Annotated in this window: 95 protein-coding genes, 1 pseudogene and 1 riboswitch (1 of these 97 running past the window's edge); of the genes and pseudogenes, 54 read left to right on the top strand and 42 right to left on the bottom strand. The window is 58.3% G+C overall.

Going from position 1 to position 115343, the window contains the following annotated elements:
- A partial coding sequence (locus tag WCS52_08935; GenBank protein MEI6167306.1) for a transcriptional regulator occupies positions 1-272 on the top strand: 272 nt, incomplete at its 5' end.
- Between the two features lie 526 nt (positions 273-798).
- On the opposite strand, the gene WCS52_08940 is transcribed toward WCS52_08935, so the two are convergent.
- Entirely contained in the window at positions 799-3498 is a 2700-nt protein-coding gene (locus tag WCS52_08940) for a glycoside hydrolase family 9 protein (GenBank protein ID MEI6167307.1), read from the bottom strand.
- Here WCS52_08940 and WCS52_08945 point away from each other — a divergent pair.
- The 9 genes from WCS52_08945 to WCS52_08985 all read left to right on the top strand — a co-directional run bounded on the left by WCS52_08945 (position 3497) and on the right by WCS52_08985 (position 18070).
- On the top strand, positions 3497-6151 hold the full coding sequence (locus tag WCS52_08945) for a glycoside hydrolase family 78 protein (protein MEI6167308.1): 2655 nt from the start codon (positions 3497-3499) through the stop codon (positions 6149-6151). The genes WCS52_08940 and WCS52_08945 overlap by 2 nt on opposite strands.
- Before the next feature lie 32 nt (positions 6152-6183).
- Positions 6184-8487 (top strand): trehalase family glycosidase, encoded by a 2304-nt coding sequence (locus WCS52_08950; protein ID MEI6167309.1) that lies wholly within the window; start codon positions 6184-6186, stop codon positions 8485-8487.
- Positions 8488-8798: 311 nt separating this feature from the next.
- On the top strand, positions 8799-9911 hold the full coding sequence (locus WCS52_08955) for a polysaccharide deacetylase family protein (protein ID MEI6167310.1): 1113 nt from the start codon (positions 8799-8801) through the stop codon (positions 9909-9911).
- A 17-nt stretch (positions 9912-9928) separates the two neighbouring features.
- Positions 9929-11137 carry a glycosyltransferase family 4 protein gene (locus WCS52_08960; GenBank protein MEI6167311.1) on the top strand — a complete coding sequence of 403 codons (1209 nt, stop codon included), beginning with the start codon at positions 9929-9931 and terminating at the stop codon, positions 11135-11137.
- A gap of 14 nt (positions 11138-11151) precedes the next feature.
- Complete coding sequence (locus tag WCS52_08965) at positions 11152-12645, top strand: flippase (GenBank protein ID MEI6167312.1); 1494 nt, start codon at positions 11152-11154, stop codon at positions 12643-12645.
- 47 nt (positions 12646-12692) lie between these two features.
- Entirely contained in the window at positions 12693-14906 is a 2214-nt protein-coding gene (locus tag WCS52_08970; protein ID MEI6167313.1) for a hypothetical protein, read from the top strand.
- A gap of 2 nt (positions 14907-14908) precedes the next feature.
- On the top strand, positions 14909-16177 hold the full coding sequence (locus WCS52_08975) for an ATP-dependent 6-phosphofructokinase (protein ID MEI6167314.1): 1269 nt from the start codon (positions 14909-14911) through the stop codon (positions 16175-16177).
- A 325-nt stretch (positions 16178-16502) separates the two neighbouring features.
- Complete coding sequence (locus tag WCS52_08980) at positions 16503-17309, top strand: energy-coupling factor transporter transmembrane component T (protein ID MEI6167315.1); 807 nt, start codon at positions 16503-16505, stop codon at positions 17307-17309.
- The gene (locus tag WCS52_08985; protein ID MEI6167316.1) at positions 17306-18070 is read left to right on the top strand and encodes an ABC transporter ATP-binding protein; all 765 of its coding nucleotides are present in this window, start codon (positions 17306-17308) and stop codon (positions 18068-18070) included. The genes WCS52_08980 and WCS52_08985 overlap by 4 nt, the downstream gene beginning before the upstream one ends.
- Here WCS52_08985 and WCS52_08990 read toward each other — a convergent pair.
- From WCS52_08990 to WCS52_09000, 3 genes are read right to left on the bottom strand one after another with little or no spacing between them, the layout of a single operon-like run.
- Positions 18055-18984, bottom strand: a complete 930-nt coding sequence (locus WCS52_08990; GenBank protein ID MEI6167317.1) for a CsgG/HfaB family protein — start codon at positions 18982-18984, stop codon at positions 18055-18057. The two genes, WCS52_08985 and WCS52_08990, sit on opposite strands and share 16 nt — an antisense overlap.
- A 40-nt stretch (positions 18985-19024) precedes the next feature.
- Positions 19025-21355 (bottom strand): phosphoenolpyruvate--protein phosphotransferase, encoded by a 2331-nt coding sequence (ptsP, locus tag WCS52_08995; GenBank protein ID MEI6167318.1) that lies wholly within the window; start codon positions 21353-21355, stop codon positions 19025-19027.
- A gap of 43 nt (positions 21356-21398) precedes the next feature.
- Positions 21399-23027 (bottom strand): histidine kinase dimerization/phospho-acceptor domain-containing protein, encoded by a 1629-nt coding sequence (locus WCS52_09000; protein ID MEI6167319.1) that lies wholly within the window; start codon positions 23025-23027, stop codon positions 21399-21401.
- Positions 23028-23530: 503 nt separating this feature from the next.
- Between WCS52_09000 and WCS52_09005 the strand changes: the two genes are divergently transcribed.
- Positions 23531-24685, top strand: coding sequence for an ATP-binding protein (locus WCS52_09005; protein MEI6167320.1), 1155 nt, complete (start codon positions 23531-23533; stop codon positions 24683-24685).
- Here WCS52_09005 and WCS52_09010 read toward each other — a convergent pair.
- The 7 genes from WCS52_09010 to WCS52_09040 are packed head-to-tail and all read right to left on the bottom strand — an operon-like array spanning position 24675 to position 36074.
- Positions 24675-26267 (bottom strand): FAD-dependent oxidoreductase, encoded by a 1593-nt coding sequence (locus WCS52_09010; protein MEI6167321.1) that lies wholly within the window; start codon positions 26265-26267, stop codon positions 24675-24677. The genes WCS52_09005 and WCS52_09010 overlap by 11 nt on opposite strands.
- Positions 26261-28633: an NAD(P)H-dependent oxidoreductase subunit E gene (locus WCS52_09015; protein ID MEI6167322.1), complete on the bottom strand. Its 2373-nt coding sequence runs from the start codon at positions 28631-28633 to the stop codon at positions 26261-26263. The genes WCS52_09010 and WCS52_09015 overlap by 7 nt, the downstream gene beginning before the upstream one ends.
- Positions 28630-30399, bottom strand: a complete 1770-nt coding sequence (locus tag WCS52_09020) for a PQQ-binding-like beta-propeller repeat protein (GenBank protein MEI6167323.1) — start codon at positions 30397-30399, stop codon at positions 28630-28632. The genes WCS52_09015 and WCS52_09020 overlap by 4 nt, the downstream gene beginning before the upstream one ends.
- Positions 30396-31760 carry a 4Fe-4S binding protein gene (locus WCS52_09025; protein MEI6167324.1) on the bottom strand — a complete coding sequence of 455 codons (1365 nt, stop codon included), beginning with the start codon at positions 31758-31760 and terminating at the stop codon, positions 30396-30398. The genes WCS52_09020 and WCS52_09025 overlap by 4 nt, the downstream gene beginning before the upstream one ends.
- Positions 31761-31770: 10 nt before the next feature.
- The gene (locus WCS52_09030; protein ID MEI6167325.1) at positions 31771-32469 is read right to left on the bottom strand and encodes a ferredoxin; all 699 of its coding nucleotides are present in this window, start codon (positions 32467-32469) and stop codon (positions 31771-31773) included.
- Positions 32466-34853: a PQQ-binding-like beta-propeller repeat protein gene (locus tag WCS52_09035; protein MEI6167326.1), complete on the bottom strand. Its 2388-nt coding sequence runs from the start codon at positions 34851-34853 to the stop codon at positions 32466-32468. Before WCS52_09035 ends, WCS52_09030 begins: the two co-directional genes overlap by 4 nt.
- Before the next feature lie 12 nt (positions 34854-34865).
- Positions 34866-36074, bottom strand: a complete 1209-nt coding sequence (locus tag WCS52_09040) for a PQQ-binding-like beta-propeller repeat protein (protein ID MEI6167327.1) — start codon at positions 36072-36074, stop codon at positions 34866-34868.
- 92 nt (positions 36075-36166) lie between these two features.
- Between WCS52_09040 and WCS52_09045 the strand changes: the two genes are divergently transcribed.
- The 20 genes from WCS52_09045 (at position 36167) to rfbC (ending at position 50132) form a co-directional block, all read left to right on the top strand.
- On the top strand, positions 36167-38290 hold the full coding sequence (locus tag WCS52_09045; GenBank protein ID MEI6167328.1) for a TonB-dependent receptor: 2124 nt from the start codon (positions 36167-36169) through the stop codon (positions 38288-38290).
- Positions 38291-38396: 106 nt separating this feature from the next.
- On the top strand, positions 38397-38885 hold the full coding sequence (locus tag WCS52_09050; protein ID MEI6167329.1) for a prenyltransferase/squalene oxidase repeat-containing protein: 489 nt from the start codon (positions 38397-38399) through the stop codon (positions 38883-38885).
- 519 nt (positions 38886-39404) lie between these two features.
- A complete protein-coding gene (locus WCS52_09055) occupies positions 39405-39677 on the top strand; it encodes a hypothetical protein (GenBank protein MEI6167330.1) in 273 nt (90 codons plus the stop codon).
- Between the two features lie 67 nt (positions 39678-39744).
- Positions 39745-40701, top strand: a complete 957-nt coding sequence (locus WCS52_09060) for a DUF3592 domain-containing protein (GenBank protein MEI6167331.1) — start codon at positions 39745-39747, stop codon at positions 40699-40701.
- A gap of 55 nt (positions 40702-40756) precedes the next feature.
- Positions 40757-40990 (top strand): BrnT family toxin, encoded by a 234-nt coding sequence (locus WCS52_09065; protein MEI6167332.1) that lies wholly within the window; start codon positions 40757-40759, stop codon positions 40988-40990.
- 1 nt (position 40991) lies between these two features.
- The gene (locus WCS52_09070; protein ID MEI6167333.1) at positions 40992-41192 is read left to right on the top strand and encodes a hypothetical protein; all 201 of its coding nucleotides are present in this window, start codon (positions 40992-40994) and stop codon (positions 41190-41192) included.
- Between the two features lie 79 nt (positions 41193-41271).
- Positions 41272-41694, top strand: a complete 423-nt coding sequence (locus WCS52_09075; protein ID MEI6167334.1) for a hypothetical protein — start codon at positions 41272-41274, stop codon at positions 41692-41694.
- 77 nt (positions 41695-41771) lie between these two features.
- The gene (locus WCS52_09080; GenBank protein ID MEI6167335.1) at positions 41772-42347 is read left to right on the top strand and encodes a hypothetical protein; all 576 of its coding nucleotides are present in this window, start codon (positions 41772-41774) and stop codon (positions 42345-42347) included.
- A gap of 19 nt (positions 42348-42366) precedes the next feature.
- Positions 42367-42600 (top strand): hypothetical protein, encoded by a 234-nt coding sequence (locus tag WCS52_09085; GenBank protein MEI6167336.1) that lies wholly within the window; start codon positions 42367-42369, stop codon positions 42598-42600.
- A gap of 82 nt (positions 42601-42682) precedes the next feature.
- Positions 42683-42937: a hypothetical protein gene (locus WCS52_09090; protein MEI6167337.1), complete on the top strand. Its 255-nt coding sequence runs from the start codon at positions 42683-42685 to the stop codon at positions 42935-42937.
- Positions 42938-43056: 119 nt separating this feature from the next.
- Complete coding sequence (locus tag WCS52_09095; protein ID MEI6167338.1) at positions 43057-43287, top strand: addiction module protein; 231 nt, start codon at positions 43057-43059, stop codon at positions 43285-43287.
- Positions 43284-43574, top strand: coding sequence for a type II toxin-antitoxin system RelE/ParE family toxin (locus WCS52_09100; GenBank protein ID MEI6167339.1), 291 nt, complete (start codon positions 43284-43286; stop codon positions 43572-43574). The genes WCS52_09095 and WCS52_09100 overlap by 4 nt, the downstream gene beginning before the upstream one ends.
- 119 nt (positions 43575-43693) lie before the next feature.
- Positions 43694-43951, top strand: a complete 258-nt coding sequence (locus tag WCS52_09105; GenBank protein ID MEI6167340.1) for a type II toxin-antitoxin system RelB/DinJ family antitoxin — start codon at positions 43694-43696, stop codon at positions 43949-43951.
- Positions 43948-44217, top strand: coding sequence for a type II toxin-antitoxin system YafQ family toxin (locus WCS52_09110; GenBank protein MEI6167341.1), 270 nt, complete (start codon positions 43948-43950; stop codon positions 44215-44217). The genes WCS52_09105 and WCS52_09110 overlap by 4 nt, the downstream gene beginning before the upstream one ends.
- 140 nt (positions 44218-44357) lie before the next feature.
- Positions 44358-45008 carry a DUF4886 domain-containing protein gene (locus WCS52_09115; GenBank protein ID MEI6167342.1) on the top strand — a complete coding sequence of 217 codons (651 nt, stop codon included), beginning with the start codon at positions 44358-44360 and terminating at the stop codon, positions 45006-45008.
- A gap of 347 nt (positions 45009-45355) precedes the next feature.
- The gene (locus WCS52_09120) at positions 45356-45796 is read left to right on the top strand and encodes a low molecular weight phosphatase family protein (GenBank protein ID MEI6167343.1); all 441 of its coding nucleotides are present in this window, start codon (positions 45356-45358) and stop codon (positions 45794-45796) included.
- Positions 45789-46856: an ABC transporter ATP-binding protein gene (locus WCS52_09125; protein MEI6167344.1), complete on the top strand. Its 1068-nt coding sequence runs from the start codon at positions 45789-45791 to the stop codon at positions 46854-46856. The genes WCS52_09120 and WCS52_09125 overlap by 8 nt, the downstream gene beginning before the upstream one ends.
- The gene (locus WCS52_09130; GenBank protein MEI6167345.1) at positions 46853-48547 is read left to right on the top strand and encodes an iron ABC transporter permease; all 1695 of its coding nucleotides are present in this window, start codon (positions 46853-46855) and stop codon (positions 48545-48547) included. The genes WCS52_09125 and WCS52_09130 overlap by 4 nt, the downstream gene beginning before the upstream one ends.
- Before the next feature lie 176 nt (positions 48548-48723).
- Complete coding sequence (gene rfbA / locus WCS52_09135) at positions 48724-49593, top strand: glucose-1-phosphate thymidylyltransferase RfbA (GenBank protein ID MEI6167346.1); 870 nt, start codon at positions 48724-48726, stop codon at positions 49591-49593.
- 2 nt (positions 49594-49595) lie between these two features.
- Positions 49596-50132 (top strand): dTDP-4-dehydrorhamnose 3,5-epimerase, encoded by a 537-nt coding sequence (gene rfbC / locus WCS52_09140; protein ID MEI6167347.1) that lies wholly within the window; start codon positions 49596-49598, stop codon positions 50130-50132.
- A 2-nt stretch (positions 50133-50134) separates the two neighbouring features.
- Here rfbC and WCS52_09145 read toward each other — a convergent pair whose 3' ends face one another.
- The 4 genes from WCS52_09145 to WCS52_09160 form a co-directional block, all read right to left on the bottom strand.
- Entirely contained in the window at positions 50135-53236 is a 3102-nt protein-coding gene (locus tag WCS52_09145; GenBank protein ID MEI6167348.1) for an efflux RND transporter permease subunit, read from the bottom strand.
- Between the two features lie 39 nt (positions 53237-53275).
- Complete coding sequence (locus WCS52_09150; protein ID MEI6167349.1) at positions 53276-54394, bottom strand: efflux RND transporter periplasmic adaptor subunit; 1119 nt, start codon at positions 54392-54394, stop codon at positions 53276-53278.
- A gap of 79 nt (positions 54395-54473) precedes the next feature.
- Entirely contained in the window at positions 54474-55931 is a 1458-nt protein-coding gene (locus WCS52_09155; GenBank protein MEI6167350.1) for a TolC family protein, read from the bottom strand.
- Complete coding sequence (locus WCS52_09160; protein ID MEI6167351.1) at positions 55928-56533, bottom strand: TetR/AcrR family transcriptional regulator; 606 nt, start codon at positions 56531-56533, stop codon at positions 55928-55930. The genes WCS52_09155 and WCS52_09160 overlap by 4 nt, the downstream gene beginning before the upstream one ends.
- A gap of 121 nt (positions 56534-56654) precedes the next feature.
- Between WCS52_09160 and WCS52_09165 the strand changes: the two are divergent.
- The 5 genes and pseudogenes from WCS52_09165 to WCS52_09185 all read left to right on the top strand — a co-directional run bounded on the left by WCS52_09165 (position 56655) and on the right by WCS52_09185 (position 60959).
- Positions 56655-57134: pseudogene (locus WCS52_09165) on the top strand (ribonuclease H).
- Positions 57135-57229: 95 nt separating this feature from the next.
- Positions 57230-58222: a tRNA-dihydrouridine synthase family protein gene (locus WCS52_09170; protein MEI6167352.1), complete on the top strand. Its 993-nt coding sequence runs from the start codon at positions 57230-57232 to the stop codon at positions 58220-58222.
- Positions 58219-59391 (top strand): Xaa-Pro peptidase family protein, encoded by a 1173-nt coding sequence (locus WCS52_09175; GenBank protein MEI6167353.1) that lies wholly within the window; start codon positions 58219-58221, stop codon positions 59389-59391. The genes WCS52_09170 and WCS52_09175 overlap by 4 nt, the downstream gene beginning before the upstream one ends.
- 72 nt (positions 59392-59463) lie before the next feature.
- Positions 59464-59838, top strand: coding sequence for a hypothetical protein (locus WCS52_09180; GenBank protein MEI6167354.1), 375 nt, complete (start codon positions 59464-59466; stop codon positions 59836-59838).
- Complete coding sequence (locus WCS52_09185) at positions 59835-60959, top strand: D-alanyl-D-alanine carboxypeptidase family protein (protein ID MEI6167355.1); 1125 nt, start codon at positions 59835-59837, stop codon at positions 60957-60959. The genes WCS52_09180 and WCS52_09185 overlap by 4 nt, the downstream gene beginning before the upstream one ends.
- Before the next feature lie 6 nt (positions 60960-60965).
- Here the strand turns inward: WCS52_09185 and WCS52_09190 are convergent, their stop codons facing one another.
- The 4 genes from WCS52_09190 to WCS52_09205 form a co-directional block, all read right to left on the bottom strand.
- Positions 60966-61136 carry a hypothetical protein gene (locus WCS52_09190; GenBank protein ID MEI6167356.1) on the bottom strand — a complete coding sequence of 57 codons (171 nt, stop codon included), beginning with the start codon at positions 61134-61136 and terminating at the stop codon, positions 60966-60968.
- Positions 61133-63643 (bottom strand): leucine--tRNA ligase, encoded by a 2511-nt coding sequence (leuS, locus tag WCS52_09195; protein ID MEI6167357.1) that lies wholly within the window; start codon positions 63641-63643, stop codon positions 61133-61135. The genes WCS52_09190 and leuS overlap by 4 nt, the downstream gene beginning before the upstream one ends.
- Positions 63644-63647: 4 nt before the next feature.
- Entirely contained in the window at positions 63648-65027 is a 1380-nt protein-coding gene (locus tag WCS52_09200; protein MEI6167358.1) for a TrpB-like pyridoxal phosphate-dependent enzyme, read from the bottom strand.
- A gap of 88 nt (positions 65028-65115) precedes the next feature.
- Positions 65116-66399, bottom strand: coding sequence for an ankyrin repeat domain-containing protein (locus WCS52_09205; protein ID MEI6167359.1), 1284 nt, complete (start codon positions 66397-66399; stop codon positions 65116-65118).
- A gap of 99 nt (positions 66400-66498) precedes the next feature.
- On the opposite strand from WCS52_09205, the gene hisH reads away from it, so the two are divergent.
- Together hisH and hisF are read left to right on the top strand one after the other, a co-directional pair.
- On the top strand, positions 66499-67122 hold the full coding sequence (hisH, locus tag WCS52_09210; protein MEI6167360.1) for an imidazole glycerol phosphate synthase subunit HisH: 624 nt from the start codon (positions 66499-66501) through the stop codon (positions 67120-67122).
- Entirely contained in the window at positions 67116-67895 is a 780-nt protein-coding gene (gene hisF, locus WCS52_09215; protein MEI6167361.1) for an imidazole glycerol phosphate synthase subunit HisF, read from the top strand. Before hisH ends, hisF begins: the two co-directional genes overlap by 7 nt.
- 61 nt (positions 67896-67956) lie before the next feature.
- On the opposite strand, the gene WCS52_09220 is transcribed toward hisF, so the two are convergent.
- Positions 67957-68748, bottom strand: a complete 792-nt coding sequence (locus tag WCS52_09220) for a TatD family hydrolase (GenBank protein MEI6167362.1) — start codon at positions 68746-68748, stop codon at positions 67957-67959.
- Between the two features lie 44 nt (positions 68749-68792).
- Between WCS52_09220 and WCS52_09225 the strand changes: the two genes are divergently transcribed.
- The 4 genes from WCS52_09225 (at position 68793) to pflA (ending at position 75876) form a co-directional block, all read left to right on the top strand.
- On the top strand, positions 68793-70070 hold the full coding sequence (locus WCS52_09225) for an MFS transporter (protein ID MEI6167363.1): 1278 nt from the start codon (positions 68793-68795) through the stop codon (positions 70068-70070).
- A gap of 20 nt (positions 70071-70090) precedes the next feature.
- Positions 70091-72724 (top strand): AMP-binding protein, encoded by a 2634-nt coding sequence (locus WCS52_09230; GenBank protein MEI6167364.1) that lies wholly within the window; start codon positions 70091-70093, stop codon positions 72722-72724.
- A gap of 44 nt (positions 72725-72768) precedes the next feature.
- A riboswitch (ZMP/ZTP riboswitch) is annotated at positions 72769-72866 on the top strand.
- Between the two features lie 32 nt (positions 72867-72898).
- Positions 72899-75145, top strand: a complete 2247-nt coding sequence (gene pflB / locus WCS52_09235) for a formate C-acetyltransferase (protein MEI6167365.1) — start codon at positions 72899-72901, stop codon at positions 75143-75145.
- Positions 75145-75876 carry a pyruvate formate-lyase-activating protein gene (gene pflA / locus WCS52_09240; protein MEI6167366.1) on the top strand — a complete coding sequence of 244 codons (732 nt, stop codon included), beginning with the start codon at positions 75145-75147 and terminating at the stop codon, positions 75874-75876. Before pflB ends, pflA begins: the two co-directional genes overlap by 1 nt.
- Here pflA and clpX read toward each other — a convergent pair.
- From clpX to coaE, 5 genes are all read right to left on the bottom strand, one after another.
- Positions 75865-77157 (bottom strand): ATP-dependent Clp protease ATP-binding subunit ClpX, encoded by a 1293-nt coding sequence (gene clpX, locus WCS52_09245; GenBank protein MEI6167367.1) that lies wholly within the window; start codon positions 77155-77157, stop codon positions 75865-75867. The two genes, pflA and clpX, sit on opposite strands and share 12 nt — an antisense overlap.
- 6 nt (positions 77158-77163) lie before the next feature.
- Positions 77164-77784, bottom strand: a complete 621-nt coding sequence (clpP, locus tag WCS52_09250) for an ATP-dependent Clp endopeptidase proteolytic subunit ClpP (protein ID MEI6167368.1) — start codon at positions 77782-77784, stop codon at positions 77164-77166.
- A 14-nt stretch (positions 77785-77798) separates the two neighbouring features.
- Positions 77799-79109, bottom strand: a complete 1311-nt coding sequence (tig, locus tag WCS52_09255) for a trigger factor (protein MEI6167369.1) — start codon at positions 79107-79109, stop codon at positions 77799-77801.
- 19 nt (positions 79110-79128) lie between these two features.
- Positions 79129-80436, bottom strand: coding sequence for a transcription termination factor Rho (rho, locus tag WCS52_09260; GenBank protein MEI6167370.1), 1308 nt, complete (start codon positions 80434-80436; stop codon positions 79129-79131).
- A gap of 305 nt (positions 80437-80741) precedes the next feature.
- Positions 80742-81332: a dephospho-CoA kinase gene (gene coaE, locus WCS52_09265; protein ID MEI6167371.1), complete on the bottom strand. Its 591-nt coding sequence runs from the start codon at positions 81330-81332 to the stop codon at positions 80742-80744.
- Between the two features lie 260 nt (positions 81333-81592).
- On the opposite strand from coaE, the gene WCS52_09270 reads away from it, so the two are divergent.
- Positions 81593-82645: a DUF3187 family protein gene (locus WCS52_09270; GenBank protein ID MEI6167372.1), complete on the top strand. Its 1053-nt coding sequence runs from the start codon at positions 81593-81595 to the stop codon at positions 82643-82645.
- Here WCS52_09270 and WCS52_09275 read toward each other — a convergent pair.
- The 11 genes from WCS52_09275 to WCS52_09325 all read right to left on the bottom strand — a co-directional run bounded on the left by WCS52_09275 (position 82618) and on the right by WCS52_09325 (position 94068).
- Positions 82618-83619, bottom strand: a complete 1002-nt coding sequence (locus WCS52_09275) for a polysaccharide deacetylase family protein (GenBank protein MEI6167373.1) — start codon at positions 83617-83619, stop codon at positions 82618-82620. The genes WCS52_09270 and WCS52_09275 overlap by 28 nt on opposite strands.
- Before the next feature lie 11 nt (positions 83620-83630).
- Entirely contained in the window at positions 83631-85565 is a 1935-nt protein-coding gene (locus WCS52_09280; protein ID MEI6167374.1) for a family 10 glycosylhydrolase, read from the bottom strand.
- 2 nt (positions 85566-85567) lie between these two features.
- Positions 85568-86620: a tRNA (adenosine(37)-N6)-threonylcarbamoyltransferase complex transferase subunit TsaD gene (gene tsaD / locus WCS52_09285; protein ID MEI6167375.1), complete on the bottom strand. Its 1053-nt coding sequence runs from the start codon at positions 86618-86620 to the stop codon at positions 85568-85570.
- A 1-nt stretch (position 86621) separates the two neighbouring features.
- Entirely contained in the window at positions 86622-87929 is a 1308-nt protein-coding gene (locus tag WCS52_09290; protein MEI6167376.1) for a S41 family peptidase, read from the bottom strand.
- Positions 87930-87972: 43 nt separating this feature from the next.
- Positions 87973-88311, bottom strand: a complete 339-nt coding sequence (locus WCS52_09295; protein MEI6167377.1) for a hypothetical protein — start codon at positions 88309-88311, stop codon at positions 87973-87975.
- Between the two features lie 64 nt (positions 88312-88375).
- A complete protein-coding gene (gene tatC / locus WCS52_09300; protein ID MEI6167378.1) occupies positions 88376-89134 on the bottom strand; it encodes a twin-arginine translocase subunit TatC in 759 nt (252 codons plus the stop codon).
- A complete protein-coding gene (locus WCS52_09305) occupies positions 89118-89366 on the bottom strand; it encodes a twin-arginine translocase TatA/TatE family subunit (GenBank protein MEI6167379.1) in 249 nt (82 codons plus the stop codon). The genes tatC and WCS52_09305 overlap by 17 nt, the downstream gene beginning before the upstream one ends.
- A gap of 97 nt (positions 89367-89463) precedes the next feature.
- On the bottom strand, positions 89464-89988 hold the full coding sequence (locus WCS52_09310) for an OmpA family protein (GenBank protein MEI6167380.1): 525 nt from the start codon (positions 89986-89988) through the stop codon (positions 89464-89466).
- A gap of 44 nt (positions 89989-90032) precedes the next feature.
- Positions 90033-91232, bottom strand: a complete 1200-nt coding sequence (locus WCS52_09315; GenBank protein ID MEI6167381.1) for a hypothetical protein — start codon at positions 91230-91232, stop codon at positions 90033-90035.
- Positions 91233-91251: 19 nt separating this feature from the next.
- Complete coding sequence (locus WCS52_09320; protein MEI6167382.1) at positions 91252-92100, bottom strand: TonB family protein; 849 nt, start codon at positions 92098-92100, stop codon at positions 91252-91254.
- 48 nt (positions 92101-92148) lie between these two features.
- On the bottom strand, positions 92149-94068 hold the full coding sequence (locus WCS52_09325) for a family 10 glycosylhydrolase (protein MEI6167383.1): 1920 nt from the start codon (positions 94066-94068) through the stop codon (positions 92149-92151).
- A 305-nt stretch (positions 94069-94373) separates the two neighbouring features.
- On the opposite strand from WCS52_09325, the gene WCS52_09330 reads away from it, so the two are divergent.
- The 4 genes from WCS52_09330 (at position 94374) to WCS52_09345 (ending at position 104205) form a co-directional block, all read left to right on the top strand.
- The gene (locus tag WCS52_09330; protein ID MEI6167384.1) at positions 94374-96032 is read left to right on the top strand and encodes a glycosyltransferase; all 1659 of its coding nucleotides are present in this window, start codon (positions 94374-94376) and stop codon (positions 96030-96032) included.
- A 10-nt stretch (positions 96033-96042) separates the two neighbouring features.
- Positions 96043-97968 (top strand): hypothetical protein, encoded by a 1926-nt coding sequence (locus WCS52_09335; protein MEI6167385.1) that lies wholly within the window; start codon positions 96043-96045, stop codon positions 97966-97968.
- Entirely contained in the window at positions 97965-102950 is a 4986-nt protein-coding gene (locus WCS52_09340; protein ID MEI6167386.1) for a tetratricopeptide repeat protein, read from the top strand. Before WCS52_09335 ends, WCS52_09340 begins: the two co-directional genes overlap by 4 nt.
- A 121-nt stretch (positions 102951-103071) precedes the next feature.
- Entirely contained in the window at positions 103072-104205 is a 1134-nt protein-coding gene (locus tag WCS52_09345) for a DEAD/DEAH box helicase (protein ID MEI6167387.1), read from the top strand.
- 13 nt (positions 104206-104218) lie between these two features.
- Here WCS52_09345 and WCS52_09350 read toward each other — a convergent pair whose 3' ends face one another.
- Both WCS52_09350 and WCS52_09355 read right to left on the bottom strand, forming a co-directional pair.
- Complete coding sequence (locus WCS52_09350) at positions 104219-105574, bottom strand: DUF3999 family protein (protein ID MEI6167388.1); 1356 nt, start codon at positions 105572-105574, stop codon at positions 104219-104221.
- Positions 105571-107979: a DUF2339 domain-containing protein gene (locus WCS52_09355; GenBank protein MEI6167389.1), complete on the bottom strand. Its 2409-nt coding sequence runs from the start codon at positions 107977-107979 to the stop codon at positions 105571-105573. Before WCS52_09355 ends, WCS52_09350 begins: the two co-directional genes overlap by 4 nt.
- A gap of 210 nt (positions 107980-108189) precedes the next feature.
- Between WCS52_09355 and WCS52_09360 the strand changes: the two genes are divergently transcribed.
- Positions 108190-108483, top strand: a complete 294-nt coding sequence (locus tag WCS52_09360) for a BrnT family toxin (GenBank protein MEI6167390.1) — start codon at positions 108190-108192, stop codon at positions 108481-108483.
- Positions 108480-108698, top strand: a complete 219-nt coding sequence (locus WCS52_09365; GenBank protein MEI6167391.1) for a CopG family antitoxin — start codon at positions 108480-108482, stop codon at positions 108696-108698. The genes WCS52_09360 and WCS52_09365 overlap by 4 nt, the downstream gene beginning before the upstream one ends.
- A gap of 91 nt (positions 108699-108789) precedes the next feature.
- On the opposite strand, the gene WCS52_09370 is transcribed toward WCS52_09365, so the two are convergent.
- Positions 108790-109002 carry a hypothetical protein gene (locus WCS52_09370; protein ID MEI6167392.1) on the bottom strand — a complete coding sequence of 71 codons (213 nt, stop codon included), beginning with the start codon at positions 109000-109002 and terminating at the stop codon, positions 108790-108792.
- Positions 109003-109256: 254 nt separating this feature from the next.
- Here WCS52_09370 and WCS52_09375 point away from each other — a divergent pair, with 254 nt between their 5' ends.
- The 5 genes from WCS52_09375 to WCS52_09395 all read left to right on the top strand — a co-directional run bounded on the left by WCS52_09375 (position 109257) and on the right by WCS52_09395 (position 113609).
- Complete coding sequence (locus WCS52_09375; protein MEI6167393.1) at positions 109257-109817, top strand: hypothetical protein; 561 nt, start codon at positions 109257-109259, stop codon at positions 109815-109817.
- Entirely contained in the window at positions 109814-110350 is a 537-nt protein-coding gene (locus tag WCS52_09380; protein MEI6167394.1) for a hypothetical protein, read from the top strand. The genes WCS52_09375 and WCS52_09380 overlap by 4 nt, the downstream gene beginning before the upstream one ends.
- A gap of 420 nt (positions 110351-110770) precedes the next feature.
- Positions 110771-112081: a cytochrome ubiquinol oxidase subunit I gene (locus WCS52_09385; protein ID MEI6167395.1), complete on the top strand. Its 1311-nt coding sequence runs from the start codon at positions 110771-110773 to the stop codon at positions 112079-112081.
- A gap of 3 nt (positions 112082-112084) precedes the next feature.
- Positions 112085-113083, top strand: a complete 999-nt coding sequence (locus tag WCS52_09390; protein ID MEI6167396.1) for a cytochrome d ubiquinol oxidase subunit II — start codon at positions 112085-112087, stop codon at positions 113081-113083.
- Entirely contained in the window at positions 113061-113609 is a 549-nt protein-coding gene (locus WCS52_09395) for a hypothetical protein (protein MEI6167397.1), read from the top strand. The genes WCS52_09390 and WCS52_09395 overlap by 23 nt, the downstream gene beginning before the upstream one ends.
- Positions 113610-113646: 37 nt before the next feature.
- On the opposite strand, the gene WCS52_09400 is transcribed toward WCS52_09395, so the two are convergent.
- The 3 genes in view from WCS52_09400 to WCS52_09410 are tightly spaced (each overlapping or abutting the next) and all read right to left on the bottom strand, a layout consistent with a single transcriptional unit that may run on beyond the window.
- Positions 113647-114438, bottom strand: a complete 792-nt coding sequence (locus tag WCS52_09400; protein ID MEI6167398.1) for a methyltransferase domain-containing protein — start codon at positions 114436-114438, stop codon at positions 113647-113649.
- The gene (locus WCS52_09405; protein ID MEI6167399.1) at positions 114435-115172 is read right to left on the bottom strand and encodes a ubiquinone/menaquinone biosynthesis methyltransferase; all 738 of its coding nucleotides are present in this window, start codon (positions 115170-115172) and stop codon (positions 114435-114437) included. The genes WCS52_09400 and WCS52_09405 overlap by 4 nt, the downstream gene beginning before the upstream one ends.
- Positions 115173-115343: the final stretch of an NAD(P)/FAD-dependent oxidoreductase gene (locus WCS52_09410; GenBank protein MEI6167400.1), read on the bottom strand. The gene runs 1020 nt beyond the window's last position; 171 of the gene's 1191 nt are visible here — the last part of the coding sequence; the start codon falls outside the window, past its right edge; the stop codon is at positions 115173-115175.

Consider the following 115343-nt stretch of genomic DNA (forward strand, 5'->3'; position numbering starts at 1 on the left):
CACAAGTCACCCCACAAGTCACCCCACAAGTCACCCCACAAGTCACCCCACAAGTTGTAACGATTTTGGAAAGAGCAGGCCAAGAGGCTAGTGCGTCTGATCTTCAGGTCGTGCTCGGGCTGAAGGATCGAGTGTACTTCCTAAAGCGATATTTAGAGCCTTGTCTGACTGCTGGTTGGTTGATACGAACCATTCCCGACAAACCGCGTAGCAGTAAGCAGAAATACCGCCTTACAGACCAGGGGCGATCCGTGCTTGCTAAAGCCAAGTAATTTTCGATTCTCGTCGAATTTTCCTTTCTCCCCAGGCTCCAAAAGCGTAAATTCCCAGTCAACTGGGAACGTAATATTTTAAGGGCTACTACCTGACAACCGAACCCGAAAACGCAATGCCGTCGAAATCCTGGGTACTTCCAAAAACGCATGTCCCCGCTTCACCGGTGAAGGACCGTGGCCACAGATACTTCACTCCGTTCTGATCTGGTCGTATTAAAAACAATTTGTCGGAACGGATGGTGTGTGCAAGGTCTTTTGCTTTGACGCTTCTGGCACAGGTTTCGACAGAGCGAAACCCTCCATAAGGATTGAAAACATGAAAATATCATGTGTTTTCAAAATGGAGGGATGCGCTCCGTCGCATCCGCGGCGCCAAAATAGGCCAAAAAAAGATCCTAATGGTGTGTGGCCGGCATAAAATTGCCCATGTAAGGTCATTGGCTGTGGCTTGAGGTTTCACCTGACCACCCATCCCAATATTCACTTGTTTTCAAAACGCTGAAAATAACCTAGATAATTTTCATCAGGGGGCCCAGAAAAACCCATTCATCTCGTTGCGTTGGCGCGGCTGGCGGTTTTTCAGCGGATCGGAGGGCATCCATCCCTTGTCCAGAAACGCCCCCAGCATCAATGCCACCGGTCCGATCGTCTCCTGCACCGTGAATTCATTGCAGAGCGGGTCGCGATAACCGTGCGGCCCGATCGCGCGCCACAGCGGGACGATGAGGTCGCCTTTGGCGTTATAAGCCGCCTTGTCCAGGAAATCGATCCGGTGCTGCACCTTGTCACTCGTAGGTGAATCGGGGATGTTCATGGAGACGACATTCTGGATGACGCCGAAGGGGGTGGTGATGATGCCGTAGGGGGTAATGCCCGGAACGGGATCCAGGATGCCGTCACGCCGGGTTTCCTGATCCTGCACCACGGGTATATAGGCATCGCCGATCCCTGTGGTTTGCACCAGACTCAAGGGGTTGCAACCCAATAGGAAATCGGCATTGAGCAGGGCCCATAGCCTGTACTTCTCCTCGCCAGTCAGCTTCCAGGCTAAAATCAGATAACGGGCCCACGATGCCGATACGGCGCCACCCCACCGGCGGGATTTCTGTTCGCGCCAGGAATGCCGGTACGGCACGTCCATGGCATTGGTGATCGCCTCATTGGCGAACGCGACCAGTTCGGTTTTAGCTTTTTCCCTGATTTCAGGGTTGAGGCCGGGCAGGTCGAGTGACGCCAGTTCATAGAGGACGGCGTAATTCAGGTTGTAGTTCGGGTAGGATTTGAAGTAGCGGACATTGTTCGCCCCAAACTTGGTATTCAAATCGCTGATATACGCTTTATTGCCCGTGAGAACGGCAAGATTCGCTGCGGCCATGCCACCCTGGAAATCATGATCGCCCTCTTTTTCGATCAGGGTCAGGGTCTTCGGGGTTGGCGTCTTATCCGTGGGGCCCTGGAGCGTGACCGTGATCTTCATGCCATCTTTGGAATGGGCTGGATTGTTCGCCCACTGGTAGGCCTTTTCCGCCGTGGCCAGGTACTCGGCCGCGATGGCGGGGTTGAACGGCTTGACCAGACGCGCAAACATGGAGGCGCTGGCGGCGTAATACATGGTGCTGACCCGGTCGGGCAGGGAAAGAAAATAGGGATCGGTATCCTTGTCCGGCATGCCCTTGTGTTGAGGATGACTGAAGGTTTCGATGCGGCCGGAGACCGAGCCATCGGGTTGCTGGGATCGCTTCCAGACGTCGATGCCATACCGGGCCTCGTCCAGCAGGTCCGGGATGCCATTGCCGCTTTCCGGGAGGTTGAGCTGTCCGTCCGTAAAGGCCGTGGGGTTCAAGTCATAAAGGAGCAGAAGGTCCCAAACGGGCACATGGTGCGAATTGCGGCGATCGTAGTCGGCGGCATCATGCCAGCCACCCCAGACGTCGTAGGTCTTGTTGGTGTCGGCCGTTTGCCGGACCACCTCGAAATCAAACTGCTTGATCTTGTTGACGCTGCTGCCGTCATCCAGCCGCCAGGCTCCCATATTGCCCACCAGCTTGCAGGTCCCGATGGGTGTGTGGTGACAGGTATTGCGTGTCCAGGCCGTGTATTTTGACTCCAGGGCGCAACCGCAGCGTTGATGAAAGAAGCCGCGGGTGGCCGTATAGAACGCCTCGCCCAAGGCGTTTTTGTCGATAATGAATTCATAGGAGCGGCCCATACCCGGCACACGGATGTAATACGCGCCAGATTGGCTGAAGGCGGTGAAGTCCATTTCATAGACATCTTCCCCGCTGTAGCGCTCCTGTTTTTTCATGCCCCACGTGGCGGTATCTTTGCTGCGCAACAGGATCTTTCCTTCGAAACAGACAGCATGGGTGGTGGCATCGCAAATCTGGAATGTACGGAAGGCGGAATAGTCAACCGGCCCGACCAGCGGAATCCACTCGCCCAGATAGGCGTATTTTTTGGGTGCATCGGGCAGGTAGCCGACCTGATTCACCTTGATGGCAGGCGTGATCACGCGGGTGTCATTGAAGATGAACTCATACCTCCGTCCATCGGCTTGTTGCACGGTGTATTTTTTCCCGCACTGAAGGGGGAAGGGCCATTTCAAATAGGCGCAATGCCCGATGACGTAATCGAAACACTCCCGCAAGGGGGCGTCGGGCGCGTAGTCGCGGGTCCCTAGCGAATTGGCCCAATAGCTGACCTTTTCGGGATTCACCGGCTGGCGGTAGTTCGGATCATCCGGACTGCTAAGGGTGAAATTGGCGGGGTTTTTCATCCAGATATGTTGTGTGCTCAGTTTCTCGTAACCGATTTTCCAGAGGAGCGCACGCTGTTTATAGCGGGGCCAATTCGGGTTCCCGGTGGTCTCGAGATCCAGAAGGTCCTTGTTGCGGTCATCGAACGCCTGCTTGGCATCGGCGTAGATCAACGCCTCGGTTTCGTCCATGTAATCATTAATCAGCAGCAGCCACTGAGGGGAATACACATAAACCTTGTCGATGGTTTTGGCGGCGGAGGCGTAAATTCCAGGTTTCGATTCTTTGACGGCCGGTTCGGCGTGAAGGGGGGACGGGAAGGTTCCCAGGGTCACTAACACACAGCAAACAAAAAGGGCGGGCGTGGTGATTTTCATGCCGGAGATGATGCAGAAATGAGCTATTGCAGTCAAGCGGGGATGCAAATTCTTGACTTCCGTCCAGTCTGTCGTCACCATTCCGCCCATGACCATTCCTACCCATTTGTGCTGTAATGATCTTGACCATCCCCTGGGCGTGGAAAGCCCACACCCCCTGTTCAGTTGGATTATGGAGTCGGGTGAGCGGGGGCAGTGCCAGACCGCTTATGAGGTCTGCGTTTCCTCAACTCCCGAAGGCCTCGCGGGAGAGGTGGCGGATTTATGGAGTAGTGGGCTGGTGCAATCCGCTCAATCCACGCAGGTATCCTATGCCGGCACCCCGCTGCGGTCGAGGCAACGCGGCTACTGGAAGGTGCGACTGCATGACCAGAGCGGTACGCCCGGCCCGTGGAGTGAGTCGGCGTGCTTTGAGATGGGTTTGCTTAGGGGAACCGACTGGCGCGCCCAATGGATTGCGCCGGCGGACTACAGCATGAAGGAGGTGCCACCCGCCCCCCTCTTGAGGCGCGCCTTCCAGTTGCCCGCGGGGTATAAAAAAGCCAGGGCTTATGTGTGCGGTCTTGGCTATTATGAGTTCCATGTCAATGGCCGGCGTATTGGCGACGAGGTGCTGATGCCGGCCTTTTCGCGTTACGATCGCACGTCCTATTATCAGACCTGGGATGTGACCCCGGCGTTGCAGGCCGGGGAGAATGTGCTGGGCATCACCCTGGGTAACGGCTGGTATAATTGTTTCACGGAGGAAGTCTGGGATTACAAGCAGGCGCCCTGGCGCGCCCAACCGAAATTGCGGTTACAACTTGAAGTCGAACTCGCCAATGGCCGGACTCAGCGCATCGTGAGCGATATCAGCTGGCAGGCCGGCACGGGCCCCATTGTGTTTGATGGGCTGCGAAATGGAGAGACCTATGACAGCCGGCGGGAGCAACCCGGCTGGTCGGCACCCGGCTTTGATGCCTCAACTTGGAAAAAAACCAGGATTGTGCCGTCACCCGGCGGGACGCTGCGCTCCCAGCAATTCACGCCCATTCGCGTCACCGGTTCCATCCGGCCGGTGAGCGTACGTGAGGTCAAGCCGGGGGTCTGGGTGTTTGACCTCGGTCAGAACATCGCGGGGTGGTCCCGGGTCACGGCGCACGGGCCTGCCGGAACGACCATCACCCTGCGCCACGCCGAGAAACTGGATGCTGAAGGCGATATTGATCCCCGCAACATCAACTGGTTTATCAAGAGTGGTCAGTGCCAAACCGACCAGTTCATTCTCAAAGGGGAAGGCGATGAGGTGTTCCAGCCCCGTTTCACCTATCACGGGTTCCAGTATGTCCAGATGACCGGGTTTCCGGGAACGCCCACCCTGGACAGTCTGACGGGAATCACCGTACATACGGATTTTAAAACCCAAGGGGAGTTTGAGTGTTCCCATCCGCTTCTGAATACGATCCAGCGCGCCGCGCGCTGGTCCACCCTGGGCAATTACCACGGTATTCCCACCGACTGTCCCCACCGCGAGAAGAACGGCTGGACGGGCGATGCCCATTTGTCAGCCGAACAGGTTCTGTTGAACTTCAACCCTGATACCGCCTACCGGAAGTGGCTGCGGGATTTTCACGACGTCCAGCGGGAGAGCGGGCAACTGCCGGGCATTATTCCAACCGGTGGCTGGGGCTACAACTGGGGGAGTGGTCCAGCCTGGGACAGCGCCCTGATTCTGATTCCCTGGTATCTCTACCTGTACCGGGGCGACCGCGCGGTGCTGGCTGAAAATTACGCCGCCATGACGCGGTATATCGCCTATATGACCTCGATGGCCTCCGGGGATACCGTCGATTTCGGGCTCGGGGATTGGTGTCCTCCCGTTGGGGAGGCCAGTGACCACAAATGTCCCATCCGGGTCACGGATACGGCCTATTACTATGTGGATGTCAGCCGGGTGGCCATCATCGCCGGGTTGCTGGGCAAAAAGGCGGATGCCGCCCGTTACCGCAAGCTTGCGGTGAAAATCCGCAAGGCATTCCAGAAACACTTCCTTGATCGCGGCACAGGAATGGTTACCGGAAACACACAGACCTCCATGGCCTGCGCCTTATATCAGGATCTGGTCGATCCCGCCGATCAGCCGAACGTGTTGGCGGCGCTGGTGAGTGAAGTTGAGGCGAGCCACCGCCATATCGATTGCGGGATTCTGGGAACCAAATATCTGCTCCATATCCTGACGGACCTAGGCCGGGCTGATCTGGCGTATGCGATCGCCACGCAAACCGATTTCCCGAGCTGGGGCCATTGGTTCGAACAGGGCGCCACCACGCTCTGGGAGAACTGGAATGGACACGCCTCGCGGAACCACCACATGTTCAGCGATATCAGCGCGTGGTTCTACCGTGGACTGGCCGGTATCCGTCCGGATCCAGGGGAACCGGGTTTCAAGAATGTGATTATCCAGCCCGCCCCCGTGCCGGGTCTGGACTGGGTAAAGGCCTGGCACCAGTCGCCCTATGGACGTATTGAAAGCCGCTGGACGCAAGAGGCCGGAACCTTCCGGCTCGAGGTGACCATTCCTCCGAATAGTCACGGTGAGATCCATCTGCCAACCTCCTCGGTGGCGTCCGTCTGTATTGACGACCGTTCTCCGTCGGGTATCCCTGGAGTCGAGCCGGCTGGCCCCGACTCCCTGGGCCGGCCGGTTTTCAAGGTCCCCTCCGGCCATTACCGATTTTCTTGTGCCGTGCGAAGGTCTTGCTAAACCAGAGAGGCATCAACCAAATGAATAACCCGATGAGCAAGAAGCCCATAGAGATTATCGCCTGGAGCTGCGGAGGGGAGCGGGCTGATGACGCCGCCCTCAATACCTGGCAGGTCCTGCGACCTGACGGGCTTTTGCCTTTCACCGGTGAGTCAAAGTTTTACAAGGCGCGGATTCGAAGTACCGGGGCGGGGGCTCTGGTGCTTCACCTTGAAAGTCCACGCCCCATCCGCGTCCGGGCGGCCGGTGAGCGGGTGCTTGATGAACCTCTGGCCTGGCGTAGTTTCCAGCGCAAAGTGGTGGCCGCCCTCGTTCTGCCGGTCGAGGCCGGGACGCCTGAATTGCTGATAGAGGTGGGGGCGCGGCCCTGCCACCCCTCCAAGATTGATGACCACTGTCCCTCCCGTCGGCGTGAGGCCGTCATGCGTGAACTTGCGGCCATCCTGCCTGATGTGCTCCGGTTGGAAGGGCATATCCACGAAGCGGTGGCCGTTCACCCGACGGCCCTGCGGTTTCTGCCGGGACAGTTTGTTAAGGAGGGCTGGATCTGGCAGGAAATCCTCATCCGGCCTGTACCGGGCAGCGAGCAGTCGCCAGGAACGGCCATCCGCTCCGTGGCCGAGCTTCCGCCTGTGTTTATTACGGTCAGTGGCCCGGTGGTGCCGGACCGGGTTCACGATGGAACGACTGACGAGGAACGCCGGGCCGGCTTGCGGCATCTCTACATTCCGGTTGCGTCCAGTGACCCTGCCACGCCCGTTGTCCGGAAACCCGGGCCCGAAGCCCGGCCTGAACCCCGGCAGGAAGTCGTGGCGCAGGTGGCCTTGCGCGTGGAATGCCCCCAGGCCGTTGAACTCACCATGCCCGTTTTCGAAAGTCTTGGCCGAAAAGCGCCGCAACGGGAGTATCGGGCCCTTGTGTGGCCGGACTGGGAGACGGTCCGGGCCAATCTTCCTGAACCGGTTCTGCCTCCTGACCTGATTCATTTCAAAGCCTTGTACGAGGAAGCCTGGCAGATGCTGCTCCGGCTGGTGCGGACCCCCCGGCCTGAAAGCGGTCTGCCCAACAGTTACATCGGCACCGGCACCAACTTCCCGCACTGCCAGTTTGTCTGGGACACCTCCTTCACGGCGATGGCCGCCGCCTATGGCTGGCGGGCAATTCCGGCCCAGGCTTCGCTCGATCTGCTGTATTCACGGCAGTTTGACGGCGGATACCTGCACCGCGAGCACGATGTCCGTGACGGTACGCCCTTGCTCTACGAGCCTGACTTCAGTCCCAATCCCCCCATTATGGCCATTGCCGAATGGAAGCTGGCCTGCTTGACGGGCGACCGGTCCCGCTTGATGAAGGTCTATCCGGCCTTGACTGAACTGTTTGAGTGGCTGGAAGCCAATCGCCAACTTCCAGACGGAACTTTCTGGACGACGGGCCTGGCCAATGGACTGGACAACTCCCCCTCGCTCGGGGACGGATATCCTGACCTCACGGCGCAAATGGCACACCATGCGGAAATGATGGCCCTCATGGCCGACACCCTCGGGCGCCCGGAGGAAGCGGCGGAGTGGCGGGCCAAGCATGCCCGGATCGGTGCAGCCCTCAACGCCCGGCTGTGGAGCGAGTCGATGACGTTCTACTCCACCTCTTTGCCAGGGGGCGGACACAACCCGAACAAGGTCGTTACCGGCTTTTGGCCCCTGTGGGCGGGAGTGGTGCCGCCGGAGCGGGTGGAGCCTCTGGCCGTTCATCTCAAGGATCCGGCCAGCTTCTGGCGGCATCATCCGGTTCCCAGTCTGGCGGCGGACTCCCCGCACTTCAAACCATTGGGGCAATATTGGCTCGGCTCCACTTGGGCGCCCACGAATTACGCGACTATTAAGGGCTTCCAGCGGGCAGGCCGGCAGGCGCTGGCCTTGGAGACGACCCTGCGCCACCTCCAGTGTCTACATGATGTCTATAAGACCACCGGCTCACTTTGGGAGAATTATTGCAGCGAGGCGTCCACCCCCGGCAACTGGTCGGCCGCCGATTATTGCTGGACGGCGCTCGGCCCCATTGCCCTCCTGTTCGAGGTGATTATCGGCCTGGAACCGGATGCGCTCAACCGTCGTCTGGTGTGGACTCCCCCCATGGGCATGAATGTGGGCGCAAAGCGGTATCCCCTAGGGCGGGCGACGGTCGATCTGCAGGTGACTCACGAAGGCTCGAAACAGGTGTTCTGTATCAAATCCGATTGCCCATTCACCCTCGAAGTGAGGCGTGACGGGGAGTGTAAAACGGTGGCCTGCGCTGTTGGAACCACCTGGGCCTCTTTTAACTCAGCCGATTCAAAATAGTCCTCCATGATGAACGCCCTGGCTTCAGCCTCACAATATTGGATTAATTCCAGACTTCGGGTCTGCATCAAGTCAGGACATTGTTTACTCATATTTTCACTCCCACTAAATCTACTGATAGATAATATATATATAGTTATTGAATAAATGCATATCGGGGAAATCCTGAATTTGCATCAGGGTATTGCTGATTAAGCAAAAGGGTTATGATTGAGCCGTACAGACCTTGTTTGATGCCCAGTACCGCAAATCGTTGGCTTGAAGGTGGCCGCGAGGGGTGGTACTTTCCGCAACTGAAGAAAGAGGCAGTGATGAGCGGCTCGATTCCATTTTCTGAACGAAACACACCGTGGCGCGGGGGCTTGGACCTCGTGACAGGGTGTTATCCTGCTTTTCTGTTCGGCGGTTCGCTGGGCCGCTGGCTGCCGGTGTTCCATTTTCACGAAGCCACGGTGGCCGGGTTGGAGCCCTATCTGCAATATCTGGTAGAAAACGGCTATCATACGGTGACCTCGGAGGCCATTGCCGCCTATGTCCGTAAAGGCATTCATCCGGGCCCGAAATCGGTGGCCCTCTGTTTTGACGACGCCTGGGCGAGTTTATGGACGGTGACGGCACCCTTGTTGAAAAAACATGGGCTTCAAGCCATTACCTATGTCAGTCCCGCGCGCATGCCTGACCTGGCCGTCTTGCGGCCGACTCTTGAAAGCCCGGAAGGGGCGCCGGTGGATGTTGATTCCTCGGTAACGCCTTTTACGTCCTGGGCAGAACTGCGGGCCTTGCAGGGGGCGGGTACGGTGGACATCCAGGCCCATACTCTGGGCCATACCATGATTTTCGCCGATGCCTGCATCGGCGGTTTTGTCACGCCCGGGTTCCTGCGCCACCCCCACCTTTATCCGCTGCTGGATACGGGAGCCGGGGAGCGCTACCTGACGCCAGCTGATTTAGGGGCGCCGCTCTATACCCAGCGCTCCCGCTACTCCGATGCCCTCCGCTATGATAATCCGGCGGCCTTTGAGGCGTGTGTCCGGAAGGTCCGTGAGAATGGCGGGGCAGACTTCTTCACCCGGCCTGACTGGGACCGTGACCTGCGCCAGCTCGCGTCGTCGTGTGCGGGCCGCCAGGAAACTCCGGCTCAGCGGGATGCGGCTATTTTCAATGACCTGTTGGCCGCGCGCCAGCAACTGAATGCCCGGCTGAATACGGACACGGTCCGTCATATGTGTTTTCCCTGGGCCATTGCAAGTAAGCCCGGCGAGGGTGCCGCGGAAAAGGCCGGGTATGTGACCGCCTTTGGCGATCGGCTGTTCGGGCGCCGTGCGGTCCGCGCCGGGGATCCGCCTTACCGTCTGATGCGTCTGAAGCATCAGCTGCTCTATGGTCTGCCAGGACGCGGACGGCGAACGTTCTTTCAAAAATGAATACGAACAGAGAACCCATGAAACCCCGTGTTTGCCTTTTGACCGACTCCTATTACCCGGTGGTGGGGGGTGGGGAAGCGCATGCCCGGCTATTGTGCGGGGAATTCCAGCGGTTGGGGGTTCCTGTTTTTGTTCTGACTGGCCATAAGGTGGCGACGTCTCCGGCTTTTGAGACCCGGGATGGCGTGGCAGTGCACCGGGTGCCGCCGGCCGGCTATCCTCGACTTGGGAAATATCTGATGCTGGGGTCGAGTTTCTGGCGCCTGATCCGGATGCGGCGCGAGTATGATGTGCTGTATGTGTGCGGGATCCGCACGCTAGGGCTGGTTGCGGTGCTGGCGGCCCTGCTGCTTGGAAAAAAATGCGTGTTGAGGGCTGAATCCCGGGGCGAGGTGTCCGGTGGTTTCATCTGGGAGAAAACGGACGGCCGGGTGAATCGCTTGCTAAAGCTTATGTTTATTGGTTCGATCGGGCTTCGTAATGTTTTCCTTAAAAAGGCGGATGCGTTCCTGAGCATTGCCTCAGTGATCAGGGATGAGTATGAAGCTTGCCGGGTGCCGGGTGAAAAGATCGTTGAAATCCCGAACGGGATCGACGTGGAGCGGTTTTGTCCGGTGTCCCCTGAGGCCAGGGCGTCGTTGCGCCGGAAACTGGGACTGCCTGAGGGGCGCTTGTTTGCCTATACCGGAAAACTGAATCGGGGTAAGGGTCTGGAGTTTCTGGTGCGTGTCTGGAAAGACTGGGTCCCGCAACATCCGGACTGCAGGCTCTTGCTGATCGGCTCCGGTGCCATGCAGTTTCTCTCCTGTGAAAAAGAGCTGCGTGACTATGTCGACCAGAACGGCTTGCAGGGCTCGGTGATCTTTGCCGGGAGTGTGAGTAATGTTCAGGAGTATCTGCAGGCTTCGGACTTTTTCCTGTTTGCATCTGAAAGTGAGGCCCTGCCGCTCGCCTTGCTTGAGGCTCTGGCGACCGGCCTTCCCACCGTGGCCTCAGACATTGGCGGCTGCCGGGCGATTATCACCGATGGCCGGGAAGGCCGGCTGGTGCCTCCCAATGATCCGGTGGCCTGGGTGGCAGGGCTGGATGCCCTGCTGAATCATCCGGCCATGTCGGAAAACTGGGGCAAGGCGGGGCGCGCTACCGTGGTTCAGAAATTCAGCATTACCCATGTAGCGGAGCAGCACCTCGCCCTTTTTGCACGGATCGCGAGCGTGGCCTCGTGAGCCAGGAGCCTGAATTGCATAAGCCGCCTTCAACAGGCCGGATGCTGAAGTTTACCGGTTGGAATCTATTCGGGTTATGCGCGCCCATGGCCGTGGCCTTCTTTGCCTTGCCACCGTTGCGGGGGCGGATGGGCGAAGACATCTATGGCGCCTTCATGTTTCTCCTGACGGTGATCAATTACCTGTCGATCCTTGATTTAGGGCTTGGCCGGGCCGTGACGCAATCCATGTCCGCCCGGATCGCGAGCCGGAAGACAGAGGAGTTGCCCGCCATTTTCTGGACGGCCATGGCGATGATGCTGGCGTTCGCCCTGATTGGGATGGCGGTGTTCTTTCCGCTCATTCCCTCCATTGTCTGCAAATGGAGCCGGATTCCTGCGGGACTGCAGGCGGATGCCGCTTATACGCTGTTTGCGGCCGGGTTCGGTACGCCCTTCCTGGTTCTGGCGGCTTGTCTGGTAGGAGTGCTGGAAGCGCATCAGAAGTTCAAGCTGATTAATATTATCCGGCTGCCGATGCAGACGTACACCTTTCTTGGCCCTCTGGCCGTCGCGCTGGTATCGCACAGCCTGTTGGCACCGGTGGTCGCCTTGCTGGCCGGGAAAGCCGTGGAATGCGCCATCTATTTTACGGCCTGCCTGTGGGATGTCCCCGTGTTGCGGCGGGGCATCTGCTTCCAGCGGAAACTGGTCCGTCAGTTATTTGTGCTCGGGGGCTGGATGTCAGTCTCCAGCATCGCGATGCTGGTGTTGAATCAGATCAACAGTGCGCTGATGTTTGCGCTGCTGCCGGTCGCCATGGTCGGGTTTTATGCCACCATCGCCGAGATGGTGATCCGGCTGTTGATTTTCCCGCGGGCGGTGGTGTCGGTGTTGTTTCCCTCTTTTTCCGCCCAGCATGTGATGGTCGAGGGAACCCTGGCCGACCTGTATGCCAAGGGGGTCAAGAGTCTGCTGATTTTTTCGTTCCCGGTGATCCTGATGCTGTTCGCGTTTGCCGGTGAAGCCCTGACGGTGTGGCAGGATGCCGCGTTTTCGGCGGAGAGCGCCGGGGTGATGCGCTGGCTGACGGCAGGGATTTTTGTGTATAGCTTGTCCTTCGTGCCCTTTTCCCTGCTGCAGGGAGTCGGACGTCCGGATGTCAGCGCCAAGTTGCATCTGGTCGAAATCCCGCTCACCATCGTGCTGGCCTGGAGTTTGATGAAGCATTTCGGGATGCAAGGCGCAGGGGGTGCCTGGTTCATCCGTTGCGGTTTCGAAACCGTAGCCATGGCCCTTCTGGCGAACCGGTATGCGCCCGGCTCAGGACGTGCGATACGGCGGTCTGCGGGAATGATCGGGGTGGCGTTGCTGTTCATGGGCGCGATGGCCTTGATTCCCTCGTTCCTGATAAGGCTGGCCCTCTACCCGGTGGAACTGGCGGCCTTTCTGCTGCTGAGCTGGCGCTGGTTGCTGACGGCGGCGGAGCGGGTGGCCTTGGCGGACGCCCTGCGCAAGCTAAGGTTTTGACAGAGCAAAACCCTCCATTATAAAGAAGGGAGGCCGATGGGGAGTAAATGAAACTGCGGAAACATCAATTTGTCCTGATTTCGGTCCTCGTCTCCATGGCGGTGTACTTTGTGGTGACCTGGCCGCTGGGGGCGGAGTTTCAGGCGGGGATCCCCTCGTCCAACCGGCCCGAGGCGGGCGGCGCGCGGTACATGATTCCCGGGGATCACCTTCAGTTCCTTTACCAGCTGTGGATGTTGGCGGATTCGTTCACGGGGGGAACCCCCTTGTTCTACCACGTCTATGAGTTCAACCAGGGAAATGACCAGGCCCTCTACAATCCCGGCAGCTATTACTTTCCCTTCGGATTTTTGTATTCCGCCGGGTATGCGCTGGGGGGGCGCGTGGTGGGGTGGAACCTCATGCTGTGCGTCACCGTCTGGCTGATCTATGGGTCGACCTGGTTGCTGCTAATGCGGTTTTCAAAGTCCATCCTGACGGCGGCCGTGGCGGCGTTGCCTTCCATTCTGCTGCCCTATTTCTATGTGTCCCTGCTGGGCGGCAGTCCGACGGGGCTGGGCATGTTGTGGGTGCCCCTGATATTTCTAGGCGTGGATGTGGCCATTCGGGACCGGAAGCGGTGGGGTGGAATTCTGGCCGGGGTCCTGTTGTTTATCTCTTCCTGGGTAGACCTCCATGTGTTCTTCTTTGTCTTTTTGGCGACTCCCGTATGGATCCTGATGTGTCTGATGATGGGGCGGGTGAAGTTTAGGCTTGGTGATACCTGGCCTATTTTCGTTGGCATGATCGGGGCCTACTTACAGACCAGTCTGATCAAGGCCTCGCTGGATGATACCTTGCAGTCCAAGGGGCGTACGCTCAATGAGTCCCTTGGCTATGCCGTCCGGGCTAACGGCTGGTTCAATATGGCCCTGGATAACCGGGACAATATTGTTTATATCGGGGTTGTTGCCGGTGTGATCCTGTTGTTGGGATGGGCGTGGCTGGCGTATGATGCCTGGCGCGCCAGGGCGGATGGCCTTTTCCGGTTCTGGCAGTATGGTCTGGTGCTGCTGGCCGTGGGGGGGATCGCTGTTCTCGCGCTGGGCCCCAACACCCCGTTCGATCCCCACCATCGGTTGTGGCAGGCCTTGCGCAAGGTGATTCCGCCCTATCAGATGATCCGGCAGCCGGCCAAGATTTATTGCCTTCTGACCCCCTTTCTGGGGATTGCATTGGCCATGGCGATCGATCGGTTGAACGGGGTGGTCAGGTGGCGTGCCTGGAAGGCGATTCTGGCGGGGGTTATTGCGGCCGGGTTTCTGGTCGATTACGGGTATCGGCTGGATCCCACGATCTGCCTGTTGGACGATGAGCAGGGCGGCTACCGGGCGGTGGCGGAGGATGCCGCGAAATGCGGGCGTGAGAACCGGGCGGTGGCGATCCCGCTGTGGCCAGGGGATTCGCATTGGAACTCCATTACGGAGTATTACGCCACCCTTTACCGGACAAAGATGCTGAATGGCTATTCGCCTTCGGTGTCGCGTCAGTATTTCACCAATGTGTTTCTCCGGTTTGAAGCGATCAACATGGGGGTGATCACGGATGATATTCTGGACGGGCTTCTTTCCATGAAGGTGGGCTATGTGATGCTGCATGAGGATGCCTTCCCTCAAAAGGTCAGTCCCTTTCCGGTTTCCCACACACTGCGTGAGCTGGGCCGGCATCCCCGGCTTCAATTCCTGGCAAAGGACAAGGCGGTGTGGGCCTTCAAGATTTTGGAGAAGGGGCAGACGGTCGGGAGCGAGTCCGTATCTCCCCTTCTGGCCAGCAGGCAATGGGAGGCCTGTGATGGCAACCAGATCACGGTGTCGGGTGAGGGATGGAAAGCATTGAAGCCCGGGGAGAGTCTGACAATCCCTGCCAACCGCTGTTTCTATTCTGCCTTTTCAGAGGGGGCCAACGGGCGGGTTCAGCTTGAGGTTGCCCGGGTCCCGGCGGGGGTCGTGTTCTATGTGCCGGTGGTCCCTGTTGTACCGGGGCGCTATCAGATTACCCTGGAGGTTCGGTCGAGGGCTGAGCCGGGCACGGTCCTGGGGGGGTGGTCGGTCGGGCGTTCTGATGGGAAGGAGCGGGTTTCCATTCCGGTGCGGGCAGGGGAGGACGCTTCCCTGGAATACCGGACGGAACAGCCGTGTTCCTTGCGCTTTGAATTTGACTACAATCGGAAGTTTGACATGGGCATTCAGGCGATTAAGATTCAGCGCAAAGAAGGAGCATGACGATGGACATGAAGATTGATTCACTGGGTGAGGCACGCATTGCCTCGCCTCTGCGGCGGACGGTGAACGAGAAGATCCGGATTCCTTATCAGATTGCGTATGAGGCCGGCAAGGTGGCGCCGGAGGCCATTACCTTTGAGATCGCCGGCCCCCGGGCCAACCTGTTCTTTGATAAAACCAAGGTCAAGGCGGGCATTGTCACCTGCGGGGGGTTGTGTCCGGGTCTGAATAATGTCATCCGCTCGGTGTATTACGAACTCACCCATGCCTATGGCGTGCAGGAGGTCTACGGGTTCCGTTACGGGTATCAGGGATTGGATCCGGTGCGGGCGAGTGATCCGCTGCGGCTGACCGCGGAGTTTGTGGATCCGATTCATCGACAGGGCGGAACGGTATTGGGCACGTCGCGGGGACCGGTGGATCCGGTCCTGGCCATAGATAATCTGATAAAGCGCGGGATCAATGTACTGTTTTGTGTGGGCGGGGATGGAACGCAGCGTGGGGCCTATACGCTGCACCAGGAGGCTGAGCGGCGCGGGTATCCCTTGGCCGTGGTCGGCATTCCCAAGACCATTGACAACGATGTGGGTTTTGTGGCCCGCACCTTCGGGTACCTGACGGCGGTGGATGAAGTCCGCGGGATCCTGGACTGCGCCCATCAGGAGGCCCGCAGTGTTTTTAACGGCGTCAGCCTGGTCAAGGTGATGGGACGCCATGCCGGATTTATCGCGGCTGGGGCGTCCATTGCCAGTCAGGATGTCAATTTCACCCTGATCCCGGAAGTCCCCTTTGCCCTTGAAGGGCCCGGGGGATTCCTGGAAGCGGTGAAGGCGCGTATCCTCAAGCGGGCGCATGCGGTGATCGTGGTCGCCGAAGGGGCCGGCCAGGATCTGCTGGCGCAGCAGGGTAGCGGGAAAGATGCCTCTGGCAATGTGAAGTTGGGTGATATCGGGATCTTCCTCCGGGAACAGCTGGAGACTTGTTTCAAAAAGGCCGGGGTGCCCATGGTGTTCCGCTACTTCGATCCCAGTTATATGATCCGGAGCCAGGCGGCGAATCCGGCGGATTCGGTCCTCTGTGACTTGTATGCGCGCAATGCGGTTCATGCCGCCATGGCCGGCAAGACCGGACTGGTGATTGGATTGCTCCATGATACCTATATTCACGTACCGGTCGAGGCGTGCGTGGCTGAGAAAAAACGACTGGATCCTGATGGCGACTCGTGGCGTGCCGTTTTGGCGGCAACCGGACAGCCGGACCGGTTCATTTGAGTCCTGCGGAATGGAGGGCGCTGCTCCGTCAGCGCCGCAGATGGAGTGGGGTTGATAGAGTTCAATTCTTGGCGGCATCAGCAAAACCCTGATGCCGAATCAGGGTTTTGCTGATTGAGAAAACGAATGAATCATGTCATGATCTCCCCAGTCAACGAGCGAGGTGGTGAGTGTCTTCAATGATGCCGCACCCCCCTGTGGCAGATGTCTCGCAGCTGTTCCTCCGCAAGCAATGGCAAGAGCATCCCACTACTTCCTCGTTGATTTTTTTATTAGTGGCCTGTCCTGTTTATTCCTCCCTCGCGGTCTCTGAAGGAGCCCCCCTGTGGACTTAAGCCGTTACCTGGAAATCGGGACCATGGATGCCTTGGGGCGACTCGATTCGCCCGTGCATCGTCTGGATGCCCGGGCTCAGCTGATCACCACCTTTGGGTTTATCCTGGTGGTGATGTCGTATTCCCGGTATGAGGTGGCCGCCCTGATGCCGCTGTTCCTTTATCCTGCCACCCTGCTGGTGCTGGGCAGGCTCTCGCTGCGCTATCTCGTCAGGAAGGTGGCGATCGCCGCGCCCTTTGCCATCTTTGTGGGAATGTGTAACCCCTGGCTGGATCGTCAGGTGCTGGCAATGATCGGCCCTTATCCGCTGACGGGCGGCTGGCTGTCGTTCAGTTCCATTCTGGTGCGGTTTGGCCTGACGGTCAGTGCCGCCATTATTCTGGTCGCCTGTACGGGGATTCATCGGCTATGTGCCGGGGGTGAGCGGCTGGGGCTGCCCCGCGTCTTTGTCGTCCAGTTGCTGTTCCTGTACCGGTATTTCTTTGTGATCGGGGATGAGGGCGGCCGGATGGTGCGCGGGGTGGCGATGCGTTCCGCAGGTGGGCGGGCGCCCGGGGTGAGGACCTATGCCATTCTGGTTGGCCAGCTCCTGCTGCGCGCCATGGACCGGGCTCAGCGGATCTACCGCGCCATGGCGGCCCGCGGGTTTGAGGGGAATGTCCACGTCCTGCGGCAAGCCTGTTGGGGCTGGGCCGAAACCAGCTTTGTTCTGGGCTGGCTTGCTTTTTTCGTGAGTGTAAGGGTGTGGAATGTGCCGGTGCTATTTGGGCATTGGATTACGGGGGGTGCAGGATGAAGCCGAGTCAGGTTGAAATCACAGATCTGGTCTATACTTATCCCGATGGAACGGAGGCGCTGAAAGGGGTGTCGCTTTCCATTGCGCAGGGGGAATGTGTGGCGATCATCGGGGGGAACGGGGCCGGAAAATCAACCCTGCTCCAGCACCTGAATGGCTATCTGATGCCCACCTCCGGCGAGGTCCGGGTGGGGGAACAGGTGCTGACACGGGAATCCGCAAAAGTGATCCGCCGCTCCGTCGGGATGGTGTTTCAGGATCCTGATGATCAGTTATTCATGCCGACGGTGCTCGAGGACGTGGCTTTCGGGCCACTGAATCTGGGGCTGTCGCCCCAGGAAGCGGAGCGGCAGGCCATGGGGGCGTTGGAGCGGGTGGGAATGGCTCATTTACGGGAACGTCCCCCGTATAAATTGTCGGCCGGTGAGAAGCGGGCGGTGGCGATTGCCACGGCACTGGCCGGGTTGCCGGAGGTGCTGGTCATGGATGAGCCCTCCTCGAATCTGGATCCCCGCGGGCGTCGTCGTCTGATTGAATGGTTAAAGACGTTTGAGCATACCCGGATGATTGCCACCCACGATCTCGAACTGGTTGTTGAAATCTGTCCGCGGGTGATGGTGATGGATCACGGCCGGGTGGTGGTGGCCGGCCTCACGTCCGTGATTCTAGGTGATGAGGACCTGATGCTCAGGCATGGGCTTGAAAAGCCGCATAGCCTGAAGCATCACCATCCGCATGGGGCCAGTTACTCGGCGGGCTGAATGCCCATGCCTTTTTCAATCTTACTGCCATCGCCAACGGCTTCGCAGATTGAAATCTTCTCTTTGACCGTGGCGGCTTTAATGGAGGCCACCTTGGTAACGGAGCTGTCCAGCACTTCACCACTGTCCGGATCGGTGGTCACTTCAAGCGTGCCGACCGTGAAGGCCTGACCCACGGCGACCCCTTCGCGGGAGCCCCGGTTGATGATGATTTTGCCCTTGTTGGCCGAGACCACGGAGCCGGTCCAGGGAATCTTATCGAGCTGTTTGATCAGGAACTCGACGGCCTGACCGACCGCATCCTCACAGGCCTTGCCGACATTATCCTTCTTGAAGCCATCAAAGGCACCGGTCAGCCCGCCGAGTTCCGAGCCTGAATACCCGATCCCCAGTCCCTTACGGCCGGCCTTGCCCACCACCTTGGTGGAGGCCTTCACCTGTCCTGTTTGAGAATCCACGATGTAAATCGTGACGTTAATTTCGGCCGTGTCTGCGTCGCCCCCGAGATGGATGCCTTTAAAGTTAAAGCCGCCGCCCCCGCCGGATGTGGAACTTTGGACGTGGGTGATTTCGCCTTTAACCAACAATTGGGCCGGGGTCATCTGACCGGTTTTGGGGGCCATTTTGCCGCCCGCAGTACGCCCTGATGCGGCAAGATCCTGTTCCAGCATGGCTTCCCCGCGCATGTCTTTCTCGCCCAGTACGATAAACTTGCCGGAGCCCTGCAGGGCGTCCGTCATGACGGACCCCCAGGCGTCCCCGATATCCCATTGGCCGGACCAGCCGGCTCTATTCTCAAATTTGCTGACGGTAATCGAGTACTTCAATCCTCCCTTGGCGTCGTCGGCGGCAAACGCGCAACTTGATATTGCAACAGCCAGAATGGAGGTCCATGTGATCAGGGTTCTTTTCATGAGCGTTTTCCTTGGTTGTGTTGTTAGTTAATAGGGCGTCCTAAGCTGTGGGGACCGGGGTGGGGGGGTCGCCGGGGGGCGGGGGCTTCTGGGTCACTTTGGTAAGGCCAAGCCGGTCTTCGACGGCCTTCAAACTGCCCATTTCCATGACCTCATCGGCCAGCAGGCAGGCGTCGGTAAAGCAGAGCTTGCTGATGAAGGCCTGCATGGCGGGGATCCGGCGGGGATCCATGCTGAACGTCCTCAGCCCGAGCCCGATCAGGACCGGGAGAACATTCTGGTCGGTGGCCATGTCCCCGCAGAGCGAGACCGGTTTGCCATGGGCACGGGCTCCGTTGATCACCCGCATGATTGAGCGCAACACGGCCGGGTGGTGGGAGACATAAAGGTCGGCAATGCGTTCATTGGTCCGGTCCACGGCGAGCGTGTACTGGATCAGGTCATTACTGCCGATGCAGAGAAAATCGGATTCGCGGGCGAGATCCCCGGCCAGTTCGACGGCCGAGGGAACCTCAATCATCACCCCGAGCCGGGGGTGGTCGTTGCACGGGGTGTTTTCGGATTTCAGCAGTTGAATGCATTCCTCGGTAATGGCGCGGGCCGTCCGGAAATCATCCAGCGAGGCAATCAGGGGGAACATGATATTCAGGGGACGGTCGGCGCCGGCATGCAGCATGGCGCGCAGCTGTTGCATGAACATATCCTTGTTCCGGAGGGAAAAGCGGATGGCGCGCAAGCCGAGGCAGGGGTTGGCTTCAGGGGCGCCGGGATAGTAGGTCAACAACTTGTCACCCCCGACATCCAGGGTGCGCAGGATGACCTCCTGTTCGGGCATGGATTCAATAATGCGGCGGTAAACCCGGTATTGTTCTTCCTCGGTGGGGACGTCATTCCGTACGATAAAGGGGAATTCGCTTCGATAGAGGCCGATCCCCTCCGCCTTCATGCGCTGGGCGGCCGGCAGTTCACTGAGCAGATTGATGTTGGCCATCAAGCGGATGCGGCGGCCGTCGCGGGTCGAGGTCGTGGGTTGCGTGGGCAATTCCGTAGCCGTATCCTTGCGGCTTTCCAGGATCGAATGATAGTGCTCGAGGACATCGGGTGACGGGTTGATCATGAGATTACCCTGATCGGCATCGAGGATAATCATGGTTTTGGCGCCCCGTTCCGACTCTGCCAGCGGTGGTTCCTTGAGGATCACCATGGGGATGCGGAGGGTTCGGGCCAACACCGAGACGTGAGCGGTGACGCCCCCCCCGATCAGGATGATGCCTTCCGCGCGCTGGGCGGACAGCTTGAGCAGGTCGGAGGGCAATAGGTTTTCCGCCAACACAATCTGGCCGCGATAATCCACGGGTGCGGCCGTGCGCAACCGCAGATTGGACATCAACCGGAGGCTGACGTCCCTGACGTCATGCACCTTTTCCTGAAGGGAAAGACTGGTGCTGTTGGCGAATAGTTTGAGATAGGTGTCAACCACTTCACGGATGGCTTGTTCGGGCGGGGTCCCCTGGCGGATGTTCTTGAGCATGACCCCGGAAAATTCGTCATCCTTCAGGATCAGGATGTGCGCATCAAAGATGAGCGAAGCGATATCGGCCATACGCTCACTGAGCTGGCGCTGCAGTTGGGCCAGCTGTTCTTCTGTCTGCCGGATCGCCCGGAGGAAATCCGCTTCGGTCAGGGGGACCGCCGGTTCGCTCAATGCCGGTTCCCATTCATAATCGGTGCCGGACAAGCGCAGGGCATGTCCGATGGCAATCCCTTCGCAGGCGGACGCACCATGGACAAAGCGCTGGGTGCCGGGTTTAATGCCGGTCGTTTCCTGGCTGGGCTTAGTACCTCGTTTCTGCTCATGCAAGCTCATGAGCATTTTGGCATTTTCGATCGTGCTGGCCAGCTGGGCGGCAATCGCCCGGAAGGCTTTCACATCGTTGTCGGTGAAATAATTCGGCTGGGGATCCTGGACGACGAGGACGCCGACTTTCCGGTTGCCGTGAAGAATCGGGACCGCCAGAAAGGCCTGGTATTGTTCCTCATGGAGATTGGGGATGAACTTGAAGGCGGGATTCTGGCTGACCCGTCCCTCCCGGATGGCTCGCAATTCCTGCATGGCCAGGCCGGTGATGCCTTCACCCAACTTGAATCGAAGCTTGCCAATAAAGTCCGGGTTGAGCCCCTGGTTGGCGGTCAGGATCAGTTCACGGCTGTCCTCATCATACAGATACACGGAGCAGGCCGCGGCCTTCATATGGTAGGCGACCAAGCTGACCACTTTCTGCAAAAAGCCGGTAAGCCCCGCCTGACTTTCGAACAGGCTGGTCAACTCGCCCACATTGCATATTAATTCAACGGTATCTTTTTGTGCCATAACGTACCTTCAGTCAGGACATTAATCCCAGTTTCAGCTGCTGTCAAGACGGTGGGGATTTTTGATAGGCCGCGTCCAGAATGGCCTGATCGGGCTGTTTTGACTCAGGCGTGCCGGCCAGGTCCATCAGATGTGAAACCAGGATAATCATGCGCTCCCCGCTTTCCGCGATCATGCTCAGTAATTCACCCTGGGCGTCGCTTAGCGGGCCAGCCCGGAGGCTCCGGAGCATCGCCGTGGTTCCGGTAATGATCGTCAGGGGCTGCATAATTTCCTGGGCAATTTCGGCTAGAATTTCGATCAGCTCTTTCCGGGGCAGGACGGGATTTCTTTCTTCGTCCGTAAGCAGGGTTTGCAGGGTCTGTATTTTCTTGTCGGTGATATCCGCGAGTGCGGAAAGGTGCTGCCCGGTTTCGCTGATGAGGGTCTGGACGGCTGCGGAAGCCCCGGTGGCGGGGGGGTGATGGATCGTTTCCCCGATCCGGGCCAGCAGGAGGGTCAGTACCTTGATTTCGTTGACGCCGTCGCTGGTGGCACCGCCCGCGCCTGTGCCGCCCGGGCCCGGGCCGGAGGGGGGAGGGGCCAGTTTAACCGTGAGTTCCTGCCAGCCCGCCGGGGTGAGCCCTTGATCCACCAGACGATCCCGCAGTTCCTCGAGTTGGGCCGGGTCGTCCGCCGCACGGTCGATCAGGCGGGAAATTTTCTGGCTGTCTTTTTCGGCGAGGCGCCGGCTTTTCATGTATTTGCTCGCAATCGCATCCATATCGAGCTCTTCCACGAGATCATCCATGATGGCTTCGGTAGCATGGGCGGCCTGGTCGCCCGCCAGGCTTCTCAAGCGCTCCAACAGGGCCTTCTCAAGCATCAGTAGGGAATGTTTGATGTGCTTGCGGCCTTTTTGGGTCTTGGCGTCGGGGTCTTTGAGAATCGGCTGGACCACCTTCTGGATGCAGCCCACAATCAGATCCGTGAGGGATTCCCCCTCGGCAAGGTTGGCCATGCTGGAGCGGATTTCGACCGCGCGAAGAATCAGTTCCGCCAGTTTTTCGGTGTCAGCAGCCAGATGCCGTATATCCTCGGCAGAACGGGTGGGGTCAGCCAGGGCATCCTCCTTCAGGAACGCCATGATATTATCGAGATCGGGTTGAGCTGAAGCCGTCTCGATGGCGGCTGGCTCCGGACTGGCTTCGGCGGTGGGCGTTTCCGGCTCATCTTCAGAAACGCGGCGATAGGAAAAGGACTTGGTTTCAATATGTTTGAGCCCGAGCCCTTCCATCAGTTCCGCCGCCGTTTTGGTCGGGTCCAATTTGGAGGGAGGCGTAAGCAGCAGGGAGAAGAGCGAAACGCATTCATCCATGGAGAACCCGGCTCCAATGGTGAAGCTGAACAGGTTCAGGCCTGTCAGTCGGGTCGCGAAGCTGGTTGCCAGTGGACTGTCGGAGGTGGATTCCCCGTTAATGAGCAACGCGCCGTCAGCGACACTGAAGTGGATGTGCTCATGGAATTCGATAAATTTACTGATGACGGTAAAGCTGATTTCCAGGGAGGAGCGCGTAACCTTATGGGCAACCCCGTAAAGCAGCGCCATGTTCAGGGATTGGCCCATGATCTGAATGAGCTCAGTGGCGTCCTCCTGCGCATCGCGCGGTGTGACTGTGGGTTTGGTCTCCATGGCGCCAGTCTACAGGCACCGGCCTGATCTTTCAAGAAGCCTTCCAGGCGAGGAACCGTGCCTGGAGGAATGAATGCCTGCAATCATGCTAAACCGTGTTAACATTGACTGAAATCGAATTCAAGACGGACGACGCTGTTGTTTGCATTCCATTCCATTGTATTGTTTGTTGATGGCTCCCGCACCCCGAAGCGGGTGCCATTCCTAAGCCCGGGGTGCAACCCCGGGTTGGTGTTCTCCGGCACCCACCTTGTGGCCAAAGCGAGCGAGTAAAAGACGTCGGACTCTTTCGCTGCGGAATGAGTTCACAGGCTGTAAGCAAGTCGCGCAAACGCTCGAAACTCATATTCAGCCCAATACGTAGATGCGGCTCGCGCAGATCATCAGGGAGCCCTCTCATCTTTCATAAAAGTGGTAATTCACGGTCTGGCCCCGTCCTTCCTGCTCAAAGATATTGATTATTCGGATTGAATCTCCTAATAATCAAGTATATGCTTAATCGCATGATCATCAGAAAAGAGTATTTGTCGCGCGTGGAGCAGGCGATGAAGCGGGCGCCGGTCGTGGCACTGCTGGGCCCGCGGCAATGCGGAAAAACGACCCTTGCACGCCAGATAGCCAATCACCATACAACCACCTTTTTTGATCTTGAGTCCCCCCAGGACTGTCAGCGTTTGCAGAATCCAGAGATGAGCCTGGGTAGCCTGAAGGGATTAGTTGTTATTGATGAAATTCAAATCAAGCCGGAGCTATTCTCCGTTTTGCGCGTCCTGGCGGATCGTCAGTTGAATCCCGCCTGTTTCCTGATTCTGGGAAGCGCGACCCCTCACATCGTAAAAGGGGTATCGGAAACCCTTGCCGGCCGGGTGGAGTTCGTGGATATGACCGGCTTTTCGCTTGCGGAAATCAGCGGGCGGCCATGGCGGGATTTGTGGGTGAGGGGGGGGTTTCCACGCTCGTTTCTTGCTGCTAACAATGAGGATAGCCTCGCTTGGCGTGAAGGGCTTATCCGAACCTTTCTGGAACGAGATTTGCCTCAGCTCGGCATCACGATTCCCGCTGTGACGATGCGGCGCTTCTGGACTATGCTGGCGTATTATCATGGCCAGGTTTGGAATGCGTCTGAGTTAGCCCGTTCCATGGGATTGAGTGATAAGACTATCCGTTCCTACCTGGATATCCTCACGGAAACCTACATGATCAGGCAACTGCAACCGTGGTATGAAAATATCGGGAAACGCCAGGTCAAAGCCCCGAAAATATATCTTCGGGATACGGGGCTGCTTCATAGTCTTTTGTCGTTGACCGATTTTCATTCGCTATCAGGCCATCCGCGTCTGGGGGCCTCCTGGGAAGGCTTTGTCGTGGAGCAACTTTTTGAGGTGATCCATCCGGCGGTCGCCTATTTCTGGGGGACTTATAGCGGCGGCGAACTGGACCTGTTTTTTATACATGGCGGTCGGCGCTACGGTGTAGAGGTCAAATATTCAGAGGCCCCGGAAGTAACCCGATCCATGCGGAGTGCTATCGAATCCCTGGGCCTCGACCATTTGTGGATTGTTCATTCTGGGCAACATGTGTATCCCGTGGATCCTAAGATTACAGTGTGCCCACTTACAAAGGCAGGGGCACTCATTCTCGACACAATTAAGAAATAAATGTGGGAGTATTCTTCCACGCGAGGGCACCGGTCGGACAGGTCGTGACGCAGTGACTCGCGGATTGACCTAATGCCGCCTCCAGTGATTCGCCAAAGGGGGCCCCCACCACGGCATCAAACCCCCGGTTCAGGAAGGTCAGGCCGGGGCGCTCGCCTGCCCGGGTGGTGAGTCGTATGCAGATGCCGCATTTGATGCATTTCCCAGGCTCGAAAATCACGCGGGGATGGGTGATATTCCTGGCCAGCGGCGTTCTGCCCTCAGCCGGGATATGCATGGGGCCCGTCATATAGAACTCCATCGTGTCCCGCAGTTTGCAGCCCTCCGCCTTGCGGCAGTCACAATGCATACAGCGTCCACTTTCCCGGATCGCTTCCTCCTGTGAGAAGCCCGAGCCGGCGCCAGGCGTGCGGCGTGCGGCCGGTGAGGCGTCTTTCAGGAGCTCCCGGCTTTCATTCTCCGTGATCTTGCCCAGCCGTGACTCGAAGCGCCGGCCGGGACCCGTCACGCGGAGTCCCCTGAGGAACTGATCGATGGCCACGGCCAGACGTTTGCCATGGGCGACCGCCCGGACCGCCAGAGGCCCCGGTTGAATGGCTTCGCCACCTGCAAATATCCGCTCGTCCGAGGTTTGGAGCGAGTGTTCGTTAACCTTGATCCCCCGGCTATGGGTTTCGACGCCCCAGGCAGCAAGGCTATCAGCCGGGGTTTTCCCGATCGCCAGGACGATGGCATCAAAGCCAGATTTCAAATCCTGCAACGTGATTGTCAGGCCGATACGGGTATTGAGGCGGAACGTGACGCCGGTCCGCTGGATACGTTCAATTTCGCGATCCAATACGGAGGCGGGAAGCGTCTCGCGTGACACGCCATACCGGAGTTGGCCTCCCGCCTCAGCGTGCTCATCAAAGACGGTGCAGGCATACCCGGACCGGGCGAGATGGAAGGCGGTGGCCAGGCCGGCCGGGCCTGAACCCACAATGGCCACGCGGTGCGCAGGCGCCGACAGAGCGGCGCCCTCCATGGGAGTTGATTCTGGGGGGCGTTGCTCGGCCAGTGCCGTATCGGCCGCAAAGCGTTCCAGTAGGCAGATTGAGAGAGGGGCATCGAGGCGGCCGCGCCGGCAGGCGTTCTCGCAGGGGGCCGGGCAGATCCGGCCCAGTACGGCGGGCAGGGCAATGGCCCCGTAAAGGGTGGCCAGTGCGTCGTCGAGGTTCCCGGCCGCGATCTGGCGGATCATGAGCGGGATATTCAGGTGGGCGGGACAGGTCGTTGTGCAGGGGGCCTCGCACTCTCCCGCATGTTCGCTCATGAGTAAATTCAAGGAGCTGATTCTGGCCTGGCGGACGGCGGGCGTATCTGTTTCGATCACCATACTTTCGGTAGCGAGGGCACTACAGGCGGGGATCAGGCGGCCGGAGGTCTGGTCCTGAACGACGCAGATCATGCATGAGGTGAAGTGCGGCACGCCCTTCAGATAACAGAGGGAGGGGATGAGGATCCCTGCGGCTTGGGCCGCCTCAAGCACCGTGGTGCCCGGTTCGACCGTGATATCTGTCCCGTTGATTTTTAATTTCAGCATATATTATCCCCAATCCAGACCGCCTCGGTCGGGCAGACCTGCCGGCAGCTATCGCACCGGGTACATTTGTCCTGCTGGATCGTATGGGGTTGATAGGGGGTCAGGTCAATGGCCCCGGCCGGACAGGCCTGGGCGCACTTGGTGCAACCGATGCACTTCTCATTGATCCGGTACGCAATCAAAGCCTGGCATTTCAGGGCGGGGCAGCGCCCGGCCAGATGGGCGTCATACTCGGCACGGAAATGACGGAGGGTGGATAATACCGGATTGGGTGCTGTGCGTCCCAGGCCGCACAAGCTTCCTGAGCGGGTGGTTTGGGCGAGCGCGTCAAGGCGCTCAAGGTCCCCCGCCTGGCCGCGTCCGGCACAGAGGCGCTCCAGAATTTCCAGCATGCGCTTGGTGCCGACTCGACAGGGGGTGCATTTGCCGCAGGATTCCTGTTGCGTAAATGCCATGAAATAGCGAGCCAGGTCCACCATGCAGTCGGTGTCATCCAGAACCACCAGTCCCCCGGAGCCCATGATGCCGCCGGCTGCGGCCAGCGCTTCGTAATCCACGCGCGTCTCGCCACAGGAGGCGGGAAGGCAGCCCCCGGAAGGGCCGCCGATCTGAACCGCCTTGAAAGGTTTGCCATTTGCCGCGCCCCCGCCGATCTCCTCGACGATTTCGCGCAAGGTGATCCCCATGGGGACTTCAATCAAGCCGCCGCGCCGGACTTTACCCGTCAGCGAAAACACCTTGGTTCCCTTGCTGGTCGCCGTTCCCAGGGCGGCAAACCGGGCGGCGCCATGGCGCAGGATCCAGGGGATCATGGCCAGGGTCTCCACATTGTTAATGGCGGTGGGGCAATCCCGCAGCCCCCGCTCGGCCGGGTAGGGCGGGCGGTACCGGGGCATGGCCCGTTGTCCTTCGATGGAGGCCAGGAGCGCCGTTTCTTCACCGCTCACAAACGCACCGGCCCCTTCGACGATCCGTAGGGACAGGCTGTACTTGCCTCCCAAGATCTCGGGGCCGAGCCACCCGCGGGCCTGGAGCCGGGCCAGTGCTTCCCGGATCCGCTGGATCGCCAGGGGATATTCCGCGCGAATGTAGAGAATGCCTTCGCTGGCGCCGACGGCATAAGCCGCGATCATCATTCCCTCCAGGACCCGGTAGGGAAATGACTCCAGAAGCATCCGGTCCATGAAGGCACCGGGGTCTCCCTCGTCCCCATTGCAGATGATGTATTTCGGTGCGCCGGCGGCCTTGCGAACCAGCGCCCACTTTGCGCCGGTGGGGTAACCGGCCCCGCCCCGCCCGCGTAAACCTGATTGGGAGACCGTATGAATGATGTCGGCAGGCCTTTCCTGTTTCAGGCAGGTGGTAAACGCCGTCATGCCGTCGTGGGTGCAGTATTCATCCAGATCCAAGGGGTCGATATCGCCGCACCACTCCGTTGCAATACGCCTCTGTTTCCCCAGGAAGGAGCAGACGGGCGCATCCCTGACATCCAATGCATACCGGTTGACCGGCTCCCAGACTTCATCCGTGAGCAACTGTTCCATGAGGCGGGTCACGCCGCTGCGCAGGCGACGGGCCAGACCCTGGGGTTTGAAGTGCCGGCGTACCAGCTGGGCGGCGTCTTCCGGGCGGACTTTGGCGTAGGTGACCGGTTCTCCTTTGGCCGACACTATTTCGACCAGCGGGGTTTGGTGGCACATGCCTACGCAGCCAACCGGCTTGATGACGGCCGCTGCCCCCAGTTTCCTGACTTCATCCTCGAGTTCCTGCCGCACGGCCTGACTGCCGCCGGCCACGCAGCAAGAGCCTACGCCTATCCGGATTTCGGTCAGCCCTGGGGAACTGACGTGTGAGGGGTCGTAGTGTCGCGGCACGACCTCGCGCTGCTCAAGCTCAAGAAAGTCCTCAACGGCGCGGGGCACGGTCTCGGGGGTCAGGTGTCCATAGGTGACCTGATCGATTTTAATGACCGGCGCCAGCGTGCAACAGCCGAGACAGGCCACCCGTTCCAGCGTGAAGAGGCCGGCCGGGTCGGTGTCTGCGCCCCCCTCGATGCCCAGATGCCGGGTCAGGGCGTCGTGGATATGGTCGGCGCCTTTGACGTGACACGCCGTCCCGTGGCAGATGCTGATGATATGCCGCCCTACCGGTTTATGCCGGAACTGGGAGTAGAAGGTGGAGACGCCGGCGATGGACGCCGGCGTGATCTCGGTGAGTTCGCAGACCCGGTGCAAGGCCGCTTCCGGCAGATAGCGATAGTGCGCCTGAAGTTTCTGCAGGATCGGAATGACGCTATCCGGCGTGCGCCCGCATTCGGTCACAATCGTGTCAACGATTGAGAGATCCGAGTCGAGGTTATTTTTCATGCCCCTCCGATGCAGAAAAGATGTTTGAGGCCTCGAATGAGAATGGTGCCGTTGATAAAGACGGGTGAGCCATCGCTGGGCTCGCCGAGATTGGCCCGGCCAAGTTCTTCATACTGGCGTCCGGCCTTAAGGATGAAGACCTGCCCGCTGCGGGCGACCAGATAGAGATGATTGCCGGCGAGGCCGGGCGAGCCGTAGAATTCTCCATCCAGACTGTGCTCCCACACCAGTTTGCCTGTCGCCACCTCGAGACAGAAGAGGCCGCCGCTGGCATTCACAAAATAAGCCAACTCGCCGTCGCTGACGGGTGAGGCCACATCACTGACGCCCGACTCCGACTGCCAGGCAACATGGGTGGCGGTGACGTCGCCATGGCCGTCGGGCCGTATGGCATAAATTTTGTCGCCCGCGACTGAGGCCAGCACCAGCCCCCCGGCAAAGATAGGGGAGGATGAGGAGTCGGTGCCGCTCACCTTTACCCGCCAGAGTTCCGCGCCCGACTCAGGATGGTAGGCGATAATCCATTCATTGGCGGCCGTGACTAACTGCGGGCCGTTTGGAGTTGTCACCAGAACAGGAGACGGCCAGGCGTCGGCGACCGGGCGGGCAATGGCCCATCTGCGTTTTCCTGTGGCCGCCTCCAGCGCGATCAAGTTCGAAACGCCACCCTTATCGGTTTCGTTATCGTATTGGATGAGAACCAGGTTGTTGTAAAAGGCGAGAGACGAGGCATAGCCATAGCGGTTGATGGGAAGGCCCAGATCGGTCGTCCATCTCAATCCGGAGCAATGATCGATAGCGGCCACCTCCCCGTTGGCGAAGATGGAGTAGACGAAAACGCCATCAGTTACGGGCGTGGAAGCCGCATACCCGGTATCCTGATTTACTTGAGGAGCGGCTTTTGCCACACCCGAGGTGGGGGAGGCCCCCATTTGCCAGAGGAGGGTGCCGGTGGCGAGGTCATAACAGAAGACGTCCCGCTGTTCCGCAGAGGCGCCGGTCAGGAATATTTTATTTCCCCAGACGACGGGTGAACTCATGCCCGGGAGCGGGGTAGGCGCCTTCCAGCGAATATGACTGCCAGAGGGGCCGTCCCAGGTGATCGGGAAATTAGTGGCGAGCGAGACGCCGCTGCCCGACCGGCCTCGGAACCCGGGCCAGTGGGTGGCGGCCTCGGCTTCAAATCGATCCAACTCTTTTGGAAGGACCCCGGCGCTCGGGCGTGGACTCCCCTCGGTAGGCGGGAGGGCCAGCGGCCCCGCTGGCCGTCTCTGTTCGCCGAGCCGCTGACCCAGGATCAGCGCCCCTACGACCAGCGCGACTGCCAATCCTCCCGTCGCCCAACGGGCGGTAGCAGCGGATTCAAATGAATCCGGAAGGGTCGGGAAATCCCGGGGGTCAGGTTGGCGGCGCCGGAGATGAACGATCGCTTTCAGATTAATCAACGCCACCACCACCCCGCCAAGAAGCAGGAGGGAGCCAGACCGGAGCGAACTCAGTCCGCTAAAATAAAAACTCCGCGCCACGACATCCAGATCCCTGATTTTGTCCTTTACGGCGTCATCCGCAGGATTGGCTTTCAGGGACACTTGCAATTGTGTCAACTCTCGCAGAGTGAGCGGGGAGGCCGTGCGAATGGTAAGCAGGTTGGCCGCCATCAGCATCCCCACGATGAGGGAGAAGGCGCAGGCGATGATCGCCAGTGTGTAGCAGAGGCGGTAGATAAGCCGCGATGAGGTGATCATGGTATTCGTATGATCCATCATGGGGGCCCGCTTTCCTTAAGATGCAATTGCCTCTGATGCTCTTCCGGACATGACAAATAGCAGCGGGCACAGCTCAGGCAGGTGCCTCGGTTGGGCGCATAGATCTCGCGGCGTCGCTTGAGGGACGATCCAATCAGGCGGAAGCCAAGGATGGCGCCCAGAAAGCCGCCCAACATCCAGCTGCCGGTCCGGAACTGGACTTGGATCGCCGCCGCTTGTTGGGCGAGATCTTCCGGTCTGACGCCACTTCCGGAAAAGGCTGTGACTTCCGGGCTCGGATTGGCCGGTGGGTGTAGCTGATTGAGCCGCAGGGTTTCGGATAATCGGACCGTGGGGTTCTGGCGCGCCAACAGCGGCGCAACCCGTGAGACGGACCAGCCGGATACACCAATCAGGACTGGAAGCAGGAATAGCATCAGGGCCAAACGACGTAAGCCGACGGCCCGCGCTTCGGGAGGCGGGGTGGCTCGGGGGTACTCAATCGCATCAAAGGGGCAGGCCGGCTCGCAAAGCCGGCATTTGATGCAGTCAGTGGGCGTGACCGTGGCGTGATATTTTGACAGCCGTGACATCCAGTTGAGTAAGACACCGTAGGGGCATAAAAAACGGCAGTAGGGCCGTGCGATCACAGTGCCGATCAGCAGGAATACGATGCCGGCGATCATCATGGGGAGCTCACCGCTGAGCCGGAATATCGGGATAAACGGGTCAAGCCGGCAGATGACATAGGCTGACCCTGTGGCGGCAAATAAGATTCCGAGCCCGAGATAAAGGTAGGGGGTAAAGCCCAGAATCTGGGCCAGGACAGGCGGGACTTTTTTGGGGGACAGTATGACAACATCCTGAATGGTGCCCAGGGGACAGACGGCGGCACAGAAGACCCGGCCGAATAACAGCGCAAAGATCAATGGGAGAAGAAAGAAGGCGGTGACGCTGAGGGACAGGGCTGCCTGGCTGTCGAATAGCCAGGTTACCACGTTTTGGATGGAGCCGACCGGGCAGACGCAGCCTTTTCGGAAGAATCCAAAATAGAGCAGCGAGAACAGGGTGAGAAGAACGACGCCCCGGCGCGAGCGTTTTTTTAGCACCAGCCAGGCGGCCAGTGACAGGGTTCCAAACAAAACCGCCACATCGAGTCCTTCAAGGGCGAGGGACCGGGCTGCGGGAGCAGAGGCGGTTGGCATCGAATAGCCGCTCTCGAACTGGGGCTTGGGGAAACGGTTGTCGGCTTCAGTTGTCAGTGTCGAAAGGAGTAAGAGTATTGAACAGAAGCCCGCAAAGATCGCGAAGGGGTATTGGGGCGTCCGCCAAAGGCGGAGTGGATCGGTATCCTTCGTGAGCTTCTGTACAATATTCTTCATGGTGGAGCGATTATCCTCGGTTGACCCAGGTGCCGGAATGGTTTGAACCGGTGGATTCCCGTGATGGGGTCGGCCCCTTAGGCTTAAAGAGGTAGGGCTGATTGGCAGGAACCCGGCTGAAGGCTCCGGCCGGGCAGTCCCGGGCGATGGCGCAGTCGTTGCAGTTGAGGCAGCGATCATGGCGCACCTGCAGGACGAGTGAACCGTTTCCAAAGGCACCACACCCTTTCACGCAACGCCCGCATCCGATGCATTGCGGCTCATCGATGGTGTATTCAAAATAAGGCTCCTCGATAAAGGTGCGTTTGATGGCGGCGGTGGGGCAGACCTGGTTTTCGGCGGCACTGGTCAGGCTGGCGGCACCGGGCAGAAAGAAACCGAAACAGAGTTTGCAGTAACCGCACATTTCAAAGCGGTGCACGCATTTGACGGCGGAGAGCGGGAGGACGCAGTGGGTGGCACATTGTCCGCATTGGATGCATTTAGCCGGATCCAGTTGCCAGACCGTGCGTTGCGGGGCAGGCGGGCGGAACGATGAGGCGGTAGGGTCCTCGCAAGTGGGAAACTCCGGACAGCCGGCGCAACTGCTCGTCTTGGTGCAGCGTTTACGCAAAAGAACGCCGCCGCCCAACGAGGCCAAGGCCACCAGCATGGCCCCACGCATCAGGTTGCGGATAAATTCACGGCGACTTTGAAGGGCTGCTTTCATTTCTTTATGTACACTCTTATTACATCTGCGGTGGGGTCGAGCACGAGAATTCGTCCGGTGCTGTCTACTGCAAGATCGAGGCCCACGGCGTTCTCAGGCCAATCTTCCTGGCCTGAAATCACGTCTTTCAATCGTCCCTTGGCGTCATATTGCTTGACCCTGACAATATGTTTTTCGCTGGTAATGAATTCGCCCGCAGGGGTCAGTGCCATATTGGAGGGGTTGCAGCAGCCGCAAAAGCCGGAGGCCTCCATCGAATAATTTCCCCAGGCCTCAATGAATTGGCCTTCGGCGGTGAAATGCTCCAGCCGGTGCAAGCCGGGGTTGACCACCCAGAGCGACTCATCGGCCGCCACCGCCAGATCGAAGAAGGCGCTGGGAACCACGAAGCCTTCCTTGCGCTGAGCTTGATCCTTCTGCCCGATCCGCCCGGCGGGTTCGCCGGCCAGCGTGAAGCGCCAGACCATCCGATTGGCGCAGTCGGCGACAAAAACATGAGACAATGAGGCGGCGATCGAGGTGAGCATGGCGTTAGGGGCGGGACTTTTCCAGACGGCTTTGCGAACACCCTTCGAATCAAAGACTTCCACATGATCATTGAGGCCGGCAAAGATATCGCCCTGGGCCGAGGTCGCCAGGCAGCGGACGGGTTCATTGAGCGCGATGCGGGCCAGAGACGTTCCTTTGGGGTCCAGGATTTCCATGGCCGTCATGGAGCCGGCGATGATCCGGTCAGCGCGATCCACGGCCAGAGCGGTGAGATTGGAGAGGGACGGCTTGATCCATTGAATCCCCTCACCCTGACCCTCTCCCTCTCCTCCTGCGCCAAGGCTACGGCGGACAAGAAGGGGAGAGGGAATTCCTGTTGGAGCAATGATGGTCTGCTTCCTCTCCCCTTGGGGGAGAGGACTGAGGTGAGGGGTATTGTTCGTCTTGAAAGAATCTATCCCCCGCAGATCCAAACACCTCATCTGGCTATAGTCCCTGACCAGCAGACGTCCCCCCGCCAGAGCCATGGGTGCCCAGGCTTCCTTTCCCTCCAGAACTTTGGCCTGTGCGAGTTTGACATATCCTTTTGGCGAGGCCTCGATCATGGTCAACAGACCGTTATCCTCAAGCAGCAGCAGTTTCCCGTCCGCGATCATGAACGGGCCCAGGCCGAACCGTTCTGTGGAGCCGCTTTTCCACTGGACCGTTCCGTCGGGAGCCATGCAGACGGCCTGTTTCCGGAACCCGCCGGCATCGGCCGGGAGGATCGAATATAGGAAGCCCTGGTAATAGATGGGGGTGTGCTGCTCGCAGGCAAACTCTGTTTTCTCAAGCCGACGTTCCAGGATGGCTCCCATTGACCCGGCCTCCTGGGTCAGCCGGAACAGGGCGCTACCGGCCCCGTAACCGGCGGTGACCATAAAGCGACCGTTCTCCAGAGGCACCGGACTAGGGGCTACGACTTGAAATTTCCATTCGTCAGTTTGCCAGAGGATTTTTCCTTCCTCGCCCTTCTCGGCGGACACCCCGATGATCCCCCCGATCGCCGCGTACACATACATTTTCTTTCCCTGCCATTCCATTGGCGTAATGGACGCATGCGACATCTGCCAGTTTTTCGGATTGGGGGTCTGCCAGATGATTTTGCCCGTGGCGCAATCGACGCCCATCAATAGGACTTTACCTCCGACCGCGATGATGGCCTGGTTATCCGTCAGGAGCGGGCATTGACCCGTGTACCACATGGGGGTCGTGGTGCCCCAATCCTTTTCGAGATCGATCCCCCAGCGGAACGCTCCTGTTTTGGCGTCGACACACATGACGTGACAACGCGGGCCAATGGTCACGACGACTTCATCTGAAACGGCGGGAACGGTGCGGGAGATGCCGTGGTTGCGCTTGATGTGGACCTTATACCAGCGTCGCCAGATTTCACGGCCATCGTCCATGGAAAAGCAGCGGAGTGAATCGGCATTTTCGCTGGCGTCATAATCCAGGAGGTAGGCGCGGCCATTCAGAATGGCTGGTCCGGCGTAGCCCTCTCCCAGGTCAACGGTCCACAAAACGGGTGGTCCTCCCGGCGGCCAGGTATTGGCCAACGTCTCCTGAACGGGGGCAATGTTGTCGTGATTGGAACCGCGAAAGCCGGGCCAGGCGCCTGCGGCGAGGGCGGGAATCCCCGGGAAGGTGGCAAACTTTTCGCCGATGTTGACCGTCTCGCCCGGTATGGTGGCTGTGGCGGCGGAGGGGAGTTCGCCCGGAAGGGGCAATCGTCGCGACAGCAAGGCGGCATCACCAGTACTGCCTCGCCACCAGGCAAGCAGCATGGCGGAAACGGCGACCCCCGCGACCACGATCGCGAGTACGGGAAAAAATTCCTTAGCCCTGTTTCCCATAGTTTTAAAAGGCTATTTGCTCACATCCAGCACGACGAGATCCCCTTTATCATTGCGGCAGAAGATCAGGCCGCGACAGAGGACCGGCGCGGTCCAGCAGGTTTTCTCCAGAATCTTGCCTGCTGACGCAATCTGTTCAAAGGCGGTGGGGGAGGCCTTGACGACGAACAGCTCGCCTTTTTCGTTGAGAACCACTAACCGGTCCCCTGCCGCGGTCAGAGAGCCAAAGCCGAGGTTATGGGCCCATTTTTCGGTGCCGGTGGCAAAATCAATGCACTTCAGGGAGCCATTCCCGGTATTGCCGTCGATTCCGTAGAGGAATCCATTAATGAGGACGCAACTGCTGAAATGATTACGCATGATTTTGCTGGTCCAGACGGCCCGCGGTTGGGGTCCCGTTACATCCAGTACGCTGGCGCCTTTACCATAACCTGATGAGATGAAGAGTTTGCCATTGAGGGGAATGGGATCCGCCGCATTCACGTCATAACTGGTTTCCCAGTCGCTGGACCAGAGTTTTTTACCGCTATTCAGCTCTACGCCGTAGATGGCTTTTGCCCCAAACACGGCCAGGCATTCCGTTTTGCCGGAGGTGTACACGACGGGGGCCGCATAGCCCCCGGTTCCTGCCGGACTGGCCCAGATTTTCTCGCCAGTCATGCGATTCAACGCGATCCCGTATTCACAGGCATTGAGCAGGAGCAGGTTGCCCTTGATCACGGGGGACGCGGAAAGCCCCCACTTAAGGTTGTTGGACTTAAATTCCGTGAGCAGGTTTTTCTGCCATTGAACCGCGCCGGTGTCCGCGTTCAGGCAGAACAGCTGGCCTTCCCGGCCTAAGGTATAAACCCGTTTTCCATCAGTGGCGGGTGTGGCTCTTGGCCCTGGATAGCCACCGCCGGGGCAGGGATAGGAGTATTTCCAGAGGAGGGTGCCGTCTTTGAGGTTCAGGGCATAGACTGTGTCCTGATTATCTTTGTTGCCCACCGTAAACACCCTGTCGCCCGATACAGCCACGCTGGCATATCCGGCACCGACATTGGTTTTCCAGGCGATTTTGCCACCACTGGATACGGCTTGTGGATTCCATTGGGTGTCTTTTGAGATCCCGTCCTGATCGGCGCCCCGGAACTGCGGCCAATCCTTCTGGTCTGCCGCCAGCCCATGGTTGGCCAGCACGCCGCCCAAGATCAAACCCGCGAGTACAAAAATTGGTTTCATAGTGTCTGCCTCTCTTTTGTCAGTATGTTGGCCCTCACGATCCCATATTTCTGTTTGATTTTGAAGCACTATTAGAATAATGGATGATCCCCATGAAACTGAAAAAAACAGCGATGGCGACTTGGGTGACGGGTGTACTGGTCGGGTTGGGATTTTTAGAGATGACTTCTGATGTCTTCGCCCAGACCACCGAGGTCCAAACCGTCGTGGTCACGGCACGCAAATGGACCGAGCCGCTTCAGGCGGTCCCCGGGGCCGTTACCGTTCAGTCTGCCGATGACATGAAGTCGGCCGGGGTGAAGGATCTACGTGATGCCGCCCGCTATGTTCCCAATCTGACGATGGGTGATTTTTCGGTCCGGCGCCTGACCTTCCCTTATTTGCGGGGAATTGGATCGGGGCGGAACTCGGCCGCGGTGACCACAATCATTGACGGGGTTCCCCAGTTATCCTATGCCACGGCCAATCAGGAGTTCCTGGATGTGGAGCGGATCGAATTCCTGCGGGGCCCGCAGGGCGCTCTCTATGGGCGGAATACGCTGGGCGGCGCGATCAATGTGGTGCCCCGCCTGCCCGGTCGCGAGCCGGTGACCTCCGTGAGTCTGGCGGGGGGCGATGCCGGTTTTTTTGATACTCGCGTTTCAACGGAGGGGCCGGTCGGGCCGCATAAAGCCGCCGGTAGCCTGAGTGCTGGCTATTCCACGCGTGACGGGTATACCAAAAATGATGTCACCGGGAACCAGTTGGACAGTCGGGAGTCTTTTTTCGGGCGTGCCCAGGTGTTGTGGCCGGATGAAGGGCCGTGGAGTTATCGGCTCAGCGTCAGCGGGGAAGCCGATCGCGATGGGGATTATGCGCTGGGCGATCTGGCCTCATTGCGGGCCCGGCCTTACCATGTGGCTCATGACTATGAGGGCGGCTCCGAACGGGATTTGTCCCAGCCGGTGTTTACGGCCACGCGCCGGGGCGCGGAAGTGGATCTCACATCCATCACCGCCTTCCAATGGTGGCGCTCACATGATCAGACCGACCTGGATGCGACGCCGGCGGATCTCATCCGGCGTGACAATGCAGAAAATCAGGAGGCGTGGATTGAAGACCTTCGCCTGACCTCCGCCGAAGCGGCGCCGGTTAAGCTGGGCGACCTGGTGACCCTGCGCTGGCTGCTGGGCACCATGGCCTATCATTCTACGTATCAGCAGCGTGCCTTCAATGATTACCGGCCAGGTGCGGTGGCGATGCTCGGGTTGCCGCTGGCCTATCAACAGCATGACGATGCGGACCTGAATGACGCCGGAATCAATCTCTACGGGCAGGGGGTATTCACGGTGGATGAGCGGCTCGAGCTGGGGCTGGGGCTCCGTGATGACTACGAGCACCGCTCGGCCGATTTGCGGCAATATGCCAACCCGGCCTTCATGCCGGAGTCCGCCCGGAGTGACGAACAGGACTTCAATCAGGTCAGTCCGCGCGCGTCGCTCGGGTATCGCCTGACCCCGGATATGCTGCCGTATGTACAGGCCTCCAAAGGCTATAAGGCCGGCGGCTTCAATACCATGGCCATCCCCGGCCATACTGAATTTAATGAAGAAACCAGTTTGACCTATGAGGCCGGCCTGAAGACGGCCTGGCTCAAGAATCGGGTGGTGGTCAATGCCGCGGTATTCAGGACCGATTGGGATGACCTGCAGTTGGATGTCCCGGCAGGCGCGCCGGGCGTGTTCTTCATTGATAACGCCGGGAAAGCCCAGAGCGAGGGAGGGGAGCTGGAATTGAGCGTCAGGCCGGTGTCAGGCCTGGCCCTGTTCGGCGGGGTTGGCTTCTTGACGTCCGAGTTCCGCCCGGACAGCCGGTCCGGAGGAACGGATGTCAGTGGGAACGAATTACCCTTTGCCCCGCACCTCACCTGGCATGCCGGCACCGAGTATTCACAAATTCTGTATGCCCGGTACACCGGCTTTATCCGGTTGGAAGGGGTGGGAACAGGATCGTACTACTATGATGCCAGCAATGCGGAAGCGCAGGACAACTACGTGCTCGTCAACACCCGTGTGGGGGTGGGGACCCGCCTGTGGCGGGTGGAGACCTGGGTCAACAATCTCTTCGATCAGGACTACGTGCCCATCGCTTTTCCTTATCAGTTAGCCCCCTCTGGTTATGTGGGTGAAAATGGGGCGCCCCGCACGGTCGGGGTATCCCTCAGCCGGGTGTTATGACGGAATCCGTCCTATTTATTTGCACCGGCAACTATTAACGGAGCCGGTTTTCAGAGATCCTGTTTAATCATTTGGCTCCTGGCTTCCGCTATGGTTTGGAAATCAAATGGCTCCGCGTCAGGCCAATCCTACCTACGGCACGGCCCATGTGGTTCGGGCGTTGAGCCGCCTGACCCCGGGCCGACTTCCGGAACGCGGCGTTCTGGTCGGGCGAGGGACGGCTTGGCTCCTGAATTCCCAGAATGAAGACGGGGGCTGGGGCGGTGCCGCCGGGGCCCCATCGACGGTGGAGGAGACCGCTCTTGCGATCGCTGCGCTGAATATCGATGACGGGGATGAAGCGGTCCGGCGCGGAGCTGCATGGCTGTTGAGGCGAACCCATCAGGGGACCCGGTTTGACTCAGCGCCCATAGGACTTTACTTTGCTCAGCTTTGGTATTCAGAGCGACTTTACCCGGTCATTTTCACCCTGCAGGCGCTGGCCGCAGTATTGAATTTAAAGTCCCGGATTTTGGATGGTGACGCATATTGCCTGTCAGAAGGGCAAGTGCGTCATTGCGAAATCTTGAATCCAACCCCCGCTTCGTCCGTTTGAGTCGAGGAGTGTGGAGAGGGATATTTTCTGTTATGGATTGAGAGTCAGGTGGTTAGGAGAATGGCTTGACCCTGATGGGGATGCTGCCTACCATCTTTTCCAGTCAGTCAGGCGCCTGGCAATAACGTAAGCGTCAAATGCTGTTCCGAAAAAGAAATCAGAAATCCTATTATGACGCAGACTATATGTTCACAGATGAGATGATGATGGAGAACGATAGCAATAAGACTAGAGTTCGGAGATTTGTCGCGATGCGCCGCAAGCTGTTTTCGTTATTGCTTGTCCTGACGTTCGTAATTCTGCTGATGATTGTTGGAAAACGATATGATTCGGGTGTCGAAATCATCGGGGTTTCGTTCGCAGGGGCGGTTTTACTGACCTCACTGATATCGGTGGTCAGTATTCCAGTAATTTGGATCGTATCCGGGAGACAGAAATATTCAAAACTGTGAACAAGGCGCTCCTGGCTATCGGCGCTGACGCGCCTCAGCCAAAGCGCCAGCGTTGGAGTAAGAAAATATGAAGAAACTGATATGTGGATTCATAGCAGGTTTCCTCCTGGCATCTGTTCTGGCCATTCCTATTGTCAAAATGGCAATGAATGATAAATACCACTTTGGCTATGGGCAGGGGGTTTTGACAGGTGAGTCAGAGGTGATTCGGTTTCTGGGTAAACATTTTGAGGTCACCAGACCACCAGACGGTTGCAAAGATTCATTGATCACAAAACCGGGCGGGATTTACATCACCGAAAGAAACGGCAAAGCTGAAATAGAAGTAACAAAATGGTAAACTCCAACCACCCGCTTCTCGGTACGGCTGACGCCGCCCGAGAGCAGGACGTTCGCAATGGCATTAAATGAAAAATAATTCAGGTGGCGGAATTTTTGCGGGATTCATTCTGCTATTGCTTGTTCTCTTGGGGCCGTGCGTATTGACACTGGGAATTTTGGACCTTCGCAATTGCATGAAGAGTTCGAAGTGGCCATTGACCAATGGGCGCATACTGGTTAGCGAAGTAACTCAGCGGGAGTCTACCGATTCAGATCAGCGTCGATACACTGTCTATGGATCCAGAATTGAGTTTGAATATTGGGTTGGCCAACAGCGATATGTATCGGACAATATTCGTGCAGCACGCCTGTGGGACTCCTCGTCCAGCCGATTGACCGAAAGACTCGTTGGGCGATACCCAAGAGGGCGGGAGGTCAATCCAGGTTACGATCCCCAGTCTCCACAATTGGCGGTACTCGAGCCGGGTATACATGCTGGCGATCTCGGCCTGATCTATTTTGGCGCGCCTTTTACCATGGTGTCTGCGTATTTCATCAGCCTGCCGTTTCGCAAACGGAAATCCAGAAAAAATGCGGGCACCATTAGTAGATATGCAAGTCGTGTGCTGCGCTTTATCCGGAAAATCCTATTTTGTCGTGGTTTCTCTCAAGGAGTAGACTCGCCGAATGGGCAGTATACCGCCATTTTTGGTAAGCGATCTATCGAGCATTCGCCGCACCAACCGGAGGTGGCCTTTGAATGTTCGGTCGAAATGGAGGAACAAGACGACTCTGTCGTCCTCTTCTCTATAACCATTGAACAAGCCAAGGCATTGCCCAATCTTTTGCAGATAAATATCGAAGATATAGTGAAGTGGGATCCGACTTCTGCGCTGGTCGTTTTCAAGGTGACTGAGCCCCCAATTATCGTTAAAGCGAAGGAGCTGGCGTCCCAACACCGGCAGGCAAAGACGGCCTGTTTATTTATTTTGCCTTTGTCGCAGAATGCCAAATATATGAATAAACAAGGGGCAACCCGATGAATTATGATTTCGAGTGGGATCCCGTAAAAGATCGTCTTAATCGGAAAATCATGGTGTGCGATTCGAGCAAGCGACGCATGTTTTCCGTGACCCAAGGGCCATCACGGTGTTTGATGAAGAACACAGCAAAACTGAAGATCGCTGGGTGACGATTGGCCTTTCGGCCAGCGGTGGAGTTTTGGTGGTGCACCACACGTACCAGGAAAGCTGCGAATCAAATGCCTGCATCAGGATTATTTCGTCTCGAAAGGCCGTCAGGCGTGAAATCAGTCAGTACATGGAGAAATGATATGAAAAAGGGATATGACTTTTCAAAGGGAGTGCGCGAGAAATTCTTTCGGCCGGATGCGAAGATGAACTTGCCCGTTTATCTCGACTCAGATGTGTTGAGTTTTGTGGAAAAAATCGCATCCAGTAGACGTTCTGATATTTCGGCTGTTGTCAACCGGCTGCTTAAGTCTGACATGCAACTGATTGAAGCCGCAAAATAATCCGCGAACCACCTCTTTGACCGCGACGGCTCGCACGCTCACCGCGGGTCAAGAGTCGCGTTGGATTTGAGATAAATTGATGAAAATGAAACATTTTATGGTTGGGGTTGTGGTGGGCTTGGTTGTAGGCCTGTTGATTGGTAATTACCTGGGAGTGAAACAGACCCAGAAACTGGTAGATCAGATACGCGCAGAGTTGCTATCCAATGTTCAGGAAAACGATGAGTCCCGCACGGTTAACATGGCGCTAGCGCTTGATCAGGTTCGGAAAGTAGCCCAAGAGAGAGGACTGGAACTTACTAGCGTCAAAGCACTTGGCCCGCGCACTGTTCAGTTGAATATCGCTAATGGCCCAGCAGTCAGTCTTCAATGGCGGCAAATGGGTGTGGATTCGGACGCCAGCCGACGTGATCTGGACCGCAAAATTGGGAATCTCATGGCTGTGATTAAGAAAGCACATGAAGTGCATGCGCCGCTGAATCATGTTGAATTGACCAAATGAAATTGAATCGAACCAGAAAAATCACGGTACGGCTTCGCCTCCCGTGATTTTCGCCGGTTCGGATAGAAGATGATGAAATGAACAACCAAAAGAAGATCCCTGTCATCATCTGGTCTTGCTTGACGTTGGCTTGGTGTGCGTGGGCTTGCGTTCTATGGTGGCCACACATCGAACCGCTCACGGGTATGACGGCGGGTGGATATCTTCTGAACATCGGCATTCAAACAGGATTGATGGGCGGTGGTCTTTACCTGCACATCGTCAGGAAGACATGGCGGTTGGTGGCGGGATTACTCATCCTCATTGCGTTGTTCCTTGTTTTTCCTGTGCCATCGTACGCCGGTGTCTGCCTTGAAATCCGGAACACGAGCAATGCTACGACAACCGTTACTGTCCAGCGAACGGGATCACAGTCGCGCAAGGTTCAAATGACCGTTTCTCCGCAGGGCACAATGGAATACAAAACCGCGCCGGGCGATTGGAGCAGCGGCGCATCTTTCACGGTTGATTGTAGGCAACATACCATCACGACCAACATTTGGGTGTTCAGAGGCCGTCAGATTGTTGTTGGGGAAAACGGAATCGGCATCAAAGTCATCCGAACCATGGGTCGCACTGTACCGCCGGAAGCTGGCGCTTCCAGCGTCCAATGAACCCGAACGTTCTGCAAGAATGATGATGAAAAATGACCGAATAGTTTCAGATGGCAGGATCAGATTGCTAAAGGATCCGGCTACCAAGGACCGGGTTGGTCAAGCGACCGCCGAAATCAAAGAACGATTTAAGCGGGAAATGAAAGGCGCAGGTTTGTTGACCCAGTTGACGCTTTGGTTCAGGATGAGAAAGGCGATCCGGCAGGCCGTGGAGAAAATAGCGCCTTCTCGTGGCCTGTATTTTAAAACATGAAAACCGCAGAACCAGCCGCTCCTGGCTATCGGCGCTGACGCGCCTCAGCCAAAGCGCCAGCGTTAGCCGGCGGAGGAATATCATGAAACGACTTATTGCGGGCGTAGGCGGCACCCTTGCGCTTCTTATCTTCATTTGCTTCCTGATGCTGTGGGTCTCTGGATTCGAGATGGTCACGTCACTGGTGCGGGGCGTACCATTTTACTGGGGCAAGGAGGGCCACCAGATACACGTCAGTCATCTTGTGGTCTTGTTCCTTCTCGTTGTCTGTCCGCTCGGGTTCGGAATCGTCTCCGCTTGGTGGCTTCGTATCGCATTTCGGAGAAACAAGACATAGGCTAACAAGGCGGCGGACACGTACGGTGAACCCTGGCGGGTTCACCGCCGGTCACCGCCAACGTTCGCAGATGACAAAAGACTGATTGATGACGAACTCGTAAAGGGTATAATGCTGGCATGAGTATTACAGCGGAAAAAGTCATGACGGAAGCGATGGGGCTTCCCCCTGTGTTACGGGCATTTGTTGCCGAGAAACTGATCGAGAGCCTTGATGCCTCCGATGCCCCCGCATTGTCGGCCAAATGGAAAAAGGAAGTTCGGCGGCGGTGCGCCGAATTGGATCGTGGCACAGTTGAACTTCATGATGCGGATGCCGTTTTTGCCAGGGCATACGCCGCGCTTGCATGAAGGCCTTAAAGTTCCATCCCGACGCCGAATCCGAAATGCTCGCGGCGGCGGCCTATTACGAGGAACAACAGCCTGATCTAGGAAGAAGGTTTCTGGCGTCGGTACAGGATGCCATCAATCGCATTCTTTTGAATCCACACCTGTACCCGACCGTCGATCTTGATGTACGTCGGTGCCTCACAAAAACTTTCCCCTTTGGCGTATTGTTCCGGAATCAACCGAGACGAATTGTCATCATGGCAGTCATGCATCAGCCCCGCGATCCTGACTACTGGAAAACCAGATGAATTGCGAACCACCGGCCGCACTGTACACCTCATTCTGACAGGTTCGGTGCCAGTGAGCCGCAACGTTGGCTAGAAAGAATGACTTGATAAATGTGTTGCGGATGTGACACACTGAATTCATGAAAACAGCAGTCATCCATGCGAGAATCGAACCGCAGATCAAACGGCAGGCAGAAGGTGTCTTGCATAATCTCGGGATCAGCCCGACAGAGGCGATACGGATTTTTTATCGGCAGATCATGCTCAGACATGGGCTCCCATTCGCTGTGGCCGTCCCCAACGAATGCACTGCGGACACCCTTGAAAAGAGCCGCCGGGGCGAAGATGTTCAGGAGTTTGAGTCATTGGATGCCATGTTTGAGAGCTGGAAGAAATGAAGAAGGTCTCGCAGACCACCCAGTTCGCCCGTGACATCAAGAAGATGAGGAAACGCGGGAAGGATCTGGCAAAACTCAAGGCGATTGTGCGACAACTCGTCTCGGGAACACCACTCGATCCAAAGCACAGAGATCATCCCCTTGTCGGAGAGTGGAAGCCCTCGCACGATTGCCACGTGGAACCCGACTGGATCCTGATTTACACTGCTGACAATGATTCACTGAGGCTTGAACGAACCGGGACACATTCGGACTTGTTCAGATAAAACAATTGGCCAACCACACCTCGCTCTGTACGTCGCTGACGCGCCGACCGAGAAGGTAACCGTTAGGCGGTACTAATTGACTATGCTGTATTCCCTATAAAAGGCACCCCCTCATTACATAATAGAGGTTCCACTTAATCATGAAAATTTTGTTTATTGGTAATAGTCACACATTCAACCATGGGGTGCCTTTTCAAGTGCGCGAACTTATTCGCCAAAATAATCCCGATGTTGACACCGCCATGTATGCTACGGGGGGGATGACAATCGGCGGGCACTCAAAACAACAGGATATTCAAATGGCGATCCAATACCATGACTGGGACTACATTGTTCTGCAGCAGAAAACGCACCCATTTGATGGATACAATGTCTTGCTTGACGACTGCAAGTCTTTGCTACCTTATATTCAAAAAACGCGTGCCGAAGTGCTTTTGTTTATGACCTGGGCAGAAAAAAGGATGCCATCAAATCAAGTCACACTCGACAGTGCGTTTATGCAGGTAGCGCAGGCCATCAAAGCTACCCCCGTTCCTGTTTCAAGAGCATGGCATAGAATCCTGCGCTCAGAACCTAGTATTAATTTATACGATATTGATGGCGAACATACAAGTCCTAGTGGCAGTTACTTGGCTTCCTGTGTATTTTATTCTGTCATTCAGAAGCGTTCGCCAGTTGGCCTTCCGAATAGAATTTGTGTCAACGGCGATGAATTGGTCAACATTAATCAACAGCATTGCGAAAAAATTCAAAAGGCAGCTTGGTTGGCTTTACAAGAAAATGTGGCCTAACCATTCACTCCACCTGACGCCCGAAGCGGGCTCAGGTGAGTTCAAGCGGTGGGAATTATTAAATAATGAATTTACAGAAGATACCCGGGAAAGTATTTGAGATAGCAGGATCCGTAGTTGGATTCTCGGGGTCGATATTTATTGCCCTTCAGATTAGGGCGGAACTAGCATCAACGGCAACGTCAATGTATCTGAGGCGTATAGCCGATTGTCATCCTTTGCGAGCTTCGCGTGTTCAAAATCTTAATCTTTCGATTTCGCCAAATAGGTCGAAACAATGACCCGGCCAGCCAAGGTGGGTAAGAATGTTCTTCAAAATCGACCCGTAATACCTGATATTGAGCCGCATGTCTGACATCGTATTGTTTATTTGTACCGGCAACTATTACCGGAGCCGGTTTTCAGAGCTTCTTTTCAATACGCTTGCGCCGCAATACGGGGTGAACACCCGCGCGGTGTCACGGGGCCTGATTACGGAGTTGATTTCAGTTGAGATGGGCAGTATGTCGCCTCATGCGGTGAAAGGGTTGAAGGCCCGCAAGGTCGCTTTGGACGCCGTTCTGCGCCGGCCGATCCAGCTTCAGGAGTCGGATCTGGTGGAGGCCGCCGTCGTGATTGCCATTGATGAATGGGAGCACCGGCCCATGATCAGTCAGCGCTTTCCCCATTGGGTGGATCGGGTCCGGTATTGGCAGGTCGCGGATATTCAGGACCTCGATCCCGAGGTGGCCCTGTTTGCATTGGAAACCCGTGTCCGGGCTTTGCTGGGAGAGTTAAAACATGAATAAATCGATTCCTGCAGCGATTGAAGTGCGTCATGTCGTCAAGCGGTTCGGGGCCGTGACGGCGCTGGATGATGTGTCGCTATCCATTCCCGCGGGCGAGATGTTCTTTCTCCTCGGTCCCTCAGGGTGCGGCAAAACCACGTTGCTGCGTATTCTTGCCGGCCTCGAAACGCCCGATTCCGGGACGGTATATTTCAATGGACGGGATGTGGCGGAACTGCCGGCCTATGAGCGCGGAGCGCCCATGGTGTTTCAGAACTACGCGCTTTGGCCGCACTTGAATGTCCGCGACAATGTGGCGTTCGGCTTGGTGGAGCGCCATGTGCCAAAACAGGAGACCGAAAGCCGGACGCAAGATGTCCTGAACCGGGTCGGGCTGGCGGGACTGGGCGGGCGCATGCCCGGGCAGTTGTCCGGGGGCCAGCAGCAGCGGGTGGTCCTGGCGCGTGCCCTGGTGCTCAATCCGGCGGTCATTCTGCTGGATGAACCCTTGTCCAATCTGGATGCGAAACTGCGGGTGGAGATGCGGCTTGAGATCGATAAGCTCCGGCGTGATACGAATATCACGTTTGTGTATGTGACCCATGACCAGGCCGATGCGCTCGCCCTGGCGGACCGCATGGCGGTCATGCATGCCGGGAAGGTGAGCGCAATGGGAACGCCCTTGGAGTTGTATGCCCGTCCCCCGAATGTCTTTTGTGCGGATTTCCTCGGTGAGGCGAATTTTATCGAGGGCGTGGCGAAGGGCATGACGGTCCAGACCCAATTGGGGAATTGGGTCTGGCAGAATGACGGGGCCGCGCCATTTATTGCCGGGGCGCAGGTCTGTCTGGTGCGACCCGAAAATATCCAGTGTGTGGAAAACGCCAGGAGCGGGGTCAATGCGTTTGAGGCCGACATCACGGAGGTGAGGGTCAATGGCGCCACGGTGACGGTGTCGCTACTCGCGGCGGAGATGACGCTGAAGGCCACCGTGCTGACGCAGCGGTCGCTCGGGTTCAGGAAGGGTGACCGCCGGTGGTGGGCGGTGGCGCCGGAGAATGTGGTGTTACTGTCTCTATGAAAATTCGATTTAGCACGCCCGTTTCTGTCATGCTCATTGTGGCTACACTGGGAATATTCCTGGTCTGGCCGATGGCGCATGTGTTCGTGCGCTCGTTCTGGGACGACCATGGGTTCACCCTGTTGTATGTGACCGGGCTCTTTACGAATACCGTTCATCTCCAAGCGGGGCTGACGAGTTTTCTCATCGCGACCTGTGTGACGCTCAGTTGCGTCGCGGTCTCGCTGCCGATGGCCTGGCTGTTTGCCCGGCGCTCCTTTTACGGGAAGGCTGTGTGGTCGGGCTTGCTCCTGCTTCCCATGATCCTGCCCCCGTTTGTGAGTGCCGTGGGCATGAAGATCATTTTTTCGCGCGCGGGTGCCTTGAGCACCCTGATGATGAATCTCGGTCTGGTGAATGGGCCGGTAGACTGGCTGGGCCATTTCCCCCTCCTGGGGATTGTGCTGCTGGAAACCTTGCATCTGTTTCCGATCCTATTCCTCAATCTTGTGGCCGCCCTCGCCAATATTGATCCCTCGCTGGAGGAGTCCGCCCTGAATCTGGGGGCCTCCCCGCTGCGGGTCTTCAGGCGGGTGACCCTGCCGCTCGCCATGCCGGGTTTGTTTGCCGGGATGGCGCTGGTGTTCATCTGGTCCTTCACGGAACTGGGAACGCCGCTGGTGTTCGGGTTGCGGCGGGTGCTGCCGGTGGCCATCTATGACAGTGTGGCTGAAATCGGCACGAATCCCTCGGGCTATGCGATGGTCACGTTTGTGCTGGTCATTTCCGCCCTCGGGTTCTGGCTCAGCAAGCGGCTCTTGTCGCGCCAGCGCTCGGTGGCCACGCTGGGCCGGTTGAGCCAGGCCCGCCGGGAAATCCCTTTATCCTTTCGCGGGACGCTTCTGGTCTATCTGCTGGTGGGCGGCGTGTTGTTCGCGGCGGTCCTGCCGCAGATCAGTGTGGTGCTGTTGTCGGTCAGTCACCGCTGGTTCCTGACGGTGCTGCCGGAGGGGTTCACGCTGGAGTTCTTCGGGCAGGCGCTCAATTCCGAACTGACGCGGACCGCCTTGTTGAACAGTCTGTCATTTTCCCTGATTGCGACGGTGCTGGATCTGCTGTTGGGGTTCGGTATCGCCTGGCTATGTGTACGCAAGCGGATCTGGGGGAGTGACTGGTTGGATGCCCTGGCCATGCTTCCGCTCGCGGTGCCGGGGCTGGTGATTGCGTTCGGGTATATGGGGTGTTTTTCCGGCACATTCCCGAACACCCTGCTGGATCCCCGGATGAATCCCATGATTCTGCTGTCGGTGAGTTATGCCATTCGCAGGTTGCCCTACATGGTCCGGGCCGCGCATGCCGGGCTGGAGCAGGTCAGTTCCACCTATGAGGAAGCGGCGGCCAATCTCGGGGCCTCCCCGTTCCGGGTGGTCTGGCGCATTACGCTTCCCTTGATTTCGGCGAATTTGCTGGCGGGCGCCATCCTCTGTTTCTCCTTCTCCATGCTGGAGGTGTCCGACAGTTTGATCCTGGCCCAGTCCGAGAACTTTTATCCCATCACCAAGGCAATTTATGCGCTGCTCGAAAGTCTGGAGAATGGGCTGAATATTGCCTCCGCGCTCGGGGTCTGGGCGATGGCCCTGCTCGGGGCAGGCCTGTTGTTGGCCACCGCCCTGATGGGCAAACGGATCGGCCAGATGTTCCGGGCTGGGTGAGCACGAAAGTTGTTAGGTTACTGAGTTGTCAGGTTGTTAAGTTAATGAGCGAAGGCTTTTGTTACACAACAACTTAACAACCTGACACCTCAGCAACCATCTTGTTCTGTGGACAATACGCTCGACATCTTCTGATTTTATTTGAGAATGAGGATATTCAATAAGGAGGGTGGATTATGAAGGGAATCATACTGGCCGGGGGATCGGGGACGCGGTTATTTCCGCTGACGAAGGCGGTGAGCAAGCAGCTCCTGCCGATTTATGACAAGCCAATGATTTACTATCCCCTTTCCGTCCTCATGCTGGCGGGCATACGGGATATCCTGATTATCAGCACTCCCCATGATCTGCCGCTCTTCCGCCAGTTGTTGGGCGACGGCTCGCAGATCGGGCTCAACCTGATCTATGCCGAACAGCCGAAGCCGGAAGGACTGGCGCAAGCCTTCATCATCGGCCGGGAGTTTGTCGGCACCAGTCCGGTGGCCCTGATCCTGGGTGATAACATCTTCTATGGTCACAACTTCTCCTCCATTTTGAAGGAAGCCAGCCAGTTGAAGGAGGGCGCCTTGATTTTCGCCTATCCGGTGGCGGATCCCGAGCGTTATGGAGTGATTGAGTTTGATGCCAATGGCAAAGCCCTTTCCCTGGAGGAGAAGCCGGAGAAGCCGAAATCGAAGTATGCGATTCCCGGCCTCTACTTCTATGATAACCGGGTGCTGGAGATTGCCGCCAAACTCAAGCCGTCGCCCCGTGGCGAGCTGGAGATTACCGACTTGAATCTGGCCTATCTTAAGGCTGGAAAAATGCGGGTGCATTCCCTGGGGCGGGGCTTCGCCTGGCTGGACACGGGGACCCATGACTCGATGTATCAGGCGGCCAGCTATGTGCAAACCGTGCAGATCCGGCAGGGCTTCAAAATGGCCTGTATTGAAGAGATTGCCTATTCGATGGGGTATATCACCCGTGAGCAGCTCAAGGCTCTGGGGCAGGAAATGGTCAAAAATGAATATGGGCAGTACCTGATCCGTATGGCGGAGGAAGTGTAATCATGGCGCTCCAGGTTATTCCTCAGGCGATCCCTGAGGTCAAGTTGATCATTCCGGATGTGTTTGGCGATTCCCGTGGATTTTTCCAGGAGACCTACAAGCAGGAGGCCTACCGGGCGGCGGGGATACCGGGTCCCTTCATTCAGGACAACTGGTCCCGCTCCACGAAGGGAACCTTGAGGGGGCTCCATTATCAGTTACCCAATCCGCAGGATAAACTGGTGTGGGTGGTCAGCGGTGAGATTTTTGATGTGGCTGTGGATATCCGGCGGGACTCACCCACCTTTGGGAAATGGGTGAGCGCCATCTTGTCGGCGGCGAATCATCACCAATTCTTTATTCCGGCCGGCTTTGCCCACGGGTTTTGCGTGATGAGTGATGAGGCGGACTTCATGTACAAATGCAGTGCGTGTTATTCGCCGCAGGATGAAAAGGGCATTCTCTGGTCCGATCCTGCCCTGGCGATCCCCTGGCCCGTTACCACCCCGATCCTGTCGAAACGGGATGTGGGGCTTCCGCGTTTGGCGGATATGAAGTAAGACTACTCCAGGTCCGTCCGTTTCTTATAGAACTTGTCCTGGATTTTCTCCATGTAGAGATAGATGCCGGGGGTCACAAAGAGGGTGATCACCTGGGCAAAGATCATGCCGCCGACAATCACCAGACCGAGCGGCTTCCGGCTTGAGGCGTCGGCACCAAAGCCCGCCGCGATCGGTACTGCGCCCAGGATGGCGCACAAACCGGTCATCAGGATCGGGCGGAACCGGACCACGCAGGCATTGTGAATGGCGTCATAACTGTTCATGCCCTCCGCTTTCCGTTGCAGGGCGAAGTCCACCATCAGAATGCCGTTCTTGGTAATCAGTCCGAGCAATACGAAAACGCCAATGTAGGCATACAGGGACAGCTGGCTGCCAAACATATAGAGCGTCAGGAATCCGCCGAAGATGGCCACCGGCAAGGTCGTGAGAATCGTGAAAGGGTGGACGAAGCTCTCGTACAGCATTCCCAACACGACGTATTTCAGGAAGATGGCAATCAAGAGCAGGATGCCCAGGCTGGCGATGGATTTTTTGAACTCCACGGCATCCCCGATGAACGAGCCTTGCACGCTCGGTGGCAGCACGGCCGCCGCCTTGGCTTCGATCGCGGCGGTCACCATTCCCAGCGGCACGCCCGGGAAGGGGCTGAAGGAGATGGTGGCGGCCTCATGTTGCTGCGCATGCGGCACATTCTGAGGACCCGCTTCCTCGGTCCATTGGACAATCGATTTCATGGGAACCAGGGGGCCGTAAGCCGAGCGCAGGTAGAGCAGGCCTAGATCGTTCGGCAGGCGTTGGTTGGATTTCTGGATTTCAGGAATGACCTGGTATTGATCCTGATCGGTGGTGAACTGGGTTACGTAACCGCCGGAAAAGGACAGGGCCAGGGCCTGCTCAATGGAGGTGGCCGTGATCCCCAGGGCCGAGGCGCGGTTACGGTCAATGGCGATGGTCAGGCGGGGCATGTTCAGCTTGACGCTGTTCTGGGTGGCAAAGGGAATCAGGAAGGGGATCTTGCGGATTTCCTGCTCAAGCTGAAAGGCTGTTTTGTAGACCGTATCCCGGTCCAGACCCTTGATGAGAAAGCCATAGTCACTTCCCTGGGCGGTGGAGTCGACCCCGGAACTGATCTTGAGAACCGGCATGGCCTTCATGGCGCACAGTCCGTCGGGAATCATCATGGCCTGTCCCATCAGCTTCTGCGCAATCTGGTCGATGGGGGCGCGCTCACGTGGAGACTTCAGGCGGATGAAGACAAAGCCCATGCTTTGGTCGGCGCCGGGGAAGATACCCGTTACGCTGCCCATGCGTTCAATGGCCGGGTCCTGTTTGAACAGGCCCATGATCTTGGTTTGATAGGCCTGCATCTGCTCGGACGAGGCACCCTGGGGCATGAGCATGGCCCCGAAAATAAAGCTGCTGTCGCCCGGGGGCAGGAAGGCTTTGGGGAGAATGAAGTACAGCACACCCGCGCCCACAATGCAGAAGACCCAGGCCACCAGGGCGATCCATTTGTGGCGGAGCTGGAAGTGGAGGGCTTTGGCGTACTGGTTGATCAAGTTCTGAATAAAGGACTGGATGCCCCGCTGGATGGCGTTAGGCGCCTTCTCGTGGTGCAGGATACGGGCACACATCATGGGGGAGAGGGTCAGGGCGAGGATCGTGGAGACGATAATGGCGAAGATGACGGTCAGGGCGAATTCACGCAGGTTCCGGCCCACCGCCCCACCCATGAATACCAACGGCATAAAGACAATGATCAGGGCGGCGCTGGTGGAAAGGACCGTGAACGAAATTTCCTTCATGCTTTGCAGCGCGGCGGGGATGGGCTTTTTGCCCTCCTCCAGATGACGCACGGTGTTTTCCAGCACCACGATGGCGTCATCCACGAGAAACCCGACGGCCAGGATGATGCCCATTAACGAGAGGGTATCGAGGCTGAAGCTGGAGGGCAGCATCAACAGGCAGGTGCCCAGTAACGAGATGGGTAGGACAATGCTGGGAATCACCGTTTCGCGGACACGGCCCAGGAAGAAGAAGATAACCAGGATGACCATCAGGAGGGCGATGCCCACGGTGAGTTGAACGTCATGGAGGGACTCGATGATGGGGGTGGCGCCATTGAACATGGAGACCAGGGTAATGGTGGAGGGGAGTTCCCGTCGGGCGTCTTCCAGTGCCACGGTGACGCGGTTCGCCACGGCGACGGTATTGGCCCCGCTCACGCGTGAAAGACGCATGACCACGCAATTATTGCGGAGGGGTTCCGTTGGGGTCGTGTAGCGGATATTCACCAGATCGTTGGCAAGGCTGTCCACGCACTGGGCGACGTCCTTCAGCCGGATGGGGGCGTCGTTGCGGGTGGTGATGATCACTTCGCCGTATTCGCGGGCGGTGCGTAATTGGCCCTGGGGCTCGATCACAAAGGTGCGTTGGGCGCCATTCAGGCTGCCGCCGGGAATATTGGCGGTAGCGGCCTTGAGCGCCAAGGCCAGTTCGTCGACGCCGATTTTATACGAGGCCAGTTTGTCGGGACTGAATTGGATGCGGACGGCATTTTTGGCGCCAAACGCCTCCACCTTGGATACCCCCTCGATCATGCTCAATTTCCGGGCCACTACATGGCTGGCATAGTCGTACAGTTCGCCATGGGGCATGATGTCAGAATAGAGGAGCAGGTAATAGATAGGGGCGTCGGAAGGGTTGAACTTCTGGTAAGTGGGCGGGCTCGGCAGGTCGGAAGGCAGATTCCGGGTGGCCCGGGTGATCGCCGCCTGCACGTCCGGGGCAATCAAGTCCACATTGCGGTTCAGGCTGAAGGAGAGGGTGATCGTGGAAAGCCCCTGTTTATTGTCCGAGTACATGGATTCCAACCCGTTGATCTGGGTGAATTCATTCTCGAGCGGGGTGGCCACCGTCGAGGCCATGGTGGCGGGGCTGGCGCCCGGATAGGCGACCGTTACCTGAATGACCGGGTAATCCACGGTGGGCAGGCTGTTGACAGGGAGTTGAAAATAAGCCCAAACCCCACCCACCACCATCAGGGTGGTGAGCAGAATCGTCATGACCGGGCGCCGGATAAATATTTCAGAAAAGCTCATAGGGGTCTCGCTTCAATTTCAGATTTCAGATCTCTTATCTCATTTTTTCATCATCTTCGCTGCATCCATGACGGTCGCCCCCGGGCGCATCATCATGAGCCCTGACGTGATTACCGACTCACCAGCATGCACTCCCGTGGAAATCTGGAGCAGATTGTCGTGCCGCACGCCGATGGTGACCGGGCGGAGTTCCGAGAGGCTGTTGGAATTGGCGACGTACAGATAGGGTCCGGTTTTTCCGAATTGGACCGCGCTCTCCGGCACCATGACGGCGTTAGGGATCGTCGTGACAATGACTTCGATGTTTACGAATTGCTTCGCCCAGAGTGCGCGGGTGGGATTCGGCACTTCGCCCCGGAGCAGAATGGAGCCGGTGGCGGCATCCACGGCATTATCAATGAACGAGAGGGTGCCCGGGTAATGGCGGGTATCGCCGGTCGGGGTGACTTCGACCTGAATGGGCCCGGCCGACATGGCGTTGCGGATCTGGGGCAGGTATTGCTCCGAGACCGTGCATTCCAGGCGGAGGGGGCTGTTGTTCCGGACATTCGTCAGGCGCGAGGCGCCGGCGGCCACCAGATTTCCTGCATCCACGTAGCGCTTGGAACAAATGCCGGCGATCGGTGAAACGACCGTGCAACGCGAGAGATTGAGTTGCGCCTGGGTGAGGGCCGCCTGATCGATGGCCAGTTGTGCTTCCAGTGTGGTGGTTTTGTTCTTGATGGCGTCATACACCTCCTCTGAAATCAGCCGCTTTGCCAGAAGCGGTTGATTCCGGAGGAGGGTGGTGCGGGCGAGTTCCAGGGCGGATTTGTCAGCGGCGAGCATGCCTTCGGCCTGTTGAACGCGCGTTTCATAATCCCGCGGATCAATCTGGAAGAGCGGCTGGCCATTGGTGACGATGGCTCCTTCTTCAAAAAGAATACTCAATAGCTGACCTGAAACCTGGGGAACGATGTCCACGCTCTCCTTGTCCTGTGTGGTCCCGTAGGTGGCAATGATGACGGGGGTGTCCGCCTGAAGGGCCGGGGTCATGGTGACGACGACAGGAGGGGCCGAGGGCGGGCCGCCTGCCTGTTTTTTACCGCAGGCGCTGGTGAGCAGGGCCAGGGCGGAGAGGGAGACGGCCGTTAGGGTCAAACGTGTAATGTTGTTCATATTATTTTTTCTCTTCCTTAATTACCCGGCGCCGACAGAGCGGCGCCCTCCATTTCCGGGCATGGAGGGTTTTGCTCTGTCAAAACCTGCTTTTCAAGGCCTCCTGAGTTTTAAGGGAGCCGCCTTTTTCTATGATGCCCGTGGCGTGTGCCAGATTGGCCAGTGCCGTGAAGACCTCTTGCCGTGCGACAATCTGCTGGCGGCGGGCATCGGCAAGTTGAGCTTCCGCGTTCAAGACATCCAGAATGCTTTTGATGCCGGATTTGTAGCTTTCCATGGCCATTTCCCATGAAGCGGTGGCGCTTTTGAGGGAAGAGAGGCTGAATTCAAGCAGATTCAGGGCGGTTTCGTAATTTTGGAAACGGGTCCAGATTTCGGCGCTGGCGCCCAGTTCCGCATCCTTGAGTTGTGCCCGGGTGGCATCGGCTTGTGCCTCGGCGGTCCGGATGGTGCTCAGGGTCTGTAACCCGTCAAAAATATTCCATTTCAGGCTCACGCCTCCCATATACGCCCATTCATCGTCTGAGGCGGCGCGATTGCTCTGTCCGTAGAGTTCCGAATAGTTACGATTCGCCGAGCCATTGAGATACAGCGAGGGCCAGCGGGAGGCCCTGGCGACCTTGATGGCCGCCTCCCGTGCGGCCAGGGAGGCCCTTAAGGCGGCAAGATCCGGGCGGCGTGCCAGCGCGGCATCCATGAAGCGCTTCATATCCTGATGCGAGAGCGAGGTGGGCAGGGTGTAGCCAGGGACAGCAATTTGGAGGGTTGTGTCAGCCGGGAGTCCGACGGATTGGGCCAGAAGGCCCCAACTGATCTTCTGCAGCCCCAGGGCGGTGGCCTGGGCGTAAAGGGTTTGATCATAGAGCGTTTGGGCCTGGAGCACATCCAGATCCACCCCGACGCCGGCATTACGGCGTTCGGTGGCGGCATCGAGAATGGCCTTGGTATCCAGGGCATTGGTAGTGGTCGAGTCCACCGCCGCCTGGGCGGTAATCACCCGGTAGTAGGCGATTTCCGAAGTGAGCAGGGTGTCCTGAATCGCCCGGTTGAAGGCGAAGTTGCTGGCGTAGACGGTCTGGAGGGCCTGGTCCACCGCTGCCCGACGCCCGCCCCCGAAATTAAGGACCAGGTAGTTCAGTTGCAGGCCAGGGCCATAGTTCATGACATTCTGGTCATAACTCTCAGGATCGGCGGAGGTGATGGTCCGGGTCGCGCTGGCTCCGGCCGTAAGGCTCGGCATGAAATAACCCTGTGCGTAGCGGACCTGTTCAGAGGCGGCACGGGCTTCGTGCCAGGCCTTGCTGGTCGCGGCATTGTTGTGGAGGGCCAGATCCGCGATGTCGGCTAACGTCAGCGGCTTGGACAGGTCGGTCGGGGTTTCCGCTCGCACGGCTTCCCAGACTTTATCCGGTTTTTGGGCGTCCTCTGGCGCGGTCCATTCAGTGGTGGACGAAGGCGGCGGAGGCGCCTGCACGCAGCCAGCGATGAAGGCGGCCAGAGTGGTAGCCGCAAGAGCCTGGAATAGAGATGTTTTCATGATTTTCGACCCGTTGGTTTGGGATGAGTAGCCATTACAATAGTATCTACGAGATTATGGACATAGTCGCCGGGGGGGGCGGGCTTGTAGTCAAACATGGTCTCGCACCAGGCGTAGTGGGACAGCGCCCCGAGAAAGATCTGGGCCTGAATCTCGGGAGAAGCCATTTTCATGCGGCCCGCCTTGATTTCCAGGTTGAAATACCGGCATAACACCTCCATTTTTTGAATCGGAGGAGGACATTGGCCGGGCTGATGATGCTTGGGAATGGTGATCCCGCTCGATGAAACCATCATGATGCGAGGGAGAATCAGCCGGAGGTGATTGAGGAGGAGGCCCCCGGCGGTTTCAAGCGTGGTGCGGATATCCCCTTTTCCTGCTGACGCCATCAGGCATTCCCCCCAGGACTGCTCGCCGGCCTCCGCGTTCATGGCGGCGAGGAACAGGTTGCATTTGCTCTTGTAGTGTTTGAAGAGGGACCCTTCGGATACGCCGGCCGCCTTGGCAATCAGGACGGTGCTGGCTTTATAGCCATGGGTCATGAAGACCTTGCGGGCCGCCTCGAGAATAGCATCAGGGTGTATGGATACCGGTCGCGCCATTGAAAAAATCCTGTTCCTTTAAAAAGTAAGCGCTCACTCATTAATTGATTCAGGCCGGGAAGTCAAGCGGGAAGTCTCCTTTTTCCTCCCTTCTTTCCCCGCCCACTGTCATACTTGCCTCATGTGTGCAGACCAAGTCATTGAGATTTATACGGATGGGGCCTGTTCCCCGAATCCGGGGCGGGGCGGGTATGGCGCCCTGATTGTTCAGCAGGGGCGGCGGCGGGAGCTCTCCGGCGGCTTTTGTAAAACCACGAACAACCGGATGGAAATCCTGGCGGCCGTGGAGGGGCTGAAGTCGGTTACCGCGGGACAGGGGACTGGACTGGCGATCACCGTTTTCAGCGACTCCCGGTACCTCGTGGATATGTTTAATCAGGGCCATGCGAAACGCTGGCGGGCCAAGGGGTGGATGCGCGGGCCGAAAGACCGGGCCAAGAATGAGGATCTGTGGGGGGCACTGTTGGATCTGACGGCACCGCATGGCGTCAACTTCGTCTGGGTGAAGAGTCACAATGAACATCCTGAGAACGAACGCTGCGACCAGTTGGCGGTGGACGCCCGCCAGCAGGCCCATCTCCCGCCTGATGAGGGGTATGAGGGGGTGAAGGCCGTCAGCAGTGGGCAGTGGGCCGTGAGCAGTAAGCCGTTGGCAGTGGGCAGTCGTCAGCGGGCAGAAGAGCAGTTGGTCCTGTTATGAGTGACTTGCCGCTAACTGCCGACTGCCGACTGCCTACTGTCTTGATTCTCGCCCCGATCCGTGGGGTGACCGATGTGGTTTACCGGGAGGCGTTTGCCCGCTGTTTCAGCGGCATTGATCGGGCGGTCGCCCCCTTCTTGCAACTCCGGCAGGGGCACCCCCTGCGTCCAGCTGAATTGCGGCAGGTAGCTCTTGAAACGAATCGCGCGTTACGCACCATCCCGCAGGTGCTGACGAACCATGCCCCCACCTTCTCCGCCGCCTTACGCGAATTGAGGGAGGCCGGTCATGAAACGGTGAATTGGAATCTGGGTTGCCCTTATCCGACCGTGGCTGGGCGCGGACGCGGGGCGGGGCTGCTTCCCCATGCGCAGCAGATTGATGCCATTCTGGCAGAGGTCCTGAAGGACGCACCGGTCCGCCTTTCCGTGAAAATGCGTTTGGGGTATCATGACCCGGATGAATTCAAGGCCGTGATCGAGGTGCTGAACCAATACCCTCTCGCAGAAGTGAGCCTGCATGCCCGCACGGCGGATCAGATGTATGCGGGCGAGGTGGATGTCGGGAGGGCCGCTCAAGCCCTGGCTCTGTGCCGGCATCCCTTTGTATTCAACGGGGATATTGCCAGTGTGGAGGCTTTCCTCGACCTGTGCCGTCAGCTGCCCCTGGCCGCGGGCTGGATGATCGGCCGGGGGGTATTGCAAAATCCTTTTCTGCCTTCCCTGATTCAGGGCAGGCCGTGGCCGTCATCCGATTCCCGCCGTGCCCAGCTGATCGCCTTCCATGGCCGGCTGTTCGAAGGCTATGGTCAGTGGCTGAGCGGGCCCCAGCACCGGATGGACAGGATGCTGGAGCAATGGGAATATCTGGCGCAGGTCTTCGCTGATCCCCATGCGGTTTTTTCTCGTATTCGCCGCAGTCATGCCAATAATTACGAAGCGACGGTGGCGTGGGCCTTTGATCAAAGCTTGAAGCAGGTGAATCCATGACGTTACATGATGAAATCAAACAGCGGGTGGCCCGCATGCAGGCGTTGATCCGGGAGAAGGGGCTGGAGGGGGCCTTTTTCATTTTTCCGATCGATGTCTATTATTTCTGTGGCACGAATCAGAATGCCGCGCTGTGGATGCCGGCCGCAGGGGATCCCGTCCTCCTGGTCCGCAAGAGTCTCACCCGCGCCCGGGAAGAGAGTCTCCTCGCGGATGTGAGGCCCTTTCCGGCCAGCAAGGATTTCCCCGGGACGTTCAACCAGGCCCTGCGCAAGGTGGGACTGACGTTTGATGTCGTCCCTGTACAGCAGTTGAATTACTACAGCAAGTTGCTGCCGGGTTGTGAATTTGTTGATATCACTTCGTTGAATCGCGAGGTCCGTTCTGTCAAATCTCCCTACGAACTGGAGCAGTTGCGGCACAGTGGCCGGGAGATTGGCCGGGTGTTCAGCCAGGTGCCGCATTTCCTGAAGGTGGGGATGCGGGAACTGGATGTGGCGGCGGAATTCGAGTACCGGCTTCGCAAGGCCGGGAATGAGGGAGGGATCCGGATGCGGGCCTTCAATCAGGAGCTCTTCCTGGGGCTGGTCGTGTCGGCCGGAGGGGCGGCCCACGGGGCCTTTGATGGCGCGGTGACGGGGCGGGGGCTTTCGAGCGCCTCCCCTTGTGGATCCTCGCGGGATGTGATTAAAGAAAATGAACCGGTCTTCATGGACTACACCGGTGTGTTTAATGGCTACATCACGGACATGACCCGGGTGTTTGTCCTGGGGTCGCTGGATCCCGACCTGCGGCAGGCCTTTGAGGTCTCACTGGAAATTCAGGCCTTCCTTCAGGGCGCATTGAAGCCGGGTGCCATTTGTGAGGAGCTTTATTTCAGAGCCGCGGAAATGGCGGATGAGGCGGGCCTGGGGAAGCAGTTTATGGGCATGCCGGGGGAGCAGTCGCGATTTGTCGGACACGGGGTCGGGCTGGAGCTGGATGAGTGGCCGATCCTGGCGAAGGGATTCAAGGACCCGCTGAAAAACGGGCAGGTCATTGCCATTGAACCCAAGTTCGTGATCCCGGGAAAAGGGGTCATTGGCATTGAAAACACCTTTGCCGTCACGGAGGCCGGCGGTGAAAAGCTAACCGACATACCCGACCCGATCACGTTTGTGTCAGGGTAGACGTGTCTAAAACCCGCGAAACAAAAGGGATTTACCACGGAGGTACGGAGGGGGATAAGGGAGAGGAAGAAAATGTTTCGCGATTTTTCGAAATGGCGAGTACCCCATTTTGAAAAATCGCGAAACACCTCTCCGGGAGTAGGAAGGGAGAAGCAACCACTCCAGTTGTGCTTCGCTCCATCAAAACCTTCTCGTCTGCTCTTCCTCCAGGAACGGGTTGCGGGAATTTCGGATTCGGTACTCCGAATGCAAAATTCCCGCAACATTTTCTTCCTCTCCCTTATCCCCCTCCGTACCTCCGGGGTGAATCTTGGTTTTCGCTTATTTTTAGTGGCCGGAGTAATAGTGGTGAAGTTCCTCTTTTGTGTGAAGATCAATGGACAGGGAAAAGGCGATGCGCTACATTTTATGCCCATTCTATTTAGTGAAAGCGAAACGGATCAATGACGACAATAAAAATGATGCGGTGTCTGGCGATGGTGGCGTGTGCAGGGGTGTTGGCGGTGGGCGGAACGGCGCTGGCGGAAACCAAGGCCACTAAGAAAGCGGTCGCCAAACCCAAGACGGCCTCCTCGGGACGGGCGACCTTGCCGAACCGCACGGCCGATCCCTATCTGGGTGCGATTGTGGTGGATGCGGCGACCGGGCAGGTTCTGGTGGAGCAGAATGCCGATGCGGCCGGTTTCCCTGCCAGCGTCATCAAGCTCATGGATATGATGGTCCTGCTGGATCAGATTTCCGCCGGGCAGATCAGCCTGAGCAATTCCGTAACCGTGACGGCGGAGTCGTCGAAGATTGGCGGGTCACAGGTGTATTTGAAGGAGGGCGAGGTGTTTACCCTCGAAGACCTCATGTATGCCCTGATGATTCAGTCGGCGAACGATTCCGCCATGGCCATGGCGTTGAGTGTGGCGGGCTCGTCGGCCGGATTTGTGGAGCTGATGAATAAGAAGGCGGGTGAATTAGGGATGGCCAACACGTCCTTCCATTCCGTGCATGGCCTGCCGCCGGCCGCCGGACAGGCGGGCGATACGTCGACAGCCCGTGATCTGTCCAAGCTGGCCTGCGCCCTGATTGCCCAACATCCCGAGATCCTCAAGTATACCTCGACCCAGGTCCGGAATTTCAGGCCCGATACCAAACCCTTCGAGATGCGCAGTCACAATCATCTGTTGCATGAGTTTCCGGGTTGCGATGGATTGAAGACGGGGTATATCACCGCCGGCGGGTTTTCGATTGTGGCGACCGCCCAGAAAAACGGACGCCGTGTGATCGCCGTGGTCCTGGGCAGCAAAGACCGTAAAGTGCGGGATGCCAAGGCGATGGAGTTGCTGTCGAAGGGGTTTGCCGCCCTGCCGCCGCTGCCGCCTCCCCCTCCCCCGGTCATCCATACGGTGACCACCAATCTGCCGGCGGCACTGCCTGTGACCGATGAGTCCCTGCCTGTCGCCGAGACGACGCATATGGGGTGGCTGAAGATCGCCGGGATCGGGCTGGCGGCCAGTCTGGTGGTGGTCGCCATCGGCAGCTTCTTTATCAAGAAGCGGTCCCGTAACGAATTCCAGTAAGCCGGTTTACCGTGGCGGGGCGGCGGCGGCCGGCCGCTCCTGATGCGCGTGCCAGCTCTTGACGCCGAGGCCCAGTAACGCCAGCGCCAGCACCAGGCAGAGCGCTTTGCGCTCGCCGGCCGTCAGGGCAAACGTGGACCGCGTCAATTCCTGCAACCTGATACGCCAGCGGTTCATGGCGTGGCCACAATGTTGACCAGTTTGCCCGGGATGACCACCACTTTGCGGATAGTGAGCCCGGCCAGCATCTGCTTCACCGGCTCCAGCGTCAGGACATGGGCCTCAATCTCCTTGGGCGACAGACGCGTGGGGATGACTTCGCGGCTCTTGATTTTGCCATTGAGCTGAATGACGATTTCGATGGTGTCGCGGGCCAGCGCCTTTTCGTTCACCTGCGGCCAGGGCGCTGAGAGGACGCTGGGTTGATGCCCAAGTTCGACCCACAGTTCTTCCGCGACATGTGGCGCGAACGGGGAGATCAATACCACCAGGGTTTCAATCGTTTCCCGGTAAACGGCCCGGCAGGGCTCGCTGCTGGTGGCATCCACTTTCATGGCATCCACCGCATTCATTAATTCCATGATCTGGGCGATGGCGGTATTGAATTGAAACGCCCCTTCCAGATCGTGGGTGATCTTGGCAATGCTCTCATGCAATTTCCGGTAAAGATCGCGTTCCGGTGTCTCCATGGTGGAGAGATCGGTTTTCAGCGTGGCGGAGGCCTGGAGCAGGGCGTGGGTCTCGTAAACCCGGCGCCAGATCCGGCGCAGGAACCGGAATGAGCCCTCTACGGCCGTGTCGCTCCATTCGGCATCCTTCTCGGGCGGTCCGATGAACAAGGTATAGAGCCGGACGGTGTCGGCCCCATACTCGCGGATCAGTTCGTCGGGCGAGACCACGTTGCCTTTGGATTTGGACATTTTGTAAAGCTGGCCATCCTTCTCGCTGCGTTTGCAGATCATGCCCTGGGTGAACAGCGCCTTGAAGGGTTCGCGGAAGGAGCAGGTATCGGCATCATGCAGTACTTTCAGGATGAACCGGGAATAGAGCAGGTGCAGCACCGCGTGCTCGATGCCACCGATATATTGATCGACCGGCAGCCAGTAATCCACGTCCTTCTTATTATAGGCCACCGTGGTGTCGCGCGGGTTGACGTAGCGGAGGTAATACCAGCAGGAGCAGATCCACTGAGCCAGCGTGTCGGTCTCGCGCCGGGCCGGCTTGCCGCAGGTCGGGCAGGGGGTGTTGATGAAGCCTTCGTGAAAGGATAGCGGATTGCCCCGTTCAGTTTTGAAATCCACATCGTCCGGCAACAGGACGGGGAGATCCTTCTCCGGCACCGGCACGGCGCCGCAAGCCGGGCAGTGGATGATCGGGATGGGGGAGCCCCAGTACCGCTGCCGGCTGATCAGCCAGTCGCGAATCCGGAAATGGGTCGTGAAATCCCCAAAGCCCTTATCCTTGGCCAGCTGAATGATATCCGTCATCGCTTCGCGGTTATTCCGCCCGTTGAAGGGCGCGGAGTTGGCCATGGCCCCATCTTCGACATAGGCCTCCTTCATGGCCGCGGCCTCAAGGGTCCCGTCCGGGTTCTGGATGACCACCTTGATGGGGAGGGTGTAGGCCTTGGCAAAGTCGAAGTCACGCTGGTCATGCGCGGGCACGGCCATGACGGCGCCGGTGCCGTATTCCATCAGCACGTAATTGGTAATCCAGAGCGGGGCCAGCTCGCCGTTATAGGGGTTGCGGACATGAAAGCCGGTGAACACGCCTTCTTTCTTGGTGGAATCATCCGCGCGTTCGGCGGCGGAGACCATTTTCTCCTTCTCCACGAAGGCCTTGATCTCGGCGGCGCGCGGATTGGCGCGAAGCAACTTTTCAACCAGAGGATGTTCCGGGGCCAGCGCCATGAAGGTGACCCCGTAAATGGTGTCAGGCCGGGTGGTGAAGACCGGGCAGGGATCCCCCGTTTCCGCGACGGTAAACTCGACCCGGGCGCCGGTGGAACGGCCAATCCAGTTCCCCTGCATGGTGCGCACCTTTTCCGGCCATTGGTCGAGCAGGGAGAGATCATCGAGCAGTTTTCCGGCATACTCGGTGATTTTGAAGAACCACTGGGTCAGGTCCTTTTTGACCACTTTCCGGCCGCAGCGTTCGCAGGTGCCGTCGGCCAGGACTTCCTCATTGGCCAGGGTGGTGCAATAGTCGCACCAGTTGACGGGGGCGTTTTTCTGGAAGGCCAGCCCGCGTTCGTGAAGCTTGAGGAAGATCCACTGGGTCCACTTGTAGTAATCCGGATGACAGGTGGCGATTTCCCGGTCCCAGTCATAGCCGATCCCCCAGGATTGGAGTTGGCGCTTCATCTGCTTGATATTGCTGTACGTCCATTCCTTGGGATGAACCCCGCGTTGTTTGGCGGCATTTTCAGCAGGAAGCCCGAAAGCGTCCCAGCCCATGGGCGACAGGACGCGGAAGCCGCGGACCATTTTGTAGCGGGTTACTGCGTCGCCGATGATGTAATTGCGGCCATGCCCGACATGCATGGTGCCGGACGGGTAGGGAAACATGGTCAGGCAGTAGTATTTCTTCTGATGGACCGAGGTGTCCACCTTGAATACCTGCTGATCCTGCCAATACTTCTGCCACTTGGGCTCAATCTCGTTAAATGGGTAATGTTCTTGCATGGTATTACTGCAGTGGGGGCGGTTTCGGGAGATCTTTCAGGCAGGCCTGGGCTTTGGCAATTTCGGCATCCGACATCTCGTAATCCGTCAACTTGCCGTCAAAGAAGGCCTGATAGCCGCTCAAGTCCATGATGCCGTGGCCGGACCAGTTCAGGACGATGACCTTCTCCTTGCCCTCTTCCTTGGCCAGATTGGCTTCGCGGATAGCCATGGCGATGGCGTGTGAAGTCTCGGGGGCCGGGATAAAGCCCTCCGCCCGGGTGAACGCCATGGCGGCCCGGTAGCATTCCAGCTGGGGAATCGCGCGGGCTTCAATCAAGCCTTCGCGCAAGGCGTGGCTGACCAGGGGGGCCATGCCGTGATAGCGGAGGCCGCCGGCATGGATCGGGGCCGGTACGAAGGAGTGGCCCAGGCTGTACATCGGCAGCAGGGGCGTCATCATGGCCACATCCCCGGAATCATAAGCGAAGGTGCCCTTGGTCATCTTGGGACAGGCCGAAGGCTCGACGGCGATGACCTTTGGATTCCGGGTGCCGGCAATTTTGTCGGCCAGGAACGGGAACGCCATGCCTGCGAAATTGGAGCCGCCCCCGGCGCAACCAATGACCACATCCGGATAAAGGCCGACTTTCTCGAATTGCTTCTTGGTTTCCAGTCCGATGATGGTCTGGTGCAACAGCACATGGTTCAGCACGCTGCCCAGGGCGTAGCGGGTGTCCTTGTGGGTCACGCAGTCCTCAATGGCTTCGCTGATGGCGATGGCCAGACTGCCCGGGCAGTTGGGGTCGCTGGCCAGAATGGTGCGGCCGGCATTGGTTTCCGGACTGGGGCTGGCCACGCATTGGGCGCCCCAGGTTTGCATCATGATTTTGCGCAACGGCTTCTGCTCGAAGCTGACCTTTACCATGTAGACCTTGCATTCCAGACCGAACATCTGACAGGCCATGGCGATCGAACAGCCCCACTGGCCGGCCCCCGTCTCCGTAGTGATCCGTTTAATGCCGAAGACTTTATTGTAATAGGCCTGGGGTACGGCGGAATTGGGCTTATGGCTGCCGGGGGCCGACACCCCTTCATTCTTGTAGTAGATCTTGGCCGGGGTTTTGAGGGCCTGCTCAAGCCGGTAAGCGCGGCAAAGCGGGCTGGGGCGCCACTGCCAGAGGATTTGCAGGACTTCGTCAGGGATATCAATCCACCGCTGCGTGCTGACTTCCTGTTCAATCAGGTTCATGGGGAACACCGGGGCCAGCATCTCGGGGGTTAACGGCTTGCCGTCCGGCGTGATCGGCGGAGGCATGGCATGAGGGAAGTCCGCGGCGATGTTGTACCACTGGCGGGGCATTTCATCTTCATTCAGGAATATCTTGATCTGCTTCATGGTTATCTTTCCTTGTCGTCAACGGGTTCTCTAAAAACAAAAGAGGGTGCCATTATGGCGGAGGTGTTTCTATAGACAAGAGCAAAATAATGACCTACCGGGCCGGGGGCTGAGGGCCCATAAACTTGTTTTTCTGCCAGTAGCCGGTTGTTTTGGTGCCGCCGGAGGTGATGTAGGTGCCTTCGCCATGCATCATGTCGTCCTTCCAGTCGCCGTTGTATTGATCGCTCTCCCCGAATTTAAAGGAGCCATGGCCTGTGGCCAGATGTCCATTTTTCCATTGGCCGGTAATCTGGCCGCCGTTGATGAAGGTGTAGGTTCCCTCGCCCTGCATGATATTGTTTTGCCATTGGCCGCTGTATTGATCGCCAGTGGCAAACGTCTCGGTTCCGAATCCATTCCGGGTATCTTTCAGCCAATGTCCCTCATATTGCGCCCCGCTGGGGAGGGTCAATTTGCCCTGTCCATCCCGTTTATTCGCCAGGAACTGGCCTGTGTAACGGGAGCCATCTGGAAAGATGATTTCGCCTTCGTACCGTTTAATGAGGCTGACCGGCTGGCCGGTGTAGCGGGCTCCGCTTTTGAATTCTTTTGTGATTTTGCCTTCCGGTTCAGCCGGGGCCGGCACCACCGGCGGCGGAGCTTTAACGGGGGCAGGCGGGGTAATCGCTTCCGGGGGCGGGGCGGTTTTTTTGCCGGTTTCCTTCGAATGGTTGAAAAGGCCCGCCATGAAGGATGGTTTCCGGGGATTCATGGCTTCGAGGGCGGATTTGGCGTTACGTTCCTCGGCAACCGCCCGAGCGGTCTGGTTGTTATTATCGGTGAGGGACAGGTCCGCCCCGTGGGTGATCAGGAGCGTGACAATATCAGCGGCATCGGTGTAGGCCGCCCAGTGCAGCGGGGTAAACCCGGTCGCCGCCTTCACATTGACGTTGGCACCAGCTTGAATCAGGAGTTTGCACAGGGTGTAGTTTTTATTGAAGGCCGCCCAATGGAGCGAGGTGGACCCTTTGGCCGTGATGGCGTTGACATTGGCTCCCTGCTTGATGAGATACTTCGCCATCTCAAGAAAATCCTTGTTCACGGCACAATGCAAGGGGGTCAAGCCCCCTTCGGTGGCCAGATTGACGTCCGCGCCGGCGGACACCAGTTCCTTGACGATATCCAGATGCCCCTGGATGGCGGCCAGAATCAGGGGCGTGGTGTTGTTGGCGTCCTGGGCGTTCAGGCTGTTGGTGTCGGCACCTTTAAGCAGCAGGCGCACCTTGGCGAGGTCCTGCTCCTTGATGGCGTTGTGAAGGGGGGCGGCATCACTCCGGAGGGCGACACTTCCGGCAAGAGCCAGGATGACAATAGACCGTGCAACTGTACTGATCATAGGGCGTTCCTTTTGTTAAAACTCTTTCTCGACAAGAGCGGCCCATAGGATAAGACTATGGCCCCCGAAATGCAAGTAGGGGGGTTGGAAAGGGCGCACATGATAGCGATTGTGGATTACAAGGCGGGAAATCTGACCAGTGTGAAGCTGGCGTTTGAAGCGATTGGCGTGGAGGCGGTCATTACCGACCACCCGCAGACGATCCTTCAGGCGGACCGGGTGGTTTTTCCCGGGGTCGGCGCCGCCGGCGCCTCGATGCGGCATTTGGCTGATTTGAATCTGGTGGATGTGCTTCAGCGGGTCGTGGCCAGGGGCACTCCTTTCCTTGGTATCTGCGTCGGAATGCAGGTGCTGTTTGAACGCTCCGAGGAGGATGGCGGCACGCCCACGCTGGGCTTTATTCCCGGTCAGGTGCGGCTGTTCCGGCCGGTCAATCCTGCCGATAAGGTTCCGCAGATCGGCTGGAATACCGTGCAGTTCCGCCGGACGCATCCGGTGTTTGCCGGCGTGGAAGACGAAACCGAGTTCTATTTTGTTCACAGTTATTATCCGATGACCCTGAATCCGGGTGACTGTGTGGGGGTGACCGCGTATGCGGGAGTGGAGTTCACCTCCGTTGTGGGGCGCGATAACCTCGTGGCTACCCAGTTCCACATTGAGAAATCCGGACGGGTCGGGTTGAAAGTGTTCGAAAATTTTAGCCGATGGGACGGAACATGCTGACGAAACGAATCATTCCCTGCCTGGATGTGCGGAACAAGAAAGTCACCAAGGGAGTCAAATTCCAGAATAATGTGGTCCTGGGCGATGCAGTGGCGCTCGCGGCACAATATTATGAGAACGGGTGCGACGAGTTGGTGTTTTATGACATCACCGCCTCTGCTGAACGGCGGCCGATTGATATTGAGATGGTCCGGGAGGTGGCGCGGGCCATCCATATTCCCTTCGCGGTCGGCGGGGGAATCTCCAACCTGGAGGATATGTCGCGGGTGCTATTGGCCGGTGCCGAAAAAATATCGGTCAATTCCCTGGCGGTGGTGAATCCGCAGATTATTGCCGATGGAGCCAATGCCTTCGGGTCCCAGTGCATCGTGTTGGGAATGGATCCCGTGCGGGTGGAGAATGACCCCCGCTTTCCCAGCGGGTATGAGATCACGACCCGGGGCTTTCGTGAGCGGACCGGTCTGGATGCCCTGGCGTGGGCGAAACAGGCGGAGGATCTGGGGGTCGGTGAGATTGTCGTGAATTCAGTCGATGCGGACGGGATGCGGACGGGGTTTGAACTCGTGCTGACGCGGTTGATTGCCGAGGCCGTCCGGATCCCGGTCGTGGCCTCTGGTGGGGCGGGGACCCCGTCACATCTGGTCGATGCGTTCACGATCGGGAAAGCCGATGCCGCCATCATTGCCGGCATGATCCATACGGGAGAATATACCATCCCTCAAATCAAGAAGGAATTGATTGCGGCCGGAATCCCCATCCGGAAGAAATGGTAGAAAGACCGCGCCCAGAGGCAGGAAATGGAGGGCGCCGCTTAGTCGGCGCCAAAGTCACCGGTTAGCTGAATAGAGTGGTGGCGTTCTGGAAAGTGATCGCCGCTAACTCTTCGGCGGGCAGCCCCCTCAGGTCGGCAACCGTTTGCGCGATAAGCGTTAAGTTCGCGGGTTCGTTCACGGGTTTCCCAGTAATGTCTTTGAATGCGGAGCGGTCTTGATTCAGGTTTGGCCAGAGATCAGGGGCATCGGTTTCAATCAAAAGCCGATCCAGCGGGACCGCCTTGACGGTCTCCCGGCCGTTGAGATTCCGGTCAAAGGTGATGGCGCCGGAAAAGGAGAAGAAGGCCCCGCGCCGGACCAGCGGTGGGATCAGTTCACTGGGGCCCGAATAGGAGTGAAGCACGACGCCGTAGGCCGGCCAGCCTTTCTCATCCAATAGCTCTATCATTCGCCCCCAGGCGCGTCGGCAGTGGAGGGTCACCGGCCGCTGGAGTTCATTGGCCAGATGCAATTGGGTCAGAAAAACGGACTCCTGGTCCGCAAAGGTCGATTTATCCAGGACGTGATCCAGCCCGATCTCCCCGACGGCGGAGGGGGTCATGGCGAGCACCCTTTTCAAAGTGTCAAGCCAGCGGTCTGAACGATCGCCCATATACCAGGGGTGAAGGCCGAACGACAGGCGGACCTGGGGGAAACGATGGGCGATATCGGGCAGCAAGAGCCAATCCGCCTCACTGATGCCGCAGCACATCAGGCCAATGACCCCGGCCTCAGTCGCGCGTGACATGACGTCATCCAGGAACGGGAAGATCCGGGCGTTCTGTAAATGACAATGGGCGTCGAATAATTTCATATCGTGATTGAAACCCTTGCTTGCATTATACATACTCGCGCCTGATGAATAAAGAAAACGTTCCTGAAAGTGATTCCGCTATTCTCCGGCATGCGCGGGGCCAGTTTGCCTGCATGGCCTCTTCCTATGGATTGGGTGTCTTTAACGATAACTTCTTCAAGCAGGCCGCGTTGGTGTTGTTTGTTGCGACCGGCCACAATGAAATGCAGGGGTATGCGTTGAGTGTCTTTACCCTTCCCTTTATTCTTTTTGCCGCTCCGGCGGGGTGGTGTGCGGATCGGTTTGCCAAATGCCATGTGGTGATCGCGGCCAAGTGGCTGGAGTTGTTGGCGATGCTGTTTGGTGCGGTGGGTATCTGTATGGGGGATTCGCCCCTAATTTTCACGATGCTGTTTATCATGGGGTTCCAGGCTACCTTGTTCAGTCCCGCCATGAATGGATCGCTTCCCGATCTCTATCCCGAGCGGTTTGTCACTCGCGCCAACGGAATTCTGCGAATGCTGGTGACCCTTGCCATTTTGGGTGGGGTGGCGGTGGCGGGGATTATGCTGGACCGGCAGGGGTTTTGGTGGGGGGTTGATGCCGGCCGCTTACTGGTCGCCATCACAGTGGTGAGTGTGGCCTTGGTGGGGGTGATTGTGAGTTATGGGGTGCCGCACCGGCCCGCCGCAAATCCGGTATTGAAGTTTCCCTGGAATGGGCCCGTGCACACGATTCGAGAATTGCTCGCCACCCGTAAGGATCCGTTGCTCGCCACTACGATTTTCACGAACGTCTTTGTCTGGCTTGTCGGGTCTCTTGGGATTCTGATCATCAATCCCCTGGGGATTAATCAGTTTCATATGAGCAAAACAGTGACCAGTTATCTGATTGTGGGCCAGTTGGTGGGGCTTGCCGCCGGGGGGGTGATCAGTAGCCGGTTGGTTCCCATTGGCCGTTGGTATCGGGTCGTCTGGCCGCTTTGCCTCGCCATGTCTTTGGTCATGGTGGCCATGGCTGGGGTCCCCTTTCTGCCCGGGAACATCCACCGTCCCGTGATTTTTGTGCTGATTTTTCTGTTAGGTAGTTTTGGGGGCGGGATTCTTATTCCCATGGAAAGTTTCCTCCAAATCCGGCCCCCCGTTGCGAGGAAGGGGGCCGTGCTCTCAGCGGTGAACTTTATTGTATTCATTGGGATCCTTTCGTCCGGACTTCTCTCTAATTACCTTAACGCGCATTTACGGCCGACCTCCGCCTTTGGCGTGATGGGCCTGGCTTCGCTTGTGATTTCCGGGGTGCTATTCGTCTTATTCCGGAAGCAGCAGGAAACAGTCGGGGGTTAATGTAGCGGGGAGCAACATCGGTGTTTACCTCATTAATTTTTGAATGGGCCTCATGGCTGCTTAAGCTTCGTTATTCTGTCCGGGTGCAAGGCCTATGTGATATTTCCCGGCGCGGGAGAACCGGGATTCTGTTTCTGCCGAATCATCCCGCCCTCATTGATCCTGTCATTTTGATGACGCGGCTTTATCCTCGGTTCCGGCCCCGCCCGCTGGCGGATCAGGATCAGGTGAACCGGCCCGGTGTCCGGTGGTTGGCGGGTCAGATCCAGGCGATTACCATTCCTGATCCGGCCGTGTACGGGGAGGCCAGCCGTAAAGCCGTGGAGGACGGCGTGGAGACCTGTATTCAGGCCTTGAAGAACGGGAGCAATCTCCTGCTCTATCCGTCCGGCCATATCGCCCGTCAGCGTTATGAAAACCTGGCCGGCGCCAGTGCGGTTGAGACCATTCTGGCGCGGCTCCCTGAGGTGCGGGTGGTCCTGGTGCGGACCCGCGGGCTGTGGGGCAGCTCCTTCAGCCGGGCGACGGGGTGCGCGCCGGCGTTGGGGAAAGTCAGCATAAAGGCCGCCCGATCACTTCTCGCCAACGGGCTTTTCTTTTCTCCACGCCGCAAGGTTGACATTGCGCTGTCCGAACCTGCCGATTTCCCCCGTGGCGCCGGTCGCGCGGTGATGAACCGGTATCTTGAGGGGGTGTATAATCAGGAGGCGCCGCCCGCCTGGTATGTGCCGTATACCCTCTGGGAAAAAGGGGCGGCTCGCGAAATGTCCGAACCGGTCAATGAGGTGAATCAGGCGGATTTGGACGAGGTTCCTGCGGCCACCTGGGAGCTGGTGATTCAGCATCTTCAGAAACTGAGCGGACGTTCAGCCATCCGGGTTGAGGATTCGCTGTCACGGGATCTGAATCTCGATAGCCTCTCGCTGGTCGATCTCGGCTTATGGGTGGAATCGGAGTTCGGGTTTGCAGTCGGGGATTCGGCGGCGATGGAGACGGTTGGGGATCTTCTGCTGGCGGCCCGGGGCCATGTTGCCGCGCACGGGAAAGTGGAGCTCAAGCCCATTCCCCCGTCATGGTTTTCGGTTGCGGCAGGGGTGCCGGACCGGGCCACCCTTCCGCCGGGTGACACGCTGGCCGCCGTTTTTCTCGCTCAGGCGGCACTCGGCCCGGACCGGGTGGTGCTGGCGGATCAGACGAGTGGAGTGAAGAGCTATCGTGACCTCATTACCGGAATTCTGGCCTTGCGGCCGCAGATCGAGCGGCTTCCGGGAAAGTATGTCGGCATCATGTTGCCGGCGTCTGCCGGCGCTGGCGTGCTCTATCTGGCGACGCTCTTTTCCGGGAAAATCCCGGTGATGGTCAATTGGACGGTGGGGGTCAGGAATATGACGCACTCCCTGGATCTGCTGGGGGTGAAGGCCGTGTTGACCGCAGGATTGGTCGTGCAGAAGATCGAGGCCCAATCGGGGAGCCTGGGCGAGTTGAAGTCCCGTTTTGTCCTGATGGAACAGCTGGGCGCCAGGATCGGGGCCGGCGACAAACTGCAGGCCTGGCTGGGCGCACGATGGGGATGGCGCCGGAAGCTGGCGACGGTCGCCGTTCCCGATACGGCGGTGGTCCTGTTTACCAGTGGTTCCGAGAGCACGCCCAAGGCGGTCCCGCTGACCCATGCCAACCTGCTGGCCAATATGCGCGATCTGTGCGTCGTGTTCAAGTTCATGCCGACCGACCGGCTGGTCGGTATTCTTCCGCCCTTTCACTCCTTCGGCCTCTCCTGCACGATGCTGCTGCCCCTCTGCAGTGGCATCCCGGTGGCCTATCATCCGAACCCCACGGAGGGGGCCATTCTGGCCCGGCTCATTGAGGCCTATCGGATTACGATGCTGGTGGGAACCCCCACTTTCCTGAACGGGATTCTCCGCTCGGTTAAACATCATGAACTGGATTCGTTGCGTGCCGTGATCTCCGGGGCTGAGAAATGCCCGGAACAGACCTATGAATGGGTGAAGCGGCAGTGGCCCCACATGAAGCTCATTGAAGGCTATGGCATTACGGAGTGTTCCCCCGTGGTCTCAGCCAACGACGAGAATGATCCCAAGCCCGGAACCATCGGGAAGGTGTTGCCGTCGGTGGAGGCGGCGATCCAGGACATTGAGTCGGGGCGCTCTGCCCCGGTCGGGTCGGCTGGATTATTGCTCGTGAGGGGACCCAGTATTTTTGGCGGATACCTGAACTATGAGGGGGCCAGTCCCTTTGTGGAGTTTGACGGAAAGTCATGGTATGGCACAGGGGATCTGGTCAAGCGGCAGGCCGACGGAACGCTGATCTTTGCCGGACGCTTAAAACGGTTTGTTAAGCTGGGGGGCGAGATGGTGTCATTACCCGCCATTGAAGAGGTGCTGGGCCGGCATTATGGGACACCGGCTGATGACAAGCCGCTTCTGGCTGTAGAGGCCACGCCGGTTGAGTTGAATCCTGAATTGGTGCTCTTCACCACCCGTGATCTCGATCGGGAAGACGTCAATAATCAGATCAAGGCGGCTGGCCTCTCGCCCATCCACAATATCCGAATGATCCATAAAATCGTTGAAATTCCCGTGCTTGGAACCGGGAAAACAGACTACCGGGCATTGAAGGCGCGGCTTTCAGGATAATTTTAGGTGACATTTGATCCTGAAACTTCGTATAGTTAACCCCGTTGGCGATACAGGACTGGCGGAAACGCGGCTTTAAAGCGCGTGTGGGACCACCACAAGGGACTGTATCGTGTTCTTGCCGACCGCCTGGGCACCCTGAAAATAGTCATTGAGACAAGGAGCGTGCTCAGCGTGAAAACAACTACAGATAGTCAAACGGCGTGGCAAGGATTCACTCCCGGCCCATGGCAACAAACCATCGAAGTCCGCGATTTCATTCAACACAATGTGACTCCCTATGAGGGCGACGAGTCCTTTCTCGCGGGGCCGACCGCCCGGACGCAAGGCTTGAATGCTAAGTTTGAGGCGCTGTTGCGGCAGGAGGCTGAACGAGGGGGCGTTCTGGATATCAATGTCAACGCCATCTCCTCCCTGCTGACCTATGAGCCGGGTTATCTGGATCGTGAAAACGAGTGCATTGTGGGATTGCAGACTGAAAAGCCGCTTTGCCGGGGGGTTAATCCGTTTGGCGGGTTACGGATGGCGCGCCAGGCCTGCGAAGCCTATGGCTATAAGCTGGGGCCTGACGTTGAACAGGCCTGTGCCTACCGGACCACTCATAACGATGGGGTGTTTCATGTCTATTCCGACACCATGCTCAGCCTGCGGAAGCACGGGTATATCACGGGATTGCCAGATGCCTACGGCCGGGGCCGGATTATCGGCGACTACCGGCGTGTGGCCCTCTATGGGGTGGATGCGCTGATGGAGGCGAAACAGGCGGACAAGGATGTCCTTTCCGCCGCGACGATGACCGAAGAGACCATCCGGCGCTGTGAAGAGCTCTGGAAGGAAATTGATTTCCTGGCGAAACTCAAGGAGATGGCGGCCACCTATGGGCTCAATATCGCCGGGCCTGCGTGCACGGCGCAGCAGGCGGTCCAGTGGATATATTTCGCCTACCTGGGTGCGATCAAGGAGCAGAATGGCGCCGCCATGTCCCTCGGGCGCGTGAGCGCCTTTATCGATATCTACTTTGAACGCGAGCTTCGCCGCGGCACCCTCACGGAAAGCCAGGCCCAGGAGATCATTGACCATTTCGTGATGAAGTTGCGGATGGCCCGTCAACTGCGTACGCCGGAGTACAACGAACTGTTTGCCGGGGATCCCATGTGGATTACCGAAGCCGTGGGGGGAATGGGTGAGGACGGACGCACGCTCGTTACGCGTACCAGTTTCCGGTTCCTGAACACCCTCTACACGCTGGGACACGCGCCTGAGCCCAACTTGACCATCCTGTGGTCGCCCCGCCTGCCGGAAGGGTTTCGCCGGTATTGCGCCCGGGTCAGTATCGAGACGGACTCCATCCAGTATGAAAATGACGAACTGATGCGGACCCGCTACGGGGATGATTACGGGATCGCCTGCTGCGTGTCGGCCATGCGGATCGGCAAACAGATGCAGTATTTCGGCGCACGCTGTAATCTGCCCAAGGTCCTGTTGCTTGCCATCAACGGCGGGCGCGATGAGCACTCCGGTGCGCAGATCGCGCCGGTACGGCCGCTTCTGACCGGGGCCCCGCTGGAGTATGGGCAGGTGATGGAGCAGTTCCAATTCTATTGCGACTGGCTCTGCCGGAACTACGTCAACACCATGAACATCATTCACTTCATGCATGACAAGTATGCCTACGAGAAGCTGGAGATGAGTCTGCATGACACCGATGTGGAACGCTTGATGGCGTTTGGTCTGGCCGGACTCTCCGTGATGGCCGACAGTTTCAGTGCGATTCGCTATGCCCGTGTCACGCCGGTCCGTGATGCCCGTGGTCTTGCGGTCGACTTCACCATTGCCGGCGACTTCCCCTGCTACGGCAATGATGATCCGCGTGTCGATGGAATGGCGACCGCCCTGGTGAAGTCATTTGAGGAAGGACTCAAGAAGCATCCCACCTACCGGGGCGCGGCGCACACCCTTTCGATCCTGACCATCACCTCCAATGTGGTGTATGGCCGTTCGACCGGGGCCACGCCCGATGGACGGGCCGCCGGGAAACCGTTTGCGCCGGGTGCCAATCCCATGCATGACCGGGATGGGCACGGTGCGCTCGCCTCACTGAATTCTGTGGCAGGCATTCCCTATGACAGTTGCCGCGATGGGATCAGTTGCACCTTTACCATCACGCCTGACAGTCTCGGCGCCAGGGCACCGGTTCAGGCCTCCAACCTGATCAGCATTCTGGATGGATATTTCGGGCAGCAGGGGCATCATCTCAATGTGAATGTCCTGAACCGGGATCAGTTGCTGGATGCCCAGGCGCATCCCGAACGCTACCCCCAGCTGACCATCCGTGTCTCCGGCTATGCCGTCAACTTCACCCGCCTGAGCCGCAAACAGCAGGATGAGGTGATTGCGCGCACCTTTCATACCACCCTGTAATGACCACCTGTCGTATTCATAGCATCGAGACGCTGGGGGGAGTAGATGGCCCCGGCGTCCGGTGTGTGATCTTTTTCCAGGGTTGCCCCCTGCGCTGCCTGTATTGTCAGAATCCCGACACCCAGTGTGGTGAGGGAGGGCGGGAGGTCAGTCTGAAAGAACTCATGCGCGCGATCGAGCGGACGCGCCCCTATTTCGGGCCGGAAGGCGGCGTCACGCTTTCCGGCGGCGAGCCCCTGGCCCAACCGGCGGCGGTCGCGGGGGTGTTACGCGCCTGTCGTGCGGTCGGCATTCATACGGCCATCGATACCAGCGGGATCTGTTCCACGCCTGCGGCGCTGGAGGCGGCCGCACTGGCAGACCTGCTGCTGCTGGATATCAAACACCCGGATCCCGTGCTCTGCCGGGCTTTGACGGGGAGCGGATTGGATCCGGCCCTGACGCTTCTCAATGCGGCCGAAGCACAGCGGCAGGCCGTGTGGATCAGGCATGTGGTCATTCCCGGCTGGAGTGATACGGTGGAAGTGATGGAGAAACTGGCCGTTCTCCTGGCGCCGTTCACCTGTATCCAACGCGTGGAACTGCTCCCGTATCACCGGTTGGCGGCGGAAAAATACCAGGCGCTCGGCAGGGAACTGCCGTTGCCCGGCATTCCCGCGGCGGATCCGGCCGCCGTGCGGCGACTGGAACAACACCTGCGGGAACGTCTGGCGGCGCTCTTACGCCACTGATTCCGCGACGGCATCCAGTGAGACGCGCTGCGACACCACCATCGTCTTGGTGACGTTGAATTCGCGGACATTACCCCGTTTGGGGACTTCGAACATCACCTCGAGCATCAAGTGCTCCAGGATGGCCCGCAGACCCCGTGCGCCGGTTCCTTTTTTGGCGGCGATCCGGGCCAGTTCTTTCAGGCCGGCTTCGGCAAAGGTCAACTTGACGTCTTCCATCGCCATCAGCTTCTGGTACTGGCGGATCATCGAGTTTTTGGGTTCCACCAAAACCCGGACCAGATCCTCCTCCGTCAGCGGATTGAGCATGGTCACGATAGGGAGACGTCCGATAAACTCGGGAATCAGGCCGTACCGCATCAGGTCTTCCGGTTCAATCCGGGTATTGATCAGTTCCGCCGCGCTTTTCTTTTCAGGCTCTGCAAAGCCAAGCGTCTGCTTGTGCTGGCGGCGACGGAGGATGTCATCCATTCCCACAAACGCGCCTCCGCAGATGAACAGGATGTGCTCGGTGTTGATCTTGAGATATTCCTGCTGGGGGTGCTTGCGACCGCCACCGGGTGGCACACTGGCCGTGGTGCCTTCAATAATCTTCAGCAAGGCCTGCTGAACCCCTTCTCCTGAAACGTCCCGGGTAATGGAGACATTCTCGGTTTTACGGGCGATCTTGTCGATTTCATCGATATAGATAATGCCGCGTTCGGCCTTGGCGATGTCCCCGTCGGCCGCCTGAATCAGGCGCAGGAGAACGTTTTCCACATCCTCGCCGACATAGCCCGCCTCGGTCAGGGTGGTGGCGTCGGAAATGCTGAACGGCACATCAAGACACTTCGCCAGCGTACGGGCGAGCAGGGTTTTGCCGGTGCCTGTCGGTCCGATCATCAGGATGTTGCTTTTTTCAATCTCCACATCCTTGAAGGCCTTCTGGGCTTCCGCATGGGAGTCCTGCTGATGGCGCTTGTAATGGTTGTGAACCGCGACAGACAGCACCTTCTTGGTCTGATCCTGGCCAATGACATACTGATTGAGATAATCATAGATCTCGTGCGGCTTCGGGATTTTCAGGGCCGGCAGGAGCTTTTCTTTCTTGGGGGCCGGCGCGGCGGCCGGGGCGGCGTCACCCTTGCCATCCTTACTGCTCTTCTCAAACATGTCCTGGCTGAGTTTTGAGCAGTTCTGGCAGATGAAGACATCGTTAGGGCCGGCTAGCAGGTTGCCGGTGTCGTGGGCCGGCCGGCCACAGAACGAACATGTGGGCTCACTGTTTTTTGATTTTGCCATACCGGTTTATTTTTTCTTGGTGCTGGATTTGACGTTTTTAACCAGGACCGAATCCACCAGTCCGTAAACGCTGGCCTCTTCGGCGGACATGAAGAAATCCCGGTCAGAGTCCTTGACGATCACATCCAGTGGTTTGCCGGTATGGAACGCCAGGATATCGTTCAGGCGATCCCTCAGGCGCAGGATTTCCTTCGCCTGAATACTGATATCGGTGGCCTGGCCCTGGGCGCCGCCCCAAGGCTGATGGATCATGATGCGGGCATTGGGCAGGGCAAAGCGTTTCCCCTTGGCCCCTGCGGTCAGCAGGATCGCCCCCATGCTGGCCGCCTGGCCCATGCAATAGGTGGCGATGTCGCACTTCAGGAACTGCATCGTGTCATAGATGGCCATACCGGCCGTGACCGAGCCGCCCGGTGAGTTGATGTAGAGGCTGATATCCTTCTCGGCGTCCTCGCTTTGCAGGAACAGCATCTGGGCAATGATCAGACTGGCGGAATCGTCGTCGATGCCGCTGCCGATAAAGATAATCCGGTCTTTCAGCAGACGCGAATAGATGTCATAAGCCCGTTCGCCCCGGCCGGTCTGTTCGACGACCATGGGTACCAACATTTGATGGGTGGTTTGCATAGGGATCTCCTTGATCATTCCGGGGTGATGGTGGCGGCCGCATGCAGAAGGTCCACGGCCTTTTCAAGGCGCAGGTTCCGGCGGAGCGTTTCGATGGCGCCGCGTTTTTCCATGTCCGCCTTGAGTTTTTCCGGACTTTGTCCGTACTGGTTCACCATTTCGCTGAAGCGTTTTTCCATGTCCGCTTCGGTGACGGTGATCTGCTCCTCCTCCGCAATGCGGTTGAGGATGTAGTTGACCTTGACGCGCTCGGAAGAGGACTGCGCGGCGCGGTTGAAGATATCTTCACGGTGTGACTCGATATCATCCTTGCTGACGCCGCGGCGCATGTTTTCCTGAACCACGTCCTGAATGATGTGACGGGCTTCTTCCTCCACCAGCGACTGAGGCAGGTCGGTGAGTGGGGTATGTTCCATCACCCACTTGACGATCTCGTCCTTCTGGCGGTTGGTTTCGGTCTGGGTGGCGGTGGCGATCAGGTTCTCCTTCACCTTGACGCGCAGGTCGGCGACGGACTCGGCGCCCACCGTCTTGGCGAACTCATCCGTCAGTTCCGGGGAATGTCGTTCCCGGATGCCCTTGGCGGTAATGGAGTAAAGCGCGGACTTCCCTGCCACGGTTTTGGCGCGGTAATCGGCGGGAAACGTGATGGTGACCTCGCGGGTCTGCCCGACTTCGATCCCCTCGAGCTGGGCTTTAATGCCCGGCAGGAATTCCGGCATATTGTCGGAAAGCAGGACCCAGAAATCCTTGCCTTGAGCCAGTTCAGGGCGGTCCGGAGCCACCTCGCTCAGGGGAAGGCCCCCGCAGGTGCCATTGTAGTCAATTTCCACAACGTCATCCTTTTTCGCCGCCCGGCCGGTAGCCGTCTCGAAATGGGCGCTGCGGTCACGGATACTGGTAAGTACCTGTTCAATGTCCTCTTCCTTCACCTCGATCGTGTGGCTGCTGATCGCGATGCCCTTGTAGGGGGGGAGCGCGAATTCAGGCATCAGATCCACGGTGACCTTGAAGGAAAGGGGCAGCTGCTTGGCAATCTGAACGTCACTGACGTCCACCACGGAGACCGGCGTGAGGTTCTCCTGCTTGAGCGCCGTCTGATAAGCCATCGGAACCAGGCGTTCGCGGGTTTCCTCAAGGGCGTCCTTGGAAAACTGTTTTTCGACAATGGCCGCCGGAGCCTTGCCCTGGCGGAAGCCGGGGATGCGCGCGCGGGCGGCAATGGATTTGATGACCTGCTGGTATTCGGCGGTCACTTGTTCGGTCGGGACTTCAATGCGCAATGCTTTACGGCAGGGCCCGATCTGTTCAACTATTACTTTCATAAGTATTCTCTATGCTCCCTTATTCTTTCATCGCCATCAGAAATTCGGCATTACTCTTGGTTTTCTTCAATTTATTCACAATCAATTCCATCGACTCCACCGGCTGAAGGCCGTTGACAGCACGACGCAAAATCCAGATCTTACCTAGCTCATCGGGATGGAGCAAGAGTTCCTCTTTACGAGTTCCTGATTTCTCCACATTGATCGCCGGGAAGATCCGCTTGTCCACCAGGGTCCGGTCCAGGCAGAGTTCCATGTTGCCGGTTCCCTTGAACTCCTCGAAGATCACCTCGTCCATACGGCTGCCGGTATCCACCAGGGCCGTGGCAATGATCGTCAGGCTGCCGCCGTGCTCAATGTTGCGGGCCGCCCCGAAGAAGCGCTTGGGTTTGTGCAGGGCATTGGCGTCGACACCACCCGAGAGAATCTTGCCGCTGTGCGGCTGCAGGGTGTTGTAGGCGCGGGCCAGACGCGTGATGCTGTCGAGCAGGATGCAGACATCCTTGCCGCATTCCACCATGCGCTTGGCCATTTCGATCACCATTTCGGCGACCTGGACATGCCGCTCTGGCGGCTCGTCGAAGGTCGAGCTGAGCACGTGCGCCTTGGTGGTGCGCTCCATGTCGGTGACTTCCTCGGGGCGCTCGTCGATGAGCAGGATGATCAGGTAGGCCTCGGGATGATTGGTCGAGATACTGTTGGCTATCTTCTGGAGCAGAACCGTTTTCCCGGTACGGGGCGGTGCGACAATCAGGCCGCGTTGGCCCATGCCGATGGGCGTGAAGAGGTCCATGACGCGCATCGAGACTTCGCTGGGCTCCCGTTCCAGGATAAACCGGCGATCCGGGAAAAGCGGGGTCAGATTCTCGAAGGGAACCTTGCCCTTCGACTTTTCAGGCTCGCCGAGATTGATTTTGTCCACCTTGACCAGGGCGAAAAACCGTTCTTTGTCTTTCGGGGCCCGGATTTCGCCTTCGACCAGATCACCGGTTCGCAGGGCGAAACGGCGGATCTGGGAGGGGGAAACGTAGATATCCTCAGGGCAGGGCAGATAGTTGTAATAGGGCGAACGGAGGAATCCGAAGCCATCTGGCAGGATTTCCAGAACGCCTTTGCCGTGCAGGGTCCCGTTGAGCCGGCCATTGGCCTTCATGATCTCGAAAATCAACTCATGTTTTCGCAGGGCGCCCAGGTCAATGAGCCCATAGGTTTCCGCCATGAGATGGAGTTCGGGAACCGGACGCAATTGAAGATCCGACAGGTTCAGGGATTGGGGGGTTCCCTGTTGGCGGGGGGCCGAAGGCGGGTGTCCGCCCACATCCGGCATGGGATGCCCTTCCGTGGATTGTCCGGGCGCCGTTCCGGCGGCGGGTTGATATTCACCGGCGGTGAGGGGCAGGGAAGGCTGATCTTGCGGGAGCCCTGAGCCATTAGCTTGAGGGGGGGGCAGGTGTTGGGGGGGGCGATCGATCATCATGTCCGGATTGGGGGGGCGTCGATGCTGGGGCCGCCCGCCACGACTGCGGTGGCCTCCGCCGCCGCCTCCGCCGCTGCGGCGACGATCTGGTCTGCCTGAGTCCGGTCTGCCTGAATCGGGGGGTCTGTTTGAAGTCGGTTGTCTATCGTCCATAATTACTCTCCGCGGATGATCCGCAATACCTGATTTACCTGCTTCTCCAGCAATGACTTACTGCCGCAATTATAAATAACAAAATCGGCCCGCTCCAGTTTCTCGGCCTGGCTCATTTGTGCCCCGATCCGGGCAAGGGCGTCCTCCTGAGAGAGCCCGCGCCCTGTCAATCGACTGAGCTGCTCTGCCGCTGGGGCTCCTAGGCAAATAACTTTGTCCCATGCTTTTTCCGCCCCGATTTCATAGAGCAGCGGAATGATGGCGATCACACAGTCGGCGGTTGCCGCCTGACGGACCACCCAGTCATCCAGACGTTTCAGAATCACCGGATGGGTCAGCCGGTTCAAGGCCAGCCTTCGCTCGGGATCAGCAAACACGCAGTTCCCGAGTGCGGCCCGGTCAATTTGCCCATTCGCGCTGACCACGGCCGTTCCAAATTCCTTAATCAAGGCCGCTTTGACAGACTCATCCTGCTCCAGAATCTCATGGCCGATCTCGTCCGTCTCACATACGGGAACGCCGCGCGCCCGCATCATTTCCCCGGCCAGGCTTTTTCCACAGGCGATCCCGCCGGTTAATGCAATTTTGATCATAGAGGAGAAAGGGACCGATGCCTGTGGGGCGCACTGCTGACGTTTGTGAATGATGAAAGGCTCGATTTAGATGTGGAGTAGGTTGTGCCGCAACAAAGGGAATCTGTTAAGATTCAGAAAAGTGTTGGTGTTCTATGATATTCTTGTGGGGAACGTCAATATAATTATTGACCTCCTGGTTTTCTGGAGTGTTTTGCGTTGTGGGGGCTATAGCGGTGTGATATCTCTTTCTGAGAGGAGGGCTGGGGAAGCAAAGGTCTATGAATATTGCCTTCATCAGGAAGCCTTTATGGGTGTTGAGCTTACGGCTTGGTGCCATGCTATGCATGGGTTGCCTTGGTCGCAGCGGGAACGCCAGCCCTGTGTTCAGCGGGTCCGGTTCCGATCCCGGCGATAATACAGGGCTTGGATATTTAACGGCCCCCTCCTTGTCGCCGGGGCATATTCTGCGACCTTCCTCGATTTTTGTACTGCCGGTGCTGGGGGCCAAGGGGGCGGAGCGGCTTGATTTCGATTTCCATTGGGGGAACGTTTGGAATTACCAACCTGACGAGTTCATGATTGACGGCGAGTGGATCCGCAGCAGTCTCAGGTATTCATATGCCTTGAAAGACACCTTGTCGGTCGGTTTGGCCGTGCCGATTATCGGCCGGACGGGTGGGTTTGCGGATTCCACCATCGAAAGTTTCCATAACGCCTTTAAACTGGGTAATGGGGAACGCGATAGTTTCCCCCAGAACAAATCACGGATTATCCTCAATGCGAAGGGGGAGTCTTATCCTGTGGCGGAGGGAGAGTCCTGGGGAATCGGGGATGTGTCGGCGTTTGTCGCCATGCGGATCACTGAGGGGACGCGTGTGCGGCCGGCCATTACGGTGCAAGGTGAAGTGTTTCTGCCCTCCGGAGACCAGGAGGAACTGCGGGGAATGGGGGCCCCGGCCATTGCGCTCAGTTCGGTGGCCTCCAAGCGGTTGGGCGGGAGTTCGTTCATTTCATTCCTGGGACTGGGCTTCCAGTATTGTGACTCCGATAACATCGGGGTGATCGAGTTCCGCGATGAACAGTTCTCGGGACTGGCGGGGTTGGAATACCAGTGGTCGAAGTCGTTCTGCCTGTTGGTGCAATACCTAATCAGTTCGCCTGTCGCCAAGGATTACTACGCGTTCTCGGAGCCAAGCCATGAAGTGAGCGCGGGCGTCAAGTGGCGGGCGGGGCATGATTCCGCGTTGGAGCTGGCGGTAGTTGAAAATGTCGCCGTGTTCCAGAACAGTGCCGACATTGGCATTCATCTCGCGTTCGGGCGAAGTTTGTAGGAGTCGGACGGCTTCCCGGAGGCAACGTCGTGAAGCGTATAGAAATTCACTTTGGAGGCGGCATATTCCACCAGACTCCGGAAGTCAGAAAGCCGGGTACTGTAGGCTTCCCCGATCAGAAATTGGGCGCCTGGCCGGGTGTTAGCCGCTAAATCCGCGCGATCCACCTCAATGACGGTCCCGGTCACCTTGACGATGTTGAAAAAGTCGGTGATGGCGCGGCGAGTGACGTCAGGCGCCAGTACCAGATCCGTGCCTTGAGGGAGTGTCACCGCCACCGCCGCGGTAAGGGTGGTGCTGGTGACGGACACCACCGTGCCGGTGGCAAAATCACTGTCAGGTAGGATACGGTGCCCATAGAGAAAGAGCAACTTGTTCCGGTCGGCCGCCATGTCAATCCACTGTTTAAGCAGATCGACCGGGACGTAGTGGGCCATGTCCATGGCGGTGCCGGGCACCGATTTATCCGCGCTGACGCCGGTGGCCAATGACAGGCGCTCGGTCCGGCGGTAGGTTTCGACGAGTGGCTGGACGGTTTCCGTCAGTTTCTTGTCGAACATGTTAAAGGGGAAGACCATGGAGTTGATGGTGAGCCCTGCCGCGCGCAGCTCACTTACCGACTTATTGAATTCCTCGTTCAGCCAGCGATCGATCCCATTCTTACGGACAAAGGCGGGTGAGTTGAGATGATGCCAGGTATGGGTCCCGACTTCCCAGCCGTAGGTGTTCTGGAGAGCCAGCAGATCTTCGAGGGTGATGCGGCCGCTGCGCAGGTTCTGGTTGTTGACAAAGCAGGTGGCAACGCCCCCGGCCTTTTTCAGTTCCGGCGCGATGAGGGTAGCCCAACTGCTCCAGCCGTCGTCAAACTGAATCACGATGCCGCCCTGCTTCTCGGCGCTCCAGGAGATACCGGTGAAAAAAAGGAAACTCGCTAAAAAGACGTAGGCTTTGAATTTTAAAGGGGGGGGTGTCATTCTCATAGGAATCATTTGTTGTTACTGAATGGAGGGTTTTTCTCTGTCAAAACCGGCGCCGACAGAGCGGCGCCCTCCATTGATTGGAGATACGGTAACGGGTCCGTGGTCATGCGCGGATTATACTCAAATAAGACAAAGCCCGGAAAGCCTGCATTTTGGACCTGAATAAGTTGGACCGTCACCTGATCGGGGGAGAGCCGGGATTGGGAGGAGGTAAGGCCCACTCCCGGATAGATGCGGCTGGTGAGGCCCAGGGCCCCTTGGGTTTTCAGCAGTGCCTGAAATGCATGGAGGTCTGAGGTGTAATTCATGGGACAGACAAAATTCACCGCATTCCGGCGGAGCCAGAGGGGCCAGTCCTGGCCCACTGAGGCGAAACAGGCCGGAGTGGCTCCATAAACGGCGGCGGAGACCTGAAGATCGGGATTCGTGTCATGGATGGCTTGGCTCATGAGGTCCACGCAGGCTGATATTTGAGCGGCCCGCCAGGTCTGCCAGACCGGGGTCAGAGCGCCGGAGCGGACGTCCTCCGGCCATTGGAGGACAGGGCGCCCCAGTGACTGCTCGAAACGCTGGTGGCAACCCGGGCAGTAACAGGAGTGGCTGTTCATATAGCGGATGTAGTCGAGGTGAACGCCGGCGAAGGTGGGGTCTTGAGCCAACCGGCTAGCGACTCCGGCCAGCAAGGAGCGGTTTTCCGGGTGGGATGGGCAGAGCCAGTCGAGCGGTTCGCCTGTATCTGAAACCTGCAGGCGATTCTGGCTCCGGAGGGTTTTCAATTGATCTGGGGGGGTGCCTTCAAGATTCATGCAGCTCAGCCACGCATGGAGCGCAAGTTTTGCTTTTTCGGGGAGGGGGCTCCCGCTTTGGCGGGATGAGGCGTGAGGGGAAATGGGAGGGGACAGTGTCAGCGGATTTCCCACATGAATAAAAATCGTATTCAGCTTCTGGCGCATAAGACTTGCCTCGATCATTGGCCACATGTCAGCGGACTGAACGGCGCCTTCGTCGAGCCAGATGCCTCTCAGCGAGAAGGCGTTGGTGAGATGGCTCCGGGCATAGAGTTGCGTCAGATCGCTCAGCCAGGCTTGTGCTGCCGTATAGGCCTCCCCGTCTTGACCCCGGCTGAGACGGGGCGGCAGGGGACGCCCAAGGGTCCGGCAGGCGGCTTTCAGGCTTTCGTATTCGCCGAAGGGGCGTCGCAGGGAAAGGCAGTATTCTGCCGCCTGCGTCCAGATATCGGGCATCACCGTGGCCAGCATGGCCAGCAGCATCTGGCGTTTTGCCTCGTCATCGCCCGGCTGAAGAGTATGGCTCATCCAGAACCCGGCCTTGCTCCGGATCCAGGCGGCCTCAGGGGTGCGGGTGCCCCGGCTGTCCAGCCAGGTGGCGATGACATGCGCGGTGCCGGAAGCGGGGAACGCAGGGATGAGGTGTTGTGAGGATTGAAACACCCGTGAGGGGAGGCCGGGTAGCGACGTGCGATCGAATTCAAAGGAAGCCCACTGGGTGTTGGTCCTGGCCTGCTGAAAAGGCCCCAATCTGACTTCCATCAATGAGGCGAGGGACGCATCCATTCCGTAGCACACCACCAGAATACCGCCCGCGTGGATCACCTCCTGGAACGCCTTGAGCTCAAAGGGGGAGGGATGCGGGTTGTAGGGGAGAATCACGACGCGTGTTCTCCAGAGGCGCCAGGATGAAACCTGTTCATCCGTCAGCACTTTATGGGGGGCCCCGGCCTCTGTCAGCCAGGTATCGATGTGTGTCGCCAGTCGCGCGGCCTGACCTTTTTCTGAGGGATCGATCAGGGAGGAGGTCCCTTGCACGACCACGATCTTGCCGGAGTCTCCGTCAAACCAACTGGCCCCGCAAGCTCCTGCCAGCGTGAGGAACAGCAGGAGGCCAGTGGTTCGCAGGGCGGTCGGGTTCAGCCATTTCATGACTAAGGCGCTCCGATGCCCAGATTGGGGTCGACATCCAGTGCCATGGCCTGATCCAAAGGCAGGCGTGCGGCCATTTTATGGAAGGCCAGGCCGGCAACCATGGCGGCGTTATCCGTGCAAAACCGCGGTTTGGCGAGGATCAGGCGCAAGTGTTTCTTTTCGGCCAGTGCCGTGAATTTTTCACGGAGTCGGCTGTTCAGGGATACGCCGCCAACGACGGCCATGACCTTGGCGGTATCAGCGGCATGGGAGGCGCGGTGGAGCAATGTGTCCACAATGGCTTCCTGATAGCTGGCGGCCAGGTTATTGACGTCCGCATCGGGGCCGCTTCCGAGGGGATGCGCCTTGATATGGTAGAGCAGGGCGGTTTTCAGGCCGCTGAAACTGACGCAATATTTCGGGATGAGATCCGGCGTGCGGGCGTGGAGTTTGTGGATGAGTCCCCGGGGAAACCGGACGAACTCACGCTGGCCTGAGCGGGCGGCGAGATCGATGGCGGGCCCGCCGGGATAGCCCAGGCCCAGCAGGTTGGCCCCCTTGTCGAACGCTTCCCCCGCCGCGTCATCCACGGTCCGCCCCAGTTGGCGATACTCACCAATGCGGTCCACTTGAATGAAGCAGGTGTGGCCCCCGGAAACGATCAGGGCGAGAAAGGGGCCCAATGACTCCGGCGTGATCTCCGGGTTGTCCAGGAAGATCGAATAGATGTGGGCTTCCAGGTGATTAACGCTGAGGAGGGGTTTATTGAGCCGGAGCGCCAGCCCCTTTGCCCCTGCCAGGCCGACCAGCAGGGAGCTGGCAAGTCCGGGCCCGTTGGTGACGGCAATGCCATCGATGTCGGACCAGTTGAGACCGGAGGTGTGGATGGCTTCGTTGATCACTTCCGGAAGATGCTCGACATGCATGCGTGAGGCAATTTCAGGTACCACGCCCCCATAGGGCCGGTGCTGGGCAATCTGGGTGAACACGATGCTTGAAAGCACCGTATGCCCGTCACGAACAACAGCGGCCGACGTTTCGTCGCAAGAGGTCTCGATGCCGAGGAGGTTCATGTTATCCTTCACGCTTCAGATTCTGAAAGATCAGGAGTCCCTTGATCAGGTCAATCGCCCGGTCCAGTTGGCGGTCGGTGACTTTGTCGAGATCGGCCGGCTTGAACTTGGGATCCAGCAGGGCGGGGCTTTCGAGCGACAGCCGCTTGAGCTGCACCTGCTGCCACTCCTCGGGCGGGACCGGCACGGAAATATCCGGCTCAATCCCCTTCTCGTGAATACAGCGGCCGCTGGGGGTGTAGTAATGCGCGGTGGTGATCCGTGCCGCTGCACCATCCTCGATCTGGATGATATTCTGGACTGAGCCCTTGCCGAAGGTGGTCTCTCCCAGCAGGACCGCCCGCTTGTTGTCGTGCAGGGCGCCGGCCACAATTTCCGCCGCACTGGCGGAACCGCCATTGACCAGCACCACCATGGGAAAACCGGTGTAGTGGACCGGGCCGCCGGCTTTGGCGGTCGGTTGGCTGGTCATGGTACCCCGGCCGCGGGTGGAGACGATCGGGGTGCCTTTGGGCAGGAACAATTCACTGACTTCAATGGAAGAGGAGAGCAGGCCCCCTGGATTATTCCGCTGATCCAGCACCAGGGCTTTCATGTTTTTGGCGAGGAGTTCCTCCACCGCTTTCCGGAGGGCGGGGCCGGTGGGAGTGCTGAATTCGGTAATCCGGATATAACCGATACTCTCATCCAGCATGCGGATCCCTTTGACACTGGCGATTTTGATTTCTTCGCGAGTCAGGGTCAACTCCTTAAACTCCCCGCCACGCAGGATTTTGATGGAAACCGGGGTGCCCGGGAGGCCGCGCAGGCGCGAGATGGCTTCCCGCATGTCCAGGGCATCGGTTTTGTTGCTGTTGATTTCGACAATTTTATCGCCGGCCAGGATTCCCGCGCGATAGGCGGGGGTGTCGTCAATCGGGCTGATCACCGTCAAGACGTTATCCCTGATACTGATCTGAATGCCGAGCCCCCCGAATTTCCCCTGAGTTTCCTCCTGAAGCTCCTTGAAGGCGACGGGTTCCAGGAACTGGCTGAACGGATCAAGCGACTGGAGCATCCCCTTCAGGGCGGAGGAGACGAGGTTGGAATAGCTGACCTTGGATTCATCCACATAATTTTGCCGGACGAGCAACATGGTTTTGGTAAGGATGCGCACCTGACGATAGGCTTCATCCTCCGCCGCTGCGGCCGATGTCAAGGAGTTGGTTGAAGGTGTGGCGGCCGTCTGGGGCTGGGGCGGCAGATGCCGGCATCCGGTGGTCAGGGCCAACGCAAGGAGGGGCAAAACGAGTGTCAAACGTGTTTTCATATCCCCCCCCGTAAACCATCCCGGCAGGTGTTCCGGGCTCGATTTATTTGCCAGGCAACCAGACCGAAGGTGCAATCTTGAAAAATGACATTTCCGAATATTGAAGCCCCAGGATGATCAGGAGCCCGAGGACGGCAAAAAGGGAGATCAGCATGAACCAGACCGTGGATTTTCCCGGAACGGTATTGGGTTTGGCCACTGCGGGAGCGGGCGCCTGGGCAATAGGGGTGGACGCCGGGACTTCCGGGTCAGCGGATGGGGAGGCGCCTTCCGGGACGGGGACATTCTCCGGTGCCGCGGGAGAGGCCAGATTGCCTGAGCCACCGGAATCGCCGTAGGCTTGAGAGCTTCGTTTCAGTTTGATTGTTCGTACTGTTACCATAGCGCACCATTACCCTGGAAGTTGCAAACCACGGGGACCATGCTAGGCCTAAGCCCGTTTTCGCTCAAGCACTTTCTTCACGGAACCAGATCAGCCAGATGCAGAGTTCATAGAGAGCGATGAGCGGGCCTGCAAGAATCAATTGACTGAAGGGATCCTGAGTCGGGGTGATGATGGCGGCCAGGATCAGAATAATAATGATGGCATGACGGCGTTTGTTGCGGAGTTGTCCGGCATTGATGATGCCTAATTGGCCCAGGACCAGCAGGATCACGGGTAACTCAAACGTGAGGCCGAAGCTCAACATGAGTTTGAGCACGAAGCCGGTGTAACTGGTAACGGTGACGTAGTCGACGCGGATCCCGAGCCAGTCATTCACCCAGAGCATCATGGCCAGTGCCGGACCCAGGGCCAGGAAATAACAGAGGGTCACGCCGCCAATAAACAGGCATGCCGCAAAGAGGAGGCCGCCCAGCAGGGCGCGACGTTCGCGCCGGGTCAGGCCGGGGAACACAAACCAGCAGATGGAAAAAAGAATTACCGGCGCACTGAACAGGAGGCCGCCCCAGACAATCGTTTGCATGGCGACAGACAGGCCGCCGGTGACGTCCAGTGTGCGGATGAAGGCATCAGGGTCCGCCACCACTCCGATCAGGGGACGTTTGAGAATCCTGAAAAAGAGGGGGGCAAAGGCGCAGGCCACTCCCATGCCGGCAAAAACGGCCACTGCGCTCCAGATCAGGGCCTTTCGCAGGTCATCGAGATGTTGGAGAAAGGGTTTGGCGGTTTCTTCCTGAGGAAGCTCGTTATGATTTGTCTGCATCTTGATCCGGGGAAACAGGGGGGGGGTGGGACGGCTCTGTCGGGGGCGGTGGGTCGGCGCTGAGGAGTTGTTTCTTGAAATCGTGAGTGGCCTTCTGGAGGTCGTGTGTGACTTTCCCAAGCTTGCGGGCCATGGCGGGGAGTCCCTTGCCGCCGAAAAGAATCAGGATGGCCGCAAGAATGACGAGCACTTCTCCCGCGCCAATATCGCCGAAGATCGCAAGCATAGGCATACCGAAGCTCATAGTGGGATTGACCCTATCATGGATTCAGCCAATAAAAAAGCCCCGGTTTTTAGACCGGGGCTTCTCGTGACGCAGGAGCGCGGGATTACTTCATCACAACGAATTCAACGCGGCGGTTGACCGACCAGGCCTTTTCGTCGTGACCGGGATCTTTGGGCTTCTCTTTGCCGAAGCTCTTGGTCTGGATGCGGGTGCTGTCGATCCCGAGGTTCATCAGGTAGGTGCGTACGGCCTGGGCGCGGCGTTCGCCAAGCGACATGTTGTATTCCGCGCTGCCCTGTTCGTCGCAATTACCTTCCAAGGTCACAAACGTGCCGGAATTGGCCTTCAAATAGCTGGCCGCGGCTTCCGCCTTGGCGCGTTCGGTTGCGTCCACCAGTGCGCTGTCAAAAGCAAATTGAACCGCGGAAAGCTGGGCGTCGACAATCTGGCCGCTACCGCTGCCGATACGGTTGGCATTTTGTCCATCCCCAAGGGTCGGGTCGACGACGTTTACGTCTGAGACACCGGTGCCGGCGGCATTTTTCTTGCCAAACAAGCCTTTGCAACCGGTCATTGAAACGGCCATGGCACCCACAAGAATCATCGAAACTGCAAGACGTGTATTCATTGCTATCTATTCCTTTTTTCGTTCAGTTAAATCAGTCAAATGGGTTACTTCGCACACCACGAAGGTGCAGACCAACTTCCACCATATGGCGTCAAACATACGGGGGTATCTCCCATGGTGTCAAGGAGATATATCCGTGTTCCACCGCCTTCCCGCTTGCTGCAGACGAGGTGTCGCCCATCAGAGGCCCACGAGGGATCCTCGTAATTGCCGTCCGAGGGGCTGACTTGCTGCTCCTGCATGGTGGCGGGGTTGATCATGAATATGGAATAGAGCCCGTTGCGCCGGCTGCTGAAGGCGATCTGGTTGTTCGCGCCCCAGTCGGGATCGACATTTTCCTTGCCCCGCGACGTCAGCCGCCGGCTGGTCCCGCTGCGATCCATGACATAGAGCTGGGGGGAGCCCGCTCCGGCCATGTCGGAGACATAGGCGATCTGAGAGCCATCAGGCGACCAGGTGGGGCTGGCTTCGCCCGCCCTGGGGGTACGGGTCAGGCGGAGCAGTTGGCCGCTGCTGAACGACTTCGAGTAGACTTCCGGATTGCCGTCTTTGGATAAGACCATGAGCATTTCACCGCCACCGGGTGAGATCGCCCCGGCCATGTTGATTCCCGGACTGCTGGCAACCACCGAGCGTTTTCCGGAGGGCATCTCAATCATATAGATATCCGCAAACCCTTTCAGGAATGAGGTGTAGACGATTTTAGAGCCGTCAGGTGCCCAGCGCGGGGCCATGCTGATGGATTTGTCATGAGTGAGCTGGCGCAGATTGCCGCCATCCGCATCGCAGAGGTAAAGTTCTTTGTTGCCAGTGGCCGTTCCGATCATCGCGATCCGGCCCGAACAGATGCCGCGAAATCCCTTGATGGCCATGATGATGTCGTCCGCGACCTTATGGGCCAGCTTCCGGGCGTTTGGCGAGGCGTCCGTATAGGTTTTACTCAATACCACGCTGGACTTCAGGGCGTTAAAGACCTGGCAGTCCACGGTGAGGGTGCCGGCATTGTCATGGCACGAGCCCGTGACCGTGAACGAGGCGGGGCGGACCATGGAGAACCAGCCGCAGTGGTCAAGATCCGCCGTTAGGGTCTGCCGGAATACAAACCCATTGGCCCCGGCGGCGCCGAAGGCGGTGACGTCCAGACTGGTTTTGGAACCCGAGGTTTTGACCACCCGGACCTCCTGGGCGGAGACGGCTGAAACCAGGGACAGGGCGAGAAGTGAAACGAATAAACATGTTTTCATAAGCGGCGCATTATCTCCTTCAATTGTTTCCTGTCAATTCAAACGCAACCGGGATACGGCGATGAGAGGAAAGATAACCTGAGGGTAGTCCCGAGACGCGGTGGACGGATTCAACGGCGCGCAGGACGGAGGCATCCATGGTTTTGTTGCCGGAGCTGCTGATGATCCGGCTCCCCACGATGGTGCCATCGGGATTGAAGGTCAGTTCCACGCGGGTGACCAGACCGGCAATCCCAATATCCGTGGGCTGATTCCAGGCGCGATACATGGCCTGGCGGACCATATCCAGGACAATAAATTCCTGCGTCACGGCCGAGCCTTCGCCAAAGCGGCTGTCGCTATTCAGCAGACGCCGCATGTCGGCCTCGGAAAGCGTGGATTTTTTGCCGATTTTTGCCCCGCGATCGAGCAGTTTACGCACCTCTTCGGCGGTGAGCTTGCCCTTGCCGTTGGGGAGTGGCCGTTTCACGACCTTGTCGCTGACTTTGATTTTGGAGGTTTTGCTTTCTGCTTTTTTCGGCTCCACTGGCTTGACGTCCGGTTTCTTTTTTTCCTTATCCTTCGCTTTGGGCTTCAGGATGGCCACTTCATCCGGGTCGGGGGGGGTATCATCCTTTTTTTCTTCGACCTGTTTCTCCGGCACTTTCTCCGGGGTTTTCTGCGGCGGTTGTGGGGCGAGCTCGGTGGGGATGGGGCTTGAGTCACTGGGCGGGGCTTCCACGATCAGTTCCATGGGGGAGCTGATATCCGACACGGGATTGCTGCACCCGTGAATGAAGGAAATGGCCAGCAGGGCCCCGATCAGCAGTCCATGACAGACGGTGACCACAAGCAATTCAGTTGTATAGTTCGAGCCGGATTCGTTCATGCGATCTGAAAAAATAGCGCAGAAGGGCGACGCGGTCAAAGCAATCAGTTACTTGGTCGTTCCCATCTGCAGGTACGGGAGGATATCATTTTTCAGGGTGGGGTTGGCCTCAAAGAGCGTAAACCCTGTGGCCCCCTCCTGGCGCAGCCCGCTGATTTGGCTGATGGTCTCAACCGCCGTGAGCCGACATTCCATGGAGGTGACGCCAATTCCCGGATACACCTTGCCTTTGACTCCCGGAGCGGCGATTTGCTTGCGATACCACTCGATGAAGGTGTGAGGGTTGGAGGTATAGCTCATGGGGCATACGAAATCCAGTAAGCCCAGCTTGAGCCAGGTGCCCCAGTCCTGGGCAATGGATTCGCGTACCCCGGGGTAGATCGGGTAGACGGAGGCGGATAATTTCATTTTCGGATCAAGCCGCCCCAGTTCCTGATGCACGTCCGCTACGAAGCGGGTGAGCAGATCGCGACGCCATTGCCGGTAGGCCGCTTGCTTGCTGCCGCCGCGGACATCGGCAGGCCAACGGCTGATCGGGATGCCTGTCGCCTGGGTGAAACGGCTCCGGCAGCCGCTGCAGTAGCAGTAGTCCTGTGACTTGAAGCGCGCATAGTCGAGGTGGATTCCGTCGAGCTGGGGGTAGCGGGTGGCCAGTTCCTTGATCAATGACAACTCGAAAGCCCGGTTGGCGGGGTGGGAGGGACAGAGCCAGGGAATGGTGGCCCCCGCGGCAGAGACTTGCAAGCGCCCGGCCTTCCGGTAAGGCGCAATGGTTTCATCCGGTGCCCCTTCCAGATTCCAGAGAATCACCCAGGCGTGAACGGCCAGGCCGTGGCGCCGGGCCGCGTCGCAACAGGCGGCCATTTGATCGCCGTAGCGGGTCAGGACATCCGAGGCCGCAGTCAGGCGGCTGGGGTAATGCGCGCACCAGGGGCGCTGAACGTGGGGCAGAACCGCCGTCATGCCGGCGCGGGCGAGTGCCTGGCAGGTCGGTTCCCATGATCCGGGGGCAAAGCCTGTACCCGAGTGATTCCACACCCCCCTGAATTCATTGTTTTGGGAGGACTGGATGGACGCGTAGGCCTCCGTCAGGGTGGTGTCCAGCAGAGAGGAGGACTGGATGGCCTTCGCGTAGTTGCCGGTCTCATAGTCATGCGAAAGCTCGCGCAGGAGTGTTTCGGCGCGGCCGAGCAGCGGTTCAGCCGTCTGGCTTGTTCCGTTGTTCCGGGCAAGCGTCCGGATCGACTCCATGGCAGAGGTGGCGTTCGGGTATTTTCCCAGTTGTCCGGCCTGGTTGACGGCATGGGCGGCGGCGGCTTTCCACAAAGCGGGGTCACAGGCGCCGAGCAGGCTGATGAGAAGCCGTTTCTTTGCCGGGACATCGCCTTCAAGAAGGATATGTGACATCCAGAAACCCCGGCTTGATTGCAGCCAGGCAGGCTCACGAGGGAGGTGTCCGGAAGCGCTTTCCCACCAGGCAATCACCTGTGAGTCGGGTCCGGCGGGGTAGGCGGGATGGAGAGTGAGTGACGTTTGCTCAATCCGGGCGGGCGCGGAGGGGAGGGCGTTATCGATGAAACGGAACGCGCTCCAGGAGTCAGCCCCGGGCGCCCGCATGGAGGGCCCCAGCCGGAATCCCATCAGGGCGGCAAGGCCGGGGTCTGCTGAAAAGAGAACGATCAGTTTTCCCCCGCTCTCAACAAACCGGCGACAGGCCAGAAGCTCCCTGGCGGTGAGGGTGGAATTATAAGGCAGAATGGCCACGCGCGACTCGGGGTGCTTGCCGGCGGCAAACAGGTCGTCGGTTATAAGCGCCACAGGGAGGCCCGTCCCCTCAATCCAGCCCTTCAGACGGTCTGTAACCTTTTCGGCATAACTGCGTTCGGAGGTAATGACTACTGAAGTGGTAGGCTTAATAATCAGTACTGGCTGGACCCTGGGCGCAAGGGCAATTTGGGGTGGTGGCATCCTGATTTTTGGCGCTGTGGTTGGCGCGGAAGGGGTTGGCGCCGTGCACCCTCCCAGATATCCGGTGATGATAGCTGCAGAAACGAGTTGCCAGAGTCGGCTTAGAACGAGGCGTTGTGTCATGAGGAGGATAATTACTTTTCAGAGTGCCAGCGGTGCAAGTTAATTCACGATAAATTTAATAAAAAGGATAAAATTAGTCTTATTTGTTGCAGAAGCATCAAATGGCTGGCAATATATCTGTGTTGGAGATATGTTACCCACTCCTGACGGGGTGGGTAGAGTTTATAGTCTTGGGTGCAACCATGGATGAGATAAAAAAAGGTGATAGTGATGGAAGTGACTATCCCGTTTCGAGATTCGACCGGAGGCGGCGCAATTTATCCCGGAGTAATGCCAGTGACCGGCGTCAATACCGGCGTTATTTGGCCTCTTTTCCAGTGACCGTAAGTTACACGCCCGAAACAGGGGCGCCTCAGGTAATGACCGCCACGGTACTAGACATCTCCGAGGGCGGCGTGATGCTGGAGGGCCTTGAGATTCCCGATAGGGTGTCCGACGTGACAGTTGAATTCCGTGTTCCGCCCGGAGTGATGCCTGAGCAATTTGTGCAAGGCGAATGGAAATGCAACGCCACCGTGAGGTTCCGGCATCCCGCAGGCAACAAATACGGCATTGAGTTTGAAGAGTCATTGGGCGTCCGGTTGGCGCGGACCACCTGGGCCCGGCTGCGCTGGAGCGCGGTGATGGCTTTCATTTTTGTGATCGGTCTGGTGGTGCTCATGAAATATGAGAACCTGTACCTGTTCTGGTTGGATGTGCCGATTTTCCTCTACAGCATTCTGGTGGCAAGTTATCTGGTCACCCGGTTTATATTCGCGGCGTTTTACCGGCGACACAAGCCGTTGAAGGTGTTGCCGAAAATCACCGTGATCGCGCCGGTCTTTAATGAGCGCGAGCATGTGGGGCGCATGATCGCCCAAGTGATGGAGTCGGCCTATCCTGTGGACCTGCTTCAGTTTATCGTGATCAACGATGGCAGCACGGACGGGACGGAGAAGTCCATTGACGAGGCCCGCATCAAATATCCCGAAGTGGAGGTCATTACCCATGCCAAATCGCTCGGGAAGCGGCATGGCATGTCGGCCGGTGCCGAGCGCGCGACCGGTGATTTCCTGGTGTTCATTGATTCCGACAGTTTCCTGGCACCGGACGCCTTGAAGAACCTGATGAAACCGTTTGATGATCCGGAGGTAGCGGCGGTCACCGGGCATTGTGATGTGGAGAATGTCTGGACCAACACCCTCACCCGCATGCAGGCGGTGCGGTATTACGTGGCTTTCAAAGTGATGAAGGCGGCTGAAAGCGTTTTTGATTCAGTGACCTGCCTGTCGGGTCCCCTGGCGGCGTATCGTAAAGACCTGTTTATGGCCGTGCGCGAAGAGTGGCTGAATCAGACCTTTTTCGGGCAGCCCGCCACGTTCGGGGATGACCGCAGCCTGACCAATTCCCTGCTGATGCGGGGACTCAAGGTGGTATATGCGGATGATGCGATCACCACGACGATTGTTCCGGATGATCACAGCACCTTCCTGCGCCAGCAGATGCGCTGGAAGCGCTCCTGGTTCCGTGAGACCCTGCGGGCATGCGGGTTTATGTGGCGTCGGCCGCCCTTGATGTCCATTTCGTTCTACCTCGGTTTCCTGCTGCCGCTGCTGGGGCCCTTCATCGTGCTGCGGTCCCTGGTGTATGTCCCGCTGGTTCAGCATCGCTCGCCCTTCATTTACATCATGGGGGTGTTCCTGATGAGCTGCCTGATGAGTTGTACGTATCTCTTCCTGAAGCGGTCCCGCATCTGGTTCTATGGGATCCTCTTCTGTTTTTACTATATGTTTGTTCTGATCTGGCAGTTGCCCTGGGCGGTGCTGACCTTCTCCCGCACGTTGTGGGGAACGCGAAATTAGGGGATGACGCATGAAGCGAGTGATTAATTTTCTGCAATGGCTGGCATTTGCAGGGCTGGTGGCGGCGATCCTCTGGGTCACGTTCCGTCCTTCGCCGCCGTTGGATTACAAGCATGAGGTCTGGTCCAACTGGGATGGGTTCATGGTGATTTCCTATGCCGGAGTCACCCGTGATGAAAAGACCATCTATCCCTCTTCCGCGACCTTGCTTTCGCACATGGAGGCCTTGCAGATGGCCGGGTATCGCACGATTACCACCGAGGATGCGCTGGCCTTTCTGGAGGGGCGTGCCCCTCTGCCCGAGAAGGCGCTTCTTATTCTTTTCGAGGGAGCCCGGAAAGAAACCTTTATTCGGGCCCACCCCGTGCTGCGGAAGTTCGGGATGCGGGCCACGTTATGTGTGCCAACCGCGTCCATGGAGGGGTGGGATGAGTCATGTCTCAAGCGCGGCGATATCCGCAAAATCATTGCCCTGCCTCAGTGGGAAATTGCCAATATGGGGCATCAGGCGGTTGAACTGCTGGAGACGGCCGACGGGCGCAAGGACCACTTTCTGAGTACCCGCAAATGGATCTCCCGGGAAAAGCGCCTTGAGGCGGATGATGAGTTCCGGGCGAGGCTGGAGCAGGATTACAGTGCCTCGGCGCTGGCCTTGTCGAAACTGAATGGGAGCGCGGTGACGGCCTATGTGTATCCTTACGCGGATAATGGGCGTCGTGCGGGGGGCGATCCGCTGGCGGGTGAGGTTAATTATTCCTGCGTGAACAACCATCACCGGATGGCCTTTGTGTTGGCGTCCGACCCCTTTAATCCGCCCGGCCGGAATCCCTATGCATTGACCCGGCTCCGGGTGAACGGGGACTGGACGGCCGCACAGGTTTTGACGGCGCTCAGGCGTGCCCTGCCGATGACGGATCAGATGGTGGGCGTCGGGTTAAGGGACCGCTGGACCCTGTCCGGGAGCGCCCGGGTTGCGGGTGATGCGTTGAAGTTGAATGATGAGGATACGGCGAAGCTCCGGGGGAGCGACCTCTGGACGGATGCCCGGATTTCCTTTTCCGTGAAACGTGCGCCGCACGCCATTACCGTCTGCTATGCGCGCCTGATGAGTCCCGGAGACTGCCTGCGCCTGTCGATGGATGACAAGGACATCCGGTTGCAGGAACCTCGTAACGGCGTGCCGGTGACCATTAAAACAGCGCCCACTCCGACGGGGGAGGTGGTCCGTTTGGACTGGACGGTAAAAGGCCTTCGGTCCTGGTTGATCGTGAATGATGTGCCTGCCTTTGGTCCGGTTCCGTTGGCCCCCCCCTTCGCCTCCGGCTCGATTGGCTTTGAGGCGCGCGGGGGGGCGGTATCGCTATTCGATCTGAAGGTGAAGCCGTTGCACCGGCAGGGAGTGGTGGTGGACTCCTGGATGAAGCTTCCTCTCGACCAGCGGGCAGTGATTACCGATTATATCTGCCCGTTTCCTGCGCCTGGCGAGGGGGTGCTGGCTCAGCAATGTCTGGACTGCATTCAAGCCGTTTCGGAAGGCGCCGAGGTCTGGCCGATTCTGTCGACGGCCACCAATGGGGCCGCACCTGAAGCCCAGGTGGCCTCCATGGTCGCTCAATTGGGCCGCCAGGATTTGCGCCCGTTTATCAAGGGGTTTGTGGTCGCCAACGCTCAGACCGATTGGATAGAGCCTTTGCGGGCCCAGGGTTTCCGTATTATGCACCGGCTGAAATACGGCGAGCAGATGCCGCTTTCTGTGACGAATCAGACGGATCATGTGTGGCTGGATATGACGGGAACGAATGTCATGCGGGTGGCTGATGAGTTTTTGCGGCGACATCCCCCCTCCCAGTTAGTGGTGCGTGATGAGCGGGTGATTCGCCGCGTTCCGCGGGCGGATCGCATGATGGAGTGGCCAGAAGAAGGAAAGAATCCATGAAAAAGTTGGGATTCACAATAGTTGCGGCAGTGTTCGTCAGTGCTCGCTCCGGGTTGGCCGAAGTGGCCTTTACGCCTGATATGGCCCAATGGTCTGTGGTGAGAATGGTTCAGGTAGGCCGGGATGCCATGGCGGCGGGTGACAAGGCCAAGGCCCGCGCCCTGGCTGAAGCTGCCGTCGCGAGGGACTCCGGTTATGCGGATGGTTGGAAATTGCTGGGGACCCTCCGGTTACAGGGCGGCGAGACCAATGCGGCCGCCCAGGCATTTCGAACGGCGTTGCTGATTGCGCCCCGGGACCCTGTCATCAATCGGGAACTGGCCTGGCTGCTTTGGAATGATGATCGCGAGAAAGCACTGGCCAGTCTGGACCTGCTGGTCCAGGCCAATGTAGGGGATCGGGATGCCCTGATCCGCCGTGTGCTTTGTCAATTGGCCGAGACAGGGGCTGAGGCGAAAGCCCTGGAATTGTTCAAAGCCTGGAAGCCCGGCTATTCCCTGAGCGAATTAGGAATCACGCTGTATAAGAGCGGTCGGCGTTTGGCGGCCGCACCCTTTTTGGAGGCGGCCTGGGAGGCCGGGGACAATCGTGACGGCGTGGCGATTTATCAGGCCTATGTTGACAGCCGGCGAGGGAAGTGGAAGCGTGTCAATGAGTGCCTGAAGCTGGCCCTTGATCAGGCGCCGCCGGTCCTGGCAGATGATCAGGCCGAATTATTATGGGACTGTGTGCTCTCCCTGAAAGTGGATGCCGCGATGACTGACATCTGGAGGCAGCTTGAAACCCGTTATCCGGCGGAATTGGAAAAACGCGTGGCCCTGGCCGATCGTTTTGAAAAAGCGGCCGCGACCGCGCGGCGCCGGAGCGACGGGGTGACGGCGCTGTATTTATACCGGCAGACTTTGAGCCTCGATCCGAACCGGGTCAGTTGGGCGGACTGGTGTCTGTTGGAAGACCGGACCGCCGCCCCCAGCGTGGCGAGCGCCAGTCTCAGCGCCTGGCTTCCCCGTGTGCTGACGCCCGGGGTCAGGGACGGAATGACGGCCCGCATTTCCCATTACCAGGGAGATTTCGAAGCGGCCATCCAGGGCTATCGGAAGAGCTTGTCGGAGTTGCCGGATCAATGGATGGTCAGGTTGTTTCTGGTGCGGGATCTCCTGGCCGCCGGCAAGCTCGACGAGTCACGACGCGAGCTTAAAACGATCGAGAAGATGGGGGATGGAGTGGCGGGGCAGGCCCAGAACGAGTTGGCTGAGTTCTGGTTTGAGGTCGGGGATGTGCCCCGGGCCGTTAAACTCGACCGAACCTTGTTGATCCGGAAGTCGAAGGCGCTGATGGCTGAGAATGAGCTGGAGGCCGCCAGTGCGATGGCGGGTCTGGCGGTGACGAATGATTCGGAAAATGCCGAGGCCTGGCTGCAGTTCGGGATAGTACAAGGGCGCCGTCAGCAGTATGGCGAATCACGAGCGGCGCTGGAGAAAGCCATCAGCCTCAAGGCCGGCAATGTGAACGCCTATCAGGAACTGGGTTGGACTCTGTGGGGCTCCGGGGACCGGACGAATGCCTGTGAAACCTGGGAAAAAGCTCTCGGGATAGGCGTGGCCGATCGCGAACGGTTTGTCCGGCAGGTGGTGGGGAGAATGGCTGAGGAAGGCTACAAGGACCTGGCGCTGGAGAAGCATGAGCAGTGGCTACCGAAGACGACCCCGCTGGCTACCGGGATGGACTTTTTTAAGGGCGGGCGCACCAAGGCGGCGGAGCCATTTCTGGCCCGTGTTTGGGCGACTGGCGGGGATCGGGAATGGACAGGGCTCTATCTGGGATCTGCCCGCGCCCTGAATGGCCTGGTGTCCGGGACGCCCCAGTATTTCACGGCCTTTATTGCGTCCTGTGTGGCCACGGCGGCACCGGCTGATATTGCACTGGTGGTAGATGCCCTGCGCATCTGCTCCGGCATTCCCGGGTCGGTTGAGGCGCTCGATTCGTTGGCGGACGCCTTGGTGAACCGGCCCGATCAAGCGGCACGTGTGACGGATCTGTATTTTTCATTTGGGCGTGATGAGACGGATCGGGCCCATTTGGTGGAAGCGTTGAACTTATACGAAAAAGGAATGAGGCGGGATCCCAACCGGTTGACTTGGACGATCGCGTGGAATTTAACCCAGCGGCTGAATGACGCGAACTGGGGCGGGCGGCTGTTGAGTAACTTGCAGGACCATGCGACGGCGGTGGCCGTCCAGTCTGGTGTGGCGGGAAAACTGGCTGAAATGCGGGGCGATCTCCCGGCGGCCATCACCGCGTATCAGGCCAGTGTGGAGGCCGAACCTGGGCAGGCGGATATCCATAAATACCTGTTTGATTGCAGCGTCAGGCAGGGGGATTTTGAGCGGGCCCGGCGAGAGGCCGAATGGATGGCGCTGCGAGTGGATGAGGGGAATGCGACACTGCGCGATACGTTGGCGATGATGTGGACTGATCTGGGAGAGGATCAAAAGGCGCTCGAGGTATGGGAGTTCCTTCATCTCGCGATGCCAGATGTCCCTTACTACGCTACGGAATTGGCCATGACACAATATCGCACCGGTAAAGGGAGCGAAGCCGTCGAGACATTGGACAAGATTATTGTGCGTAATCCGACGGTGTTGGGCTATGAATCACTCGCCCAGATTCTGGCGGCATTAGGGCGACCCGCAGAGGTTGCCCGGAAGGCTCAGGAAGGCCTGAAGTTTGCCGACTCGGTTCAGTTGCGGCGGGGTCTGGCTGAAAGTCTGGAGGCGATTGAGACGGTTGGCGCGCCCACCGCCACGGTGGCCGCCGCTCAAGCGACTGTCCTGGATGACCCCGGGTCCACGTCACAGGCCTTATTGTTGGGGCGCGCCTTGGCCGCCTGTGGTCGCGAGGAGGAAGCGATGGCCAGACATCAGGAGCTGTTGGGTCGGAATCCCCTGTTGGCGCCCAGCCTGGTGTTCCTTCGTGATCAGGAACTGGTGGCAAGGCGACCCCGGCAGGCCATTCCTTATGCCGAACGGCTGGCCACGGCTCGACCGTGGGATGACATGGCCCTTCGCCGCTATGCGATGACCCTGGCTGAGGCGGACGCCTTTTGGCGTGCGATAAGGATTTTGGAACCCTTGGCGAAACGGGATGAAAATGCGGTGACCGCCTTGTTGCTCTATGGGGATACGACGGTCTATGACTACCCCGGGCGGAATACGGCGGCCCAGATCGATTCACATATTGCCTGCCTGGCCTCCAATGACTACCACTTTGTCACCGAAATGCCGACCGGGTCCCGTCGGGAGAAAACCGTGATGGTCATTCTGGTCCAGCCCGATCATGCCGTTGTGGAGGCGGTGGATGCGTCTCTTAAAAAATATAACGCGTCGGCGGTGATGGTGGTGGATCCGCGTGGACTAAAGACGGCGCTGCCGCGCATGACCTCCCCTCAGCGCCTGGCCGAGTTGCGACAGACCGGACGGTGGCGGATGGGGGTGACCTGTCCGGCTCTGGTCCCGGAGGTGGTTCGGGCGGACGGGGTGAAGGGCAATCCGCTTACGCATCGCATCGTGATCAATGGCGCGCCGGAATCCCTGGAGGCCATGACGGATCGAGTGACCGGGATCCTATCGGGTGCCGCCGCAAGTGCGGGCGTTGGCAAGGCCCCCCTGTTTTATTATCCGGGCGGCGATTACGGCCAGTTGTCACTGGATACCGACCCGGCCTCACTCGCCGTGATTTCGAATGCGGTCGGCCGGTCGTTTGCCACGGCCGTTTGCCGGGATGACAACGGGTTTATCTCAGGCCCCGCGGATCCCCTACGGTTACCTGCCAAGGCGGTGCCGCCTGCTTGGGGAACGGCGGATCTGGAAAGTCACATCCTGCAGGGCAATTCGGTCGTGCGTGCCCGGCTGGAGTTGGCCAAGTTGTATTACTGGCACGGTCAGAGTGAAATAGCCGCCTATTGGTTCCGGAAAGCCGCAGAGGCGGGGGCAAATCCCTTTGAGGTGACCTTCAATCAGGGCGCGAATGCGGCGATTGAAGGGGATCTGGCCCAGGCCCTTGAGAAATCGCGGGAGGCGGTCAAGCTGGCGCCGGCGGGTGATCCGCGGCCTCTGGCCCTTTTAGAAAAAGTGACCAATATGCGGCGCCCGACCGCCCGGCTGGATGCTACCGCCTGGTGGGATAACGAACATCGGAGTTATTGGGAAACCAGCCTCAGCGGCGAAGGCCCGGTTAAAGATTGGCTGCGCTGGGAGGCGGAGATGGGACGTCATAACTGGGAGCAGCAAGGACTGGGTCATGAGCGGGCCACGTCGGCCGATCTGGGATTCCTGGCCTATGTCGCGCCTGAGGTCTGGCTGGAGGCCGGTTTTCAGGAGTGGATGATGGATACCCTTCCGGATGAAACCGGGTGGCGGGCCCGCCTGCGGTTGCCGAATCCCTGGCTCAAGGGGTATGTGAATCTCATCAGCCGGATGGAAATGATGGAGACCGTTGAGGCCTTGCGCGCGGGCATCACCTCGCACCGCGAAGGGGTGGAGACTTATTCCCGCCTGCTGGACTTCTGGGATTGTTTTGCCGATCTCTCCCTGACCGAGCGGAGTGACGGGAATAACACCTGGTGGGGCAATGTGCGCTTGATCCGGCGTCTCAAGGAGACGCCCTATCTGGGCGTGGGGTATGCGGGACGGTTTGCCGACAGCACGACCGACGTGCCGGAGTATTGGTCGCCGACCGAGCTGCAGCAGCACCAGCTCTATGCCGCCCTGCAGGGTACCGGCGTTAAGTGGGGGGCGCAGCTGAGCGGACAGGCGGGGTATGCGATGGAGCGTAACACGGCCTGGCGGTATGTGATTGGCGGGAAAGTGGCAGGCGTCTACTGGCTTACCCCGCGCCTCAATCTCGGTGGGGATGTCCAGTATCAGCAGGGCCCCATCTACGATCGCGCGACCCTTGACGGCTATCTGAACTTCCGCTGGTGAGGCCTGAACATCGGTTTTGACAGAGCAAAACCCTCCATTAAATGAAGTGGAGGGTTTTGCTCTGTCAAAACCACTACGCGGCGCGTACTATGGCTCAACGTAAGTTTCGAAAGGTATGACTATGACATTCACCGAACTGGGATTACAGCCGTCGTTGGTGACGGCATTGACGGCCGAGAAGATCAGCGACCCCATGCCCATCCAGGTGGAAGCCCTGCCGGTGCTGCTGGCGGGAAAAAGCGCCTATCTCAACTCTGAAACCGGAACCGGTAAGACGCTGGCCTACCTGTTGCCGCTGTTCCAGAAGCTCGATCCCCAGCTGGCGGCCACCCAGATGATTGTGGTGGTTCCAACCCATGAATTGGCGATTCAGATTCAGCGGCAGGCCGGTGCCCTGGCCGTCAATTCCGGACTGCCCATCCGGTCGGTGCTCCTGATCGGGGGCACCCAGATGCAGCGGCAGGTTGATAAGCTCAAGAAAAAGCCCCAGGTCGTGATTGGCTCCCCGGGCCGTATCCGGGAAATGATCACGCTGAACAAGGTGAAAACCGGCTTGATCAAGAGTGTGGTGCTGGATGAGGCCGACCGGTTGCTGAGCGCGGAAAGCCTGGCGTCAGTCCGGGCGATTGTGAAATTCACGCCCCCCAACCGGCAGCTGGTCTTTGTATCGGCCACCGAGCAGACGGAAGCCACCCGTGAGGCCACGCTCATGGCTCCCGAGTTGGTGATGGTCCGGGCGGGTTCGGCGCGGGTGAATGCGGATATAGAACACCTGTATCTGGTCTGTGAGGAGCGCGAAAAACCGGACTGGCTGCGCAAGCTGATCCGGGCCATGAATCCGGCGCGCTCACTGGTGTTTGTCCATCGTAATGAAAATGCCGAGGTCATTGCCTCCAAGTTGGCACATCACAAAATCAAGGTGGCCGATTTGCATGGTGCGTTCACCAAGGACGAGCGGAAAAAAGCGATGGATGATTTCCGGGGTGACCGCGTGACCGTGATGATTGCCTCCGACGTGGCCGCCCGGGGCTTGGATATCAAGGGCGTCACGCATATCTTCAACCTGGACATGCCCAGCGACAGCAAGGCCTATGTGCACCGGGTGGGACGTACCGCCCGCGCGGGCGCCAAGGGGTGTGCGATTTCCCTGCTCAGCGACCGGGATCTCCGGCTGGTCCGTCGCTTTGAGACGGAACTGGGCATCGTCATGACACCGATTGTCCTGAGTGAGGGTGACGTGCTGATTGACCGGTAGGGCGCGGGCAGAATTATGGGATTTTGCGGGCGAGGGCAATAATGACGGGCACGAGGATACCAATCATGAGGATGAGGGCGAGGGTCAGCAGGGTTTTGCCGGAGACCCAGGCGGTGCGCTGTTTTTGAAATGATGGATTGGGTTGCGCCGCTCCCATCGTCCACGGTGCGCCTGATCCCGTCGGAATTTGAGCGAGCACCGTGGCGACATCATAACTGGGCGCGGGAATCGTCTCGCCTCCAAAAAAGACCTGATAAGTCGTTCCGGGTTTGGGGAAGAAGAGCCCTTCGTAAGCATGGTGGCGGACGCGCAATCCGGTAAAGCTGAGAGGCGGGTTATCCTGGTTCTGTATGATTAAGCGGAAGTGGCGGCCACGATATTCATGAGGGAGGGTGAGGGTCATGTGGTCCTGCTGGATCAGTCCGGCGCAGATGCGGGTGATCCGGCCGTTCGCCAGCGTTTGCCAGGTTTCCTGTTCCGTGACGCGTCCTTCAAGGGTAACGATCCGAGAGAAGTTGGCTTCGTCGGTTTTCAGGATCAGGGCGGCCAGGGGTTCCCGGGGGGTGGAAAACGTGAGGAGGGTTTGCTGTTTGGGGAGATCCTGACTGGCCGTCCAGGCGATGAGATCGCGCTCCCGGGTCTCCGGCTCGCCTGATACGACGGAGGTGTGGCGCTCGAGGAAGAGGATCCGATCCATCCGGAAAGGTTCCCGGCGGAACGAGGTGGCTTCGGTCTCGTTGGCCACCTGGCTGCCGCGGGTTTGGCGGATGATCTCAACGAGCGGGGAATCCTTGTTCTCGGTGATATTTGAGACTTCAATCCGGAACCAGGATAAATTACCGCTGGTGACTGGAACCTGGTCGCGCCTGACATCCACAAAGCGGGAGTAATCGTAAATCGGTTCGTTCGTCGCGAGGAGCGTCCAGCGCTCGCGATCCATACTGCCGGAGACGGTGACGAGCTTTTCGAAATTCCTGATGCCGGATTCGAATTGGATCGCCGCTACGGGTGGCTGTTTCGGATCCCGCCCTACCACCAGTTCGATCCGGTTGTTCTCAAGCGTCCGGAATGATTCAATTTTTGCGGGGGCGAAGGGGTGAACGCTTTCGACCGTGCGCAGGGGGACCTTGAGTCGTATCAGGAACGGGGTCTCGCGTCCGCTGGTATCGAAGAGGCGAAGATTGGAGAACGGGGCGTCAAGGGCGTCGAACAGTTCATCATCAAGGGTGAATGATCCGATCCCCGTAGAGGGGCCGGTCGGCGGTTGAAGGGGTTTGAATTGCTTAAAGCCATTGGGCGAGGCGCCCATCAGGGGCAGTGTCAGGGTTGTAATGAGCAGCAGAAAACGGATGCTTAACGTGTTAATCATGGTGTCTCCTCATGGGTAAATCCCTTGCTGGCACGAAGATAGGCGAATGATCCAAGTAATAGCAGCACGCCGATAATCATCAGGGCGATGACGCGGTAGAGGGTGGGCATGTGGGCCAGGTCGACCATGAAGACCTTGAGGGCGACGATGGTAAAGAGAACAAGGCCGGTAATCCGGATGGCGCGGATGCGTTTCCAGATGCCGCAGGTGATGAAGCTGAAGGCGAAAAGCGTCCAGAGCACCGAGATGCCGCCCGCCTCAAAGTCACGGAGTTTCCAGTGCAACAGGCTGTAGAGTTCGGTGGTCAGGAAGAGCCAGAGCAGGGCGATCGCGGTGTAGCCGAAGAGGGCCGGTATGACGGTTCGGGTCCCCTGTCGGTAAAGCAGGGCCGCGCCCGCGCCCAGGAGGGCGAGGACGGAGATAAAGTCCAGCCACCGCATCAGGGCCAGGAAGGGCGTGTAGGACATATTGAAATAGCCATGGTCACAAAGTTGCCAACCGGGCATATCCACCAAGAGGGTTTTGGCAATGGCCCCGGCGGCAAAGAAGATCAGGCCCACGAAAAAAGACGTGGTTTGAGCCGACCGGTAAAGCAGCAGGAAGCCCAGCGCCATGGCACACCAGAGGCCAGTCAGCATGGCTGGCCGCCAGGGCGTGAAAAAGCTGAACATCATGTACAGTTCGCTGTGGAGGTACAGGAACACCACGGCCACGGCACCCCAGAAAAAGAGGCGATGGGTGAAGGAGGCGGGCGCAATATCCGGGGTGTCGGGTAGGGGTGTTGCGGCGGCTCCGGTGGAGTTGACGGACTGGCGGAGTTCAAGGAAGAAGGCGGCCCCAATGGAGCCGATGACACCGCCAAAGGTCCAAAGGCGGGTGGTCAGCGCTTTCCAGTAGGCGGTCATATCGGGCGGGGTGGCGCTGGCGAAATCAAAACGGGGGAATTCAAATACGGCCACGCGCATCAGGGTGAGGGCGTACACCAGATAAGCCAGCTGACGCAGAAAGGCGCTATCGAGCCGGCGGCCAAGCCAGAGGAACATAAAGGCCTGCAACGCCCAGGCGAAGGTCAGGGACTCCTGCTCCATGACCAGGGGCATCGTCAGCGTGGTATAGAAGCCGGCCAGGGCGATCAGTGCCACCAGCAGGCGGCGATCGGTGGACTTGAGTTGAATGAAGGCCGCCACATGCAGGACATAGTAGAGGGCGACGGCCAGGGTCATGAGTGCGGGGTAGGGCCGTCCGTAGGCGTTGAGGATGAGGCCATAGGCAAACCAGGAGTAAAGACCGGCGTTGAGAACCAGATGGAGAATTTCGAGGAGGGATGCGGGAATGGAGCGGCGCAGGTTATGGAGAAATACCAGGGTGGAGTGCGCGATAAAAAATAGCGACAGGAATATGATAGCGACAGGGAAGTCGGTGGCTTTGTACTGGCTGAGTGACCCGATATAGATGGCGTAGGTGAATACGAACCCCAGATAATTCAGCAGGCGCCATTGACGGGCCTGGGCGATGCCGAGAATGCCGAGGTTCAGCAGGAGAAGATAGCTGAACAGGGCGGGAAAGTTGGGGACCCCGGTGCTGAGGAGGATGGGGGTGCAAAAGCCGCCGATAATGCCGAAAATGGCAATCAGCAGGGAGTCGGCGTAAAGGGCCAGTATGCCGGCCGCGACCGTGATCAGAATCATCAGGGCGAAGACCAGAACCAAGGAGTCCAGCAGGTGATAGAGCGGGCCAAGCGCGTACATGCTGAAATAGAGGGTGGCCAATCCGCCCCCGACGAAGCCCTGGCCCAGGATGTTCCAGCGGTTTCCCAGCAGGCGGATGCCGCCGCCCAGCATGGCGACGCCAAAGAGAATGCTCATCGCTACACGGGTGGTTGGGCCCATGAGGTTATTGTCCAGCGACCACTTCAGGAAATAGCCGGCACAGGAGACGAGGGCCACAATACCCACCCGCATCAGCCAGGTGGTCGCCACGGCATATTCTATGGTCACGCCTTTGGGCCGGTATTCCTCGCCCACCAGGATCCACTGCCAGATGCGGTTCAGGATGTCTTTGGCTGACTGGACCCAGGCAGGAGAAGGAGCGGGGGGAGGCGTCGCCTGGCCTTGAGACATCTTCTGTATTCCGGTAGGGCGAGGCGTCCCTGCCGAGCCGTCGTTGGGGGATTGTTTGTGGTTCGCCAGGCTCACAGGGAGCGGGGGAGGCGGGGGTGCGTTCACGGGAATGATGGCAGGTTTTTCCAGTGGCGTAACGGGATGTCGCAGTTCCCGCTGGATATCCAGAAGTCGATCTTCCAGGCGATTCAGATCGGCAATGCTATTCTTGATTTTTCGCAGCTGAACGAGGATGTAAATGGCAAGAAGGGTGAGGACGATGAAGAAAAAAGGTTCATCAAACATAAACACCTCCCCGTTGCCGGTTGTTGTGAGCCCACAGTCGCACAGTCATGAAAGGCGATCATGGGTAAAGGCGGTGGGAGTGTCAAGAATCCGTTGGTGAAGGAGTCCGGCTATTCCTATTAACAACTGGTGAGTCGCAACATTGGGCAAAGGAAATAAGGATGTTTGTCTGCGCTTGACGCAAACCCACATTGTAATTACATTGTCGTTATGGATGAGATCACGTTTCAATGGGACGAGCGCAAAAACCGCGAGAACCAGCGCAAGCATGGTGTCTCGTTTGAAGAAGCTCGCTCAGTGTTCTTTGATGATCGTGGTGTTGAATTCTTTGATGATGAGCATTCCGACTGGGAAGATCGTTTTCTTGTTCTTGGCGTGAGCGCCAAACTTCGCCTGATAATGGTCTGCCACTGCCATCGGGAGGAAGGGGGCGTCATCAGGATTATTTCAGCACGTGCCGCAACCAAGAACGAACAAAAACATTATCCATGGGAGAAATTATGAAAGCCGAATATGATCTGTCGAAAATGAAGAGTCGTAAGAATCCCTATGCCTCTCGGCTCAAGAAACAAGTCACAATCCGGATGGGAACTGACATTATTGGGTACTTCAAAGGCATGGCCAAGCGCACCGGCATTCCATACCAGCACCTGATCAACCTGTACCTGCGGGATTGCGTGGATCAAGAGAAGAAGCTCGACCTTCATTGGGCATCATGATTACCAACCCAACCACACCTCGGTGAGTGGTGTCCGATCTGCTTCCGTTGGTTGACTAGGAGTAGTTGAGGCGTGCAATTGATTGCACTTTTCAGGGAGCGGATTGGAGATACCCTTCAACCGTTCGGCAAGCTCGCTGCAGGCCGCCATCGGCCACCATCACGCCGCAAGGGAACTTCGCGCCGCCTTGAGCCAGCAGGATTCCGGCGAGGAAAAGAGACGCCCAAAGACAATCTTCCGCTTCCTGGTCACACCATTTGCGCAAACGAATAATAATACGTTTGCGCAAAATATGTAAACTCATGCGCAAACGATATAAATACGTTTGCGCAAAATATCAATGAAAAAATAAGAAAGACAATCTTCCTGTCGCCAATTCCTGTGACCTTTCCTGTTAGGGCTTCACCGGTTTGATGAAGTCCCTTTACACCTTAATCGGGCGAGAGGAGGAAAGGTTACAAAGAGACGTGATTCACCCTCAACCTGCGAAACGATGAGGCCTAGTGAGTCGGTTTCATGGAGGTTGAGATGGGGGCGGGTCTGTGTTACAAAGTAACTATGGCATCAGTTGTAAAGCAGCATACTTTGGGCGACCGCTTGGGTCTCACCGTGCATGTTTCCGCCTTCCGAATGCGGGTTGAATCCCTGATGAAGAGATATCCGTCATCAACGGCGGTTTTTCTCGATGATTGGTTGCTCGATGTCGCCAATAGCCGTGGGGCTCGAATCATTGTACGAGAGCCGGCGGCTCCGGATGATTTCCTGCCTCCGCCTGCCGAAGTATTCACGCAGGAAGAGCTGGTGGTGGCGATTTGCATGCTTCAGGGGCTGGATCGGCCGCAACTCTTGCGATTGGCGGCTCAGTTAATTTCGCGCAATGAATTAAACCTGAAGTTTTTCACGCGGTTAGCGGTCCGAGAGCGGGTTGGGCCGGTACTCAATGCCCTGGCCAAGGAAGCTTTGAAGGTAGTGCCAGATCATCCAGCGTGGTCGCTTCTAGCCAATATCTTTGCAGGTGCAGCGCACCCCCATGATGTCGTCATGCATTGGACCCGGCTGGCTCAACCCGTGATGGCTAACGGGCGAGTTAATGCCGCCGCCTGGAGGTTGGTGGCATGACCAATGCCGAACGATTGCTTGCCGCAGTGGATGAGCGGCTTACTGGCAGGGTGGAGCTGACGTTGTATGGCCGGGCTGCCTTGCATCTGGGTTTCCCGAATCCCCCGAAAGATTATGCCCTGAGCCGTGATGTGGATGCCGTATTGTGGATTGGGCAGGCGGAGGAGTTAGTTGAACACAGCAACTTCTGGGAAGTGATCGAAGAAGTGAATGTGATGTTTGCCGATCAGGAGCTGTATATCAGTCATTTCTTTGAGGAATCTCAAGTGATCTTAACGCAGGAGTGGCGGTCGAAACGGGTTCCTGTAAAAGGGCCGTGGAAAAATCTGGACCTGTTTCGCCTGGGGGATGAAGATCTCTTTTTAAGCAAACTCATGCGTGATGATCCAATCGATCGGATGGATGCCCGGTTCATTATCCAGGCCGGTCAACTGACGTTGGAGCAAATCCGCAACGCCATCCAATCTGCCCGCATTCCGCCAGTTCCTGAAATTGCAGAACAATTCGAACGGTGTTCTCGACGGTTTCTGTAATGAGCTATTGTTGCGGAATGGCCCTGATTTAGTTTTCAGGCGCGGGTGGCGGCGGGCTGGGGCGCAGGTCATCCGCGTCCATGCTTACGGATTCGACTTTATGGTGTCGTTCCCGTTCCCGCCAGAAATCACAGCAACGACGCCGGACGATGCCAGGGTCTTTTGTTTTGGCTTATTTCGGCTCTCCGGATGCGACGGAGCGCATCCCTCCATTGTGAAAACACCTGATATTTTCATGATTTCAATTCTTAATGGAGGGTTTCGCTCTGTCGAAACCAGTGCCAAAAGGGCCAAAACAAAAGACCCTGCGGACGATGCGGGAAAGCCAATTTCCTGTTGGCATTCCGCTGTATTGAAGTGTAAATTTGTCCACTTGTATTCTGTCTTGGTGGGGGATTCTTCTGGAAAAGGATGCTGGTTATGACCGAACTAATGATCTCGCGGATGCAGTTTGGGGTTTCGATAGGGATCCATTATCTGTTCCCCATCACCACGCTGGGTTTGACGCTCTTTATTGTTATCTTTGAGACGCTGTATCTCGCCAAGCGCCAGGATCAATACCGGGCGATTTCCGTGTTCCTGGTCAAGCTCCTGAGTCTGGTTTTTGTGGCAGGGGTGGCGACCGGTCTGATGATGCCCTTTTCCATTGGTGCGAACTGGGCCCGTTTTTCCACGTATGCGGGGGCTGTGTTAGGGGCGATCATTTCGGTGGAGGCCATTACCGCGTTTGCGCTCGAATCCGCTTTCATCTCAATCCTTTTGTTTGGGCGCGAACGAGTCTCGCCCTTCGTGTATTGGGTGTCAGCGGTCCTCGTGTTCATCGGGGCGCATCTGTCCGGCTTCTGGATTGTGGCGGCCAACTCCTGGTTGCAAACTCCGGCTGGCTATGTCCTGGAAGATGGCCGCGTCGTGCTGACAAGTTTGAGTCAGGCGCTGTTCAACCCTTCCACCCTGATCCGTTTTGCGCATGTGGTGACGGCGGCCTGGCTGGTAGGCGCTTTTGTCACGGCGGGGATCGCCGCATACTATCTGGCCCGTTCCCGGCATCAAGCCTTTGCCAGAAAACTACTCTCAATCGCCTTGCCGCTGGCACTGGTGCTGGCCGTGTCCCAGCCGATTCTGGGCCATTTTCACATCATGGAGGTGCTGGAAAACAACCCCGAAAAAGATGCCGCCTATGAAGGCATCTTTAAATCAGTCAATGGTGCGCCCTTGCTGCTTTTCGGGATTCCAGATGAGGCGAACCAGGTGATTCACTTTCCTGTGGGCGCGCCCTATGTGTTGAGTTTATTGGAGTCGGGTGATCCGATGGGGCGTGTGAGAGGGCTGGAAGAGTTCCCGCGTGAGACCTGGCCGCCGGTGAATGTGATCTTTACCACCTTTCACCTGATGATTGTGCTGGGGGTGGTGATGATTGCGGTGGCCGCGCTCGGGGTATTCCTGATGTGGCGCAATAAGCTTGATGCCGCCCGGTGGTATCTGCTGCTATTGCCCTGGCTGATGCCGCTTCCCTATCTGGCCAACGAACTGGGTTGGATCGGGACCGAAATCGGGCGTCAACCCTGGCTCATCTATGGCGTGATGCGCACCTCAGACGCATCCACCATTACGCTGCCTCTCTGGCAATTGAGTCTGTCGTTTACCGGCATTCTCCTGGTGTACACGGCAATCACGGTGGTGACGTTTGTTTCGGTACGGAAACTCGTCCGCAAGGGCCCCCAATTAGGATAATTTATGGATATACAGGTTTATCAGAATGGCATGTTTCTTCTGGTCGTTCTGTTTTTCTTTCTCTTCTCCGTGCTGGATGGCTTCGATCTCGGCATCGGGATGATGATCCCCTTTGCCCGGGGCAAGAAAGAGTCGGCCCGGCTGGTATCGCATATTGCTCCGTTCTGGGATGGCAACGAGGTCTGGCTGGTGGTGGGCGCCGGGTTTGTTTTCGGGGCCTTTCCGGCGGTGACGGGGTTGCTGTTAGGGACCGTCTATCTTCCCTTCCTGCTGTTCATGGTCGGGCTCATCCTTCGGGCCATGGCGCTGGAGCACTCCTATCATGATCTTGAACATCAGCGCAGGTTGCACCTAGTGGCGGCCGCCGGCAGTTATCTGGTGGCGGTACTGGGCTTGTTTTTCCTGGGGACCATTCTGCAGGGCCTTCCGTTCGATGGGCCGGGGAAACTGAGCGTCCGGCCGGGAGACTATGTTACGGCCTTTCCGGTGATTTTCACTTTGGCCGGTCTGGTGGTCGTGATGTGGCATGGGGCCACCTATGCCTTGAATCAGGATCCCTCCGAAGCCGGCAAGGCCGCGGCAGGAAAACTCTGGTGGGTGCTGGCCGGCGCAAGCCTGGTGCTGATGGCGGCTTGGTCTATTTTCCTCCCGCAGGCCAAAACGGAGCCATGGGCCATGGCCGGGGGCGGGCTCTGCATGTTCGGGGTGATTGGTGGCCGGTTGTGGCTAGCGCAAGCCGGCTGGGCGTTCAGGTTCTCCTGTATCAATGTCCTGGGACTATGGGTACTGATTGCGGCTTCGTTGTATCCGGCGGTGTTGCCGGCGCGCCACCATCCGGAGTGGAGCCTGACGCTGGCGACCGCATCGGCCCCCCTATCGACGCTGAAACTGTTACTGGGCGCGGGGCTGATTCTGGTGCCTATCGTCATTGCCTACAGCTATTTCACCTATCGGGTTTTCAGGAAAAAGGAGACAGACAATGCAGCAAATGGTCATTTGTAAATCATGCGGGTATATCATGGCACAAAGCAAGCTGGGCGAGGAATGCCCGGCCTGCGGGGTGAAGGCCAAAATGTTTGTGCCGCACGACGAGCGGATCTCTGATAGGCGCAAGCTGCTGTTGGCACTGGATCTTCATCCGATCCTGGTGCATTTCACCCAGGCCTATACGGCGACCATCCTGGTGCTTTCGCTGTTGGCGCTGATGGTGAAGCCCGGCTGGCTTGAGAAGATGTTGGCGGTGGTGACGGTATTGGGCTACGCCCTGCCCTTTACGGTGGTGGCCGTTTTTGCCGCCGGACTGTTTGATGGCAAGGTCCGTTTCCGTAAAATAATGACCCCGTTGCTGATCAAGAAGATGATCCTTGGGGGCGTATTATTCGCTCTGACCTGCGGTGTCTTCGTGTGCGTCTTGTGTCAGCCACTCCCCCTGGCGCTCATCGCCGTATTGAGTGCGGTCGCCATGGGGTGCTCCTCCATCCTCGGGCTCTGGGGCGTCAGCCTCCTGAATTCAAGGTTTCCGGGGTGAGGGAGAGAGTTGCGAGTGGCGAGTCCCGAGTTGAAAGTCAGAATGGAGGGTTTTGCTCCGTCAAAACCTCTTGCTCTCCCCCGACAATGGCCAGACGTGCGGGCCATAAGCGATAGATGGAGACCGGGTGTTTCAAGGTAACGGTGCTCACCATCTGCCTGACCTCCGGTTCAAGGAACCCCCTGCGGATGGAAAGCGCTCCATCTTCCACAATGAATGTGCCCCGGGCCAAAGGAAGCGCCGCCAATCTGAAGGCGTGATAGGCGATCCGGCTGCGGATGAGATCGCTGATGATAAATTGGCGGGGAGCCACCTGGTCGAGAGCTTCCAGTAATTGGCGGCAAGCCGCATCGGGTAAGTGATGCAAGAGGTGTTGAGCGAAGACGTAGTCAGGGGTTCCCCAGCAGGCGGGGTCGCAAGCATCCCCTTCAATCACCTCAATCTCCGGATAGCCGGCATTTGCCTGATGGGCATAGCGCACCATTCGCGGATCCTGTTCAATCGCCCGCACCGTGATTTTGAGTTTCTCCCGGCGGCAGACCCGCACCAGCCAGCGGGCGACATCGCAACCGCCGGCGCCGAGGTCCGTTAATTGGTAAGCCCGTCCAGGCTGGCGTCGTATGTCCGCGAGAACGTAGCGTTGCAGTAACGTCCGGTAGCGGGAGAAGAGAATGTTCGTCAGTTCGAATTGGCGCAACGTGGCAAATAAGATCGTTTGATCGCAGTCAGTCCGGTCCATCTCCTCTACCAAATCCGCCCGCCGCGAAAAATCCAGAACAGAGGCCCTGAACCCTGAACCCTGAACCCTCCCGCCCTTGTCATGCGTCATGGTCGCTTCTCCACCGCCAGGCATTCGATCAGCCCGGCAAAGGCGTAGCGGGTGTGCAGGGGCTCAAGCCCGGTTTTCCTGAGAAGGGCCGCTAATTGGTGGCGGTCAGGATAGCGGGCCAGACTATCGGCAATGTAGGCGTAGACCCGGGGATCGCGATGGAGAAGCCAGCCCCAGGCACTGCCCCAGAGGGTGAGGATCGCGTGACTGATCCCTTGAAGCCAGGGATGGGCGGGCTTGGAAAAATCAAGAAACACAGCCAGCCCGCCCGGTTTGAGGATGCGGTGTATTTCCCGCAGGGCCTCAGGCAAGTCGCCTGCATTCCGCAAGGCGTAACTGCCGGTGACGATATCCACGGAGCTGTCCGCCAGGCCCGTATGGCCCATATCGCCGGCCACATAGCGGACATGAGGGGGGTGTCCATAGTGACGGGCCTGGTCCAGCATGGCCTCGGTGAGGTCAAGGCCGAGCACGGTACCTTCCGGATATTTCACGGCGAGACGCCGGGTGAGGTCTCCGGTGCCGCAGGCGAGATCGAGACAGACGGGGGCGGTCCGTTCGGGAAGGCTGGCCACCAACCGGTCTTTCCAGCAGGCATCGCGGCCGAGGGAAAGGTAACGGGTGGCCTGGTCGTATTGGGGGGCAATCAAGGTAAAGAGGTCCCGGTTGAGGCTCCGGGTCCGTTCTGGCGCGGCGAGATCCTCCCGCATGTTAGATAGAAAGTCGTTGGACATTTATTTATTTATGGGATCGGTATCCGGAATGGTCAGCATGGCGAAATAGGGAGCCAGGTGGTGGCGCAGGGCGGTGCCGAAAAGGAGGTGGCGGATAAAGGCAGTGCGCAAGGCGGCCGCCCGCCGGCCTTTACGGGTGCCCAACCACATGCCACAGGCGGCCCGGTTGGC

The sequence above is a fragment of the bacterium genome (assembly GCA_037128595.1).
In the GTDB taxonomy this organism is placed as follows: domain Bacteria; phylum Verrucomicrobiota; class Kiritimatiellia; order CAIKKV01; family CAITUY01; genus JAABPW01.

Coding starts and splice junctions, on each gene's coding strand:
- WCS52_08945 (MEI6167308.1), top strand. CDS start 3,497: ATGACCATTCCTACCCATTTGTGCTGTAATGATCTTGACCATCCCCTG.
- WCS52_08940 (MEI6167307.1), bottom strand. CDS start 3,498: ATGGGCGGAATGGTGACGACAGACTGGACGGAAGTCAAGAATTTGCAT.
- WCS52_08950 (MEI6167309.1), top strand. CDS start 6,184: ATGAGCAAGAAGCCCATAGAGATTATCGCCTGGAGCTGCGGAGGGGAG.
- WCS52_08955 (MEI6167310.1), top strand. CDS start 8,799: ATGAGCGGCTCGATTCCATTTTCTGAACGAAACACACCGTGGCGCGGG.
- WCS52_08960 (MEI6167311.1), top strand. CDS start 9,929: ATGAAACCCCGTGTTTGCCTTTTGACCGACTCCTATTACCCGGTGGTG.
- WCS52_08970 (MEI6167313.1), top strand. CDS start 12,693: ATGAAACTGCGGAAACATCAATTTGTCCTGATTTCGGTCCTCGTCTCC.
- WCS52_08975 (MEI6167314.1), top strand. CDS start 14,909: ATGGACATGAAGATTGATTCACTGGGTGAGGCACGCATTGCCTCGCCT.
- WCS52_08985 (MEI6167316.1), top strand. CDS start 17,306: ATGAAGCCGAGTCAGGTTGAAATCACAGATCTGGTCTATACTTATCCC.
- WCS52_08990 (MEI6167317.1), bottom strand. CDS start 18,984: ATGAAAAGAACCCTGATCACATGGACCTCCATTCTGGCTGTTGCAATA.
- ptsP (MEI6167318.1), bottom strand. CDS start 21,355: ATGGCACAAAAAGATACCGTTGAATTAATATGCAATGTGGGCGAGTTG.
- WCS52_09000 (MEI6167319.1), bottom strand. CDS start 23,027: ATGGAGACCAAACCCACAGTCACACCGCGCGATGCGCAGGAGGACGCC.
- WCS52_09005 (MEI6167320.1), top strand. CDS start 23,531: ATGATCATCAGAAAAGAGTATTTGTCGCGCGTGGAGCAGGCGATGAAG.
- WCS52_09010 (MEI6167321.1), bottom strand. CDS start 26,267: ATGCTGAAATTAAAAATCAACGGGACAGATATCACGGTCGAACCGGGC.
- WCS52_09015 (MEI6167322.1), bottom strand. CDS start 28,633: ATGAAAAATAACCTCGACTCGGATCTCTCAATCGTTGACACGATTGTG.
- WCS52_09020 (MEI6167323.1), bottom strand. CDS start 30,399: ATGATGGATCATACGAATACCATGATCACCTCATCGCGGCTTATCTAC.
- WCS52_09025 (MEI6167324.1), bottom strand. CDS start 31,760: ATGAAGAATATTGTACAGAAGCTCACGAAGGATACCGATCCACTCCGC.
- WCS52_09030 (MEI6167325.1), bottom strand. CDS start 32,469: ATGAAAGCAGCCCTTCAAAGTCGCCGTGAATTTATCCGCAACCTGATG.
- WCS52_09035 (MEI6167326.1), bottom strand. CDS start 34,853: ATGGGAAACAGGGCTAAGGAATTTTTTCCCGTACTCGCGATCGTGGTC.
- WCS52_09040 (MEI6167327.1), bottom strand. CDS start 36,074: ATGAAACCAATTTTTGTACTCGCGGGTTTGATCTTGGGCGGCGTGCTG.
- WCS52_09045 (MEI6167328.1), top strand. CDS start 36,167: ATGAAACTGAAAAAAACAGCGATGGCGACTTGGGTGACGGGTGTACTG.
- WCS52_09050 (MEI6167329.1), top strand. CDS start 38,397: ATGGCTCCGCGTCAGGCCAATCCTACCTACGGCACGGCCCATGTGGTT.
- WCS52_09055 (MEI6167330.1), top strand. CDS start 39,405: ATGAAGAAACTGATATGTGGATTCATAGCAGGTTTCCTCCTGGCATCT.
- WCS52_09060 (MEI6167331.1), top strand. CDS start 39,745: ATGAAAAATAATTCAGGTGGCGGAATTTTTGCGGGATTCATTCTGCTA.
- WCS52_09070 (MEI6167333.1), top strand. CDS start 40,992: ATGAAAAAGGGATATGACTTTTCAAAGGGAGTGCGCGAGAAATTCTTT.
- WCS52_09075 (MEI6167334.1), top strand. CDS start 41,272: ATGAAAATGAAACATTTTATGGTTGGGGTTGTGGTGGGCTTGGTTGTA.
- WCS52_09080 (MEI6167335.1), top strand. CDS start 41,772: ATGAACAACCAAAAGAAGATCCCTGTCATCATCTGGTCTTGCTTGACG.
- WCS52_09085 (MEI6167336.1), top strand. CDS start 42,367: ATGATGATGAAAAATGACCGAATAGTTTCAGATGGCAGGATCAGATTG.
- WCS52_09090 (MEI6167337.1), top strand. CDS start 42,683: ATGAAACGACTTATTGCGGGCGTAGGCGGCACCCTTGCGCTTCTTATC.
- WCS52_09095 (MEI6167338.1), top strand. CDS start 43,057: ATGAGTATTACAGCGGAAAAAGTCATGACGGAAGCGATGGGGCTTCCC.
- WCS52_09100 (MEI6167339.1), top strand. CDS start 43,284: ATGAAGGCCTTAAAGTTCCATCCCGACGCCGAATCCGAAATGCTCGCG.
- WCS52_09105 (MEI6167340.1), top strand. CDS start 43,694: ATGAAAACAGCAGTCATCCATGCGAGAATCGAACCGCAGATCAAACGG.
- WCS52_09110 (MEI6167341.1), top strand. CDS start 43,948: ATGAAGAAGGTCTCGCAGACCACCCAGTTCGCCCGTGACATCAAGAAG.
- WCS52_09115 (MEI6167342.1), top strand. CDS start 44,358: ATGAAAATTTTGTTTATTGGTAATAGTCACACATTCAACCATGGGGTG.
- WCS52_09120 (MEI6167343.1), top strand. CDS start 45,356: ATGTCTGACATCGTATTGTTTATTTGTACCGGCAACTATTACCGGAGC.
- WCS52_09125 (MEI6167344.1), top strand. CDS start 45,789: ATGAATAAATCGATTCCTGCAGCGATTGAAGTGCGTCATGTCGTCAAG.
- WCS52_09130 (MEI6167345.1), top strand. CDS start 46,853: ATGAAAATTCGATTTAGCACGCCCGTTTCTGTCATGCTCATTGTGGCT.
- rfbA (MEI6167346.1), top strand. CDS start 48,724: ATGAAGGGAATCATACTGGCCGGGGGATCGGGGACGCGGTTATTTCCG.
- rfbC (MEI6167347.1), top strand. CDS start 49,596: ATGGCGCTCCAGGTTATTCCTCAGGCGATCCCTGAGGTCAAGTTGATC.
- WCS52_09145 (MEI6167348.1), bottom strand. CDS start 53,236: ATGAGCTTTTCTGAAATATTTATCCGGCGCCCGGTCATGACGATTCTG.
- WCS52_09150 (MEI6167349.1), bottom strand. CDS start 54,394: ATGAACAACATTACACGTTTGACCCTAACGGCCGTCTCCCTCTCCGCC.
- WCS52_09155 (MEI6167350.1), bottom strand. CDS start 55,931: ATGAAAACATCTCTATTCCAGGCTCTTGCGGCTACCACTCTGGCCGCC.
- WCS52_09160 (MEI6167351.1), bottom strand. CDS start 56,533: ATGGCGCGACCGGTATCCATACACCCTGATGCTATTCTCGAGGCGGCC.
- WCS52_09170 (MEI6167352.1), top strand. CDS start 57,230: ATGAGTGACTTGCCGCTAACTGCCGACTGCCGACTGCCTACTGTCTTG.
- WCS52_09175 (MEI6167353.1), top strand. CDS start 58,219: ATGACGTTACATGATGAAATCAAACAGCGGGTGGCCCGCATGCAGGCG.
- WCS52_09180 (MEI6167354.1), top strand. CDS start 59,464: ATGTTTCGCGATTTTTCGAAATGGCGAGTACCCCATTTTGAAAAATCG.
- WCS52_09185 (MEI6167355.1), top strand. CDS start 59,835: ATGACGACAATAAAAATGATGCGGTGTCTGGCGATGGTGGCGTGTGCA.
- WCS52_09190 (MEI6167356.1), bottom strand. CDS start 61,136: ATGAACCGCTGGCGTATCAGGTTGCAGGAATTGACGCGGTCCACGTTT.
- leuS (MEI6167357.1), bottom strand. CDS start 63,643: ATGCAAGAACATTACCCATTTAACGAGATTGAGCCCAAGTGGCAGAAG.
- WCS52_09205 (MEI6167359.1), bottom strand. CDS start 66,399: ATGATCAGTACAGTTGCACGGTCTATTGTCATCCTGGCTCTTGCCGGA.
- hisH (MEI6167360.1), top strand. CDS start 66,499: ATGATAGCGATTGTGGATTACAAGGCGGGAAATCTGACCAGTGTGAAG.
- hisF (MEI6167361.1), top strand. CDS start 67,116: ATGCTGACGAAACGAATCATTCCCTGCCTGGATGTGCGGAACAAGAAA.
- WCS52_09220 (MEI6167362.1), bottom strand. CDS start 68,748: ATGAAATTATTCGACGCCCATTGTCATTTACAGAACGCCCGGATCTTC.
- WCS52_09225 (MEI6167363.1), top strand. CDS start 68,793: ATGAATAAAGAAAACGTTCCTGAAAGTGATTCCGCTATTCTCCGGCAT.
- pflA (MEI6167366.1), top strand. CDS start 75,145: ATGACCACCTGTCGTATTCATAGCATCGAGACGCTGGGGGGAGTAGAT.
- clpX (MEI6167367.1), bottom strand. CDS start 77,157: ATGGCAAAATCAAAAAACAGTGAGCCCACATGTTCGTTCTGTGGCCGG.
- clpP (MEI6167368.1), bottom strand. CDS start 77,784: ATGCAAACCACCCATCAAATGTTGGTACCCATGGTCGTCGAACAGACC.
- tig (MEI6167369.1), bottom strand. CDS start 79,109: ATGAAAGTAATAGTTGAACAGATCGGGCCCTGCCGTAAAGCATTGCGC.
- rho (MEI6167370.1), bottom strand. CDS start 80,436: ATGCCGGATGTGGGCGGACACCCGCCTTCGGCCCCCCGCCAACAGGGA.
- coaE (MEI6167371.1), bottom strand. CDS start 81,332: ATGATCAAAATTGCATTAACCGGCGGGATCGCCTGTGGAAAAAGCCTG.
- WCS52_09270 (MEI6167372.1), top strand. CDS start 81,593: ATGAATATTGCCTTCATCAGGAAGCCTTTATGGGTGTTGAGCTTACGG.
- WCS52_09275 (MEI6167373.1), bottom strand. CDS start 83,619: ATGACACCCCCCCCTTTAAAATTCAAAGCCTACGTCTTTTTAGCGAGT.
- WCS52_09280 (MEI6167374.1), bottom strand. CDS start 85,565: ATGAAATGGCTGAACCCGACCGCCCTGCGAACCACTGGCCTCCTGCTG.
- tsaD (MEI6167375.1), bottom strand. CDS start 86,620: ATGAACCTCCTCGGCATCGAGACCTCTTGCGACGAAACGTCGGCCGCT.
- WCS52_09290 (MEI6167376.1), bottom strand. CDS start 87,929: ATGAAAACACGTTTGACACTCGTTTTGCCCCTCCTTGCGTTGGCCCTG.
- WCS52_09295 (MEI6167377.1), bottom strand. CDS start 88,311: ATGGTAACAGTACGAACAATCAAACTGAAACGAAGCTCTCAAGCCTAC.
- tatC (MEI6167378.1), bottom strand. CDS start 89,134: ATGCAGACAAATCATAACGAGCTTCCTCAGGAAGAAACCGCCAAACCC.
- WCS52_09305 (MEI6167379.1), bottom strand. CDS start 89,366: ATGCCTATGCTTGCGATCTTCGGCGATATTGGCGCGGGAGAAGTGCTC.
- WCS52_09310 (MEI6167380.1), bottom strand. CDS start 89,988: ATGAATACACGTCTTGCAGTTTCGATGATTCTTGTGGGTGCCATGGCC.
- WCS52_09315 (MEI6167381.1), bottom strand. CDS start 91,232: ATGAAAACATGTTTATTCGTTTCACTTCTCGCCCTGTCCCTGGTTTCA.
- WCS52_09320 (MEI6167382.1), bottom strand. CDS start 92,100: ATGAACGAATCCGGCTCGAACTATACAACTGAATTGCTTGTGGTCACC.
- WCS52_09325 (MEI6167383.1), bottom strand. CDS start 94,068: ATGCCACCACCCCAAATTGCCCTTGCGCCCAGGGTCCAGCCAGTACTG.
- WCS52_09330 (MEI6167384.1), top strand. CDS start 94,374: ATGGATGAGATAAAAAAAGGTGATAGTGATGGAAGTGACTATCCCGTT.
- WCS52_09335 (MEI6167385.1), top strand. CDS start 96,043: ATGAAGCGAGTGATTAATTTTCTGCAATGGCTGGCATTTGCAGGGCTG.
- WCS52_09340 (MEI6167386.1), top strand. CDS start 97,965: ATGAAAAAGTTGGGATTCACAATAGTTGCGGCAGTGTTCGTCAGTGCT.
- WCS52_09345 (MEI6167387.1), top strand. CDS start 103,072: ATGACATTCACCGAACTGGGATTACAGCCGTCGTTGGTGACGGCATTG.
- WCS52_09350 (MEI6167388.1), bottom strand. CDS start 105,574: ATGATTAACACGTTAAGCATCCGTTTTCTGCTGCTCATTACAACCCTG.
- WCS52_09355 (MEI6167389.1), bottom strand. CDS start 107,979: ATGTTTGATGAACCTTTTTTCTTCATCGTCCTCACCCTTCTTGCCATT.
- WCS52_09360 (MEI6167390.1), top strand. CDS start 108,190: ATGGATGAGATCACGTTTCAATGGGACGAGCGCAAAAACCGCGAGAAC.
- WCS52_09365 (MEI6167391.1), top strand. CDS start 108,480: ATGAAAGCCGAATATGATCTGTCGAAAATGAAGAGTCGTAAGAATCCC.
- WCS52_09370 (MEI6167392.1), bottom strand. CDS start 109,002: ATGAGTTTACATATTTTGCGCAAACGTATTATTATTCGTTTGCGCAAA.
- WCS52_09375 (MEI6167393.1), top strand. CDS start 109,257: ATGGCATCAGTTGTAAAGCAGCATACTTTGGGCGACCGCTTGGGTCTC.
- WCS52_09380 (MEI6167394.1), top strand. CDS start 109,814: ATGACCAATGCCGAACGATTGCTTGCCGCAGTGGATGAGCGGCTTACT.
- WCS52_09385 (MEI6167395.1), top strand. CDS start 110,771: ATGACCGAACTAATGATCTCGCGGATGCAGTTTGGGGTTTCGATAGGG.
- WCS52_09390 (MEI6167396.1), top strand. CDS start 112,085: ATGGATATACAGGTTTATCAGAATGGCATGTTTCTTCTGGTCGTTCTG.
- WCS52_09395 (MEI6167397.1), top strand. CDS start 113,061: ATGCAGCAAATGGTCATTTGTAAATCATGCGGGTATATCATGGCACAA.
- WCS52_09400 (MEI6167398.1), bottom strand. CDS start 114,438: ATGACGCATGACAAGGGCGGGAGGGTTCAGGGTTCAGGGTTCAGGGCC.
- WCS52_09405 (MEI6167399.1), bottom strand. CDS start 115,172: ATGTCCAACGACTTTCTATCTAACATGCGGGAGGATCTCGCCGCGCCA.